Annotated in this window: 90 protein-coding genes, 2 tRNA genes, 10 pseudogenes and 1 riboswitch (2 of these 103 only partly in view); of the genes and pseudogenes, 65 read left to right on the top strand and 37 right to left on the bottom strand. The window is 35.3% G+C overall.

Features of this window, described 5'->3' with window-relative positions:
* From gldB to ACJ5H0_RS07950, 10 genes are all read left to right on the top strand, one after another.
* Positions 1–89, top strand: partial view of a gliding motility lipoprotein GldB gene (gene gldB / locus ACJ5H0_RS07995; protein ID WP_411248701.1) — the end only. The gene continues 898 nt to the left of window position 1, outside the view; the window shows 89 of its 987 coding nt (coding positions 899–987); its start codon lies beyond the left edge, outside the window; the stop codon is at positions 87–89.
* 85 nt (positions 90–174) lie between these two features.
* Positions 175–1,077, top strand: coding sequence for an ABC transporter ATP-binding protein (locus ACJ5H0_RS07990; RefSeq protein WP_411248698.1), 903 nt, complete (start codon positions 175–177; stop codon positions 1,075–1,077).
* 11 nt (positions 1,078–1,088) lie between these two features.
* Positions 1,089–3,287 carry a thioredoxin-like domain-containing protein gene (locus tag ACJ5H0_RS07985; RefSeq protein WP_411248695.1) on the top strand — a complete coding sequence of 733 codons (2,199 nt, stop codon included), beginning with the start codon at positions 1,089–1,091 and terminating at the stop codon, positions 3,285–3,287.
* Between the two features lie 24 nt (positions 3,288–3,311).
* Positions 3,312–3,638 (top strand): gliding motility protein GldC, encoded by a 327-nt coding sequence (gene gldC / locus ACJ5H0_RS07980; RefSeq protein ID WP_345992458.1) that lies wholly within the window; start codon positions 3,312–3,314, stop codon positions 3,636–3,638.
* Positions 3,639–3,731: 93 nt separating this feature from the next.
* Positions 3,732–4,871: a cystathionine gamma-synthase gene (locus ACJ5H0_RS07975; RefSeq protein ID WP_411248691.1), complete on the top strand. Its 1,140-nt coding sequence runs from the start codon at positions 3,732–3,734 to the stop codon at positions 4,869–4,871.
* Between the two features lie 16 nt (positions 4,872–4,887).
* A complete protein-coding gene (locus tag ACJ5H0_RS07970) occupies positions 4,888–5,367 on the top strand; it encodes a nuclear transport factor 2 family protein (RefSeq protein ID WP_411248688.1) in 480 nt (159 codons plus the stop codon).
* A 12-nt stretch (positions 5,368–5,379) separates the two neighbouring features.
* Positions 5,380–5,832 carry a GNAT family N-acetyltransferase gene (locus ACJ5H0_RS07965; protein WP_172279812.1) on the top strand — a complete coding sequence of 151 codons (453 nt, stop codon included), beginning with the start codon at positions 5,380–5,382 and terminating at the stop codon, positions 5,830–5,832.
* 176 nt (positions 5,833–6,008) lie between these two features.
* A complete protein-coding gene (locus tag ACJ5H0_RS07960; protein ID WP_172279810.1) occupies positions 6,009–6,518 on the top strand; it encodes a DinB family protein in 510 nt (169 codons plus the stop codon).
* A gap of 218 nt (positions 6,519–6,736) precedes the next feature.
* Entirely contained in the window at positions 6,737–7,285 is a 549-nt protein-coding gene (locus ACJ5H0_RS07955; RefSeq protein WP_273648775.1) for an L-threonylcarbamoyladenylate synthase, read from the top strand.
* 137 nt (positions 7,286–7,422) lie between these two features.
* A complete protein-coding gene (locus ACJ5H0_RS07950) occupies positions 7,423–8,841 on the top strand; it encodes a CCA tRNA nucleotidyltransferase (RefSeq protein WP_411248683.1) in 1,419 nt (472 codons plus the stop codon).
* Positions 8,842–9,018: 177 nt separating this feature from the next.
* On the opposite strand, the gene ACJ5H0_RS07945 is transcribed toward ACJ5H0_RS07950, so the two are convergent.
* From ACJ5H0_RS07945 to ACJ5H0_RS07935, 3 genes and pseudogenes are all read right to left on the bottom strand, one after another.
* The gene (locus ACJ5H0_RS07945) at positions 9,019–10,059 is read right to left on the bottom strand and encodes a YncE family protein (RefSeq protein WP_273648771.1); all 1,041 of its coding nucleotides are present in this window, start codon (positions 10,057–10,059) and stop codon (positions 9,019–9,021) included.
* Positions 10,060–10,164: 105 nt separating this feature from the next.
* A complete protein-coding gene (locus ACJ5H0_RS07940) occupies positions 10,165–11,919 on the bottom strand; it encodes a TonB-dependent receptor plug domain-containing protein (RefSeq protein WP_411248677.1) in 1,755 nt (584 codons plus the stop codon).
* A 33-nt stretch (positions 11,920–11,952) separates the two neighbouring features.
* Positions 11,953–12,128, bottom strand: a riboswitch (cobalamin riboswitch).
* A gap of 105 nt (positions 12,129–12,233) precedes the next feature.
* Positions 12,234–12,717: pseudogene (locus ACJ5H0_RS07935) on the bottom strand (cytidine deaminase).
* 107 nt (positions 12,718–12,824) lie between these two features.
* Between ACJ5H0_RS07935 and namA the strand changes: the two are divergent.
* The 4 genes from namA to ACJ5H0_RS07915 all read left to right on the top strand — a co-directional run bounded on the left by namA (position 12,825) and on the right by ACJ5H0_RS07915 (position 15,757).
* Positions 12,825–13,877: an NADPH dehydrogenase NamA gene (gene namA, locus ACJ5H0_RS07930; protein WP_273648766.1), complete on the top strand. Its 1,053-nt coding sequence runs from the start codon at positions 12,825–12,827 to the stop codon at positions 13,875–13,877.
* 29 nt (positions 13,878–13,906) lie between these two features.
* Complete coding sequence (locus tag ACJ5H0_RS07925) at positions 13,907–14,197, top strand: DUF2752 domain-containing protein (RefSeq protein WP_411248672.1); 291 nt, start codon at positions 13,907–13,909, stop codon at positions 14,195–14,197.
* Positions 14,198–14,216: 19 nt separating this feature from the next.
* Positions 14,217–14,537, top strand: a complete 321-nt coding sequence (locus tag ACJ5H0_RS07920; RefSeq protein WP_172279794.1) for a CCC motif membrane protein — start codon at positions 14,217–14,219, stop codon at positions 14,535–14,537.
* A 194-nt stretch (positions 14,538–14,731) separates the two neighbouring features.
* Positions 14,732–15,757, top strand: coding sequence for an NAD(P)-dependent alcohol dehydrogenase (locus tag ACJ5H0_RS07915; protein WP_345992473.1), 1,026 nt, complete (start codon positions 14,732–14,734; stop codon positions 15,755–15,757).
* Between the two features lie 75 nt (positions 15,758–15,832).
* Here ACJ5H0_RS07915 and ACJ5H0_RS07910 read toward each other — a convergent pair whose 3' ends face one another.
* From ACJ5H0_RS07910 to ACJ5H0_RS07900, 3 genes are all read right to left on the bottom strand, one after another.
* On the bottom strand, positions 15,833–17,635 hold the full coding sequence (locus tag ACJ5H0_RS07910) for an endonuclease (protein ID WP_411248668.1): 1,803 nt from the start codon (positions 17,633–17,635) through the stop codon (positions 15,833–15,835).
* A 193-nt stretch (positions 17,636–17,828) separates the two neighbouring features.
* Positions 17,829–18,356 (bottom strand): DUF4136 domain-containing protein, encoded by a 528-nt coding sequence (locus ACJ5H0_RS07905; protein WP_172279788.1) that lies wholly within the window; start codon positions 18,354–18,356, stop codon positions 17,829–17,831.
* 5 nt (positions 18,357–18,361) lie between these two features.
* Positions 18,362–18,541: a DUF5522 domain-containing protein gene (locus tag ACJ5H0_RS07900; protein WP_411248664.1), complete on the bottom strand. Its 180-nt coding sequence runs from the start codon at positions 18,539–18,541 to the stop codon at positions 18,362–18,364.
* Positions 18,542–18,579: 38 nt separating this feature from the next.
* On the opposite strand from ACJ5H0_RS07900, the gene ACJ5H0_RS07895 reads away from it, so the two are divergent.
* From ACJ5H0_RS07895 to ACJ5H0_RS07860, 8 genes are all read left to right on the top strand, one after another.
* Positions 18,580–18,906, top strand: coding sequence for a hypothetical protein (locus ACJ5H0_RS07895; RefSeq protein WP_273648758.1), 327 nt, complete (start codon positions 18,580–18,582; stop codon positions 18,904–18,906).
* Positions 18,907–18,960: 54 nt separating this feature from the next.
* Complete coding sequence (locus tag ACJ5H0_RS07890; RefSeq protein WP_411248659.1) at positions 18,961–19,869, top strand: 1-aminocyclopropane-1-carboxylate deaminase/D-cysteine desulfhydrase; 909 nt, start codon at positions 18,961–18,963, stop codon at positions 19,867–19,869.
* Positions 19,870–19,886: 17 nt separating this feature from the next.
* The gene (locus ACJ5H0_RS07885) at positions 19,887–20,939 is read left to right on the top strand and encodes a glucosaminidase domain-containing protein (protein WP_172279782.1); all 1,053 of its coding nucleotides are present in this window, start codon (positions 19,887–19,889) and stop codon (positions 20,937–20,939) included.
* A gap of 48 nt (positions 20,940–20,987) precedes the next feature.
* Positions 20,988–22,271 (top strand): glutamate-1-semialdehyde 2,1-aminomutase, encoded by a 1,284-nt coding sequence (hemL, locus tag ACJ5H0_RS07880; RefSeq protein ID WP_172279780.1) that lies wholly within the window; start codon positions 20,988–20,990, stop codon positions 22,269–22,271.
* 189 nt (positions 22,272–22,460) lie between these two features.
* Positions 22,461–23,795 (top strand): amidohydrolase, encoded by a 1,335-nt coding sequence (locus ACJ5H0_RS07875; RefSeq protein ID WP_411248654.1) that lies wholly within the window; start codon positions 22,461–22,463, stop codon positions 23,793–23,795.
* Positions 23,796–23,855: 60 nt separating this feature from the next.
* Positions 23,856–24,701: an AraC family transcriptional regulator gene (locus tag ACJ5H0_RS07870; protein ID WP_345992483.1), complete on the top strand. Its 846-nt coding sequence runs from the start codon at positions 23,856–23,858 to the stop codon at positions 24,699–24,701.
* An 81-nt stretch (positions 24,702–24,782) separates the two neighbouring features.
* Positions 24,783–26,024, top strand: coding sequence for an amidohydrolase (locus ACJ5H0_RS07865; protein WP_411248651.1), 1,242 nt, complete (start codon positions 24,783–24,785; stop codon positions 26,022–26,024).
* 285 nt (positions 26,025–26,309) lie between these two features.
* Positions 26,310–26,834 (top strand): hypothetical protein, encoded by a 525-nt coding sequence (locus tag ACJ5H0_RS07860; protein ID WP_273648746.1) that lies wholly within the window; start codon positions 26,310–26,312, stop codon positions 26,832–26,834.
* A 197-nt stretch (positions 26,835–27,031) separates the two neighbouring features.
* On the opposite strand, the gene ACJ5H0_RS07855 is transcribed toward ACJ5H0_RS07860, so the two are convergent.
* Genes ACJ5H0_RS07855 through ACJ5H0_RS07845 form a run of 3 tightly spaced genes read right to left on the bottom strand, consistent with a single transcriptional unit; the run spans position 27,032 to position 30,836 of the window.
* Positions 27,032–28,255 (bottom strand): hypothetical protein, encoded by a 1,224-nt coding sequence (locus ACJ5H0_RS07855; protein ID WP_172279770.1) that lies wholly within the window; start codon positions 28,253–28,255, stop codon positions 27,032–27,034.
* 42 nt (positions 28,256–28,297) lie between these two features.
* Positions 28,298–28,552 carry a hypothetical protein gene (locus ACJ5H0_RS07850; protein WP_411248646.1) on the bottom strand — a complete coding sequence of 85 codons (255 nt, stop codon included), beginning with the start codon at positions 28,550–28,552 and terminating at the stop codon, positions 28,298–28,300.
* Positions 28,524–30,836, bottom strand: a complete 2,313-nt coding sequence (locus ACJ5H0_RS07845) for a TonB-dependent receptor plug domain-containing protein (RefSeq protein ID WP_411248643.1) — start codon at positions 30,834–30,836, stop codon at positions 28,524–28,526. Before ACJ5H0_RS07845 ends, ACJ5H0_RS07850 begins: the two co-directional genes overlap by 29 nt.
* Before the next feature lie 302 nt (positions 30,837–31,138).
* Here ACJ5H0_RS07845 and ACJ5H0_RS07840 point away from each other — a divergent pair, with 302 nt between their 5' ends.
* The 11 genes and pseudogenes from ACJ5H0_RS07840 (at position 31,139) to ACJ5H0_RS07790 (ending at position 42,353) form a co-directional block, all read left to right on the top strand.
* Entirely contained in the window at positions 31,139–31,816 is a 678-nt protein-coding gene (locus ACJ5H0_RS07840; protein ID WP_172279766.1) for a response regulator, read from the top strand.
* A 45-nt stretch (positions 31,817–31,861) separates the two neighbouring features.
* Complete coding sequence (locus tag ACJ5H0_RS07835) at positions 31,862–32,893, top strand: sensor histidine kinase (protein WP_411248638.1); 1,032 nt, start codon at positions 31,862–31,864, stop codon at positions 32,891–32,893.
* Between the two features lie 132 nt (positions 32,894–33,025).
* Complete coding sequence (locus tag ACJ5H0_RS07830; protein ID WP_172279762.1) at positions 33,026–33,622, top strand: IS1096 element passenger TnpR family protein; 597 nt, start codon at positions 33,026–33,028, stop codon at positions 33,620–33,622.
* A 174-nt stretch (positions 33,623–33,796) separates the two neighbouring features.
* The gene (locus tag ACJ5H0_RS07825; RefSeq protein ID WP_411248634.1) at positions 33,797–35,143 is read left to right on the top strand and encodes an alpha-amylase family glycosyl hydrolase; all 1,347 of its coding nucleotides are present in this window, start codon (positions 33,797–33,799) and stop codon (positions 35,141–35,143) included.
* A gap of 123 nt (positions 35,144–35,266) precedes the next feature.
* Positions 35,267–35,707 (top strand): hypothetical protein, encoded by a 441-nt coding sequence (locus tag ACJ5H0_RS07820; protein WP_411248632.1) that lies wholly within the window; start codon positions 35,267–35,269, stop codon positions 35,705–35,707.
* 3 nt (positions 35,708–35,710) lie between these two features.
* On the top strand, positions 35,711–35,974 hold the full coding sequence (locus ACJ5H0_RS07815) for a hypothetical protein (protein ID WP_411248630.1): 264 nt from the start codon (positions 35,711–35,713) through the stop codon (positions 35,972–35,974).
* 542 nt (positions 35,975–36,516) lie between these two features.
* Positions 36,517–37,312: pseudogene (locus ACJ5H0_RS07810) on the top strand (thymidylate synthase).
* Positions 37,312–38,229 (top strand): hypothetical protein, encoded by a 918-nt coding sequence (locus tag ACJ5H0_RS07805; protein WP_411248628.1) that lies wholly within the window; start codon positions 37,312–37,314, stop codon positions 38,227–38,229. Before ACJ5H0_RS07810 ends, ACJ5H0_RS07805 begins: the two are co-directional and overlap by 1 nt.
* Positions 38,230–38,287: 58 nt before the next feature.
* Positions 38,288–39,607, top strand: coding sequence for a serine hydrolase domain-containing protein (locus ACJ5H0_RS07800; protein ID WP_411248627.1), 1,320 nt, complete (start codon positions 38,288–38,290; stop codon positions 39,605–39,607).
* 4 nt (positions 39,608–39,611) lie between these two features.
* Entirely contained in the window at positions 39,612–39,839 is a 228-nt protein-coding gene (locus tag ACJ5H0_RS07795; protein WP_172279749.1) for a hypothetical protein, read from the top strand.
* A gap of 2 nt (positions 39,840–39,841) precedes the next feature.
* Positions 39,842–42,353 (top strand): annotated as a pseudogene (locus tag ACJ5H0_RS07790) (M1 family metallopeptidase).
* An 85-nt stretch (positions 42,354–42,438) separates the two neighbouring features.
* On the opposite strand, the gene ACJ5H0_RS07785 reads toward ACJ5H0_RS07790, so the two are convergent.
* Positions 42,439–43,170, bottom strand: coding sequence for a class I SAM-dependent methyltransferase (locus tag ACJ5H0_RS07785; protein ID WP_411248625.1), 732 nt, complete (start codon positions 43,168–43,170; stop codon positions 42,439–42,441).
* An 85-nt stretch (positions 43,171–43,255) separates the two neighbouring features.
* On the opposite strand from ACJ5H0_RS07785, the pseudogene ACJ5H0_RS07780 reads away from it, so the two are divergent.
* The 4 genes and pseudogenes from ACJ5H0_RS07780 (at position 43,256) to ACJ5H0_RS07765 (ending at position 49,460) form a co-directional block, all read left to right on the top strand.
* Positions 43,256–44,585, top strand: a pseudogene (locus tag ACJ5H0_RS07780) (hydroxymethylglutaryl-CoA synthase family protein).
* 427 nt (positions 44,586–45,012) lie between these two features.
* Complete coding sequence (locus tag ACJ5H0_RS07775; RefSeq protein ID WP_411248623.1) at positions 45,013–47,625, top strand: SusC/RagA family TonB-linked outer membrane protein; 2,613 nt, start codon at positions 45,013–45,015, stop codon at positions 47,623–47,625.
* Complete coding sequence (locus ACJ5H0_RS07770) at positions 47,625–47,912, top strand: hypothetical protein (protein WP_411248621.1); 288 nt, start codon at positions 47,625–47,627, stop codon at positions 47,910–47,912. Before ACJ5H0_RS07775 ends, ACJ5H0_RS07770 begins: the two co-directional genes overlap by 1 nt.
* Positions 47,913–47,978: 66 nt before the next feature.
* A complete protein-coding gene (locus tag ACJ5H0_RS07765) occupies positions 47,979–49,460 on the top strand; it encodes a RagB/SusD family nutrient uptake outer membrane protein (RefSeq protein WP_411248619.1) in 1,482 nt (493 codons plus the stop codon).
* A gap of 131 nt (positions 49,461–49,591) precedes the next feature.
* On the opposite strand, the gene ACJ5H0_RS07760 is transcribed toward ACJ5H0_RS07765, so the two are convergent.
* The 3 genes from ACJ5H0_RS07760 to ACJ5H0_RS07750 are packed head-to-tail and all read right to left on the bottom strand — an operon-like array spanning position 49,592 to position 51,482.
* Complete coding sequence (locus ACJ5H0_RS07760; protein WP_411248618.1) at positions 49,592–50,530, bottom strand: alpha/beta hydrolase; 939 nt, start codon at positions 50,528–50,530, stop codon at positions 49,592–49,594.
* Positions 50,531–50,557: 27 nt separating this feature from the next.
* The gene (locus ACJ5H0_RS07755) at positions 50,558–50,770 is read right to left on the bottom strand and encodes a helix-turn-helix transcriptional regulator (protein WP_411248616.1); all 213 of its coding nucleotides are present in this window, start codon (positions 50,768–50,770) and stop codon (positions 50,558–50,560) included.
* A 46-nt stretch (positions 50,771–50,816) separates the two neighbouring features.
* Complete coding sequence (locus ACJ5H0_RS07750; protein ID WP_411248614.1) at positions 50,817–51,482, bottom strand: AraC family transcriptional regulator; 666 nt, start codon at positions 51,480–51,482, stop codon at positions 50,817–50,819.
* Between the two features lie 177 nt (positions 51,483–51,659).
* On the opposite strand from ACJ5H0_RS07750, the gene ACJ5H0_RS07745 reads away from it, so the two are divergent.
* Positions 51,660–53,189, top strand: coding sequence for an aldehyde dehydrogenase family protein (locus ACJ5H0_RS07745; RefSeq protein WP_411248612.1), 1,530 nt, complete (start codon positions 51,660–51,662; stop codon positions 53,187–53,189).
* Between the two features lie 292 nt (positions 53,190–53,481).
* A complete protein-coding gene (locus ACJ5H0_RS07740; RefSeq protein ID WP_411248610.1) occupies positions 53,482–53,865 on the top strand; it encodes a DUF779 domain-containing protein in 384 nt (127 codons plus the stop codon).
* A 76-nt stretch (positions 53,866–53,941) separates the two neighbouring features.
* Here ACJ5H0_RS07740 and ACJ5H0_RS07735 read toward each other — a convergent pair.
* Positions 53,942–55,148, bottom strand: a pseudogene (locus ACJ5H0_RS07735) (dicarboxylate/amino acid:cation symporter).
* Positions 55,149–55,242: 94 nt separating this feature from the next.
* On the opposite strand from ACJ5H0_RS07735, the gene ACJ5H0_RS07730 reads away from it, so the two are divergent.
* From ACJ5H0_RS07730 to ACJ5H0_RS07720, 3 genes are read left to right on the top strand one after another with little or no spacing between them, the layout of a single operon-like run.
* Positions 55,243–56,157, top strand: a complete 915-nt coding sequence (locus tag ACJ5H0_RS07730) for a DnaJ C-terminal domain-containing protein (protein WP_411248608.1) — start codon at positions 55,243–55,245, stop codon at positions 56,155–56,157.
* Between the two features lie 3 nt (positions 56,158–56,160).
* A complete protein-coding gene (locus ACJ5H0_RS07725; protein WP_172279638.1) occupies positions 56,161–56,463 on the top strand; it encodes a chaperone modulator CbpM in 303 nt (100 codons plus the stop codon).
* A 41-nt stretch (positions 56,464–56,504) separates the two neighbouring features.
* A complete protein-coding gene (locus ACJ5H0_RS07720; protein WP_411248605.1) occupies positions 56,505–57,029 on the top strand; it encodes a hypothetical protein in 525 nt (174 codons plus the stop codon).
* A 40-nt stretch (positions 57,030–57,069) separates the two neighbouring features.
* On the opposite strand, the gene ACJ5H0_RS07715 is transcribed toward ACJ5H0_RS07720, so the two are convergent.
* Both ACJ5H0_RS07715 and ACJ5H0_RS07710 read right to left on the bottom strand, forming a co-directional pair.
* Positions 57,070–58,053 (bottom strand): PLP-dependent cysteine synthase family protein, encoded by a 984-nt coding sequence (locus ACJ5H0_RS07715; RefSeq protein ID WP_172279634.1) that lies wholly within the window; start codon positions 58,051–58,053, stop codon positions 57,070–57,072.
* A gap of 124 nt (positions 58,054–58,177) precedes the next feature.
* Positions 58,178–59,407, bottom strand: a complete 1,230-nt coding sequence (locus ACJ5H0_RS07710) for an ABC transporter permease (protein WP_172279632.1) — start codon at positions 59,405–59,407, stop codon at positions 58,178–58,180.
* Between the two features lie 4 nt (positions 59,408–59,411).
* On the opposite strand from ACJ5H0_RS07710, the gene ACJ5H0_RS07705 reads away from it, so the two are divergent.
* Entirely contained in the window at positions 59,412–60,608 is a 1,197-nt protein-coding gene (locus tag ACJ5H0_RS07705) for an exo-beta-N-acetylmuramidase NamZ family protein (protein ID WP_411248599.1), read from the top strand.
* On the opposite strand, the gene ACJ5H0_RS07700 is transcribed toward ACJ5H0_RS07705, so the two are convergent.
* From ACJ5H0_RS07700 to ACJ5H0_RS07690, 3 genes are read right to left on the bottom strand one after another with little or no spacing between them, the layout of a single operon-like run.
* On the bottom strand, positions 60,605–60,811 hold the full coding sequence (locus ACJ5H0_RS07700) for a hypothetical protein (protein ID WP_411248596.1): 207 nt from the start codon (positions 60,809–60,811) through the stop codon (positions 60,605–60,607). The genes ACJ5H0_RS07705 and ACJ5H0_RS07700 overlap by 4 nt on opposite strands.
* Before the next feature lie 4 nt (positions 60,812–60,815).
* Positions 60,816–61,448, bottom strand: a complete 633-nt coding sequence (locus ACJ5H0_RS07695) for a DUF3575 domain-containing protein (RefSeq protein ID WP_411248593.1) — start codon at positions 61,446–61,448, stop codon at positions 60,816–60,818.
* 8 nt (positions 61,449–61,456) lie between these two features.
* A complete protein-coding gene (locus tag ACJ5H0_RS07690; RefSeq protein ID WP_411248590.1) occupies positions 61,457–62,632 on the bottom strand; it encodes a thioredoxin family protein in 1,176 nt (391 codons plus the stop codon).
* 227 nt (positions 62,633–62,859) lie between these two features.
* Here ACJ5H0_RS07690 and ACJ5H0_RS07685 point away from each other — a divergent pair, with 227 nt between their 5' ends.
* From ACJ5H0_RS07685 to ACJ5H0_RS07670, 4 genes are all read left to right on the top strand, one after another.
* Entirely contained in the window at positions 62,860–63,966 is a 1,107-nt protein-coding gene (locus ACJ5H0_RS07685; RefSeq protein ID WP_411248587.1) for a helix-turn-helix domain-containing protein, read from the top strand.
* Positions 63,967–64,131: 165 nt separating this feature from the next.
* The gene (locus ACJ5H0_RS07680; protein WP_411248584.1) at positions 64,132–65,151 is read left to right on the top strand and encodes an alpha/beta hydrolase; all 1,020 of its coding nucleotides are present in this window, start codon (positions 64,132–64,134) and stop codon (positions 65,149–65,151) included.
* A 3-nt stretch (positions 65,152–65,154) separates the two neighbouring features.
* A complete protein-coding gene (locus tag ACJ5H0_RS07675; RefSeq protein ID WP_411248581.1) occupies positions 65,155–65,835 on the top strand; it encodes a hypothetical protein in 681 nt (226 codons plus the stop codon).
* A 272-nt stretch (positions 65,836–66,107) separates the two neighbouring features.
* On the top strand, positions 66,108–66,785 hold the full coding sequence (locus ACJ5H0_RS07670) for a 4'-phosphopantetheinyl transferase family protein (protein ID WP_411248579.1): 678 nt from the start codon (positions 66,108–66,110) through the stop codon (positions 66,783–66,785).
* A 171-nt stretch (positions 66,786–66,956) separates the two neighbouring features.
* Here the strand turns inward: ACJ5H0_RS07670 and ACJ5H0_RS07665 are convergent.
* The 3 genes from ACJ5H0_RS07665 to ACJ5H0_RS07655 form a co-directional block, all read right to left on the bottom strand.
* A tRNA-Phe gene (locus tag ACJ5H0_RS07665) sits at positions 66,957–67,029 on the bottom strand.
* Between the two features lie 237 nt (positions 67,030–67,266).
* Positions 67,267–68,532: a DUF3472 domain-containing protein gene (locus ACJ5H0_RS07660; RefSeq protein ID WP_411248576.1), complete on the bottom strand. Its 1,266-nt coding sequence runs from the start codon at positions 68,530–68,532 to the stop codon at positions 67,267–67,269.
* Positions 68,533–69,204: 672 nt separating this feature from the next.
* Positions 69,205–72,324, bottom strand: coding sequence for a M60 family metallopeptidase (locus tag ACJ5H0_RS07655; protein WP_411248573.1), 3,120 nt, complete (start codon positions 72,322–72,324; stop codon positions 69,205–69,207).
* Positions 72,325–73,204: 880 nt separating this feature from the next.
* On the opposite strand from ACJ5H0_RS07655, the gene ACJ5H0_RS07650 reads away from it, so the two are divergent.
* From ACJ5H0_RS07650 to ACJ5H0_RS07635, 4 genes are all read left to right on the top strand, one after another.
* Positions 73,205–76,057 carry a SusC/RagA family TonB-linked outer membrane protein gene (locus ACJ5H0_RS07650; protein ID WP_411248569.1) on the top strand — a complete coding sequence of 951 codons (2,853 nt, stop codon included), beginning with the start codon at positions 73,205–73,207 and terminating at the stop codon, positions 76,055–76,057.
* A 21-nt stretch (positions 76,058–76,078) separates the two neighbouring features.
* Positions 76,079–77,731, top strand: coding sequence for a RagB/SusD family nutrient uptake outer membrane protein (locus ACJ5H0_RS07645; protein WP_411248566.1), 1,653 nt, complete (start codon positions 76,079–76,081; stop codon positions 77,729–77,731).
* A gap of 147 nt (positions 77,732–77,878) precedes the next feature.
* Positions 77,879–78,820: a hypothetical protein gene (locus ACJ5H0_RS07640; RefSeq protein WP_411248562.1), complete on the top strand. Its 942-nt coding sequence runs from the start codon at positions 77,879–77,881 to the stop codon at positions 78,818–78,820.
* Complete coding sequence (locus tag ACJ5H0_RS07635; RefSeq protein ID WP_411248558.1) at positions 78,804–81,692, top strand: TIM-barrel domain-containing protein; 2,889 nt, start codon at positions 78,804–78,806, stop codon at positions 81,690–81,692. The genes ACJ5H0_RS07640 and ACJ5H0_RS07635 overlap by 17 nt, the downstream gene beginning before the upstream one ends.
* A 208-nt stretch (positions 81,693–81,900) precedes the next feature.
* On the opposite strand, the gene ACJ5H0_RS07630 is transcribed toward ACJ5H0_RS07635, so the two are convergent.
* Positions 81,901–82,767, bottom strand: coding sequence for a substrate-binding domain-containing protein (locus ACJ5H0_RS07630; protein ID WP_411248555.1), 867 nt, complete (start codon positions 82,765–82,767; stop codon positions 81,901–81,903).
* Between the two features lie 378 nt (positions 82,768–83,145).
* Here ACJ5H0_RS07630 and ACJ5H0_RS07625 point away from each other — a divergent pair.
* The 5 genes and pseudogenes from ACJ5H0_RS07625 to ACJ5H0_RS07605 all read left to right on the top strand — a co-directional run bounded on the left by ACJ5H0_RS07625 (position 83,146) and on the right by ACJ5H0_RS07605 (position 90,522).
* Positions 83,146–84,874: pseudogene (locus tag ACJ5H0_RS07625) on the top strand (sodium:solute symporter family transporter).
* Between the two features lie 297 nt (positions 84,875–85,171).
* The gene (locus ACJ5H0_RS07620; protein ID WP_411248553.1) at positions 85,172–87,055 is read left to right on the top strand and encodes a beta-galactosidase; all 1,884 of its coding nucleotides are present in this window, start codon (positions 85,172–85,174) and stop codon (positions 87,053–87,055) included.
* A gap of 16 nt (positions 87,056–87,071) precedes the next feature.
* Positions 87,072–88,112, top strand: a complete 1,041-nt coding sequence (locus tag ACJ5H0_RS07615) for a UDP-glucose--hexose-1-phosphate uridylyltransferase (protein ID WP_411248549.1) — start codon at positions 87,072–87,074, stop codon at positions 88,110–88,112.
* 45 nt (positions 88,113–88,157) lie between these two features.
* A complete protein-coding gene (locus tag ACJ5H0_RS07610) occupies positions 88,158–89,456 on the top strand; it encodes a galactokinase (protein WP_411248545.1) in 1,299 nt (432 codons plus the stop codon).
* Between the two features lie 4 nt (positions 89,457–89,460).
* Positions 89,461–90,522 (top strand): aldose epimerase family protein, encoded by a 1,062-nt coding sequence (locus ACJ5H0_RS07605; RefSeq protein WP_411248541.1) that lies wholly within the window; start codon positions 89,461–89,463, stop codon positions 90,520–90,522.
* Between the two features lie 249 nt (positions 90,523–90,771).
* Here the strand turns inward: ACJ5H0_RS07605 and ACJ5H0_RS07600 are convergent.
* The 3 genes and pseudogenes from ACJ5H0_RS07600 to ACJ5H0_RS07590 all read right to left on the bottom strand — a co-directional run bounded on the left by ACJ5H0_RS07600 (position 90,772) and on the right by ACJ5H0_RS07590 (position 94,058).
* Positions 90,772–90,844 (bottom strand) — tRNA-Phe (locus ACJ5H0_RS07600).
* 110 nt (positions 90,845–90,954) lie between these two features.
* Positions 90,955–92,797, bottom strand: a pseudogene (locus ACJ5H0_RS07595) (lysophospholipid acyltransferase family protein).
* 22 nt (positions 92,798–92,819) lie between these two features.
* Entirely contained in the window at positions 92,820–94,058 is a 1,239-nt protein-coding gene (locus tag ACJ5H0_RS07590) for an aspartate kinase (protein ID WP_273648684.1), read from the bottom strand.
* A gap of 395 nt (positions 94,059–94,453) precedes the next feature.
* Here ACJ5H0_RS07590 and fbp point away from each other — a divergent pair, with 395 nt between their 5' ends.
* Positions 94,454–95,470 carry a class 1 fructose-bisphosphatase gene (fbp, locus tag ACJ5H0_RS07585; protein WP_273648683.1) on the top strand — a complete coding sequence of 339 codons (1,017 nt, stop codon included), beginning with the start codon at positions 94,454–94,456 and terminating at the stop codon, positions 95,468–95,470.
* Positions 95,471–96,475, top strand: coding sequence for an o-succinylbenzoate synthase (locus ACJ5H0_RS07580; protein ID WP_411248533.1), 1,005 nt, complete (start codon positions 95,471–95,473; stop codon positions 96,473–96,475). It abuts the gene before it with no gap.
* A gap of 232 nt (positions 96,476–96,707) precedes the next feature.
* Here ACJ5H0_RS07580 and ACJ5H0_RS07575 read toward each other — a convergent pair whose 3' ends face one another.
* Both ACJ5H0_RS07575 and ACJ5H0_RS07570 read right to left on the bottom strand, forming a co-directional pair.
* The gene (locus tag ACJ5H0_RS07575; RefSeq protein ID WP_411248530.1) at positions 96,708–97,511 is read right to left on the bottom strand and encodes an alpha/beta hydrolase; all 804 of its coding nucleotides are present in this window, start codon (positions 97,509–97,511) and stop codon (positions 96,708–96,710) included.
* A 122-nt stretch (positions 97,512–97,633) separates the two neighbouring features.
* On the bottom strand, positions 97,634–97,843 hold the full coding sequence (locus tag ACJ5H0_RS07570) for a hypothetical protein (protein WP_411248528.1): 210 nt from the start codon (positions 97,841–97,843) through the stop codon (positions 97,634–97,636).
* Positions 97,844–98,012: 169 nt separating this feature from the next.
* Between ACJ5H0_RS07570 and ACJ5H0_RS07565 the strand changes: the two are divergent.
* A pseudogene (locus ACJ5H0_RS07565) lies at positions 98,013–99,680 on the top strand (glutamine--tRNA ligase/YqeY domain fusion protein); the annotation flags it as partial.
* A gap of 51 nt (positions 99,681–99,731) precedes the next feature.
* Here ACJ5H0_RS07565 and ACJ5H0_RS07560 read toward each other — a convergent pair.
* Positions 99,732–100,661 carry a 3-hydroxyacyl-CoA dehydrogenase gene (locus ACJ5H0_RS07560; RefSeq protein WP_411248526.1) on the bottom strand — a complete coding sequence of 310 codons (930 nt, stop codon included), beginning with the start codon at positions 100,659–100,661 and terminating at the stop codon, positions 99,732–99,734.
* Between the two features lie 329 nt (positions 100,662–100,990).
* On the opposite strand from ACJ5H0_RS07560, the gene ACJ5H0_RS07555 reads away from it, so the two are divergent.
* The 4 genes from ACJ5H0_RS07555 (at position 100,991) to ACJ5H0_RS07540 (ending at position 103,711) form a co-directional block, all read left to right on the top strand.
* Positions 100,991–102,169, top strand: a complete 1,179-nt coding sequence (locus tag ACJ5H0_RS07555) for an MFS transporter (RefSeq protein ID WP_411249497.1) — start codon at positions 100,991–100,993, stop codon at positions 102,167–102,169.
* A 121-nt stretch (positions 102,170–102,290) separates the two neighbouring features.
* Positions 102,291–102,851 (top strand): TonB-dependent receptor plug domain-containing protein, encoded by a 561-nt coding sequence (locus ACJ5H0_RS07550; RefSeq protein WP_411248523.1) that lies wholly within the window; start codon positions 102,291–102,293, stop codon positions 102,849–102,851.
* Positions 102,852–102,864: 13 nt separating this feature from the next.
* Complete coding sequence (locus ACJ5H0_RS07545) at positions 102,865–103,296, top strand: hypothetical protein (protein ID WP_411248520.1); 432 nt, start codon at positions 102,865–102,867, stop codon at positions 103,294–103,296.
* Between the two features lie 31 nt (positions 103,297–103,327).
* Positions 103,328–103,711, top strand: a complete 384-nt coding sequence (locus ACJ5H0_RS07540) for a TonB-dependent receptor domain-containing protein (RefSeq protein ID WP_411249495.1) — start codon at positions 103,328–103,330, stop codon at positions 103,709–103,711.
* A gap of 540 nt (positions 103,712–104,251) precedes the next feature.
* Here ACJ5H0_RS07540 and ACJ5H0_RS07535 read toward each other — a convergent pair.
* Positions 104,252–105,224, bottom strand: a pseudogene (locus ACJ5H0_RS07535) (YpdA family putative bacillithiol disulfide reductase).
* Positions 105,225–105,289: 65 nt separating this feature from the next.
* Between ACJ5H0_RS07535 and ACJ5H0_RS07530 the strand changes: the two are divergent.
* Positions 105,290–105,934, top strand: coding sequence for a hypothetical protein (locus ACJ5H0_RS07530; protein ID WP_172279571.1), 645 nt, complete (start codon positions 105,290–105,292; stop codon positions 105,932–105,934).
* Here ACJ5H0_RS07530 and ACJ5H0_RS07525 read toward each other — a convergent pair.
* From ACJ5H0_RS07525 to ACJ5H0_RS07495, 7 genes and pseudogenes are all read right to left on the bottom strand, one after another.
* Positions 105,919–107,256: a glycosyltransferase family protein gene (locus tag ACJ5H0_RS07525; protein WP_411248517.1), complete on the bottom strand. Its 1,338-nt coding sequence runs from the start codon at positions 107,254–107,256 to the stop codon at positions 105,919–105,921. The genes ACJ5H0_RS07530 and ACJ5H0_RS07525 overlap by 16 nt on opposite strands.
* 83 nt (positions 107,257–107,339) lie before the next feature.
* Positions 107,340–109,884, bottom strand: a pseudogene (locus ACJ5H0_RS07520) (YfhO family protein).
* Between the two features lie 279 nt (positions 109,885–110,163).
* Positions 110,164–111,210: a DUF6263 family protein gene (locus ACJ5H0_RS07515; RefSeq protein WP_345992581.1), complete on the bottom strand. Its 1,047-nt coding sequence runs from the start codon at positions 111,208–111,210 to the stop codon at positions 110,164–110,166.
* A gap of 34 nt (positions 111,211–111,244) precedes the next feature.
* On the bottom strand, positions 111,245–111,454 hold the full coding sequence (locus ACJ5H0_RS07510) for a hypothetical protein (protein WP_411248515.1): 210 nt from the start codon (positions 111,452–111,454) through the stop codon (positions 111,245–111,247).
* A 40-nt stretch (positions 111,455–111,494) separates the two neighbouring features.
* Positions 111,495–112,253, bottom strand: a complete 759-nt coding sequence (gene rlmB / locus ACJ5H0_RS07505) for a 23S rRNA (guanosine(2251)-2'-O)-methyltransferase RlmB (RefSeq protein ID WP_172279559.1) — start codon at positions 112,251–112,253, stop codon at positions 111,495–111,497.
* Between the two features lies 1 nt (position 112,254).
* Complete coding sequence (locus tag ACJ5H0_RS07500) at positions 112,255–112,725, bottom strand: DinB family protein (protein ID WP_172279557.1); 471 nt, start codon at positions 112,723–112,725, stop codon at positions 112,255–112,257.
* Positions 112,726–112,905: 180 nt separating this feature from the next.
* Positions 112,906–114,168, bottom strand: coding sequence for a peptide-N-glycosidase F-related protein (locus tag ACJ5H0_RS07495; protein ID WP_411248510.1), 1,263 nt, complete (start codon positions 114,166–114,168; stop codon positions 112,906–112,908).
* A gap of 319 nt (positions 114,169–114,487) precedes the next feature.
* On the opposite strand from ACJ5H0_RS07495, the gene ACJ5H0_RS07490 reads away from it, so the two are divergent.
* Positions 114,488–115,343, top strand: the 5' portion of a protein-coding gene (locus ACJ5H0_RS07490; RefSeq protein WP_411248508.1) for a hypothetical protein. Its footprint extends 314 nt past the window's final position; 856 of the gene's 1,170 nt are visible here — the first part of the coding sequence; it begins with the start codon at positions 114,488–114,490; its stop codon lies beyond the right edge, outside the window.

Raw genomic sequence — 115,343 nt, 5'->3', positions numbered from 1 at the left:
AGCCTGAGGTAAAGCTTACAGATTTTCTTAAAATGGATGCAACTGAAATTTTTAACCAATCTGGTTATAAGCCTGCTGTAACAAAATAGATTATTTTTAAGACCTATATAAGACCTTTTGTGAAGAACAAAAGGTCTTTTCTATTTTTTAGACACTAATCAAAAATACCTATGTATGGAAAATCTGATTACAATCCGGGACCTCAGTTACGGATTTTCAAAAAATAAACTTATTCTTAAAAATGTGAGCCTTTCGGTTCCGAAAGGAAGTGTTTTTGGGTTCCTGGGAGCTAACGGAGCGGGTAAATCAACGACCATGAAGCTTATGCTGGGCAGTATTCCCGATGAAAACAATACCATTGAAATTTTTAGTCAGAAATTGCCTGAACTTTATCCTGATGGGTTTCAAAGGATCGGAAGCCTTATAGACAGCCCTGCCTTTTATGATCATTTGTCAGGCTGGGATAATCTTACTATTCTTTCCAAATTAAGAAACCTCCCTGATTCTGAGTGTGAAAGAGTTTTGAATCTGGTAGATCTCTGGGACAGCAGGAAAATGAAAATGAAGAAATATTCATTAGGGATGAAGCAAAGGCTTGCAATCGCTATGACACTTCTTGGAAATCCCGAACTTCTGATCCTTGACGAGCCGGTGAATGGTCTTGATCCTAACGGGATGTTAGAGATCAGAGAACTATTGCTTAAACTCAACAAAGAACAGGGTATTACGATATTCATTTCAAGTCATTTGTTGCAGGAAGTGGAAAAAATGGTCACCCACCTTGCTATTATATCGCATGGAGCCATCAAATTTTCCGGAAGTGTTGAAGAGCTTAACACCCATTACCGCCATAACCATATGAGGGTAGGACTTAATAATGCACCTCAATTTTTACAACATATTCCTGAATATTATGCCCCTCAGATAATTGATGATCATACTTTAGAAATTACCGTGCAATCCAGGGAAGACATCATCAGACTTACCAAGAAACTGGTTGTAAATGAAGCAGAGATTTTTGAAATCAAAAATAGTGCGGGATTGGAAGATTGGTTCATGGAAATAACAAAAAATTAAAAACAGCACAAATGAAAAAGTTAACAACACTCATCAATACGGAATGGCTTAAAATAAAAGGTTTGGGATTGGTTTATTTAGCAATAGTACTTGGTATGCTGATTCCTCTTCTTGCTTTTTTGACCAATACCTTTAATCCCCGATTTATTACAGAGGAAGAGCTTCCTCTTTCTGTTTTTGAAAGCTCTATAACGGATAGTTTTAAAGCCTTTTCCATCTTTTTTCTTTTGCTTTATATCGTTATTGCGGCCAACAGGATCGCTCAGGTAGATCATAAAAATAATGGATGGCAGCTTATGGAAACTCAGCCCATCAGCAAACTGCAATTGTATCTCGCAAAATATGTGGTATTGTTATTACTAAGTTTTTTATGTATTGCTTCTTATTTTACATTCAGTAATATCTTTTCATTTCTGGATTATTATATTCACCCAAGTACAACAAAATTGTTAAGCTTCGATACAATCTGGATGCTTAAGATGTTCATAAGATTATGCATCGGAGTATTGGGTGTGGCAGCTGTTCAGCTCTGCATATCAGTAGCTTTTCCAGGTTTTATATGGGCTTTTTTGGTGGGTATTTTAGGGCTTATAGTCAATACCTATTCTTTGGTACAAAGAGCAGCATTTCCTTTTTGCCCCTACAACTCTATGTATATTCTGTCCAAAACACCTAATGTAAGAAACCTGAATTATTTTATCACTTACAGTGAATATCTAAGTATATTCTGGGCCATTGTATTTTTTATTATAGGTTATTTCTGGTACAGAGGAAAAGGATTTAAATCTGCATTTCTACGTCATAAAAAGCAAATAGTACTTTCATCTGTTTTTATTATAGTTTCAGCAGGAATATTTTTCATTATACAGCAACCTAAAGATTACAAAAGTAAAGGTGCAGGGGTTGTTATCAAAGGTACATTATATACTGATCTGAAGATTGATTCTGTAAAAATATTCTCTAAGGATTTTCATAAGCAGGTAGGAAGTGCCATTGTAAAAAACGGATCATTCCTGTGGGAAACCCGTCAACAGATTCCATTTGATCAATATAGTCTTGAATTTGGAACCAAAAGAATCGATTTCATGATGGGAAGCGGAGACCGTTTTGATTTTGACATCCGTTGTAATCCTTTAAAAATTCAATATTTTCTAATCTCCAACAGGTCTGCCGAACAGCAGTATAATACAGAAGAAGATGGATTCGGATATGAATTCTCATATGCTGTGGAGCAACAGAAATACAATGATAATCCTTCAGAGTTTTATCAGCTAGCGCAATCCGATTGGAATAAAAATATTAAGAGATTGGAACATTATACAGATGCTGAAAATAATGCCTTATCTGATGAATATAAATCTTACAGGAAGCAGCTTCTTGCCATTCAGTATTTGAACGAGATTAATAACTATCGGAAAATGACTTCCTGGGATGACCCTAAATTTGCTGCTCCGAAAGAATTTTTAAACGAACTGAATTCTAAAATTAAAAATCCGACGGTTCTGTTAAGTAAAAATGATGATTACTTACAATACAGATTGGATAAAATGCTCACCGACAGGGACCGGTTGTCCAATCCTGACAGTATTCTTTTTGTGAAATTAAACGCGTTACCCGATAATATCGACAAAGACCGTTTGGTTAGTAAACATCTTATAAAGACCATGGAGCTGGAATCGGATAGTACTTTAAGGAAGCAGCTTTTTGAAAGAGAATTCCGGATGTTAGGAGATAATGATTATAAAAAGCTGGCAACATCGAAATATGAACAGCTGACCATCTCTCAAAAAGGAGCCGCATTTGTAGATTTAAAATTTCTGGATAACAAAGGGAAGTCGCACCAGCTTTCGCAATATCGTGGAAAATATGTGATCATTGATTTATGGGCAACATGGTGTGGCCCTTGTAAACAGATCCGGCCGATATTTGACATGAGAAGTATTAAATATCAATACTATAGTAATATTCAGTTTATTTCAATAAGTCTTGACCAGGATAAATCAAAATGGCTGAATTATCTAAAAACAAAACCATCCAAAGTACCTCAATACTGGCTGGCGGATGCTCAGGAGTTTATGAACAGATATAAAATTCAAACTATTCCCAGATTTATTATTATAGATCCTGATGGAAAAGTTTTTAACATGAACAGCCCTTTTCCTGATGAAGATAATTTCGTAGAAATTTTAGATAAGCTCAAGAAGTATTAACTTTGTGAAAAATTTAAAATTGATATGAGAAAGACTCAGATAACGATAGACGTTGAATTAGATGAAAATCACATTCCGGAAACCATAACATGGAATGCTCAGGATGGAGGAATTGAAAAAGAAGAAACTAAGGCAACGATGATTTCTGTTTGGGATGAAAAAGCAATGGAAGCATTAAGAATTGATCTTTGGACAAAAGAAATGCCTGTGGATCAGATGAAAATGTTCATTCACCAGATTTTAGTTTCATTAGGGAATACCTATCAGAGAGCGACAGGAGAAGAAGATGTGGCGCTGTGGATCGAACAAATGGCAGAGGAATTTGCGGTAAAATCTGCGATAAAAATGTAAACCAATTACTAATATATCAATCTTATAGTGTAATGCATCAATAGCATTTTTAAATAATTACACTATTGGATTGTTGGATTAAAAAAAAATATTATGAATTTTAATACAAAAGTTATTCACGGTGGCCAGCACCATGAATCTGCAACAGGTTCCGTAAATGTTCCTGTATTTTTAACTTCTACTTTTGCACAAAAAAGTCCGGGTGTTCACTCCGGTTACGAATATTCGAGAGCTGCCAATCCTACAAGACAGGCTTTAGAAGATTCTTTGGCAAGTATTGAAAATGGAGCAAGAGGTCTTGCTTTCGGTTCAGGTCTTGCAGCGATCGATTGTGTTTTGAAGTTACTGAACCCGGGAGATGAGGTAATAGCTGTTGATGATTTGTATGGCGGAACATACAGAATGTTTACAAGACTTTTTGAGAAATACCAATTGAAATTTACTTTCGTGAATTTTGATGATGTTTCTAAAATTTCAGAATTTATTACAGATAAAACAAAGCTGATCTGGGTAGAAACACCTACGAATCCTCTGATGAAATTAGTGGACATCAAAGCTGTTGTTGATATCGCTAAAGGAAAAGATATTTTGGTAGCCGTAGATAATACTTTTGCAACGCCTTATTTACAAAGACCTATCGATCTGGGAGCTGACATTGTTATGCACTCCGCAACAAAATATTTAGGAGGACATTCTGATGTTATTGCAGGAGCTCTTATTGCTAAAGATGCTGAATTGGGAGAGAAACTACATTTCATCCAATTTGCAAGTGGAGGTATCTTAGGACCACATGATTCTTATCTGGTTCTTAGAGGGATTAAAACCCTGGCATTAAGAATGCAGAGACATTCGGATAACGGACTGGAAGTCGCAAAATATCTTGAAAGCCACCCTGCAGTTGATAAGGTAATCTATCCGGGATTGGAATCTCATCCACAGTATGAATTAGCAAAATCCCAAATGAAGGAAGCTGGAGGAATGGTTTCATTTACTTTTAAATCCGGAAAGAAAGAAGATGCCGTCAAATTCCTTGAAAGAGTAAAAGTCTTTACCCTTGCTGAATCTTTAGGTGGAGTAGAATCTCTTGCTAATCACCCGGCATTGATGACTCACGCTTCCATTCCTGCTGAAAAAAGAGCTGAATTAGGCATCACAGATGATTTGGTTCGTCTAAGCGTTGGAATTGAAGATGCTGAAGATCTTATCGCTGACCTGGAAAGAGCTTTTTCTTAATTGAGATAATATAGTAGTGAGAAGGATTACAATTATTTTTATCCTGAGTATTTTTAACCAGCTATTATATGCACAGGTTAAATCTACTGGTGAACTCTTTCAAACCGCCATGAAATTGGATAGTTTGGTTTTCAAAGAAGGATTTAATAAATGTAACCCTTCCCACTATAATGATATCATAAGTAATGACCTTGAGTTCTATCATGATATTGGTGGTATTACTCTGGGTAAAGAAGCGTTTATAGCTTCTGTAAAAAATAACATCTGCAGCGTTCCCAGTAAAATAAAAAGAGAACTTGTTCCCGGAAGTATGAAAGTGTATCCTCTGTATAATAATAAAACCTTATATGGATTTATACAGGAAGTTGAACATGAGTTTTTCGAAAACAACAATGGGAAATGGAATAAGACCGGAAAAGCAAAATTTACCCACTTGTGGATCTTCGACAATAACCAGTGGAAACTCAAGCGGGTGCTGAGCTATGATCACCGATAAGCATTATATCATATGAAAAATACAAGAAAAGCAAATATTTCGGATATAGAAGAGTTATCCGGATTGTTTGATCAATACAGGATTTTCTACCATAAGGTATCTGATATCCCGGCTGCTGAAAACTTTTTAAAAGAAAGGATCCTGAATCAGGATTCTGAAATTTTTGTTGCTCAGGAAGAAGATAAATTAATTGGTTTTGTTCAGTTATATCCTATTTTTTCCTCAACCAGAATGAAACGCTATTGGTTGCTCAATGATCTTTATGTTAATGACCAATATCGAGGAAAGGGCTATTCAAAACAGTTGATAGAAGAAGCAAAGGAGCTTTGCAAATCCTCTGATGCCTGCGGAGTGTTATTGGAAACAGGAAAAAGCAATGACATAGGAAATCAATTATATCCGGCTTGTGGTTTTAAGCTCTACGATTCTGTTAATTTCTATGAATGGAGTAATCCGGAAGAATAGAAGGAGGAGGGAAAGATTTGGGAACCAAAAATCAAGAGCCAAGAGCCAGGAATCAAGAACCAAGAGCCAGGAATCAAGATTTGATGTAATAAACATCATATAAACATTGGTCTAAATTTCATCATTTATCACTCATCACACATCAATTATCATCAATCACCCATAATCACTCACACATGACTGAATTTCAAAAATACATTCAAAGATACCTCGATCTTATTCCTTCCGGAAAATGGCAGGAAGAAATACAAAGATCAGAAGAAAAGACAACCAATATTTACTCCGCCCTTTCTGAAGAGCAATCTCATTTTGCGTACGCAGAAGGAAAATGGACCTTAAAGGAATTATTATTACACCTTTCCGACACAGAAAGAGTTTTTCAATACAGGATTTTGGCGATCGCCAGAGGCGAGCAGAAAGATTTACCAGGTTTTGATGAAAATGAATACGCAAATAATTCTCATGCTAATGACAGAAGCCTGAAATCTTTACTGGATGAGTATCAGCTGGTAAGGAAATCTTCTAAGATCCTCCTTGAAAGTTTACAGCCTGATGCTTTGGCTACGGTAGGAAACGCTAACGGAAATTCTATTTCAGCAGAGACAGTAGGTAAGTTAATTGTAGGGCATAATTATCACCATCTGAATGTTATTGAAGAGAGGTATTTACCAAATTTGAAAAAATAGAATGATATTTTTTTATCATTTTTTGGGTGGGCTTTAGCCCACCTTTATTGATTGTATGCTCTTGTTATAAAATTGTATTGATGTATTTTTTTTATTCCGATGGCTTCAGCCAAAACCTAACGGAAAATCCGTATTTTTGACATGTAAATTCAATTTGAAAAATTGTATAATAAGAGATTCTTTCTCTTTCATTTTTCTAATAATTCTAAATATTAAAAATGGAAAACATTATCAATATATTAAAATCCGGTGGAACTATTCTTTATCCTACAGATACAATTTGGGGAATTGGTTGCGACGCTACTAATATAGAGGCTGTTAATAAGATCTTTGAGATTAAGAAGCGCGAAAAAAACAAGTCGATGATCATTTTGGTGGAATCTGAAAAAAGACTTCAGGACTTGGTTGATGTTCCGGAAATGGCCTGGGAAATTATTGATTTAAGTGAAAAACCGGTAACTATTGTTTATGAAAATCCTAGAGGCTTACCTGAAGAACTGTTGGCAGAAGATGGAAGTATTGGAATTCGGTTAGTGAAAAATGATTTTTGTAAAAAACTCATAACAAAACTGAATAAACCGTTGGTTTCTACTTCAGCAAATTTTAGCGGAGACAAGAGTCCGTTAAAATTTTCGGATATCTCTCCGGAGATCATTAACATGGTTGATTATGCAGTGGAAGAAGACAGGGAAAAGGTTTCCAGGTATTCCGGATCTTCAGTTATCAAAATATGGAGTGATAATAGAATCAAGGTACTTCGGGAGTAGAAAACAAGATTTTAATTATCTTTGCAAAATCATTATAACCATTAAGAGAGTGGGAAGTGGAGTCTGTTTAAAATGCATGGAATTTTAAATAAGTCCAATAACCTGGTTTCTTAATGGTTTTACATTAAATAATAAATATGTTCATTAATCTCAATCAAAATAAAAATCTAAAGCTTTTTAAAATCATTTCGGAGGTTGCAGCCCGGAATAATCAATCAGTATATATTGTTGGCGGATACGTGCGGGATTTACTGATGAAAAGAAAAGCGTCTACAGATATTGATTTTGTTACTGAACAAAGCGGAATAGAGCTTGCACAAAGCGTGGCTGCGGAAATTGATCCGAAAATGAAGGTTTCCGTGTTCAAAACCTATGGAACCGCAATGATCAAATATAAAGATCTTGAGCTGGAATTTGTAGGAGCAAGAAAGGAAAGCTATAATGAAAACAGCCGAAAGCCGGAAGTGGAAGGGGGAACATTGGAAGATGACCAGAAGAGAAGGGATTTCACGATCAATGCAATGGCAATTTCTTTAAATAAAGATAATTTCGGGGAACTTATAGACCCGTTTAATGGAGTAGAAGATTTAGAAAAAGGAATATTAAGAACCCCTTTAGAACCTGCACAGACGTATTCTGATGATCCCTTGAGAATGATGAGAGCGGTTCGTTTTGCTTCTACCTTACAGTTTACGATAGAGGAAAACTCGTTATCCGCAATCAGCCGGGAGGTAGAAAGGATTAAAATTGTTTCGAAGGAGAGGGTTATGGTAGAATTCAATAAGATTATGCTTTCTGAAAAGCCGTCTATTGGATTAAGCCTGCTGGAACAAACCGGTCTTTTAAAATACATCATTCCTGAATTGATTGAACTGAAAGGGGTAGAAGAGGTGGAAGGACAGACCCATAAAGATAACTTTTACCATACTTTGGAGGTTGTAGATAATATTTCCGTTAATACAGACAAACTTTGGTTGCGTTGGGCAGCGTTACTTCATGATATTGGAAAAGCACCCACAAAAAAATTTGTTGAAGGAACCGGGTGGACTTTCCATGGTCATGAATTTTTGGGATCGAAAATGGTGAAAACCCTTTTCCAAAAGCTTAAACTTCCCTTAGGGCCAGATATGAAGTATGTACAGAAAATGGTCAAACTTTCATCCCGCCCGATCGCTTTGATTACGGATGATGCTTCTGATTCTGCTCTAAGAAGACTTTTATTCGACGCCGGTGAAGATCTTGAAGATCTGTTTACGCTTTGTAAGGCTGATATCACCACGAAAAATTCAAAAAAACAGGAAAAGTTCAAGAGGAACTTCGAATATGTAGCGGTAAAGATAAAAGAAGTAGAAGAGAAGGACCAGGTAAGGAACTTTCAGCCACCTATATCCGGAGAAGAAATCATGGAGATGTTTCAGCTAAAGCCGGGACGTGAAATTGGAATTCTGAAAGAGAAGGTTAAAGAAGCTATTCTTGAAGGTGAAATCCAGAATGATCATGAAGAAGCAAAAAAGTATGTTATTGCAGAAGCTGAAAAGTTAGGATTGATCATCTGAGTCCAAAACTATCAATTGAAAAAGAAAAAGATCCGGAGATTTCATTTCCGGATCTTTTTTATTTGGATTTTGTCTGGTTTCTGTAAAAGAAATCCGGGCTGCCTTAGGCAGCCCGGAAAAAACACAAATGATGAAAAAAAAATAAAATTTATTAGTCTATTAAAAAGTAGAAACTTCTTAATTTAAATACACGCCATTAGTCCCCTTACCTGTTGTAAAGGATTTGATTTTTGATCCTGAAGTAGTATATACTGTAACTTCACTGTCTTCAGTAAAGTTCTTCACATCAGACGTAAAGATCTTTCCATCTACAACACTGAAACCGTAAAGTGTATAGTACTGTCCTCCGTCTACAGCAGTAATAATAGGAGTTGTAGGAGGAGTAGTTGCCGCCATAACCATTGAGTATACTTTATTTGCTGAAGAGAAGAAATATCTTCCACCATCAATCTGAAGATTGGTTGCATTAGGAATACCTGTCAACGTTGTTGTTTTCGTAATGCTTCCGGTACTTGAAATCTGGTAAATATAAGAGTCAGTAGTTCCTGTAGCAATAACATATACATTACCATTATAGGAAATTGTTTTGTTGATATTTACATTGGGCAATGTAATTACAGATTGTACATCATTGTTCGAAGTATTGATGTAAGTTATTTTGTTTCCGAATCCAAAGCTTGCATTTTGAACAAAAATATTTCCTCCTGCTTCAACAATTCTTTCAACGTTATCCGTGAATGTAATTTTCTTAACAAAAGATAGATCTGAATTTTTATAAATACTTACATATTTAGCTCCCTGATATTTATCATTGGTTACATAGATATTATTATTGGCAACGGCAACATAACGGGGATTATCTATTTGATTGGTAATTTCACCTGCACTTTTAAAAGTATATCGATTTACTACCTGGATTTTATTTGAGTTGTTTAACAAGAGATACGCTTTATCCCCGTTGAATGCCATAGCTTGTAAAACATCACCCAATTGGTTTCCATTATTATTTTTGGAAAAGATGCTGTTTTGACTAAAAGTTAAGTCTCTTGAAACGAAAGTTACTTCTGCATTTGGCTTTCCGAAATTTCCTTCGTTCGAAATTAAATATCCGTTTTCATAAGTTACTACAGGCAAAGTATTATCACTATCAGTACTACAGGAAATATTGAAAAGTAGTACTACAGCAAATAATAGTTGTAAAAGTCTAGTTATTTTCATGTTATTTTTTATTAAAAATTTATCGTTGCGGAAATACTGTAATTACGTTTTGGCATCGGATAATAAGACACCGTTTCATAAACAGTATTGGTTAAATTATTGATTTTAAAACCTAAGACATATTTTTTTTAAGATCGTTGCTGATACACCCGTGTTCATGACGAAATAAGAATCTATCGCATCTTCTCTTTTTTCATCTGTTGTAGTGTATGTAAGACCATTAAAAACTCCCTGAACATAAAGTTTTAGGAAAGAATACTGATAATCAAAATTTCCAAAAACCTTATGGAGAGGGACATACATCATTTGCTTTTTAGTTTCCTGATTGATGGATTTTGCAAGTGTATATCCTATATTAAATCTAAAATGGTGTTCTTTAAGCTGTTTATCAAAAGTAATCTGTGATTCTAAACCATAAGACTTCACTTTATTGATATTAACTGGGGACCAATATCCGTGAGCTGTCGGCAACCACACTATATTATCCGATATATAAAGATAATACGGACTTAATGCAAGTTTAATATTACCCCATTTAAACTCATGGTCCATATCCATCTGGTAAGACCTTTCCGGTTTTAGGTTTGGATTTCCTCCGGGATTCCAATACAGATCATTGAATGTTGGAAATCTGAAATTTCTGGATACATTTACTCCAAGATTATACCATTGTACCGGACTCCATTTTCCCGAGAATGAGTAAAGCAATGGCGAACTTATATTCTCTACAAAATCCTTTTTAACACCAGCTTCAAAACGCAGATCTTTCGTCGGAAAATATCGTATTAACCCCGCTAAAGAGCCTACATTTCTACTTACATTACCAATTCCTTCAGTTTTTACACCTTGGAGATCAGGCTGATACCCCTCACCTTTGTTTACCTGGAATTCGGTGATGATGTTGACATTAAGTTCAGGTACGATGAAATAATTAAAATCATTTTTAAAGATATAATTTTTCCCTGTTGAACCACTGGTCTTCGGAGCATTGTAATTGCCAAAATATTGGAAATTTTCTTCTGTGTAAGCAGCTTTTAAGCTATTTGAAAATTTACTTTTAGTAATATCCCAGGAAAGTAAGCTTCTGGTGCTTTGTGTCTCGTATTTTGTACGGTTGCCATTCTCTACAAAAATCGGATAATTCTGTGTCGAGTCAAAAAACTGACTTTGCCATGAGATCGTCTGATGTCTCGCAATTTTATAGGAGATTCCAACATTAAACGTACTGTTAAAGTATTTGCCGTTTCTATTAATATAGTTTTTTTCTTCCACTTTATAATCATTCTGACTGATCGAATGATTTCCTGAGACTTTAAAACTCAGCTTTTCATTGCTGTAGGAGGCCGTTCCGAAATTATTAAAAGTACCAAATGATCCACCCTCAGAATACAGGGAGGCTTTAAAACCTTTATTGAAATCCAGATTATTATTGAGATGTATACTTCCGCCGATTGCACCACTTCCGTATATTACACTTCCGCCACCGGCTTTCACTCCGATCTCATCATATCCGAAAAGAGGAATATTATTAATGTCTCCCTGACCAAGAAATATCGAATTGATATTGATTCCATTCCAAACAAAGGCTGTCTGTGGAGCAGAGGTTCCTCTGAACGAAGGCGAAGAAACTGCACCTCGTCCGTTTTCCTTGATATAAATACTGGATTGGAAACGTAAAAGTTCTGAAAGATTCGTGGAATTCTTTTCAGCATCCTGAGGAGTAATGGGAGTAACCTTATGAAAAAGTTTTACCTTGTTCATCTGGTTGTCAAAAATATAAACGGTATCGATTGCTTTCTCTTGTCCCAGACAAAGAAAATAAGCAGATGACGATAAAAGCAGTACTAAGGTTTTTTTCATACTATTTTACTTTTCCACCGAAAGCAATATATTTTTGATATTATCATTTTGGCAGGTCTCCTGACTTTCGCATTTCTATACCTTCCCGTTTTCACAGTGGTTTCTTATAGAAATTTTAATTGCGATCTACAGTTGCGGGGACAGTCTGGGATTTTCACCCAATTCCCTATTATTTCAATAGCTTGAAAACCAAAATTTTTGCAAAGATAAGTTTTTAAAAAGAAATCTCAGTCGTATCTGTTAATTTGTAATCAAAACAATGGTCTGCAGAAAAAATAACGATTCCCAGAACCTCAGAATTGAGAGTTTCACGATTACAAGAACGTCGAGTCAAAGTAAAATGGCAATAGATCTTTAATCGAATTTACCTTAACGATTTCATCATTCATACTGGAAAAATAAAGATCAATATTTTCTTTTTGTTTTGTTTCGTATTCAATAAGACTTTGTCTGCAGGCGCCACACGGGGGAATCGGTGGTGTTTTTTCAGAAGATTCTTTAGGGCCTCCTACGATAAAAATCTTTTTGATCTTTTCCTCAGGAAAATTTGCACCTATCCAGAATAGAGCTGTTCTTTCAGCACAAAGTCCGGATGGAAAAGCTGCATTTTCCTGATTGTTACCGGAAAATATTTCTCCGTTTTCAAGTAATACGGAGCACCCGACCAAAAATTGGGAATAAGGGGCATAAGCATTTTCGCGGGCTTGTTTTGCTCTTTCGAAAAGTTTTTTTTTCTATATCGTTCAGTTCAGAGCTATTTTTAAAATATTCGTAGCCGATCTGTATATCTTTTTTCATATATTTATTGGAGCCTAAAAAGGGGAGGTAAAATTAGTTCTTTTTAATCACGTGGGCAACCCGGGATTATTTCCTCTCCATTAGTAAAATTCAAAAATTAATAGACAATGTTATATACTCCGATACAATTCAGAAATATTAAACTCTCTAACCGATGGGTTATGTCACCTATGTGTATGTATTCAAGTGAAAACGGAATGGCTAATGACTTTCATTTCGTACATTACGGAAGCAGATCACAAGGTGGTACCGGACTGATAATGATTGAAGCAACGGGTGTTGAACCCCGGGGAAGGATCACTAATAAATGTATGGGAATATGGAATGACGAACAAGCTGAAAAACTTCAGCAGATTGTCAACTTTGTCCACTCCAATTCTGAGAGTAAAATCGGAATCCAGCTGGCACATGCCGGAAGAAAAGGCTCTACCTGGAATAATATTCAAATTCCAGTGGAAGAGGGGTGGGAAACTCTGGCACCTAGCCCGATTCCTTATCATCCTACAGAAAGAATTCCACACGCTCTGACGCTGGAAGAAATCAAAACTCAGGTTCAGAATTTTAAAGAAGCAGCAAGAAGAGCTGTGAAAGCAGGATTTGACATTATAGAGATCCACGGAGCGCATGGATATTTAGTTCATCAGTTTTTATCTCCGCTTTCGAATATACGAACAGATGAATATGGAGGCAGCTTCGAAAACAGAATACGATTTTTAATAGAAATAGTAGATGCGGTAAACGAGGAACTGAATGATAATACTGCATTGTTTGTGAGAATCTCAGGAACAGAATATGCTGAAAATGGATGGGATATCGAAAGCAGTGTAGAGCTTGCAAAAATACTGAAGCAGCATAAGGTGGATTTAGTGGACGTTTCAAGTGGTGGGAATATTCATGGAGCAAAGATTGCTGTCTTTGACGGTTATCAGGTCCCCTTATCATCACAGGTAAAAAATAAAGCTGAAGTGAAGACGGGAGCAGTAGGTTTGATCACAAAAATAGAGCAGGCTGAGGATATTTTACAGAAGGGTGATGCCGATCTTATTTTTGTAGCCAGGGAAATTCTTAGAAATCCATATATTGCAGTTCAGGGATCCTTTGAAATGAATGAAAACTGTTTTTTCCCACATCAATATCTAAGAGCTAAAATTTCTTCTTAATTTTAGAAACCAAAATAAAAGTTCAGGAAATGAAGATTGAAGATTTTATGCTACCTTGTCCAAGCAAAAAATTCTTAGGAATTGAATGTTTTGGTTGTGGTACCCAAAGGGCAATTGTTTTAGTCTTTGAGGGAAAATTTTCAGAGGCTTTTCATATGTTTCCTGCGGTCTACACCTTACTTCTTTTTTTGCTTATGGTAGGAGTGAACTTTATTGATAAAAAAAGAAGCTATGGTAATGTACTGGTTTTTTTAGCCATTATTAATTCAATTATCATGGTGGTTTCTTATTTTTATAAACATCCTTTAACATTACATTAAATTATTAAAATAACTAACTATGAATCAAAAATTACCAAACGCGACAACCGTACTAGTACTAGGAATCGTCGCTATCCTCGGAAGCTGTTGCTGTAACGGGATTGTAGGTGTAATCTGTGGATTAATCGGAATGAATCTGTACAATAAGGATAATACGCTATATCTTCAGAATCCGGGAGTATATTCAGACTATGATAACCTTAAAACAGGAAGAATATTATGCATCATTGGTCTGATTATAGGAGTTCTGAGTCTTGCCTATATGATCTTTGTCCTTTCTACTGTCGGCTGGGACGGATATATGGAGCAGATTAATCAGCTTAAAAATATGGGAAAATAACTTTAATGATATGATCGAACTGAATGACCGCAATTTTGCGGTCATTTTTTGTTGGTGGGTTGTTTGTAATTTTCTTCAATGTAATACGTAAATAGGAAATTTTATCGGAAACATGATTTATTTAATGGTATTTATTCATGTAAACCAGTATGTTATTAGTAAATTGAAGTATATAAATTTCAAATATTAATTGTATGAAAGCAGTACGTTTTTTCGGACATAAAGATGTCCGTGTTGTAGATGATATGGAAATCCCAAAACCATCAGGAGAAGAAGTGTTATTAAAGATTGGAGGTGCAGGTGTTTGTCATTCGGATTTGCATATTATAGATGAAGGTACAGTTTCGGGTTCTGTTTTTACTTTGGGACATGAGAATGCGGGATGGATTGAAGAAATCGGTTCAGATGTCAAAGGATATAAAAAAGGGGATGCTGTCTTAGTCTATGGACCTTGGGGATGCGGGCATTGTAAACCCTGTCAGCAATCAAAAGAGAACTATTGTGACCATCAGTCAGAAATGGCGTATGGTGGAGGATTAGGACTGAATGGCGGGATGGCAGAATATATGCTTGTTCCATCGTCCCGTTTATTGGTTCCTATTTATGATCTTGATCCCGTTATAGCTGCACCACTTACCGATGCTGCTTTAACCCCGTATTCAGCGATCAAAAGGTCACTGGATAAATTGATGGCAGATGAGTATGTGGTGGTGATCGGTGTTGGGGGATTAGGGCATGTTGCACTTCAGATTTTACGGGAGATCAGCGGAGCTGAAATTATTGCATGTGATGTCACAGAAGATAAGCTGGCCTTTGCCAGAGAGCTTGGAGCTTCTTACACCATTAATTCCAAAGATGCTGATGCTGCAGAACAGATCAAAAAGATTACCGGAATAAAAAAGGCTAAAGTAGTATTGGATTTTGTTGGAGCAACTTCGACCATTGAGTTGGGAACTAAGGTTGTAAGCCTTGACGGAGACCTTACCATTGTAGGATTGGGAGGAGGACATTATCAATACAATATGTCCGGATTGCCATTTGGGGTAAGTATGACTAATCCTTACTGGGGCTCCCGGGTGGAACTGATGGAGGTTGTAGGACTTGCCAGACAAAAGAAAATCCATATTGAAATTGAAAAATATAAGCTCGATCAGGCTAATGAGGTTTATGACCGGCTAAGAGAAGGAAAAATCAAAGGCAGAGCGGTCTTGATTCCCTGATATTTAAACTACCAATAAAAAGCCTTCTCTTTATTAAGAGAAGGCTTTTTTTATTTTAAATAAAATCCTGAAAGCTTATTTAACGATAAACTTAAGACTGGAATTATCCAGTTTTAAGATATAGACACCTTGCTCAAGATTTTTAATTTTAATTGAATTCCTGCTGTTTTTGAAGGGGCTGTTAATTGTTTGCATTATTTTCCCTTGCAAATTATAGATCTCAGCTTTTTTAATATTCTGAGTTTCTCCTTTTATGAAAATCTCCTGATTTGAAATGGGATTAGGATAAACCTGTAAATCTTTTGACTCAGGCTGAACATCAGAAGAGATACTCTTGCTTTGCTTTCCTGTCCCTGAGTAGCAAGTCCAGCTCAGGTTGTCAAGAGCTACACGATTGCTTGATGAATTATTATCCAATGTCACTACTACATTCCCGGAAACATTAATATTATTGATTGTTGTGGTTGCAGTTGTTGCACTGTAAGGAATTGTTCCCACCTGTACTCCGTTTACCAAAACATTAAACGTTCCTGCGCTTCCGCTGAATTTTAATTGAGTAGTTACCGTTAATGATCCGATACCATTAGCTGAGCTGCTTGATTTTAAAGAACCATCACGAACAGTAATCGCCTTATTGGAAATCGTCTGATCGGTTCTTGCATCTGTTGCGGTCCAGGTAATTCCACCATTGGTCCATGTTCTTGTAGAATAGCTTGATGAACTTCCCGTAGGAATGGTTTCAAAATTTTCATTGACACAATCTGTACCTGGATTCGTTGTTCCTCCGGATTCTGTAGTTGCAGAAACTGTTGAGCTGTCGGAAGAAGTATTTCCAGCCGCATCCTTAGCTACTACATAAAAAGTATAAGTTGTGGATGAACTCAATCCTGAAATTGTTGCAGAAGTTGAAGCTACATTGGTTTTTAAGCTTCCGTTCATATAAACGTCGTAAGAGGAAACGCCAACATTATCCGTTGAGGCAGTCCATGAAAGAGATACACTACTTGATGTTTTACCTGAAACACTAAGGCCCGTAACTGTTGTAGGTGCCTGAGTATCGTTTGATGGTTGTTGGGATCCCCAGATCTGATCTACATAAGCAGGATTGTCAATAAAAGGATTTCTATTGCCCTGATAAGTATAAGAAGCATTATTTCTTAAGATTTCTGCCTGAGAAACAGGATCCTGATTATGCCATGCTAAAAGAACATTAAGCTCCCAGGTTTGTAACCCCGGAAAAGCTGTGTTTCCTAGCATATTACCTGAAGAGAAAGAAGAAAGCTTACTTTGATAACGTGTTACAAAATAAAAGATCATTCTGGCCACATCTCCTTTGAATTCATCAATTGGCTCGAAAACTGTTCCCGAGTACCCTGAAGATACGGAGTTTCCTAATTTTGATCCATTTTTGGATGTAAATGTTGCTGTTCCTACTTTTCCGAAAGGATAATTGGATCTCATTCCGTTTACTTTACCATCGGTAGCTCTGATGAAGTTGATATCCGAAACCATCGGTGATGCTTCATTAAATAAGCTTTGTGGTACAATATGTTCACGGTTATAGCAATTTCCTTCTACTGAATAAGTTCCGCATTGATTCGTCACCGGAGTATAGTTGTACGGATCCGCGCCATTGGGCTTCTCGGAATAAATATCCATGATAGATCCGTCGTTTTCATAAGTTTTATCAATATCGGTAGTTTTATATCCGGTCCAAAGTCCTCCATAACCTTTGTCCTGGTGACCATTGGTAATAATGGAGCTGAGTTCTGTTTTCAAAGCAGCTCCTGTTAATCCAGTGGCAGAAGAGTAGTATCCTGCAGGAGCCTGGGCTTTAGCAATACCTGCTAAAGCAAGAAATAAGATAATTTTTTTCATATTTAATAAAAATTTAGGGTGTAAGATTACTACATTTTTATGAAATGAAAAATTACATTTCTGTTAATTTTGGGCGTTTATATTATGTATGGTATATATTTGATAAGATAACTACCGTGATGAACTACAAATTAATAAAAAAAGCCAATGCAAAATCATGCATTGGCTCAGTATAATTGATTTAAAATAATCTTTATTTTCTTTGTGGAGGATAGTTCTTCATAATTTCCGCCATAATTTCAGGGATCTGTCTTTGTTTAGCTCTTGGTGAGTCTACAGATATTCCGCTTCCTATACCTTGCCAAACCAGCTTATTGCTTTTCGTATCTACTAGGTCTACAATTAATGCTCCTTCATTATAGTTACTGGTCCATGTTCTGTTCATTCCAATACCCCATCCAAAAGGTCCTCCCCATCCCCACATTCCGTATGGTGAATAACTGTTGATATCCGTTACTTTTTTATGATTAGCTTTTACATTAACAATAAGATCCGGATTTTCTCCCGATGAAAGACCTTTGCTCTGCAGCTGTTTTGATAATTCATTCAAAACCCTGTCTTTATCAATATCGTTAAGTTTCAAATCATCAATTCTTATTTTATATGTTTTATAAGAAGTGAAATTAGCAGTTTCGGCATAGTCAGAACGAACCTGAAAAGGGCTGCAGGAGGTTAAACCTAAAGTAGCCGCGGCTAACAAAATAAAAATATATTTTTTCATTTTATTTATTTTTTTTTATCGTTTTTAATGAATGTATCAGTCTTTTTATCGTATCCGTAAGGACAATGTCTACAGCCACTCTTACAACAATATCCTCGCTTCAGATGAAACTTTTCTGTAAAGACTTTATATCCCTGTTCGTTATAGTAGAAGTCTTCATGTTCTTTGATGTCAAAATGAGCCATAAGTTAAATCTTGATCAAAAACTTTTATATTTGTTATTATGATAATTGTGTGCCAAAAACCATTAAAAAAATTAAAAATTAATGGTATTGCTCTTTTTCCTTTTATCTTCGTAAGAAAACCCGAAGATAAGGAAAATAATGTATTGATCAATCACGAAAAAATTCATTTAAGACAACAACTGGAACTGTTGATTATTTTCTTTTATATCTTTTATGTTATAGAATATTACTATCACTTTTTCAGGTTAAAAGATGCTTATCTGGCTTACCGGAGTATTTCATTTGAAAAAGAAGCCTATGCTATGGAAGATGATGGAGGTTATCTTAAGAGCAGAAAACTTTGGAGTTTTTGGAAGTACAGATAGATAAGATTTAAAAATGGTAATTTTGCCCTTAGTTCAGTCTTACTTTAAAACAAAATGATTTTACAGATTCCTGCAGAGCCTATTCCGATTGATGAAATAAAGATGGATAAGAATATCAGTCTTTTTCTTAAGAGAGAAGATCTTGTCCACCCACTGATTTCCGGGAATAAGTATTGGAAACTTTTTCATAATGTTAATACCTATCTTCAAAAACCAATTGAAAATCCACTCATCATCACTTTTGGCGGTGCTTATTCTAATCATATTTCAGCAGTTTCAGCGGTAGGGAAGTTATCAGGAGTCCGTACAATTGGAATTATAAGAGGCGAAGAACTCTCTAAAAAATGGCGTGATAATCCAACACTTCTCTTTGCATTCAGGAATGGAATGAATCTGAAATTTGTTTCGCGTGAGGAATATCGTAATAAAGAAAAATTATCTGAGTTTTTGCAGCATGAATTTCCGGATGCCCTAATCATTCCCGAAGGAGGTACCAATGAAGATGCCGTTCGTGGCGTGAAAATGATGCTGAATCATGAAACAAAAGATTTTGATTATCTTTGCACCGCAGTTGGAACCGGAGGAACAATTGCCGGGATCTCTAATTTTTGTGAAGATAATCAGCAGGTTATAGGATTTAAGGTGGTTGGTGATTCTTCATTGGAGGATACCATAGCCCAATTAACCTTGAAGAAAAATTATCATCTAATAGATTCTGATTTTGGAGGTTATGGGAAAATAACGGATGAGAATATCCGTTTTATAAATGATTTTAAAGAGAAATACCAGATTCCGCTGGAGCCGATTTATACAGGGAAAATGATGCAGAAGGTTTTTGAACTGATAGATGATGGATATTTTCCTGAGAATAGTAGAATTTTATGCTTCCATACCGGCGGTTTGCAGGGAATTGAAGGCGCAAATTTGCTTTTAGAAAAACAAAATAGAAAATTAATTATATAAAGTAAAAATTGAAAAACATGAAAAGACTTTTCTTACTCGTAAGCCTTTTAGTTTTATCAAAATTCTCAGCTCAGACCTGGGCTACTGAAGACCAATACATCCAGAAATTTGCACAATATGCAGTAGAAGAAATGGAAAAATATAAAATTCCTGCTTCTATTACGCTTGCTCAGGGGCTTCTGGAAACAGGGGGAGGGCAAAGCAGATTGGCTCTGGAAGGGAAAAATCATTTTGGGATAAAATGCAAAGAAGACTGGACAGGGAAAACAATGAAGCATACGGATGATGCTCCGAACGAATGTTTCCGTGTGTATGAAGATCCAAGGCAGTCTTATGAAGATCATTCCATATTCCTTTCAACAAGAAAGTACTACACCAATCTTTTCAAGCTGGATATGAAAGATTACAGAGCATGGGCGTACGGATTAAAAAAAGCAGGATATGCAACCAATCCGCGTTATGCTTCCATTCTGATCGGTAAAATTGAAAGATATAAACTGTATGAGTTTGACAATACCAATTCCAAAGAGGTTCTTTATGCCGTACTAAGCTTATATCCGAACCTTAAGGATGACAGAACTTTCATGGCACAATTAGAACCTTCTAAAGTGGCAAAAAAAGATCCTGTTACGGTGAATGTGCCTTATAAGCAGACTTCTTATGCACAACAGCAGAAAAGGGTGGAAAGAATTAAAACAAAAGCTGAAATCCTTAATTCTATACTGATAAAAAGCCATCCTAATGACGGACTGAAATATATCGTTATTCCTGAGGATACAGATGTAAAATACATTGCCAACAAATTTAAAGTTAGCGAAGGCAGATTGATCAAATGGAACGAATTGGAAGGAACTGCTTTAAAGAAAAATGATATCGTATTTCTTGAATCTAAAAATTCCACAGGAAATACGGCCGTGTATAAAGCCGAGTCTGGTGAAGATATGCACGACATCGCGCAGAAATTCGGGATCAAACTACACAAGCTATACGCAAAAAACAGAATGGATGAAGGACAACAACCTTCGCCTGGACAGTTGATTTATCTGATAGATAAAAAGCCGAGAAATTAAATAATAAAAAAATATATATGCGCCGAGAGGCGCATTTCTTTACGTAACATGAGATATCAAAGAAGTTCAGCTTTATTCAATGAAGCATATCAATACATTCCGGGCGGAGTAAATTCTCCGGTACGGGCATTCAAATCAGTGGGAGGTGTTCCCGTTTTTATGAAGTCTGCAAAAGGTGCATATCTAACAGATGAGGATAACAACACCTATGTGGATTACATTAATTCATGGGGACCCGCTATTCTTGGACACACCCATCCTGAGGTATTGGAAGAACTGAAATTACAGGCAGAAAAAGGTTTTTCCTTTGGTGCTCCTACAGAGCTGGAAACGGAAATTGCAAAATTCATCGTAGAAAATGTTCCGAACATTGATCAGATCAGGATGGTTTCTTCCGGAACTGAAGCTTGTATGAGTGCAATCAGGCTGGCAAGAGGATACACAGGAAGAGATAAGATTGTAAAATTTGAAGGATGCTATCACGGACATTCAGATTCATTTTTAATCAAAGCCGGAAGTGGAGCGGCTACTTTTGGTAACCCAAATTCACCCGGAGTAACTCAGGGAACTGCTAAAGATACTCTTTTGGCCCGCTACAATGATTTTGAGCAGGTAGAAGATCTGTTCCGTCATAACCAGGGAGAAATAGCTGCCGTAATCATAGAACCGGTTGCCGGAAATATGGGATGTGTTTTACCTGAAAATAATTTCCTACAGAATTTAAGAAAAATCTGTGATGAAAATGGAGCTTTATTAATTTTTGATGAGGTAATGACCGGCTTCAGATTAGCTTTTGGCGGTGCTCAGGAGTTGTTCAATGTAAAAGCAGATCTGGTTACCTACGGAAAAGTAATCGGAGGAGGACTTCCTGTAGGAGCCTTTGCGGGAAGAAATGAGATCATGGATCACCTGGCTCCGAAAGGAGGAGTGTATCAGGCTGGAACACTAAGCGGAAATCCTTTAGCTATGAGAGCCGGATTAAAAACACTTCAGCTGATTAAAAATGATCCGAACTTTTTTGAAAGAATTAATAGAACTACGGAAACTTTAGATTTTGAAATTGGAAAAATTTTAAATGAAAAAGGGATTGCTCATAAGATCAACAGAAAAGGTTCTATGATGTCTGTTTTCTTTCATATCAACAGGGTGTCAAACTTTGATGAAGCGCAGGAAGCGAATCATTCTTTGTTCAATAACTTTTTCCATCAAATGCTAACCAATGGAATTTACCTTCCGCCAAGCGGTTATGAAACGTATTTTATCAGTGATGCGATCAAAGAGAAGGAAATCGATATGACGCTGGAAGCTGTAAGGAAATTTGAGTATTCTTAACTCAATAGAAATAAAATAAAAAGGACAGGATTCATCAATCTTGTCCTTTTTGTTTTTAAATACACCAGATACCGGTATACATAAAATTTTCTGCAAAATGAGTTTCACAATAAATTGTACAGACATTGTTATAAACTATACCTGTCCTTCATCTCTGTTCTATTTATTTTTGTAATAAATAGATTGGATATGAACACCTCAGGTAATATAACCCGTAAAGACTTCATTAAAAGCTCTGCCTTGGCAATGGCAGGTTTAACAACATTAACATCAGGAACAATGAATGCTGCAAGCCTGCTTTTTGAAAATGAAACTTTAAGTAATGGAAAACTCAGCTTTAAAAATGTTCGGTTGGAAACCGGCTTTCAATATGAAGAAGGGGAGGTGATTTCTACGCAGACCCATCTGTTTTGTGTTGATATAGAAAATGGAAAAATAAAAAGCATTACTCCAAACCAGCCTAATGCTAAAGCGATTGATGCAAAGGGATTTTTAATGCTGCCTGCATTTAAAGATATGCATATTCATTTAGACAAAACATATTATGGAGATCATTGGCAGGCTGTAAGGAAAAGAACAGGCGGAGTAAAGGGAATGATTGCCCTGGAGCAGAAGATACTTCCGGAAATGTTGAAGAATTCAGCTTTTAAAGCAGAAAAAATGATTGAGCTCTTACAATCTAAAGGAACTTCTTTTGCGCGAAGCCATGTCAATATTGAGCCTACATCCAAACTGGATTCCCTGAAAAACCTTCAAAGAGCATTGGAGAATAAAAAGAAAACATTTGGAGCGGAGTTGGTTGCTTTTCCTCAGCATGGTGTTTTTTATACGGATTCGGTGCCTTATCTTAAAGAAGTAGCTGCTATGGATATTGATTTTATAGGAGGGGTAGATCCTTATACGATTGACGGAGCTATTGAAAAAACAATTGATTTTACAGTTCAGCTTGCCTTGGATCACGACAAAGGAATTGATATTCATTTGCACGAGTCCGGAGAATCCGGCTTAAAAACAGTAGAGTATCTTATTAATAAAGTGAATGAAAACCCATCTCTCAAAGGAAGAACCTATTTGAGCCACTGCTTTGTTTTGGGGAAGCTTGAAAAACCAAAACAGGAAGCAATTGCAGAAAAGCTGGCTGCCGCTAAAATAGGAATTGTTTCTACCATTCCTTTCGGAGGCCTTGTTATGCCGATTCCATTATTGTATCAATATGGTGTAACAGTTCTGACTGGTAATGACAGTATTGTTGATCACTGGAATACTTTCGGCTCAGGAAGCGTATTGCAGAAAGCAAATCTGATGGCGCAATTGTATGGATATTCAACAGAATTTTTACTATCAAGGAGTTTAAAACTGGCAACAGGAAATGTACTTCCGCTGGATGATAATGGAAATCAGCAATGGCCTAAAAAGGGGGATGATGCCAATATGGTGTTTGTAAATGCGAGCTGTTCTGCTGAGGCGGTTTCAAGAATTTCCCTTATCGAATCTCTCGTTCATCAGGGCACGATTGTTTTTTGATAAAGGTTATGATCTATTCTGGCAGAATTTACTTATTTTAGAGAGTAAATTAAAAGCGGAATGAGCCATCAGTCAGATTATTTTCCCGTCTTAGGTATTCATGAATTCAGTGAGGACCAGTCAAAAGGTTGTCATCTGCTGTTTAATGAGTTGCATGGTGAAAGATCAATCGATGAGCCTCATAAGCATGATTTTTTCATTATTAACCTTTTTGAAATAGGTAAAGGTTTTCATACGATTGATTTTGTGGAGTACAAAGTTGAAAATAGTCAGATTCACCTGGTTTTTCCCGGACAGGTCCATCAATGGGTAATAGAGAAAGAGACAATAGGATATCAGCTGATGATCAGCCGTGAGTGGTTTGAGAATTTTCTTCCGGTATTACGGTTTTCAGCATCTTATTATCAGAATCATCCCGTGATTGATGTCTCTGAGGAAATCTTTCAGCAGCTCTTGTACGAATTTAAGGCTATTAAAGATTCTTTAAATAATAAGCCTGTATTTTGGGAACTGATTCAAAAAAGAGGAGAAGTGATTGGTTTGCTGATCAGTAAATCAGTAGAAGGAGCTTTTAATGATTTTGAAATTTTTAATTCCAATCCCGTAATTTCTAAATTTTTGTCATTTATTGACCAATATTTTAAAGAAGAACGTTCAGTTTCTTTTTATGCGGAAAAATTAAATATCTCTGCCAACTATTTAAATATAATATGTAGAAAGAACCTGAACAGATCGGCTTCCTCGTTGATCCAGGATCGCATTTTGCTTGAGGCCAAGCGTCTGTTGAAAGTGTCTGCAATGTCTGTAAAAGATATTGTATATGATCTTGGGTTTTATGATCACGCCAGTTTTTCAAAATTTTTCAAGGCTCAAACCGGAATGACACCTTCACAATTTAAAGAGTAATAATCCGTACAAAGCATCATATAATTGGTACACCTGTTTTAGAGATGGTAGGCATAACTTTGTTATCATAAAATGAGAAGTATGCAGCCAGACTATAAGGTTATTGCCTCCGGAAACTATCTGTTGAAAAACGTCCGCCTGGAAACCGGATTCGATTACGATGAGAAAGACGTTATCAGAACAAAAACGGATTTGTTTTGTGTTGAAATTGAAAAAGGAACAATAAAAAATATCCTACCTGGTGATGCACATTCCGGTGGGATTGATGTAAATGGCAAACTGATGCTCCCTGCATTTAGTGACATGCATATCCATCTGGACAAAACTTTATATGGGCTTCCATGGCAGGCAATATCGCCGAAAAGAAAAACAGTGAAAGACATGATTGCTTATGAACAGGAAATCATTCCTGAGCTTTTAAAGACATCGGTTGAAAGAGGAGGAGAGCTGATCTCTTTATTGCAGTCTTACGGAACCACTTTTGCGAGGACTCATTTTAATATCGATCCTACTTCAGGATTACAATCCCTGGAAAACTTAGAAAAAGCATTAGAATATAAAAAAGATCTTTTCAGCGCTGAACTGGTGGCTTTCCCTCAACATGGATTGTATTATACCGATTCGGCTCACCTGATGAAAGAAGCGGCTGCCTTAAAAAGTGTGAGCTTTATAGGTGGTTTAGACCCTTATTCAATTGATGGGAATATTGAAAAGGTAATTGATTTCACTGTTCAGCTGGCGCTGGATTATGAGAAAGGAATTGATATTCATTTGCATGAAATAGGTGAATCGGGGATGAAAACCATCAGTTATCTGATCGATAAGGTTATTGAAAATCCGATTCTTAAGGAAAAAACTTTCATCAGCCATGCTTTTACCCTGGGGCATTTATCTTCGAAGGAAACAAATGAAATCGCTGAAAGACTTGCGAATGCTAAGGTGGGAATAGCTTCTTCTATTCCTTTTAGAGGAACAATTATGCCTGTTCCAGCGCTCAAAAAATATGGAGTGAATATTCTGGTAGGAAATGATAATGTCCAGGATCACTGGAGCACTTTCGGATCCGGAAATATGCTTCAGAAGGCTAATTTGATTGCTGAGTTATATGGATATGAGACAGAATTTGAACTTTCAAGGACTTTAGGATTTGCGACGAGAAATGTTTTTCCTCTAAATGAAAAAGGAGAAATGCAGTGGCCAAAAGCAGGAGACCAGGCAAATGCTGTCTTTTTAAATGCGAGCTGTTCTGCAGAAGCTGTAGCAAGAGTCCCTAAAATAGAGGGATTACTGATCCAGGATCATTTACTCTGGAAAGAGTTTTAATATAATTTTTTAATACTTGTTTTTGTAACCGGGCACCATTGTAATTTACTTTGGTGTTTTTATTTTATGTTGAAAAAAATACAGTTAAGGTAATTTTAATATTAATTTTACATAAGAATATATGTTTATTATTTAATAATGAAATAAATTCGCATTGTCATTACCGTGTACTTTTGCAGTATACAATACACACCTTACACACAAATATTTTTACGAAAAACTATTTTTTTACTTTCCCAACATTATTACTAATAGGGGGAAAGCCCTTATAAATTACTGTATATTATGAATGAATTAGAAGTAGATTACAAACAAATTCTTTTCTTCTATGCTTTTCTGCGACAAGTGGATTTATCACTTGATAGAAGCAGGTGGACTTCCCTTAAAGAACTCCACGATTACTATCAGGAAAGAATATCCCCTGAACAAATGATTAGCTATCTGAAGATTAAGTTGAATGTTCCCGATGGGGATTTTAACGACTTTCCTGCCCAGGAAGAGACCAGGAACAATAAAGGTAAATTTAAGCTTTTCAACAAAAAAACGACTCTTTCAAAAGAAGAATTGATTCATTTTCATCAGCTGCTAAAATTATTTGATCAATGTCTTAAGTCGGGTGAAGAAAAATACAGCATAGAGACTGAAAGTTTAAGGGTAGACATTGCAAAATTTTACTCCTTACTTCTGGAACCTAAAATTACTAAAAGTGATTTGAAGAAGGTGATTTCCATAGAGCATTATGGACAAAACCGACTGCTCAAGACAAAGGAAATGAAAGAAGTAATTCCAAAAGATTTTTTTACGATCTGATCAACAACGAAACTAATTAACTATGACCAAACTTTACTAATTTAAACATGTTAGGATATATCTTTATGATTTCCTATAAAACGGTATAATATAAAAGGGTATTGAAGATTTCAATGCCTTTTTTGTGTAATAAATTAAAAAAGCCATCAGAAAACTCTCTGATGGCTTTTAATGTGATATGAGAAACTATTACTTGCTTATTGTAATCCAGCTAAAAGGTTAACACCATCTACGGTAGCCCAAGCTCCTGGTACCAATGTAACTTTTGTAACTGTTGTTGCGTTTGTGAAAGTTTTTCCACCGTTTGGATTATATGCATATCCCCAAACTCCTGCATTGTCAGAGTTTAAATAGGTAAGAGGTTCTACTTTTACTTTATTATTGTTTACCTGACTGTTTTCCGTAGCAGCATCCTGAATAAGAACAGCATACGCTTTTTGGTTACCAATGTTCTTATATCCGCTGATATATACATTTGAGAATATTCCTGTTCCGTGTTTTTTAAACTGGATTGCAGAAATTTCCGGAGAATTAGCTGCTTCAGGATTAGTATTTGCATCTCTAATTAATGTAATATTTGAAATTTTTGGAGCAACATTATCTATGTTACTGGAAGCTTCTATTTCCATTCCAAAGTTTCCTGTTCCTGTCTGAAAAGCATACCAATTGGTATTGTTTTGACCACTCCATGCATCTTGCCAGTCAAATGAATCATCGAAGTTGCCATAAGAAACAATATTTTTAGCACTTACAGTCCCTCCGAAGAATTCATACCCGTCATCTGTTCCTTTGTAAGTTACAAGATTTTCTAAGGTAGTACCTGCTCCTACAGCGTAGAAAGTCATTGAATTGGTTTCTGAAGTACCATCACCGATTTTCTTTCCAGCGTACTCAACACGAACAAATTTCATAGTTCCGGAATTTGAATTCGCATCACTTCCTCCATAATAAACATTATTTCCGTCTTCAGAAAGTGCCTGAGTATTTCCGTTTACTGCTTTAATAGGTGCATTTCCATATAATGTAATTCCACCCCAATCACCCGGAGTCTTTGTTGAAGTAGTGAATACAATTGGTTCAGAAGCTGTTCCAACTGCATTTATTTTACCATCCTGAAGAACAACTAAACCACTTGTTTTTGTAGTTACAACATTGAATGTAGCTCCTGCTTCAATTGTGATGGTAGCATTGTTAGTTATTTTTACAATTCCATCTAATGTATAATTTCCTTTTTTAATTAAAAGGTCTTTTGTTATAGTTCCTGATAAAGTTCCGCTTCCGCTTAGAACACTTTCAGTAGTTCCTGGAGTTGTAACCGTATTTCCTTCTCCTAAGCCATCATTTACATCAATAGTACATGAATTTAAGGCTAATGTTAACACCACTGTTAACGATAATAATGATAAAACTCTTCTTTTCATTTTTATACTTATTTTTATTCTTTCTTTATAAATTAAATTGGTTTAGAATGTGTAACCAACCGTAAGGTTGAATGTAACACCTCTGTAATAATCTGTAAGGACATTGCTTCCGTCCTCTACTCTTAGAGGTAAATAGCTTTTGTCTTCTCCCAACAGGATTCTATATTTACTGTCAAGAATATTTTGAACAGCAAACTTCACATTCCAGTTTTTAGTGAGTTGTCCTTGATAAACGAAATCTACCTGATGGAAAGGTTTTTCATAATAATTATCTGTACCTGTTCCCCCCCGTTGCATAGATTTTACTTCCTGAAACATTATATACAAGGGAGAATGTTTGAGCCAGATTATTACGGTTCTTTATTTCGTATTTTAAATCTGCGTTGATTGTATAAGGAGCTGCACCTTGTAAACCTCTTTTATGAAGTGTTTCCCCGGTATTTTTAAACCAGGTTGGTTGTTCCATGTTTAATTGTTCTTGGCTTCTCTCAACATTTGAATGCATAATAGTAGCATTAGCACCTAGTGTGAAGTTTTTAAGGGCTTCAGAGATTCTGTTTAAGCTTAAAATTCCTTCCAGTTCTACACCGTATAATTCAGCTTTTTTTGCATTAAAGAATGTAATTGTAGAACCCGTTGCGTCTGCCGATGCTGTTAGAGAACGTTCAATTGCGTTATCAATTCTTTTTGCAAATAAGTTCACCGCAAACATCTCTTTTGTACTTGGGTAATATTCCCATTTTACATCAAAATTGTAGTTCTCACTATTTTTGATATTTTGATTTCCTACAATATTTACATTATCAGGACTAATATACTTAATAGGCATTGTCTCAATAAGGATAGGACGTGTAACGGTCTTACTAAAAGCAAATCTTAAATTATGTTTATTGTTAAGTGCTTTTTTTATTGCTAACGATGGTAAAAAGAAATCCTTATTTTTCTCAAGGTTATTCTTTTTAGCCGCACCTTGATCAGAATAACGGATAAGCGTCATATCATTTTCATATCTTGCCCCCAATAAAACATCCCAAGAGTCGGTGGGTTTAAAATTAACGTTGGCATAACCTCCGTTGATAATCTGATAAAAACTCGAAAAGAACTGGGAAACATCAGAACCTTCCTGATAGAATAAATCTCCATTTCTTATCGATGTATCAAATGTATCTTGTGGGGTATCAATGTTAACAACGAACGGAGCCAAAGATGGATTAGAGGTACGTCCAAACAAGAATCTATAAGAAGTTTTTCTGAAATCCGAGAATCCATTATAACCTACTGCTATCTGTATAGGATAATCTTTTCGATCCCCTTTTTCTCCTAAAGACAACTGGTATTCTGCAAATGCTGAACCGTAGAATCTAGAGTCTACATCTAAATATTGACGGATAAGGTTATTTCCACCATAACGCATTTGAATCATGTTTTCAGGAAGAATAGCTCCTGTCTTCGGGTCCGTACGGTTACCATCAATAATTTTTCTATCCGGTTGACTATAGTTATTAATGACATAACTTGCCCCGGCTTTTACCTGATGTCTATCGGTGATTTTTTGTGAAGCTGTTAATTGTAGATCCAAAAATCTTGAAACATCCAATTGATTGGTTCTAAAGAAACCAGATTTTTTATTTTGAACTAAATTGTCTTTATATCCGAAATTATCTTCAATTATATTATTGGTGTTTTGTAGATAAATTGCATTAAGATTAACAACAGTTCCTTTATTTTTATATCCAAGACCTAGCAATGCCGAAGATTCTGTTTCGTAATTGTATTGTTTACGATTAAGAAAGTTCATATTATCAATGAAAGAATCTTTACCTTGTGATCTGAATTGGTTATTAGCTCCTTCTTTATATTCAAATTTAGTTCCCTGGTTTAACGAGAATAAAATTCCTAAATTTCCAGATCCCATTTTTACCTTTTGAGCAGTTGTAAAACCAATACTGGTATTTGGTAATGCTTTTACGTTGTCTACATTCCAGGAATCTTTAAAAGAGTTTAGAGATTCATTAGCAGAAAACCTGTAGTTGTTTGGCCTTGAATTTCTGATTTCGCCAGGTAATCGTCTATCTCTTGAATTTAAACCTAAGTATCCATTCATTCCATCTGCACCCTCAGCTACCTTAAAATTGTCCCTGAAAGTACTTAGTGTATTTACCCCAACACTAAATTCAATTTTCGAAAAGGGCTTATCAATCGTTAAAGTTTCGATATCAAAAGTAGCTCCGGCAAAATCTCCGTAAAGGTTAGAATTGAATGTTTTGTAGATATTGAGTTTACCCACAACGTCGGTAGGGAATTGCTTTAATGCAATGATTTTTTGGAACGGGTTATTGGAAGGAGAGCCAAGACCGTTAATTAAAAGATAATTATATCTTTCCTCCAGACCTCTTACGAAAAGCCCTCGTCCTTCCACTGTAGTAATTCCGGTTACCTTTGTAAGGCCTTGTTCTACGTTAGAAATTCCCTTTCTGGAAATTTCCTCAGCACTTACAGCCTGCTTCTGGATAATTGCTTTTTTCTGTTCTCCTAATACAGCAGTTTCAGTTTTTTTTATTGCTACTTCCCTGGATGACAACACCTTCGATTTTCTTCTCTTTCTTGATGGTGTCCTGCCTGGTATCTTGAGCGTAAAACGCAGTCGATGAGGCGGTTAAAAAGATAACCGCTATACTAGCTTTTCTAAAATTCATTTTATTTTTACTATATTCTTTCGGTGCAAAGGAATAAAAGTTTATCGGTCTTAATGGTTTATTAAAATTTAATTTTTCCTTAACTAAACATTAACAAAACAATATAATTGTTAACTTTATATGAACGATGGATGATTTGTTATTCTATGGTACAAAAATTATTAACTTTGACACGTAAAAATTGAAAATGAACCAAAAGAAAATACTCTTAATAGACGATGAACTCGATATTTTAGAGATTCTGTCTTACAATTTAGAAAAGGAAGGCTACGACATTTATACCGCTACCAATGGTAACGAAGGGATAGAAAAAGCCAAAGAAATTGTTCCGGATCTAATTTTACTAGACGTAATGATGCCTGAAAAAGATGGTATCGAAACTTGTCAGGAACTTCGAAAGGTAAAGGAACTTCAAAAATCATTGATTGTATTCCTTTCTGCAAGAAGTGAAGAGTTTTCTCAGTTAGCAGGTTTCCAGGCCGGAGCCAATGATTATATTGTAAAGCTGATCAAACCGAAAATCCTTATTTCTAAAGTAAATGCCTTATTACAGCTAACATCTCAGGTGTCAGACAATGCTAAGCTAATTGAAATTGGAGACTTGATTATTGATAAAGATAACTTCAGGGTTTCTAAAAGCGGGCAGCAGTTTTTACTTCCTAAGAAAGAATTTGATCTGCTGTATCTTTTAGCCTCCAATACGGAAAAAGTTTTCAAGAGAGAAGAAATTCTTGAGAAAGTCTGGGGAAATGATGTGATTGTAGGAGAAAGAACCATTGATGTTCATATCAGAAGATTAAGAGAGAAATTAGGAATTAATACCATTCAGACTTTAAAAGGAATAGGGTATAAACTGATCGTTTAATCGAAATAGCCTACCTTTACCTTATAACCATAAAAATTTGTAAAATTGAAATTTTACAGGCTTACTCTTGTAGCATCATGTCTTATCACATTGGTGATGTTTCTATTGGTGATCATCTTTGATTCGCTGAAGGATATTTATTATAAAACACCATTTTTTAAAATAGGGCTGATCGTATGTCTCGTTGTTATATTTATTGTGAACTACCTCGTTCTTGAGCTGCTGTTCAATTACTATGGTAAAAAACAGGTTCGTGGGCTTTCCCAGCTCCTGCCACAGGAAATTGTAAATACCAATGACGAGAATATTACCATTAAAGAATTAGGAGAGCGATTTTCAGATCTCAATCAGCAAAAAGTTTCTGAGATTGATATGATGAAGGAAATGGAAAGCTATCGTAAAGAATACATAGGAAATGTTTCTCATGAGCTTAAGACTCCATTGTTTTCAATTCAGGGATATGTAGAAACGTTGAGGGATGGGGGAGTAGATAACCTGACCATTCGCGATAAATATCTTGAAAGAATAGATATATCCGTAGAAAGACTGATTGCTATTGTTACCGATCTGGATATGATCAACAGGCTTGAGGCCGGAGAGATCAATCTTACGGTTTCGAGATTTGATGTTAATCTCTTAATCAAAGAAGTTTTTGACCTGCTTGATCTTGAAGCAGAAAAGCACAATACTACATTACAAATTCAGACACTGCATCCCCAGATCTTTGTGGAAGCTGATAAGCAAAAAATCTCACAGGTTTTTATCAATTTGATCTCTAATGCTATTCACTATGCTAACAGGCAGGAAGCAAAGGTTGTAGTGAAAACCAGCGTCCTTAAGAATAAAGTTTTAATTGAAGTTATCGATAACGGTATGGGAATCAAGTCAGAAATTCTTCCGAGGATATTTGAGCGGTTTTACCGTGTAGAAACCAGCCGGAATCGTAGAGAAGGAGGCTCCGGATTAGGTTTGGCTATTGTAAAGCATATTCTGGAAGCTCATAAAGAAAATATTACAGTTGAAAGCGTGTACCTTGAAGGTACAAAATTCAGTTTTATGCTTGAAAAAAGTAAATAATCTGGCAAAATGTAAGGAAAAAAAATATTTTAAAAAATCTTGAAATATTTTTTTGTGACATGTCATTTATTATATATTTGCAACAGAAATTTATCATAATAAATAAAGGCAAAAAGTAATTTAAAGACTGATATGGTTTACAAGATCCGCGTAATATTAGATGCGAAAGAAGATATTTTCCGTGATATCGAAGTGAAGGGAAAACAGACACTATGGAATTTACATCTGGGAATTAAGAGTGCGTTCAGCTTGCAGGGAGATGAACTTTCCACTTTTAATTTATTGGAAGAAGATGGTACGATAGTAAAAAGTGTTCCATTAGAAGATATGAGTGATGACGGTGATGGGGAAATTATGTCAGATGTTTATATTGATGAAGCTTTTGCAAGTGTAGGAAATAAAGCTCAGTTTCAATATGGACTTCTGGATCTTTGGGAATTCTTCTGTGAATTAATTGAAGTAATCGAGGAAACCAAAGGAGTTAATTATCCTATAACAGTATACAGATTTGGAAACGTTCCGTTAAAAGCTCCAAGCAAGAGCGGAAACGGGGGTGGATCTAAAAAGAAATCTGCAATGCCTCTTATCGATGATGAATTTAATTTTGATGACGATTTCGAAAGCGGAGGGAATTTTTCCGATGAAGACGACAGTTTTGATGATGAGGAAGAAGAAGACTACAATGACGATGTATTCGATGAAGATGATGACAACGATGACGAAAGATAATTGGTAACACAATAAAAAATATAGAGCCCTGGATTGATGTCCGGGGCTTTTTTGTAAATTATGCCAGGCGGAAATGCCGAAAAGCTAGAAGTAAATTTGCTTTTAGCCCTTTTCCGTTCTATCTTTCCTCTTTTAATCATAAAACAATCCTTACTTTTGTTAAAACCGGAATTAATGAAAAAATTAATTTTTTTGGCAATTATTGGCTTGGGAATTGTTTCCTGTGCTGTACAAAATACAAATAAGACTATGGATTTATCTAAAGATTGGAAACACTCTGCAAATATTTATGAAGTCAATGTAAGGCAATATACACAAGAAGGGACTTTTAGAGCTTTTGAAAAAGAGATGCCCCGTTTAAAGTCTATGGGAATAAAAGTTCTTTGGTTTATGCCGGTTACGCCGATTGCTCAGCAAAATAAAAAAGGAAGCCTGGGAAGTCCATATGCTGCTGCAGATTATACTTCTGTTAATCCTGAATTTGGGACACTTGATGATTTTAAGCACATGGTAAATGAAGCCCACAGATTAGGAGTTAAGGTAATCATCGACTGGGTGGCGAACCATACCGGTTGGGACCATGTCTGGACAAAAACACATCCTGAATTTTATTTAAAAGATCCGGATGGAAAATTCCATATTGCATCGGGAATGGATGATATTATCGAACTTGATTATAAGAATCAGGAGATGCGTAAGGAAATGATTGATGCAATGAAGTTCTGGGTTAAAGAAACTAATATTGATGGTTTCAGGTGCGATCTTGCTTCATGGGTTGAGGTTGATTTCTGGCAGCAGGCCCGTCCTGAGGTAGAGACCCTAAAGCCTCTTTTCTGGTTAGGCGAATTTGACGAATTGGAGAATCCAGAATACGGGAAAATTTTTGACGCAAGTTACTCGTGGACCTGGATGCATAAATCTGAAGATTATTATAAAAAGAACCTGTCATTACAAGATCTGAAAGATTTATTATTGAAATATTCCAACATTGGAGATGCTTCAATGAGAGCATGGTTCACGACCAATCATGATGAAAACTCATGGAACGGGACAGAATATGAAAAGTATGGTGTCATCACAAAGCCTATGGCTGTTTTTTCAGCGACCTGGAATGGAGTTCCGTTGTTATATTCCGGACAGGAATTACCTAATATGAAACGATTGGAATTCTTTGAAAAAGATCCTATTGAGTGGACTGCCAATTATCAGGTGGCAGATTTTTATAAGACCTTACTGGCTTTGAAATCTTCAAATCCGGCATTAAGAGGGGGAGACACTCATGTAACAACTTATCTTTTAAATACAACGGCCAATGACAAAATTTTAGCGTATGTCAGGAAAAATGGTAAAGATGAAGTTCTTGTTGTATTGAATATGTCTAAAGAAGATGTAAGTTTCAGCATCCAAGATGAAAATCTGTCCGGAGCTTTCCGAAATGTTTTTGATGGTACAAAAAGGGATTTTACCACAGGGAAAGATTTTAATTTTAAAGTTTCTGATTATGTGGTTTTTGAAAAATGAAGACCAGAGCCTCTTAGATTCTGGCTTAAAATCTAAGAACATTTTTATTATATTTAAAAAAATTATACTTACAGAGGCGGGCCAAGGCCCGCTTTTTAATTCGGATAACGGCATTTAAATGATATGAATAAAGAAGGACTACTATATATTATTAAGGAAAAACTTTCAGAAAGAGTACAAAAATTTGAATTACTGATTGCGGAAACCCGCGCTTCAAATAATGATACTAAAAGCTCCATGGGAGATAAATATGAAACTGGCCGTGAGATGTTGCAACAGGAAATTAATCATCTTCAAAGGCAGCTCAATGAAGTGTTTAATCAACAGGCTCTGATTCAAAAAATAGTCCCGGAACCATCTTTTAAAGTACAAAATGGAGCATTAATAAAAACGAATAAGGGATTGTTTTATGTTTCGGTTTCAATTGGAGAAATTACCTTTGAAAATCAGAAGATCATGACCGTTTCTGCTGAATCTCCATTAGTAAAAGCAATGTTTGGCAAGAAAATAGCAGAGAAGTTTGAGATCAATAATGTTCATCAAACGATTGAAAATATCTGGTAAGCTATGAAACTAAAATACATTCTGTTCGTCTTTTTATTCCTGATATCAAATTCTTTATTGCTGGCTCAGGTAAGAGCTAATATTTCTGGGAAATCCTACGATCTCATATCTGTGGATATTACAATGGGGGATATAATTATTACCATTAATAATGACGGATCAATTGCAGGATTTAACTCCATTTCAAATGGGAATATCGACTATTATGATGATCAATATTTCGACCGGGAGAAAATGGGAAAAATAAAAAAAAATAGGAAATTCTAAAGTTGACTATTATGATCAGTTTGATATAGATAAAGATGGCAAAGTAAAAAATATTGGAGATATTGCTATAGATTACTGGGATCGTTTTGATCAGGAAAAGAACGGAAAGGTAAAAAAGATAGGAAATCTGTCTATAGATTATTGGGATCATGATATTATAGATGATAGTAAGTTTGGAAAATTAAAGTCGATTGGAGATATATCAATAGACTTTGGTGGAAAAGAAACTATAGATCAGAGTAAGTATAAAAAACTTATAAAATTTGGAAATGTCACTCTGGATTATTGGAATGATACCATAATGGAAAAGAAAAAATTTGGAAAAATCAAATCAGTAGAGGGAAACACAAAGGATGTTGCGGTAGTTATACGTTAATTACTTATTGAATGGCTGAAAATTGAGTTCCTGTCATGAGATCTGGGAATCGTAAGCCGGATAAAAATAAAAGTTAAACAGTGTGAAAAATAAATTCACAACTGTTTTTTTATTAACTTTGACATCTGTTAGAATTTACTAAAAGCACAATAATTAAACTTTCACAATGCAAAACTACTTAGACCTTTTACAGCATATTCTGGATAACGGAACAGATAAAACTGATAGAACAGGAACCGGAACAAGAAGCGTTTTCGGATATCAGCTGAGATATGATTTGTCAAAAGGTTTTCCCTTGGTAACCACCAAGAAAGTGCATTTGAAATCTATAATTTATGAATTGCTTTGGTTCTTAAAAGGAGACACCAATATCCAGTATTTAAAGGATAACGGAGTGAGCATCTGGGATGAATGGGCGGATGAAAACGGAGACTTAGGTCCTGTTTACGGAGCGCAGTGGAGAAGCTGGAGAGGTGCCGATAATAAAGTGGTTGATCAGATCTCAGAAGTGATCGATCAGATCAAAAAAAAATCCTGATTCCAGAAGATTGATCGTTTCTGCGTGGAACGTAGCGGAAATTCCTAATATGGCATTAGCACCTTGCCATGCATTATTTCAATTTTACGTTGCTGACGGGAAATTGTCTTTACAACTATATCAGAGAAGTGCTGATGTATTCCTTGGGGTTCCTTTTAATATTGCAAGCTATGCCCTGTTGTTAATGATGGTGGCTCAGGTATGCGATCTTGAAGTGGGAGATTACGTCCACAGTTTTGGAGATGTCCACATTTATAATAATCATTTCGAACAGGTTCAAAGACAACTTTCGAGAGACCCAAGACCCCTTCCGACAATGAAATTAAATCCTGAAATCAAGGATATTTTCGATTTCAATTTTGAAGATTTTACATTGGAGAATTATGATCCACATCCTGGAATTAAGGCACCTGTGGCGATTTAATGTCCGTTTCTAAGATTTTTATTATCATTATTTCTACGGTTTTTCTTTTTAGTTGTAAGAAAGAGAAAGAGCCTGTTTATTCCGATCTTTTGATAGATACTTGGTATAGTTCTAAAGATGCTATTGTTGATACGTTGCGAGTTCCTCAACATTTAAGAAACATTGTGAAACGCATTTCCAGTATAAATACTTATCAAACTGATGTGCTAGGAAATGGAATGGAGAAACCAGGTAATGCAGAGAATTTCAAAAAGTTAGTTCAGCTGGCTTCAGAAGATGAGCTTCTATCACTCATAAATAATAGAAACAAAACAGTAGCTGTTTATGCATCCGTAGGACTTTTGGAAAGAAGACCAGAGAAGATTGATAAGATATTTTCAAATTTCTTAAATTTAAAAACCACAATTCATACAGAGAATGGTTGTCTGGTAGGAGATCTAAACCCTGCTGAACCTTTGTATCAAAAATATCTTTACTCACTACCTGGTAAGAATAGACAATCTGATCAGTTATTAAAAAAGCTTGATAGCATTATTGTTTTTAATGTAAACTCACCAGAAAGCCTTTTACAGGAAGTGTTTAGATATAAAATTTACCCCAAAAGCTATCGGAAACGTATTGAAACTTTAGCTTTCAAGGATCATAAAATTTCTGCGGCTACCTATCTTAGCCGTTGGCATAAAGGAGATTACAGTGAATTGTTGCAAAAAGAGTTTATTTCGATGATTAAAAATGATACTTTGATAGGTGTCCAAAAGAAAATATATTTAAAAGAATTACTATCATTTAGAAATGCTAGAAACAAAGAATTTATTCTCAATTATCTTAAAAAAGATACTCTTTTCAGAAATGATTTTGAAACCATAAACCAACTGGAATTGAACGATATTTTTTATGATGAATATCCGGTTCGATAAAGGAAGTAATATGTAACAAATTCTTTTGTTTCATGACCTATTATGAAATGTCATTAGTATGTTAAAAAAGATATTTCTTTGCGTTTCCATCGGAGTTTTCAGTTTCAGTTTTGCCCAGAATATTGATAAGGAAAAACTGGACAATTATTTTAAAGCCCTGGATAGCGAGCACAAGGTGATGGGAAGTTTTGCCATTGCAGATCACGGAAAAATAATTTATTCCAATGCGATTGGATTTTCTGATGTTGAAGCTAAGAAAAAAGCAGATCTTAATACGGTTTACAGGATAGGTTCCATAACAAAGACTTTTACAGCCGTTTTGATCATGAAGGCGGTAGAAGATAAAAAGCTAACACTGGACACTTCATTAAGTCAATTCTTTCCTCAAATAAAGAACGCTGAGAAGATCAAAGTAGAAAATCTTTTAAATCATAGAAGCGGGATTCATAATTTCACTGATGATGCCTTGTATGCATCCTACTATTTACAACCTGTTTCCAAGGAAAAGCTTATCGATATTATTCAAGAGGCAGGCTCAGATTTTGAACCTGGTGTTCAATTCAGTTACAGCAACTCGAATTATTCTTTGCTGGGTTTTATTCTGGAAAAAGTTTATAAAAAGTCTTACGCAAAGCTTATTGAAGAGTTTATAGCAAAACCTTTACAACTAAAATATACAAAAGCAGGAGGAAAGATAGAATCTTTAGAAAATATGGCCCATTCGTACACTTATGAAAATGGGAATTATGTAAGAAGTGCCGAAACAGATATGTCTGTTCCCTTGGGCGCAGGAAATTTGGTTTCTACCCCTTCAGAATTGATTATTTTTATAAATGCACTGGCTTCAGGAAAATTGATTTCCAGAGAAAGTTTAGATAAAATGCGTAATTTTAAAGACCATTATGGTTTTGGCCTGGCTGAAGTTCCTTTTATGGGAAAAACAGGTTTTGGGCATAACGGAGGAATAGATCATTTTACCTCTATATTGTATTACTTCCCTGATGGCGAGAAAACTTTTGCTATGATCAGTAATCAAAGTAATTTTGACAATAATAATATTTCGATCACCGCTTTAAGTGCAGCTTATGGAAAAAGCTTTGAAATTCCGAATTTTAATGTAGTGAATCTTCCGGAAAGTGAGCTTCAAAAATTTACCGGAACATACGCGACGGCACAAATGCCGATGAAAATTACCATTTTCATTAAAGAAAAAGTATTAATGGCCCAGGCAACGGGACAGGGTGCTTTTCCTTTAGAAGCAACTTCTCAAACAAGTTTTAAGTTTGATGCTGCGGGAATTGTTATTGATTTTGATGTTACAAAAAGGCAGCTTCTAATTTTGCAGGGAGGTAATAAAGTGAAATTTATTAAAGAATAATATAATGAAATATATAAAAATAAATACGGATCAAAAAGCAGATCTCGAAATGCTACGGAATGCCATTCTCCAATTAAAAGGAGTGAATTCTGCTGAAATTATTGATGAAGAAAATCCTGAAAGCGAGTTGAAGAAAGCTTTTGCAAAAACAAAGGAACAACTTAAAAAAGGTGATTATGAAACATTAGTCAATGACATTTTTGAGATTTTAACTAAAAATAATTCTAAGTAATAATGAAAAAAGCCATTTTATCGATTGCGGTACTAGCGATTTTCTTTTCTGCAAACGTATCAGCACAAACTGAAACTTCAGGGAGAGAAAAAGTCTACAGGGCCACACACACTAAAGTAACAGAACTAAAGCATACCAAACTTAAAGTCAATTTTGACTACCAGAAAGAACAGATGAACGGAGAGGAGTTGCTTACCGCTTCACCGTATTTTTATCCTACCAATCAGCTGGTTCTTGATGCGAAAAGTATGCTGATCCATGAAGTTGCTTTAGATAACAATGGTAAGAAATCTCCTTTAAAGTATGAATATAAAGACGATGTGTTAACCATTACTTTGGATAAAACATATCAGAAAGATCAGGATTACACAGTGTACATCAAATACACTTCCCGCCCAAATGAAGTGAAACAAGAAGGAAGTGCTGCCATCAATGATGCAAAAGGTTTATATTTCATTAATGCTCAGGGCAAAGATCCGGATAAACCAACCCAAATCTGGACACAGGGTGAAACCGAATCTTCTTCTGCCTGGTTTCCAACCATTGATAAACCGAATCAAAAGACAACGCAGGAAATTTATATGACGGTTCCTGAAAAATATGTGACTCTTTCTAATGGATTATTAAAAGATTCCCAGAAAGAAGCGAATGGACTGAGGACAGATCATTGGGTCATGGATAAAAGACATTCAACTTATCTGTTTTTTATGGGAGTGGGGGATTATGCGATCGTGAAAGATAAATGGAAGAATATTCCGGTGGATTATTATATTGAAAAAGAATATGAACCTTATGCAAAGCAGATCTATGGAAACACTCCTGAAATGATCGAATTTTTCTCAAAGAAAATGGGTTACGATTATCCTTGGGCAAAATATGCACAGATATCCGGAAGGGATTATGTAAGTGGGGCTATGGAAAATACGACAGCAACACTGCATGGAAGTGATATTTTACAGAAACCGGGACAATTAATTGACGAAAATAAATGGGAAGATACAATTGCTCACGAATTATTCCACCACTGGTTTGGGGATCTTGTAACTGCGGAAAGCTGGAGTAATCTTACCGTAAATGAATCATTTGCCAATTATTCGGAATACTTATGGAACGAATATAAATATGGTAAAGATCAGGCGGACTATCATCAGATGAGCGATGTGAATATGTACATTCATAATCCGGCTGATTTTAATAAAAACCTGGTTCGTTTTAATTATGATTCCCGTGAAGATGTTTTTGATTTGGTAACTTATCAGAAAGGGGGTGGCATCCTTCATATGTTGAGGAACTATCTTGGGGACGACGCATTCTTTGCCGGAATGAATGATTATCTGAAAACGAATGAATACAAAAACGGAGAGGCTCATCAGCTACGACTTTCTTTTGAAAAGGTTTCCGGAAAGGATCTGAATTGGTTCTTCAATCAATGGTATTTTGGCAGCGGGCATCCCAAATTGAGTTATTCTTATACTTTTGAACCTGTTAAAAAACAGATCAGCCTGGTGATCAGTCAAAGCCAGGAACAGCCTTTTCAGTTTCCATTGGCAATAGATGTTTATGAAAACGGAAAACCGAAAAGATATAATGTGTGGGTAAATGCTGAAGCAAAGAATACATTTAATTTTGATGTTTCAAAAACTCCGGATCTGCTTAATATCAATGCTGACGGAATATTAGTTTCAGAAATTACGGAAACAAAAACTCCTGAACAGAATCTGATACAATTCAATGGGTCCAAAGAGTTTAAGAGCAGATATACAGCGCTAAAAGCCATTAAAGATCAGGTTGGTAAAAACCCTGCAGCTACAAAATTATTGTCTGCTGCTTTGAAAGACCCTTATTTCAGAGTAAGAATGAAAGCCTTGGAACTGATGGATCTTTCGAACCCTGAGCAAGCAAAAGCTTTGGCTGCTGACGTTGAAAAACTAGCAACAAATGACCCTAAAACATTAGTTCAGGGTGCTGCGGTTGCTGCTTTAGCAAAAACAAAAGATAAAAAGTATCTTCCGGTCTTTGAAAAAGGAGTGGGGGCTGTTTCTAATTCTGTACGCGGTAATTCCCTGTCAGCTATACTTACTGTTGATCCTTCCAAGGCCAGTACATTAGCGGATAAAATCGATTTAAAAGGAGCTTCTGATGAGCTTCTGGCACAATTATTACCCATTGTCGTAAAGAATAAGGTTTCCTCCCAAATGGCCAATATAGCTCCTATTGCGGCATTTTATCCATTCATTAAATTCCAGAATCCTGAATTAGGAAAATCTGCAGAAGAAGGTTTCAATTGGATCATGACCTCCGACAATATTGCGGCAACACAAAGCATTACCAAGTTGCTGGCGCAGGCAAAAGGCCAGGTCGCTCAGAATCCTCAGGCTAAAATGATGATCTCTCAAATGTTGAAAGATGGTCTTAGTAAAAAAAATGGAACTTTTAAAACAAAACCCACAAAATGCTGCAAGCATTAATAAACAAATCGATGCCTTGAATAAAAGTATAGAGGATTACAAATAATCAAATAAGGGCTGCTCAGTATGAGCAGCCCTTTTATATTTTCTATCCGGACCAGAAAAAATATCCTGGTTTTCACGAATTTTATCTATTTAGTACAGAAGATAATGGTTTCCTGATCAGAAAAGCCCCAATAGCTATCCTTTTCATAAGTTTTTATCTCTGCCTGAAATCCGGAATCTTTTAATCGCTGAACCAATCCATTAACGGAATAGATTCGTACATGGTCTTTCTGGCCGAAGTGTTGAAGTCTTTCTTCTGATGTTTTAACTTCAGGGTTTTCGTAGATGTCACCTTCTTTAAACGGAGTCTGAATTAAAAGTGTTTTACCTGTTTTTAAAACCCTGTATAATTCTTTCATTGCAGCACCATCATTTTCAATATGCTCAAGAATGTGATAGCATATAATAAGGTCAAATTTTTCGGATTCAATATCGATTTTGGTTATATCAAAATGATAATCTGCTAAAAATTCATTTTCATAATCTGTTGGAAAATAATCAATGCCCTTTTTATGTTTTAATGCACGGAAGATCGCTCTTGAAGGCGAAAAATCTAGAATGGCAAATCCTTCTTTCAGATAATTTTCAGTCAGGATTTTATACAGCCTTCGTGATCTTGGTAAGCTTCCGCAAACAGGACATAATAGATTTCCGTTTTCTAATCTTACAAACTCTTTAAGTTTGGAACGGCAGATATTGCATTCATGATCCTTTCCCTTGTAAAGGGGATACAAAGCTTTTCTGAAAAATATTTCGTTTTCAAAAAGAAATTTTTGAGGCAGTATTTTTTTTACAATATTTTTTGCAATAGCGTACATCGGAATGCAAAGTAATAATATTAATCTGAAAATTAGGGGTGTTGTTATCAATAATTTCTAAATTTGCCTTTTATAATTTTACTGTATGACTTTTGGAATAGAGGCAGCTAGCTATCATGTGCCTTCTTTGTATTTGGAAATTAAAGATTTAGCTGAGGTAAGGGGAATTGATCCTGCGAAATTAGAAAAGGGCTTAGGTTTACATAAAATGGGCTTTCCTGATGTCCATGAAGATGCAGCTACTTTTGCTGCTGAAGCGTTACTTAAACTGATAAAAGACTATAACATCAATCCTAAGGATATTGCAAGAATTTATCTTGGAACTGAAAGTGCTTTGGATGCCGCAAAACCAACAGCATCTTATGCTATGCAGATGGTGGAAAAAGTGCTAGAGGAAAAATATGGAGAACGATGTTTTAGAAATTGTGATGTTGTGGACATGACCTTTGCTTGTGTAGGAGCTGTCGATGCATTACATAATTCACTGGATTTTGTGAGGGTAAACCCTGAAAAAAAAAGCAATTGTCATAGCGAGTGATTATGCAAAATACGAGCTGGCTTCATCGGGTGAATATACACAAGGAGGAGGAGCTGTTGCCCTATTGGTCTCTTCCCAACCCAACCTTTTGGAGATTGAGAATCAATGGGGTGTAGCAACCGAAAGTGTTTTTGATTTTTTCAAACCCCGACGTCACTACAAAAAAGAAGATCTGAAAGATGCTCCGGACTCTTTTTCTGATAAGATAGAGGTTTTTACGGATGAGCCGGTTTTTGACGGACAATATTCTAACCAATGTTATCAGGATCGAATCAGAGAAGCTTATGATCATTATAAAGAAATCAGTGGTAAGGATAAGCCTTATGAAGACTGGAGATATCTGATTTTCCATCTGCCTTATGCCTTCCATGGAAAGAGGGTGTTCACAGAGATTTATAGCCTGGAAAATGGATTGAGCTACGAAACCCCCGAAGAACAAAAAACAGTGGCTAAATCTGAAGGATATCTGCAATTTATTAATAATAAAATAGAAAGAACCCAAAGGGCATCTTCTGAAATAGGAAATATGTATACTGCTTCCATATTTATGGCTTTGCTTTCCGCATTACAGATATCATACAATGAAAATGAAGAATTAGAGGGCAAGGAAATAGGATTTTTAGGCTATGGAAGTGGGTCGAAATCCAAGGTATTTGCCGCTAAGATTTCCGGAAACTGGAAGAATGTTGTTTCTCAATGGAATTTATTTGACAACCTAAAGAAAAGGATACCTGTTAATTTTGAAACGTATGAAAAATTACACAGAAAGCAACTGGACCAATCTGTTAATGAAAATTATGCAGGATTCGGATTGCAATCGATAGAGCTTGAAAATCCATTGCTAAAAGGAGCAAGATACTATTCATATCAGAAATAAAATAGGAGTAAATTAAAAAGCGGATTCATGAAAAACATCTCTTTATGGGATGTTTTTTTTGTTACCTGCATAAATTGGTGAAAAAGAAGGGGTGTTATAGGTGTTAAATTACTTTAATATACCTAAAGTAGTCTTTATTTTATTTAATATTTTAAAATTTTAAGTTTATTTATTTAATATTATTTGATTCCTTTCTTAATAGTTGTGAAGTTTTTATTTGTCTTATTGGTGTTTATTTTTTTTACTTAAATATTAATTTGTTAAAAAAAATATAAAGCTTATAAAGAGTTTAAAGATTATAATATTAGTTTTTTTTGGCGACAAAAGTGATTTTTTTTATTTGTAATTCACTGTTTATCAGTGTTTTAATTTTGTTAATGTTAATTTTTATTAACATATTTACAGCCATAATACTAAATAAAAGAACATGAATGTAAAATTATGCATGATAACAACTGCTGTTTTATTTTTTACGGGACAAGTTGTACATGCTCAAAAGGTGTTAAAAGATACAGCCACAAAAGAGCAAAAAATAGAAGAGGTAGTGATGGTTGGATATGGAACACAAAAGAAGAGTGAGGTAACGGCAGCAGTATCTCAGGTGAAAGCTGATGATATGGCGGGCTTAGTTACTGCCAGTTTTGAGTCTCAATTGGCCGGAAGGGCAGCAGGGGTCAGTGTAACCACTAACTCGGGGATGGTAGGACAAGCACCTGCTATCAATATTCGGGGAATCAATTCTCTCAACTCAGGAACTTATCCTTTGGTTGTAGTTGATGGAATGCCCATTTTTACAGGAGATACGGGAGGTTATGCTCCAAGTAATGCATTGGGTGATATTAACCCTGCAGATATAGAAAGTATTGAGATTTTAAAAGATGGGGCTGCAGCAGCTATTTATGGTTCTAGAGCTGCTAACGGGGTAATGATTATTACTACAAAAAAAGGAAAAAAGGGAAGGTTTCAGCTAGACTACAATACATATACTGGAATTGCTCAAGTCGTAAAACAATTTGATTTACTTCAAACACCGGAATTTTTAACAATCTCCAATGAGAAAAGGACAAATGCGGGGAGATCACCTTGGGCTTTTGGTTCACAATACAATACAGACTGGCAAAGAGCTGTGTTGAGATCAGCAACGCAAACGGATCATAATATTTCTCTTCAGGGAGGCTTAGGCAAAGGTTCGTATTTTGGATCTGTAGGCTATACAAAGCAAGACGGAATCATTTTAAGCAATGGAATGGAGCGATTTACCGCTCGTTTTAACATCAATCAGGAGGTAAATGATTGGTTGAAAGTAGGAGCAAATATTGGAGTAACGCGAACAGAATATGATGCTCTTAATTCTGGAGTGAATTCCCTTTCTGGTGCAATGGCTAATTCGTTAAGACAATTGCCTAATACTCCTATATACAGAGAAGGAGGACCATTCGGGTACAATATTGATGTGGTAGGGACTAATACTATTACAGGTAAAGGAGAAAATACAGAATATGTTGCCAATAACCTTCCGAATATTGTGTATATAATGAATACCAATAGATTACAGTCCAGAGTGCTAAGAGTACTGGGAGATGTTTTTGGTGAAGTGAAAATTTTACCATTTCTAACCTATAAGCTTCAGATGAGCATAGATCGTTCTCAAAATGAAGGCTTATTGTATTGGAATGCATTTCATGGTGATGGAAGAGGGAGTAACGGAAGAATCCAAAACAACAATACGACCTTGGAAAGGTATAATATCCAAAATATATTAAACTTTAACAAGAGCTTTGGAGATCATAAGGTAGGGGTTACATTGGTGAACGAATACCAAAAGGAAAATCAAAATACGTTTTTTGGAGGAGGAACTGATTTAGGAGATTCTTATTTTAGTACCAATGTAGTGACGGGAACTTATGGAACTCCTCTTTCTGGAGGGGGAAGGACAGAGTTTGCTTTAATATCCTATTTAGCAAGATTTAATTATGACTTTGGGAAAAGGTATTTCTTTCAGGGAGTTATAAGAAGAGACGAGCTGTCATCTCTTCCTAGAGGAGGAAGGGTTGGGTACTTTCCCGGAGCTTCATTAGGATGGAATGTTAGTAATGAAAGCTTTTTCGAAAAAGCGAGAATGTACGTTAACGAATTAAAGCTAAGGGCATCTTATGGTAGAGTTGGAAATAGTAATATTGGAAACTATCCTTATATGTCATTGTATGGACCAGCTAGGTATGGGGACGCTAATGGATTAGGATATTCTCAAATGGGAATTAATACTTTAAGGTGGGAACGAAGTGAGAAGATGGATTATGGGATGGATTTGAGTTTTTTTAAAAATAAGCTGAAAGTAACGGTAGATTATTTTGTGAATAATATTGATGAAATGATCCAACAGGTTCCTGTAGATCCATCTTTAGGGGTTCCAGATAATCAATACAGTTCAAACATTGGAGTTGCAAAAAATAAAGGATGGGAGTTTTCAGTGAATTATACCCCTATCAAGAGGGAAAATTTTGAAGTCAATATAGGAGCTAATCTTTCATTGATTAATAATACCATTTCAACATTATACAAAGGAGCAGATATCTTCCCGGGAAATGCTGACTGGAGCAATGTGGATCGCTTCTACAGAGTTCATAGAGAAGGATATTCTATGAATCAATTATATGGTATAAAATACTGGGGTACCAATTCTGCCAATGGAAACCCTGTTTATTACAAACTAGACGGGTCTTTGGTACAATACAATTTAAATACGAGAAGGTATAATACATTTAACCCGAATAACCCAGGTGATGTTTCTCAGGCGGGAAGTGCTCCGGAAAATCAATTATTAGGAAATACCATTCCAAAATATTTCGGTGCTTTCAATATATCTGTAAAATATCACAATTTTGATTTGGGAACATTGGTAAGGTTTAGCGGAGGTAATTACATTATGAATATTACCCGAAGAGAACTCTTGAGCCAGAACTTTGTGAACACTCTACAGAAATACTTGGAAGATGGCAAAGTCCGGAAAATCCAGGAGATGGATGGACTCCAAGATTGATGGCGGGTAATGATCCTGGGGTTAATGGCCCGGCAGTTTCAAATAGCCGATTTATAGAGAAAGGAGATTTTATTAAGTTTGATAATCTCACTTTGGGATACAGTTTAGAGCGAGAGTTTTTAAACAAGATTAACATTCAGAAAATGAGACTTTATATTCAGGCACAAAATGCATTTATTATTACAAAATATTCAGGACCAGATCCTGAAATGCAGGTGAATGGGCTGGATTTTAATGGAATTCCAAGACAAAGAGTTTTTTCAATAGGACTAAATGTTACACTTTAATTTTAAATAGAATAATAATGAATGCATTAAAAAAAATATATAGTATTAGCTTCAGCAGGACTGGTTATGGCTTCTTGTCAGCAAGATATTTTAGATACTACTTCCTTTAATAACCCTAATCCTGAATTGGCATTTACTTCTCCTGAATTGGTTCAACTAGCGGTAAATGGAGTGTACAATGCCGCACAAATTGGAAATTTTAACGGTACACCAAGGGGGTATGTTTTTGGAGCGGCTTACTTTCAACAAAATGAGGCAAGAGGGGAAGATGTAGTCAATACGCAGGCATTTTATCAATTAACGTATGAATCTAATTATGATGCGACTACTGCCAATAATGTATATTATTGGGTTGATGCTTACCGATTGATTAATAGAGCTAATCTTGTTAATGAGGGGATTGACAGAGCGGTCAGCAATAATGTTATATCTCAAGCTCAGGGAAATGAATACAAAGGAGAAGTATTGTTTTTCAGAGCATTAGCTCATTTTGAGCTTTTAAAACATTTTTCAAGACCTTATCATTTGGATAATGGCGCTTCTATGGGGGTGCCATACAGGACATTAGGAGTTGATACTGAAGCTACCATTGAACAAGCAATGCAGGTGGGCCGAGAGACTGTCGCTGAGGACTATCAACGATTGTTGACAGATCTGAATTTTGCAGAAAGTAGTCTTCCTACCAATGTTCAAAGACAAGGAATTAATAGAATAGGCAAAATCACGAAAGGGGCGGCTATTGCAATTAAAATAAGAGCCTATTTGAATATGAGAAACTGGAATGGAGTGATCGCAGAATATAATAAGCTTACTTCTATGTATACTTTAGAAGCTAATCCTGCAGCAGTATTCAATAATAACCTGGCAAATACAGAGTCTATTTTTTCAATTATTAATACCGCAAATAATAATCCAGGGGTGAATGGAGCATTGGCAGCCCAGTTTAATAACAGAGCATTGATCGCGATCAGTCCTATTTTATGGAATGATCCTCTTTGGCTGGGAAATGATAAACGGAGGGATATTACGGCTGTCGTTTCTGGTGCCAGATTTACCCGAAAATATACGGATATTGTTAATTATACAGATGCGGCACCGATTGTCCGGTTTTCTGAAATGAAATTGGCGGCTGCAGAAGCTTATGCCAGAACGAACAATTTATCCAATGCATTAACGCTCCTTAATGAGGTTCGAAATAGATCATTGGCAAATCCTGATACACAAGCCTATACGCTTGCTTCGTTTCCTGATAAAGAGAAGATGGTAAAAGGGATTTTAATGGAAAGAAGAATCGAGTTGAGTTGTGAAGGAGTTCGTTGGGGAGATATCCATCGGTTAATTAATGATGATATTGCTCCTACTCAAGGGATTCCGGCAAAAGTGCCTAATGGATTCCCGGCAGCGACAAGCTATACTGTAGGAATTCCTTATTCCGGAAATCTGATTAATGGTATTGCTTATACTGATTATAGGTTTTTATGGCCCATACCGCTTATGACAACTAGTGTTAACCCGCTTCTTGCCAGCCAACAAAATCCAGGGTGGTAAGTAAGGTACTTAAAAGTAAAAAAAGAGACTATCCAGAAGATAGTCTCTTTTTTTTATAAATATTTGGATTTATTAATTCTTCCGAAATAAAAAATCGAATCTCTTTTTTAATATTTGTTATATATCATAATCTATTTATTTGCTTTCAAAAGCCACTCCCTAAAAATCCCCGGCCACGCCTCAACCTCACTTCCTTTCTTTCCCAATCCCCAACCATGTCCTCCATTCTTAAACAAATGCATTTCAACAGGAACATTCACCTTCTTTAATGCATCATCCATTAATATACTATTCTCCACAGGAGAAATAGGATCATCAATTGCTTGTGCTAAAAAAGTTGGTGGTGTTTGACTATTCACCTGCCTTTCCACAGAGAATTCTATTTCCTCGGAAGTTGATGGATTTTTCCCAAGAATACTCTTAAAAGCATGGGTTTTATTATTCGGGGGAAGCATTGAAATAACCGGATAAATCAATCCTACAAAATCGGGTCTTGCAGATAGAGAATCTATATCGTCGACGGGTTTATAAAACATCTTATTAGGTTGCGTGGCAATCATTCCGGCTAAATGTCCACCGGCTGAGAACCCTAAGATGCCAATTTTATGAGGATCTATACCATAATTTTTGGCTGAACTTCTGATTATTCGCATAGCTCTTTGTGCATCTTCAAAAGGAACATTGGTCGTCTTCCAACCTTCTTGTGGCAATCTATAAATAAGTTCAAAGGCAGTTACTCCTTCTGATGCTAACCAATTCGCAGTTGGTGTACTTTCTTTTCCTAATTCTATGTGAGCATATCCGCCACCACTAATGACTAAAATGGCTATACCATTTGGTTTTTTAGGTCGATGAATAATTAACCTTGGATCAGAAACATGAGTGACAGACCCTTTATTAGTTATCATTTCTGCGTTTATACTACCTAGTTGATCAGGCATATTGCTTTTTGCCCATAAGGAAATTTGCTCCAGATCGGATGAAATCTCAAACTTGTTTGTAGAAGTTTGGGAATTGTATTTACTACTTGAGAAAAGTAATATGGTCGCGAAGGCGAATAGTCGTTTCATGTCATATTTCTAAAAGAAATAAGATTTTTATTCAAAGAATATAACCTTATTCTGATAAGTCTTTGGTGTTACTCCCACAAGTTGTTTGAATACTCTTGTAAAATAATTTGTATCTGAAAAACCTGTTTGATAAGCGGTTTCTTTAATGCTATTCTGAGTAGCCAATAATTCTTTAGCCCGGTTGATTCGCTCTTGTAAAATGAAATCATTGGGTGAAGTACCTAGTTCATCTTTAAACATTTTAAAGAAATTTGATTTGCTGACATAAGCAAGTTTAGCAATGCTGTCAATGGAAAGTTTCTGATGAAGATTTTTTTTTGATATAATCGACGGCAAAACCTATTCTCGATTTATTTTTTGCAATATTCTTCTCTACCATACCTCTGGCCTGGGTCTGCATCAATCTTATCAAAAGTTCCTTCAGGGCAAAATCAGCCATGATGTCTTTTTGAGAATTATCATCCATAGCGATCCTCATGATATTGTTGGTAGCGGAAGCCAGAGATTTATTATTGAATAGAAAATACTCATCCAGCTGAATATTCCATTGAGAAGTTTCATCCACCTTTGGTAATGTGTAATTTAAATGGTTAAGCGAATCTTCTATAAAATCAGGATTAAGACTTAATGAAATACATTGTGATGGAGTTTCATCAGCCTCAGGAAAATCAATAATCATTGTTTCTCCTGGTGCTACCAGTATGCTCTCTCCTGGAAAATAATCAAAATACCCTGTTTTATTTTCCAGTTTCATATGCTTTTTTCCTCTTAGCATAGCGGTAAATGCAATGGTATCAAAATGAAGTTTTACACCAAAAGCAGTTTCATGGGTTTCATAGATACTGAACTCACAATTGTTGAGATTGAATTTCGTTTGGTTTTCAACAAGGCTCATCAGCTGATTTTCTTTTTTCAGATCAGGAGTATTTAATAAAAACTTATTATCATTCATTTCTATACATTTTTAAAACCCATTCTATCAAATATAAGAAAATATAAAATCGAGGTATTGTTAAAAAAGTATAAAATTCCTGGCGAATACGATTTTGAAGTTTTTTTGTAGGATTATGCTATCTGTTCTTAGTGGGGAAATGTAATTTGGCTTAACAGAAATTAAAAACAATACGATATGAGCACAATAACAGAACAAAAATCAGAAACTGTTCTACAGTGGCCTGATTTCAAAAGTAAATACGATAATTATATTAACGGTCAGTTTACAGCTCCGGTGAACGGACAATATTTTGATGTAATTTCTCCAGTTAACGGAAAAAACTTTACCCAAGCGGCTCATTCCTCCAAGGAAGATTTAGAATTAGCGGTAGACGCGGCTCACAAGGCATTTCAAACCTGGAAGGATACCTCTTCAACGGAACGAAGTATTATTTTAAATAAGATTGCAGACAGAATAGAGCAGAACCTTGAATATCTGGCAACAGTAGAAACTATCGACAACGGTAAAGCTGTAAGGGAAACCCTTGCTGCAGATTTACCTTTAGCTGTAGATCATTTCAGATATTTCGCTTCTGTAATCCGTGCAGAAGAAGGCTCTCACAATGAATTGGATAAAGATACCGTTTCTCTTATCGTACATGAACCCCTGGGAGTTATCGCACAAATCATTCCATGGAACTTTCCTTTATTAATGGCTATCTGGAAATTGGCCCCTGCTTTGGCAGCTGGAAATTGCGTGGTATTAAAACCGGCAGAAAGTACTCCTGTTTCTATCATGGTTTTAATGGAAATAATCGGTGATTTGCTACCTGCCGGGGTAGTGAATATCGTAAACGGTTTCGGGGCAGAGCTTGGCCGGGCTTTGGTAACCAATCCTAAAGTTTCAAAAGCAGCTTTCACAGGCTCTACAGCTACAGGACGTCTGGTGATGCAGTATGCAACTGAAAATATCATTCCAGTTACCCTGGAACTTGGAGGAAAATCTCCGAATGTTTTCTTCAGCTCTGTAATGGATGCAGATGATGAGTTTTTGGATAAAGCTATTGAAGGTGCTGTTCTTTTTGCTCTTAATCAGGGAGAGATTTGTACTTGCCCTTCAAGGTTACTGGTCCAGGAAGATATTGCTGATGCTTTTATTGCAAAAGTAATTGAACGGGTAAAAGCGATTAAAGTGGGAAATCCTTTAGATAAAACCGTAATGATGGGTGCCCAGGCTTCTCAGATTCAGAAAGATAAAATTTTGTCCTATATCAAATTAGGGAAAGAAGAAGGTGCTGAAGTTCTTGTGGGTGGTGATGTAAATAATGTCGGGGAAGGTTTAGAAGATGGATACTACATTCAACCCACAATTTTTAAAGGTAATAATAGAATGAGGATTTTCCAGGAAGAAATTTTCGGGCCTGTTTTAGCTTTTACCACTTTTAAAGATGAGGAAGAAGCAATAAAGATTGCTAATGATACGATTTATGGTCTTGGTGCAGGAGTATGGACAAGAGATGCACATCAATTGTATAATGTGCCCCGTAAGATCCAGGCAGGAAGAGTATGGGTCAATCAGTATCATTCTTATCCTGCAGGAGCACCTTTTGGAGGATACAAACAATCCGGAATTGGAAGGGAGAATCATAAAATGATGCTGGACCATTATCGTCAGACTAAAAATATGTTGATCTCTTACAACAAAAACAAATTAGGGTTCTTTTAATTTTTTTTTAACATCAGGGCATGTCCGTTTGTTCCGTTATTTAAGCGGAGCAAAACGGCCGGCCTAATCTGATACTATCATGTTTCGATCCATTCCATAAGGCTCACTATTAATAAACTTATGAGGGAGAATTTTTTCGCCATCCTATGATTAATACTTAAGTTTAGGTAACCTGACATTTTTGTCAGGTTTTTTGAATAATCTAAGAGTAAATGATGATCTTTACTAACAATCTTACATGAAAAATTGGTAGTTTATTGCAGTATAAAAATCAACTTAAAAACCTACAGAAATGGAACCCCAAATATCCAGGTTATCTGCTACGGAAAAAGCGCTTGAAGTTATCTGGCAGCTAGAAGAAAAATATGGAGACCTGATGTTTTATCAGGCAGGCGGTTGTTGTGAAGGTACTCAGCCTCAATGTTTTGAAAAAGGAGGATTTTTTCCAAGAATGAATGATGCTATGATAGGTACGATTAACAGACATGAATTTTGGATCGATCGCGATTTGTTTGAGTATTGGAAATATTCTCACTTCACATTAGATGTTGTAGATGGTTTCGGACCAGGTGGTTTTTCTCTGGAAACACCTTTAGGAAAAACATTTAAAGTACATTACAAGCTTTTTACTCCTGAAGAATACAAAAATCTGGAACCGGTAAAACGCAGCGAATAACTCTAGCTGATCTGTAAAATCAGAGAGAGTGATAGAACTAATTTTGAGTATTCCTCTTAAAAATTATAGTAACTTCTCAACCATCTACCTTTATGAACCTGTTTACAAACATGGCGGCCACAACATTTCCTACGGCATTTAGAACGGTAGCTAATGGATCTACCAATGTTCCGATAATCATTACGGCAGGAATCGCTTCATGAGGTAATTTATATACAGAAATCATCAGGAGCTCACCGATATAACCACCGTTAGGTATTCCGCCCTCAACAATACTTACAAATACAGTAATTCCCAAAGCTAAAATCAGGTTGGAAGGCTCAAAAAAAATCTTTTCCGATAATTAGAAATGCGACATAAATCTTGATGATTGAAGATATGGATGATCCGTTTTTATGTAAAGTAGTTCCAATCGGAATAACGAGATTCGCAATAGAACTTGGTATTCCGATCTTCGAAGCTGCTTGCAAATTTGCAGGCATTGTTGCAAAGCTACTGCAGGTACTTAGAGCAGTTAGCGTAGGATAGGGCGCATTCGTCCAGAAATCCTTGACCCCTTTTCGCCCGTTGGCCATGAAGGTATATAGTGTGAAAAATAAAAAGAAATAGATGGTTCCCACGATGTAGTAGATACCTAGTGGCTTTCCGTAAAAACCAAAAAGCTGTGGACCCACAGTAGCAACCTGATAGGCAAAATAAGCCCCGAGTCCGATCGGAGCAAGCTTCATAACCAGTAAAAGCAGCTCTTTCATGACCTCGTATCCTGAAGCAAGGAAAAGTCTGAATGGCTGGCCGGTTTCTCCGGTTTTTCTTGCCGCAAAACCTGTTAAAAAAGCAAATATTAGCAGGGCGAGCATATTCTTTCTGGAAAACAGCTCTATGAATTCACCAACTGTAAAGAAACTTACAATCCTGTTTCCCCAGGTTTCATTGTCATTACCTTCAGAAATGATCTGTGAACTTCCTGAAATAGGAGACATAGGAAAAAGATAAACAGCAATAATGGTAAAAACAGCTGCTGTTAATATAAAAAATAGAAAGGTAAACGACATCATCGCAATGATCTTTCCAAATTTTGATTGTTGCTCTAAAGATGCTATAGAATTAGACACAGCAAAAAATACCAATGGAACAACGCTGACAAAAAGTAAATTAAGGAAAATGTCTCCAAGCGGTTTTATATAGCCTACAAAATCGGGAGCAGTGATCCCGATAATACTTCCAACTATGATTCCCAAGAGTAAAAATAAAATTCCAGAGTAGTTTTTAAATACTTCTTTCATGTATTGCTTTTTACCAAAGATAGGCTTATTTTTAACATATTATTGTATAATTTTCAGGGTTAAATTTTTTAAATTTGAGTAAATAAACGTTTCTATGGCTTATATAGATTACTATAAAATTCTGGGGGTAGATAAAAAAGCATCGCAGGAAGATATCAAAAAAGCATACCGAAAGCTGGCTCGAAAATTACATCCCGATCTTAATCCCGATGACAAAGAGGCTGAGAGAAAATTCAAGGAACTGAATGAAGCGAATGAGGTTCTCAGTAATCCGGAAAACCGAAGCAAATATGATAAGTACGGAGAAAACTGGAAACATGGTGAGGAATATGAAAAGGCTCAACAGCAACAAAGACAATATCAAAGTCAAGGGCAAGGTTACAGTGGTGGATTCTCCGGTGCAGATTTTGGAGAAGGAGAGGACTTTTCAGATTTTTTCCAGAGTATGTTTGGACAAGGCGGAGGTTTCGGAAGAAGCTCCCGAGGTAGTGCTTCCGGGAAATTTAAAGGACAGGATGTACAGGCTGAGCTTAATTTACATCTTAAAGATGCTGCCAAAACACATCCCCAAACCTTTGAGATTAATGGCAAAAAAGTACGGATTACAATTCCCGCCGGAGTTTATGATGGTCAACAGATCAAATTAAAGGGTCACGGAAACCCCGGTATCAATGGAGGTCCTTCGGGAGATTTGTACATTACATTTAATATCTCACCTGATCCGGATTTTGAGAGGGTAGGAGATGATCTTAAAACGAAAGTTACTATTGATCTTTATACAGCTGTTTTGGGTGGTGATGTAAAAGTAAATACCCTGGACGGAAGCGTTAATTTAAAGGTTAAACCTGAGACTCAAAGTGGATTAACGGTGAGGTTGAAAGGAAAAGGGTTTCCCGTATATAAAAAAGAAGGTCAATTTGGGGACCTGTTCGTAACATATGAAGTGAAGCTGCCAACAAACCTTACTGAGAAACAAAAAGAACTTTTTGAACAACTTAAAAATTCTTAGATCATGGAAGAGAGAATATCACGGGAAGAACTCGTAAAAATATATAATATAGAAATTACTTTCTTTGATGAGCTGGTAGACTGCGGCTTACTTGAGGTACAGACTGAAAATGATGTGCGCTATTTGATGTATGAAGATTTACCTGCTTTTGAAAGATTCACGAATTGGCATTATGATCTGGAAATAAACCTTCCCGGTTTAGAAGTTATTAATGATATGCTTCAGAAAATGACTGATCTTAAACAAAAAAATAGAGACTTACTGGCCAAACTTTCTGCAATAAGTGATCGATATGAGGATATTTAATTTAGTTTTGCAATCTGTAAACAAATTAAATTTTTTATACAATGGGTGACGAGAAAGTGATCAGACTACATGTAAACAGAAAAGATTTTGAAGAGATTTACTTTAAAGGAAACCAGGGAAGTTTGTTTTTCTCGTCGGAGACCAGAAGTAAAACCATTATCACTATTGTTATCGCTCTGATTTTTCTGATTACATTTTCCTTAAAAGAAAATTTAAGTAAAGAAAGCTTTGGAATTCTGTATTTTATAAGTTTTGTTTTTCTTCTTTGTGCTGTATATCTTTCGGTAAGCATCAATAAGGAGTCCAGATGGAAAAAACAGGTCAAAAGATATCTGAAATCACTTGAGAATGCCGGTATTTATGAGATAAGATTCAATAATGAAACTTTCAATGTTAATCTTAATGAGCAGCATGAACTCAGCATGTGGAGTGAATTTGTAACTGCAGAAACCCATGAAGACTATATTTCGATGGAAGGTAAATACAACTATATGTTTCCTGCAAAGTCAATGAGTAAAAAGGATTACACCGTATTGAAACAGGCAATAAAGAAAAATATTAAATAAAAAAATCAGAGCAGATCGCTCTGATTTTTTTATTTGCTTTTTAGTCTAGCCAGCCCATTTCCTTCATCCATTCATCATTGTAGATTTTACCTACATATCTTGAACCATGGTCATGGAGTAAAACAACAATCACGTCATCTTTGGTAAACTGATCTTTCATTTGTACCAATGCTGATATAGCACTTCCTGCTGAATATCCACAGAAAATTCCTTCTTCTTTTGCAAGCTTTCTTGCATAAATGGCACCATCTTTATCCGTTACTTTTTCAAAATGATCGATAACCGACATATCATAGTTTTCAGGAATAATATCTTCTCCGATTCCTTCAGTAATGTAGGTATATGCGTGATCATAGTGAAGTTCACCGGTCTCATGAAATTCTTTTAAAATAGAACCATAAGTATCAACACCAATTACTTTTATATTTTCATTTTTTTCTTTGAAGAACGTTCCACATCCTGTAATGGTACCTCCTGTTCCGGCTCCGACTACAAAATGAGTAAGTTTTCCTTCTGTTTGTTCCCAGATTTCAGGAGCAGTAGATTCATAATGTGCTGCTCGGTTGGATAAATTATCATATTGATTCACATACCATCCGTTTTCAGTTTCTTTAGCTAATCTTTTTGAAACCGAATAATAAGAACGAGGGTCCGTAGGCTTTACATCTGTAGGGCAAACAATAACTTCTGCTCCTACAGCACGTAAAATATCACATTTTTCTTTAGATTGTTTGGAATTGGTTACAAAAATACATTTGTACCCCTTGATGATAGCGGCAAGAGCCAATCCCATTCCTGTATTTCCGGAAGTTCCTTCAATGATTGTTCCGCCCGGTTTTAATCTGCCGTCTTTTTCGGCATCTTCGATCATTTTAACGGCCATTCTGTCTTTTACAGAATTTCCCGGGTTGAAAGTTTCTACTTTGGCTAAAACTAATGCAGGGAAATCCTCGCCCAAAACTTTGTTAAGTTTTACTAATGGAGTATTTCCGATAGTTTCAAGAATATTTTTTGCGTATTTCATACATAATTTATAAGCCTTGCAAAGATACAGCTTTAAAATTATTTATGAAGTTTGGCCACATGTAAAATGAACTATTAACAGATAAAGTATATTACCCCAATTGGGAAGAATAAACAATCTGAAATTAATTGTATTTGATCGCTTTAACCGGTGAAATCTTGCTGATCAGATAACTTGGAACGATCAATGCCAATGCAGAGATAATTAAAATTCCTACAGAAATTGAAATAATAGCAATAGGATTAAGGTCTACGGGAACTGTACTTACATAATAATTTTCAGGATTCAGCTTTATAATCCCAAAAAACTTCTGTAAAAGTAAGAGACCAAGGCCTATAATATTTCCGTATAAAAGCCCCGGAACCATTATTATTAAGGTATAATTAATAAATGTAGCCCTGATCTGGGAATTACTAGCTCCTAAAGTTTTTAAGAGACCGATTGAATTCGTCCTTTCAATAATAAGGATCAAAAGAACCATGATGATATTAATGATTACCACAATAAGCATGATAATAATGATCAATGCAATATTGGTGTCAAAAATACTGATCCAGTCTGTAATCTGTGGGAATTTTTCTGTTGCTTTTTCCGCGTAATTTTTATAGCCGATAAGCTTTTCAATTTCCGGGAAATCACTATCGATATCATTTACATTTTTAAAGAAGATATCCAGTCCACCAATGTCATCCGGTTTCATATCCTGAATTTTTCTCACATGGTTGATTCCACCGATCACAAATTGTTCATCAATCATTTTAATGTCCGTTCGGTAAATTCCCACAACTTCAAATTTTCGATAAATAGGTTTCTGATCCGCCTTTGAAAATATGGTAACAATACTGTCTTTCACTTTTAAATGGAGGTCATTCGCGATCTTTTGTGAAATCGTTACCCCATGGTTATAGCCGACCTCCGTTACTTTGGGTGTTGTGCCGGCAACGAGAAATTTTTTAAAACGGGCACTGTCAAAGTCCTTGCCTACACCTTTGAAAATAATGCCTGCAAAATTATGCTCATTCCGCATAATTCCTGTAACCATAGCATATTTCTGAACACTTTCAACATCCGGAAGTGCTTTTATTTTCTGAATATTTAAACCCTGCTTATCAAGCACAGAAGTATTGTATGAAGAATTGGATCGTGTGGACTTTACGGTAATATGTCCGCTGAAATCTGCCAGTCTTTCTTTAATAGCTTTTTTTGAGCCAAATCCTGTAGATACGGTAATCAATGATACAATGATTCCTAAAGCTACAGAAAGCCTGCCTATGAAGATGATAACCCTTGAAAGATTATTTTTGTTATCTTTGGAAAACGCTATTTTTCTAGAGAAATATAAAGGAAAGTTCAAGCTTATGAATTTAGATTTCAAAATTAAAAATTTACTTCTTATTTGCCTAATTTTTTTAGGAGTATTCAATCAATATTATTCTCAGAATCAAACAAAAGATGGTTTTAAGACCGGTGCCGACCAGCCGGAAGTTTATTTACCGCTGCTAAAGGGAAAAACAATTGGCATTGTTACCAACCAAACGGGTTTGATGAAAGATCGGACTCACCTGGTCGATTTTTTAGTAAAAAACGGGATTAAGATAAAAGCTATTTTTGCTCCCGAGCATGGCTTTAGAGGAAATGCTGATGCTGGTGAAACTGTTAAAAATGGAGTAGACTCAAAAACAGGAGTACCTATTGTTTCTTTATATGGAAGTAATAAGAAGCCGAAACCTGAACAGTTAAAAGGAATTGACATTGTAGTTTTTGATATTCAGGATGTAGGCGTCAGATTCTATACCTATATTTCAACGTTAAGCTACCTTATGGAGGCCGGAGCTGAAAATAATGTTGAGATAATGGTATTGGACAGGCCTAATCCTCACGATGGATATATTGATGGACCTGTTTTAAAAAAGAAATGGGCTAGTTTTGTAGGAATGCATGAAGTTCCGGTTGTCTATGGTTTAACCATTGGTGAGTATGGAAAAATGGTCAACGGTGAAAAATGGCTGAAGAATGGAATGCAGGCAACATATATTTTGGTTCCTATGAAGAATTATCATAAAAAGCTGCGATATGCTATTTCTGATAAGCCATCTCCCAACTTACCTAATGATAAAGCAATAAATTTATATCCGAGTTTATGTTTTTTTGAAGGAACACAGGTTTCTGTGGGAAGAGGTACAGATACTCCCTTTCAGGTATATGGTTCTCCCTGGACAAAAAGTCTTCCTTATCAGTTTACTCCAAAGCCTAATTTCGGGGCAAAAGATCCGTTCCTGAACGGGCAACTATGTTATGGAGAAAATTTATCTGAGTATCCGAATGATTTGAGGGAACTTAGTCTGGAATGGGTGATCAAAGCTTATAAAAATTACAAGAACCCTCAACAGGATTTCTTTCTTAAAAACTTATGGTTCGATACTTTATCCGGAAATGATGAATTAAGAAAACAAATCATTGCCGGTAAATCAATACAAGAAATAAAGGCTTCGTGGAAGTCAGATTTAGAAAAGTTTGAGAAAATCAGATCTAAATACGTGGTGTACGAAAACTAATCGAAATCTTGTGGTGGGTTTTTGTCATTTTTACCTTTATTAAGGATAAAAAGCCCCACTGTTAATCCCATCACTCCTGCTGAAGCGGTCATTATTGCCCTTTGTAATTTGTCTGGGGCATCATTTCCAATGTAATTCATTAAAAAAAGGATAACAAAGGTGATAACCAATATAATAATGTGATTTTTTCCAAATAGTTTCATCGTGTTATTTTATTTTGTAAGAAATCATTATGCCGCCTCTATATGGTAATATTTCACCACTTTTATTAAATCCGGTAGCTACATCATAGCGCTTTCCTGTGGTGCGGTCATAGCCCTTATAAAAATCCTGAGAGGTTCCAACAGTTGCATAAACATCCAGATTCCAGTTTTCTGAAAGCTGAAACTGGTAACCCGCAGTAACTCCAATGATCAGTGAAACTCCTTTTTGATACAGATTGGACTTTTTGTATTTTTCGCCTCTGTCATTGGTGTATGTGCCGGAACCCCAGTAATTCCATTTTTGCAATACAAAAGAAGATGCTGCAAGGTTGGCACCCACATACCAGTGTTTGAAAGCTTCATCAAAATAATATCTACCCTCTAAGGAAACAGAATAATACTGAAATTCATGTCCGGCGAAAGATTTCCATGGAGAAACAAATACATCACCCTGTAAAGTATATTTTTTACTAAGCTGATATTCTAATCCTCCGTTTAGAACTCCTATTGGAAGAAAAAGGGCATTGCCTTTTACGTATAAACTTTTCCCCTTTTCTGTAGCCTGTTCTTGTTCCTGGGCGTTCAAATTTCCTAGTGAAAACAGACTCATAAAACTTACCAACAATTTATATTTCATTCTGAAGTTTATTTGATTTGTTTAAGCAATCCTTCGGCCAAAGTTGCGTCTTTATTGGATTGAACAGCCATATTTTTCGACATTTCAGCATACGTTTTTGCCATATCTTTATTTCCTGTTAAGAAATAGAGCTTTGCCAGAATAAAGGTGTTTTCAGAAGTCTCTCCTCTCATAACAGATTTCTCTGCCCATTCAACCGCTTTCTTTAATGAAGATGTTGTTTTTACATGCTCGGAGAATATCCACGCGGCTTTAAGTAATTGATTAGGCTCAAAGGAATCAGAATTTTTGTAATATGCTAAAGCTGCTTTTTCATATTCAGGAAAATTATTATTTTGTTCATAATAACTAAGTTTAGTCTGATTCAGCTTAATTTCAGCCTCATATTTCCCAACCAGGGGTTCTGCTGTTTTCAGAAAATAGTCATCATTTACCCTCTTATTTTTGTCGTCAATCGATTCGGCTACTACTTTTGATAAAATAAGCTGATGATCAAATTCTTTATAGGTTTCCTCAGGAAGATATTTGATAATTTCTGATTTTCTGGAAGCGAAAATTTTATAATTAGGATCCTCAACGGATTTTAAAAAGAATAAAAGAAATCCAATGTCATCTTTAGACAGTTCTTCAGTTTTCTTTTTATTTTCAAAATATCTTTCAGAGGCTTTTTTTGCAAAATCAAAATCTGAAGTAGAATTTAATTTCATTACGTTGATCAAAAATTCAGGGTCTTTTTCACCCGATGCAAAACGATCTTTTAGGGATCCTTTTTTGTTATTGGGCGAATTGATGTCCTGTGCCATTGTTAAGAAAACACTTTCTTCCATATAACCGAGATTTTGAGAGATCAGCTCCCCATCACCGTTCAGAAACAAGTAAGTCGGATAGGAACGAACTCCGTATTTGGCGGCAATTTCTCTTCCTTCTCCTTTCTCCATATCAAATCTTGCATTTACAAAATTGGCGTTATAGTAATCTCCCACCGATTTCTTTGTAAATACATTTTTCTCCATCAGTTTACAAGGGCCACACCATGAAGCGTAAGCATCAATGAAAACTATTTTGTTTTCTTTCTTAGCTTTGGCAATTAGATCTTTAAAAGGGATATCCTGAAACTGGATGGATTCCTGCGCAAAAAGAATTACAGTGAAAAAAACAAATAATCCGGAGATAATCTTCTTCATTCGATTAAAATTTGTAGGCGAAGATAGTTAATTTTCAAGAGATAGATTGAAAATGGGAAGGCCAGATAGAGGACATTAACTAATTTTAAGAACTAAATTAATCGATTGTAAAACTTGTTTTCTGTATCCTTTCTTATTTAATATCATTCAATAGAAGTTATTCTTTATTTTTGTGAATTAGATGATTATAATTTATTGCACCATTAACTAAAAAACTGAAGCTGTTTATGCTTTATCTTTCCGGGGTTTTTATTGCTTTCTTTTTAACATTTCTTTTGCTTACAAAACGGAATAAAAGCTCTGCTGATTTTATTTTATGTGGATGGTTATTTACAATTGGTGTCAATTTATTAACACATTATCTCTTTCTTACTCATCAGTATAAAGAATATCCTTCTTTTATACTTTTAGGTTTTACACTACCGTTACTTTATGGACCGTTTTTATACCTCTATGTAAGAAAACAAACTTCTCCTAAACCTTTTTCAGCAGTACAGCTGTTACATTTTTTACCTTTTGTGATATGTAATTTATCTTTTCTTTCATTTTATATGGCACCCTTTGATGAAAGGGTTAGTATTTTTAAACATGAGGGAAGGGAATTCAAGATTGAATTGCTTTTCAGGCTATATGGTATATACATTTCAGGAATCATTTATGTGATCATTTCTTTATTTATTTTATATAGATTCCGTAAAAATATGGTCCAGCAGTTTTCAAATACAGAAAAAATAAACTTTAAGTGGTTGTTGTATCTTATTATTTGGATTGGGCTGATCTGGGGATTGGTTCTTTGGAATGACAACGCAAATATTATTTATGGTGCAGTTGCTGTTTTTATCATGTGGTTGGGATATTTTGGGATCAAGCAGGTACAGGTTTTCAATTATTCTAATTCATTTTTTACTGCCGAAGAAAGCCTGACAAAAGTAATTACATCTCCAATAGCAATTGGTGAAGATAAAAAGTATCAAAAATCAGGATTAACACAGGAAAATATTGATGATATCCATTGCAGATTACTTGAGGTTTTAAACGAAGAAAAACCGTTCGTAAATCCCAATCTCACCTTAAATGAATTGTCTCAGTTGCTTAAAGTCCATCCGAACTATCTTTCCCAGGTAATTAATTCTAAGGAAAATAAAAACTTCTACGAATTAATTAATGAAAAGAGGATAGAAGAGTTTTTGCACAAAATTTCGGAACCGGAAAGCAGGCAATATACTTTTCTGGCTATTGCCTTTGAATGTGGTTTTAATTCCAAAACATCTTTCAACCGGAATTTTAAAAAATATATGGGTATTACTCCCACTGAATACCAAAAAAAGCTGTAATTCTTATCTTTTTATAGTTTCATCTTTCAGGGAATGGTTTCATGTTTCATATAATATTGGTAGTCAGATTCTTATATTGGTTGTTTTTCTTGGGTCAGCTTTCCTGTTGGGGCGTATAGCTTTTGGGTTTGATGAATCTTTGCATCAATATTTTAAACCCAAACTATGACAACATTGAGAAAAAAAAGAGGGTTACTGACCTCTTTTACAATTTTTGCATTACTGTTCTCCTGTACTGATGGAAGAACAATTGATGAACCCGGAAATTTGGTTCCTAAGACAGTCGATCAGGATTCTTCACTACCATCAATACGTGTGAATGGTTCTCTGCTCCATTCCGAAGCATTCGGTCCAGAAAATGGGACCCTAATTATTGCAATCCATGGAGGACCCGGAGGTGATTACAGATACTTATTAAATTGTAAAGATCTCGCTAATAAAGGATACAGAGTCGTTTTCTATGATCAGAGAGGTTCTGGTCTTTCCCAGCGTTTTCCTAAGAATTCATATAAATCATTAGGAGCGGGAGCTATTAATCTTATGTATGACGAATTATCTTCAGTAATAGCTTATTACCGTAAAAGCTCTAATCAAAAAGTAATCTTATTAGGGCATTCCTGGGGAGCGATACTGGCTTCAGGATATGTGGGAAAGTATCCAAACGCTGTTCAGGGGATTGTTTTATGCGAACCGGGCGGATTGAAATGGGATGATATTACTGACTATGTAAAAGAGTCCAGATCATTTAAACTCTGGAGTGAGATTTTGAATGATGCAGCCTATATCGATCAGTTTATATCCGGAAAGGAGGATCAGCACGAAATACTGGATTATAAAATGTCTATGCTGACATCGAAAAATGATATTACTGGTGAAGGAGACTTTGATCCCGGCATGAGCTGGAGAAGTGGGGCTGTAATTATGGATGCATTATTTGATGTAGGAGAGGAATACAATTCCGATTTTTCTAAGGGGATGCAGAATTACAATGCTCCTGTGTTATTCTTTTACAGTGAACGAAATAAAGCTTATCCTGATTCCTGGGCACAGAAAATAACTTCAGACTATAATCATGTGGAAAAGGTTAAGGTTTCCGGTGTTGGACATGATGGTATCATTACCAATCAGAATGCATGGAATTCCCAGACCAAGCCTAAAATTATCAATTTTATCAACAACCTTTAACAAATGAAAAATAATAAACTATATATAAAAATAGCTTTTTTTATACTGATCGGTAATGTTGTGAAATCACAAACGGTTAACTGGGCTGGGCTGGAAAATGGAGAAAGACATATTCTTAATGCAAACATTGGTGCCGAATATGGTGCTGTTCTGGGGCTAGGATACGGATATAAATTTCATGGTAAGTTGTTTCCCACAATTGTAAATATTGAGGTCTCCACACCGGCTGGTGAAGATTTATTTGATGACTTTAAAACAAAAGCAGGAGCTCATGTGAGATGGGTGAAAGTTAGGGATTTCCAGTTTTCAACAAAAGTTCAGGGAGTTTTCCGGAAGTTTGAAAACGAGAATGTTCAGCTTCTGAATTTTGGGGTGGATATGTCCGGAACAATTGGATATTACAGACGGAGATGGTTTGGAGCGATGGAAATTGGCTTTGATAAAGCCATTGTTACTCATTTCAAACATTCCGATCACTATAGAGAAATTTATCCGGCAGTAAAAGATGGCTGGTATGAACCGGCGACGGGAGGAAACTTTTATGCTGCCATACAAGGAGGATATACATTCAGCAACCAGGAAATATATCTGAAAATAGGGGGTATTGTTTCTCAGGATTTGAAAACGAAACCACAACTGCCATATCTTTTACAAGTTGGATATAATTACAAGTTGCCTTTTTAAGTTTTAATGCCGAATTTTAATCCGGCATTTTACTATTGTCAGTAGCTAATTATGCTCCCAGATAGTACTTCTTAAATTCTGTTTCAGTTTAGCTTAATAATCCCATAAGCTACATCGGCAATAGTACAAATTTTTCGAAATTTTAGTGATGACAATAAAATGGTTTTTGATAATTTTACATGAAGGTTTTGAAGTAAAACAAGAGTTAAACTCGATAATTTTATGTGCATGTGTTTCTTATCGCTATTAATTAATTTAGACATAGAAAATAATTGAAAAATTCTGCCGATATTAGCTTTAATTTAATGCGGGTTTTATATACATTTATCGAAGAAGCGAAACATCAGTATCTGATGGATAAATATCTGATAATGAATTCTGATGAGTTTGTTACAAGACTATTAAAATTCAGAAGATGGCAGGATGCACAATTGTCTTTGTTGGGAAGAGTTCTTCTAAAATATGGATTAGATCATTATTTTGATAGCAAGGATTTTGAAATTGGACGCACTCCGGATTACAAACCCTATATAAAAAACCACAACCTGCATTTTAATATATCTCATGCTGGTAATCTAGTTATTTGCTGTATTCATGAATCACCCGTAGGAATTGATGTTGAATATATCAATCAGGAAGCCGATTATGAAGAATTCAAATTTCAAATGACTTCTGGTGAGTTGGAAAAAATACATTTTTCAGAGGATAAAGTACAGTCTTTTTTTACGTACTGGACGGAAAAAGAGGCTGTTATTAAAGCACATGGGAAAGGAATGTTTATTCCTTTAGATTCTTTTGAAGTTAACCACAGCAAGGCTATTATTGAAAATGAAATTTTTTATTTGAAAGAGATTTATCTTGACAAAAAATATCAATGCTGTATTGCGGCTAATGAAGATATCAGGGAAAAGACGATCTTTGTCAAACGATTAAATGTAAACTTTTTATAGTAAAAATCTTCCGGGGAAAGTTAGGAGTTGTTTTCCTATATGAAAGATTAAAGAAAAGGAAAGTGCCTTTTGTTGTTTTAGGTTTTGAAATCCTAAATGATAATGGTATTATTTCAGAGTAATCTTGAAATACAAAGCATAAAAAAAAACCACCTTAAAAAGGTGGTTTTGTGGTTTCTCCAGGAATCGAACCAGGGACACATGGATTTTCAATCCATTGCTCTACCAACTGAGCTAAGAAACCAATATGATAGTTTTGTGTTACTTCGTTGTTTAAAGTGGGTGCAAAAATAGTAATTTTTAGCTTACCATGCAATAAAAACTGAAAATAAATAAAATAAAAAAGCCAGTTTTCGTTTTGTTTAAAACTAACTGGCTGATTATTTTTATATTGTAATTTTACGGAAGTGTCGAAAAATTGATATTCGGAGCCTGGGTAGGCGCAGTAACAGAAAATTGAGAGCCAGGCGCAACAACAGTATTAAAGAATCCTCCATTTTGTAAAAAGAAAGCATTGCCACTCGTTCCCCCCCATTGCATCTATTCTTTGTTGTGCATTGTAGGTATTGTCTACACTGAATTTTGCTCCTGAAATAGCGATCCAGTTGCCATCCGAAGTTCTTGCCCATTGATTTTTGAATTCTGCTTTTCGTCCCTGATATCCATTCTCCGGATTAAAATTTTCAACAAAACTGTAGAAGCTCTTAAGATAAGTGCTGGTTTGAGGTCTCTTCCAGCTGGCAATAAGTTTCCATGTTGTGGTATCAGGCGATAAGAACCAGGCTGTAAAATCCGTTTTTCCACTACCATCCGGTTCTCCTTTTAACAGGAATTTATAGGTTTGTCCTGCTGTCCAGTTGTATTTATAATAGCTTTGGCCTCCAGAACCTTCATTGCCGAATTCTCCAACTGTTACTCCGGTTCCGGCTCTGTTTAAAATGATTTTATGGTCAGGAGGAACATTATTCGGATCATCTGTCTCAAATGGACTCCATACAGAGAAGAGAATTCTCCTTTCTGTAGCAGAGTTCACCTGCATCCCAAAATAGCCGGCACTAAAGCCATTTGCCATAAAGTAAGAGCCTATCTTATCTTCTCCTACGGGAACTGTTACTTCATTATAGTAGTAACTTACATTATTGGTAGTCGGAACTGTATAGTTAAGATGGCAGGATGGCCCTCTGCGTGCCCAATAATAGTAGGAAGGATCATTACTGTAAATATTGGTTCCGGTAGAAGCTGCTCCACTGAAAGTAAGATCCGTAACATCTGCAAAGTATCCGCCTGTTTTGGTGACGCCCTGAAGGTCAACTTTTACATAACCCGGAGAGGAAATAGTAAAATCTCCAACAGAATAATCCGTATAAGCTGATCCAGTTAAAGTAACATTTTTGGATGTGTTACCGATTGTTACTTTTACTGTGCTGGTACCGGAAGGTACAGAAGCTTTTAATCCGATATGTAAGGCTCCAGTATTGCCCACCTTGAAATAAGTACTGATCACAGTGTTGGAATTAGTCCAGTTACCCAATTTTGTAGAAGTAATAACTTCGGATGCACCCGAAGGCTTTACTGTTATAAAAGAATTTCCTGCGACCGGAACATTGAAGGAAGACGTGGTTTTTAAAGCTGAAGCGCTTTTTTGTGTAGTAACAGTGTCCTCCGCTACTACAGTGGTTTCTGCACACGACTGAAAAATAAGTAAGGCAACACCTAAAAAGGTATTTGTTAATTTTTTTGTCCTCATAATATGTTTGTAATTTGATTTACGTCTACTAATTTAATTTTTTTATGGATATAATAAAAGTTTATTTCACATATTGTAGATTAAATAAAAATGTAAATTTATAATATTAAAAAGTTGTTAGTGCAGTTGTATAATTTTAAAGATTTTATACTTTGTCTTTTCAGGAATCAGACATGTATTAAAGAAGTTTAGAGGAGACATTAAGACTCATTAGATATCCTCATAAACCACCGATTTTGTAAATTTTTCTTTAAATAGAGGCTTATCATAGGTTGTTTTCCAGAAGAAATAATTATAGTAGTAATTTATGTATTTTTAACCATGGTTAAATCCCTTTGTTTGTACAAAACAAAGGGATTTACAACATAATCAGATATTTATTTCAACCATTTTAATGTGTTAATTTATCCAGTTTACTTACTGATGGCTATCATTTTGATTAAATTAATACAAAATGCTATAAGTTTATTTACACCAATTTTGTAATACTAACTATAAAGTGATATTAAATAAAAATTGGTATTTACTTATTTGCTGACAATAATATGCTCGGCAGTATAAAAAATAACTTTTTACTATTCAACAATCTTCGGCAATCGTTTCAAGCATTCATTTATTTTTAAATATTATAAACTGTAACAATTTGCTGGATTGTAAAGCTTATAAAGAATATTATTCTTTAATAATCTTAGATTGATAGGTATTGGTTCCATCATTTATTGAAACAACATAAATTCCTGTTTTCAAATCTTGAATTTTATCGTTAATTTCCTTATTTATCTCTCTTAAAGAGCCTTTTGCTAAAATAAGTGGCTTCCCAGTCACATCATACAATCCTGCTTTCAGATTTTCTTTTGAATTTTTAAAATCAATAACTAATTTCTGGCCATTTTTTAAAGGATTCGGATAAACAGTAAATTCATTATTATTTCTCTTAATATCATCAACAACTAATGTAATTGCCGGATAAACCAGAATTTTTTGTCCATTGTATCCCACGGCATACACCTTCATTGCGTTCGAAGGATAATCTACATAAGTATTTGTCAATGTAGTATCTCCTGTTCCTACAATAGAAACACTGATTAGCTGGCTACTTGAATTATAGGTTTCAAAGGCAACAGCATTATTCCATTTAGAATTATCTACCAATAAGAACTGTCCTTGTGTATTGGTTGTGATCTGTGCACCAACACCCGTAATCCCTGAAACAGGCTGCATATTCTTGAATGCATTTACACTATTCGCTGAAAGATAATTGATGACCGGAGATACAGGTTTGGCATATCCCTTTGCCAGGACATAGCTTTTCACATCATCAATCATGCTTTGGGTAATTGTCATTTGAGCATTGGTGTAATCTGATATTGTACCGTTTATTGGCTTTAAAAAACCGGTGCTAGTGAAGAAATCCGTAAGGTCCTCTTGTACGGCGTCACAGACATTTTTTACAAAATTCATTACCAATTGCCCTTGGGTAAACTGGCTTTCGTTTGTATTTCTTACTTTCTCAGCTACTGTAGCAAACCAATGTGCATAATCTACTCCCGGACCTGTAGGGGTAACTGTAGGGGTATCTTCATCAGACATATCTGAATCAAATGCAAGGGTTGCAGCACCTTTTGAAGCGCCTGCCAATTGATAATACAATTCTAATTGCCAAAATGGAATAAGGCTTCTGAAATTCGCATCAGCGGGATTCACATAATCTGTTCTGAATTGATCCATAATACTCTTCCTGTTAATTTGTGTCTGAATAATAATTTCTCCAAATCTGTTTCCAGCTACTTTAGGAAAGGCTGTTTTATCGGCAATTTCACCTTCCAGCCTTGTAAATCTGTTACTCCCTGTAGGTAAGTACATATTATAATAGGCCCACAATGAGTATAAATTGTTAGTGATTTCTGTTGTACCGACCCATTTTAATCCTGGCCTTACCTGGTTGATATGACCTAATTCATGTCCCACACCCCAAATATCAAGTCCTGATGCTGAAGTTGAATTGGATAATCCCCAAGTAAGATCTAAATGAACTCCTAAACCTCCTGCAAACCATCCTCCTGTAGATTCCATATAAACAAGCTGCCTGTTTTTAAAGTTTTTATTGAATTTATAGAAGCCCATCATTTCTCTTTCAGACTTGGCAATTGCATCATACTTATCTATCAAAGGCTGGGCGGTTGTGAAATGGAAATTGCTTACCGCAGACTTATTGGTAACCAGTTTTGTATAATAACCTTCTATATCAATTTTTGGATAGACATCATTAGTCAGCATTTCTGCCCATTCTGTAGGGGTTGTACCTTTTTTATAAATACCATTTACAATACCTGCTGTGATATTTACAGTTACCGGGGCGGCATTTACATTATCAGTGTAATATGAAATATATCCCAAACCTGTATTAGCAATAGCGAGAATATTTATTCCATTTTTTAGTTCGTATGTTTTTTCAGGGGACGCCCCTTCAGTAGCAAAATCTCTTATTTTTAAGTAAACTTTGTTTTCAGAGGTAATATCTTTCGCAAAAACAATAGCAGTGGTATTAGGCTGGAATGCTATCCCTGTAGGGTTTTCATATCCGTTATAATTTCCAATTTTATATTGGGTATTTATTGATTCAATTGTCTTATATGCCGTAAAAGTCTGTACCCTATATTTTTTATTGTAGGTATTATTAAATAAACACTGAGTTAATCCTTTTATGAAAGGTGAGGAAATGGCATCAATATCCTGCTGGGTTACATTTGTTTTTAAAGCACTGAAAATAGAATCATTAAAAATATTTGAATAAGCTGAAGGATCAAAACTATTAGAACTCGCCTGAAAAAATTCCATTTCGGCACAGCTTGCAAAGTTATTTTTACCATCAAGAACTTCAATTTTTATAGTTAAAGGAGTAATGGCGGAAGGAAAATTTACCGTTTTTATTGCAGATGTCTGCCCAAAATTTTGAGTAGAAATAGTAATGTATGCTGGATTAGAAATTGTATTATAACTTATTTTTACATTTCCAAAAAGTCCGTTTGGTCCGCCATCCTGTCTGGGTGTGTACCTTAAATAATTTATAGCTGTTTGTCCATTAAACTTGTAAATCAGAGAAATAGGAAAAGTAGCTGCTGTTGCATTCCAACTACAATGATAAAGTGTACTTACATCACCATCAAAGGATTTCTCTATATTTTCTCCCGATTGGAAACTTGAGGCCGAGGATCCTGCCACCTGAGGCAATACTGGGATATCTGCATAAGCTGAAAACTCATTGGTTGCCAGTGTACATTCTGTTTGTACAGGATCCATCTGTTCTGTAGAATAAAATTCCATCTCAGCACAACTTGAAAAATTATTTTGGGCACTGAGGACATCAATCCTAATAACAGCAGGATGAACTATTGCTGTCGGCAAATCTATAGTTTTTGCCGTATTATCAGCTGCCCAGGAAATAACCCCGGTTGCTGTTATAAAAACTGTAGGATCGGATTGGGTAGAATAAGAAACTTTCACACTTGTCCAGATTCCGTTTGGGCCCGTTGTTCTAGGTTTGTAGACTAACCTTTTTATACTTTTTACCCGGTTGGAAAATTTGAAATTTAACTGGTCCGGAAGTGCTGTGCTCAAATTATATTGAGAATGATAAAGAGTATTCACATTATTATCAATACTCTGTCCAGCCTCCTGTCCAGATTGTGCGGGCTGTAACGAATTTACATATGCTACAGGCATCTTATACTGCTGTGCGAAAGCTGTCTGTAAAACGAGTAGAAATGAGAGAATAAAATAATTGTTTTTCATTTGGTGTAGATTTTTGATTAAAAAAATAACAAAGTAATAATCTATAGCTGTTAGACAAATCCAGCTTTGATTTGTTTTTGAATAGTAATTGTATTAAGCAATCTTCCCAGATATTAATTATCCACTATTTGTGAGTTGATAGCTCAAAACTTTATCCTAAAAAGACTTTTTACAGATAAATACTTCTATTACGCTCCTGTTAAGTTTGCGATATATCTGAACTAAAAACCTCCTTTCCAAAATTAACAATTAAAGTAATTGCACAAACTAGTACCTACCTGTTTTTGAATGTTCACTACCAGTTGACTTATTTAAGACGCTTTGAAAATTAATTCTAAACTTGCTTATAAAGATTTTTAACCTTTAAAAAATTCGTTTTAATATTTGATAGTGATCCATGAATGACAAAGTGAAAACACTTTTGTAATGGGAAAAATCAATATGTAAATGGGTTTTTCTCATGAAAAATAGAGAAGCAATAGGCATGGCTGCCAATTTATAACCAATTTCTAAGAGCTTCTTAATAAGGCCGTATTCAAATGATTTTCAAACTGGTGGTAAAGGGATAAAAACTGGTGGCTACCAGTATGGAGGTATGGTGTAAAACTATACATTTGGGTTACACAGGGTTAATATTATAGTAATAGTTAGTTCACATTCAGAAAAGGAAATAAGAAGAGGGTATATAGTGTATTTGGATATGGGAGGTTTCACTTTACATATTTTCCATTTGTGCCGGATACTGTAAAATATGGAAGATCACCATTTTTTTGTTTTTGCCTAGAAAAAATGGTAAGTGATACGGTTTTAGAATTCAACATCATCTGGATAATATTGTTATAAAAGTCAATAAAATATGAAGAAAACTACAATTTGTATTTTGAGTGCAATTTTAATGTCATCTATCACATTAGTGGATGCACAAAAAACTAAAAACAAACCTTCGGACTCTACCTCTAAAAAAGTAAAAGATCTGGAAGAAATTGTTTTAGTAGGATTCGGAAAACAGAAAAAAGGAACTGTTTCCGGATCTATAGCTTCTGTTGATAAAAAGATACTACAGGATCGACCAACAACAAGCTTAACAGCAAGTCTGCAAGGTGCTTTACCAGGAGTTACAATTAAGTCTTCTTTGGGAGATGTAGGTTCTGTTCCTACCTTGAATGTAAGGGGAAGGAGTGTTGCGGGTAATTCTCCACTCTATATTATAGATGGTATTCCCTCTAGTGCTGCAGATTTTTCCAGATTAAGCCCAGCTGATATTGAAAATATAAGCATTTTAAAAGATGCTTCAGCATCTATCTATGGTGCAAGAGCTGGCTATGGGGTTGTTCTTGTTGAGACTAAAAAAGGCGGTGGAGGTAAGATGAGTATAGGTTATAATATGTATACTGGTTATCAGACGCCCACCTATTTGCCTAAGTATGTAGATGCTGTTGAATATATGAAACTGAAAAATGAAGCATATTATAACGCTAATAATAATGTTGGTCATTTTTCTCAATATACGCAAGATCAAATAAATCTTACAGCTGCCGGTACAGACACCGACAGATACCCAAACACAGACTGGTATAAAGCAACTTATCGAAGAATGGCAAATGTGCTTAATAATGAGATAAATATATCAGGTGGAGATAAAACTCGTTATTTCGCAAGTTTAGGGTATTTGAAACAGGAGTCTCTATCACCTACAAAGGGTATGGATAGATATTCTTTTAGGACAAATACATCCTCTAAATTGAGTGATAAACTTACAGTAAATTCTAATATATCATTTATCAAACAAATGATCAATGATCAGGGCGGTGTTATTAATACTGGAGAATTAGCAAGAATAACTCCTACTATGGTATTAAGACAATCCAATGGATGGTGGGGATCTGTTAATGCGGGTAAAGTAGATAATACATTTGCAAATACCAATCCTGTAAGAAACAATGTAGAGGGAGGAGATTCTAAGTCAAATGATCAAAAATTTATGGGGGCATTATCTGCCAATTACACTCCTGTAAAAGGATTAAATGTAAATGCTCAAATTAACTATTCAAATTGGAACTATCGTTTAGGGACTTTTGTAAATACACTAAACCCCGTATATAATTTTTTAACTAATGTTCCTATTAGTTCAACTGCGAGAGCAATTAATAACTATTCTGAGTCCTGGAATTCTGATGAATTACTTAATACTCAGGTCCTGATAAGTTATGAAAAAAACATATCATCACATTATTTTAAATTGTTGGGAGGTACTTCGTATGAAGATTATACAACCAGATCCATATCTGGTAAAAAATCCAATATACCAAAAGATGGATTACATTCTTTAAGTGCTCTTAGTACCCTTGACGGAACCTTAGATGAATTAAATTCTAATACTCAGCAATATGCTTTCCAGTCTGTTTTCGCTCGTATCAATTATAATTATCAGGAAAAATATTTTTTAGAAGGTATTATAAGGGCAGATGCATCTTCACGTTTTGCAAAAGAAAATAGATGGGGATATTTTCCTGCAGTTATGGCTTCCTGGAGATTAGATAAGGAGAATTTCATAAAAAACCTCAGTTTTATCAATACACTAAAATTAAGAGGTTCTTATGGCAGCACCGGATCTATCAATACCATTGGTTATTATGACAATCAGACCTATATGGATAATACTTCTACAGTTCTGGGGAATACTATAGTAGGGGGAGTGGTACCGGGTAAGCTTGGATTTTTGGGCATAGGCTGGGAAACAATTGTTACCAAAAATATAGGTCTGGACGGATCTTTATTCAATAACGCTTTCACTTTCTCGGTAGATTTATATAACCGTCTTACAAAAGGAGCATTAATGAGCAACCAATTAGAATATGAAACTGGTGTAGCAGAAAACCAAGCACCGCCCATTAATGCGGGTAATGTGGAAAATAAAGGGATAGAAATTACTTTGGGATATAATAAAAATTTTGAAAATGGGGACTTTTACATCAATGCAAATTTTGCTAAAAACCAAAATAATATTCTTTCACTTATCAATAGTAAGACCTTATATAATGATTATTGGATAACACAAGTAGGAGGCTCAATTGGTGATTTCTACGGATATAAGACTGCAGGTCTCCTAACCCAAGAAGATATCAACAATAATTATCCTAAATTATACAGTAGTTCTCAAGTTGGTGATATAAAATATGTAGATATTAATGGAGATGGAGTTGTTGATGAAAAAGATAGAACAGTAATAGGAAATGATGTTCCAAGTCTTACCTATGGTCTAAGTATAGGGGGGAGATATAAAAATTTTGATCTTAGCGTAGTGGGTCAGGGGGTAGCTAATGTTAAGGTATATCTGGATAAAGAATCTTCTCAGGCATTTTTCAATGGTGCAGGTGCAAAACAATATGTTTCAGATAACAGATGGACTCCGGAAAACCCGAATCCTAATGCCCTGTATCCTAGAATACTGCCATCAGGGGGAGGAACTCAAAATATAGGTGTTATTTCAGATTATTGGCTTTTTGATGCAAGTTACTTTAGAATTAAGTCTATTACTTTGGGATATTCTATTTCTAAGGAAACAATTAGCCGCATAGGACTGACAAAATTCAGAATATATGCCAACTTAGAGAATTACTTTACATTGAGGGGAGATAAACGAATGAAAGATTTTGATCCTGAAATGCCCAGTAGCCGTTCAACATATCCATATTTAAAAACCATATCCTTTGGTATCAATGCAACTTTTTAATTTAAAATTAAACATCTGAAAATGAAAAAGATAAAAATTATATTACTATCAGCTTCTCTGGCTATAGTGGCTAGTTCTTGTAATTTAGATAGGTTTCCGGAAGATAAAGTATCGGAAGAAACATTTTGGAAGACGGAAAAAGACGCAACCATGGCATTAAATGGTATTTACAAATATTTTTCTGATGCCGCTTACAGCAATTTATATAACGATAGTTTTACCGATAATTCATTTGCTCAATATCCCTGGGAAACAACTGCAGTAGATGCTTCTGCGGGAAACATACTTCCTTCTATAGATTTCGGATATGATTTTACTACAATTAGAAGAGCCAATACTTTTTTGGAAAAAATTGATGAGATCCCAATGGACAAAAATTTAGCTGGTAGATATAAAGCAGAAGCAAGGTTTATAAGAGCTTTTAATTATTTTGATTTATCACAACGTTTTGGAGCTCTTCCACTCGTACAAAAATCAGGTGAATTGGATGGATCCACCCTTACCCCTATTTCTGAAACTCAAATTGATAATTTTGTAATCAGTGAATTAAATGCTATAGAAAATGATTTACCAACTGCCTACCCCTCCGGCCAGGATAAAGGCAGAATAACAAAAGGAGCAGTATTAGCATTTAAGGCAAGGATATATTTATACACAGGAAAATATAAAGAAGCTTATGAAGCTGCTCAATCAGTAATTAACTCCGGTACTTATAATCTTTTCACTACAACTTTAGTAGACACAAGTACAAATTATGATAGCTTTGTTACCTTTACCTCTGCAACAGATAAAGATAATTTTTATAGAGGATTGAGCAATTATCAAGCATTGTTCTGGGCTAAAAATAATGGCAACAAAGAATCAATTTTAGAAGCTCAATTTGTACCCGACTCTAAAGGAGTATTTAGTAATAGCATGGCCCTTTTCTTATTGCCAAATGAAGAGAGTGGATGGAGTTCTGTAACACCAACAATTGATTTAGTAAATGCTTATTGGAACAAAGATGGAACGGCATTTACACCTCCTTCTAATGCTACAAGAGCTTCAAATTATAATCATGGTAACCCAAATAATGCCTATCTGGATGAATTTAAAAACAGAGATACCCGTTTATATGCAAGTATAATGCATCCAAATGGGCCCTGGTCTTACTTAAAAGGTTTTGGGACAAGTACACTGTTCAAATGGAATGAAGGTGCAAACAATACGTCCAAGATAGGTTATAATTATAAAAAAATGGCGGATTATGGATCATTGGACGAGAATTTAAATATGAGCAACAATTTTATGCTTATCCGTTATGCAGAAGTATTACTTATATATGCAGAAGCAAGAAATGAATTTTTTGGTCCAGATCCTTCTATCTATGATGCATTAAATCAGATTAGAGGCAGAGCAGGTATGGTAGGGGTTAGCAACACACAGACAAAAGAAACCTTAAGAGAAATTATCAGAAATGAAAGAAGGATAGAGCTGGCAAACGAAGGCCACAGATTCTATGATATCAGGAGATGGAAGATTGCCCCAAATGTAATGAAAACCGTTTACGATATTACCAATACGCAGGTTGCAACAAGAGTTTGGGATAATAGATTTTACAGATTTCCTTATCCTCAAAAAGCTGTGGATTTAAATCCGAAACTAAAAGAAGCTCAAGCAGCAAAAGGATATTAATTTTATATAAATGTCTATAGTTATTACTTGATAAAAAACTATTTTTGAAATTCTTAATATCACAGAAAGCTACAGTTAATTTTATCTTCAATATCGATCTTATTCTTAGAGTAGTGTAAAATGTAATTAATAAATAAATCAAGGTAAATGGATGCCGTTTTAAATTCAAAAATTCAAAAGATTTTACTACTGAGCTCTTTTCTTTTTTTCTTCATTGGAAAAATTCAGGCTCAAAAAATTGAAAATGTTTCTAAGAAAGGAGAAACTTCAGTAGAAGTTTTGCTCTCTGATAACAAAAAAATGACAATAGATTTTTATGGAGAAAATATTTTTCGATTATTTTTCGATCCCAAAGGAGGAGAAGTAAGAAATCCTGAAGCGATACCTCCTGCTCAGATTTTGGTAGATCAGCCCAGAAGAAAAGTAAAAGAAATTGCTGTCAACAATTTACCGCACACTGTTTCTATTTCCACCAGTAAAATTAAAATAGAAATTGAAAAAGCAACTTCTTTATTTAAAGTAGTCAACTTGAGCCTTAATAAAGAGATATTTTCTTTTGTTGCTCCCATTGAATTTAATTCTAAAGAAGCAGTGCTTACTTTATCTCAAGGAAAGGATGAATATTTCTATGGAGGCGGAGTACAAAACGGTCGATTTTCTCATAAAGGAAATACCATCTTTATTGTGAATCAAAATAACTGGACTGATGGTGGTGTTGCATCTCCAAATCCTTATTATTGGTCTACAAATGGGTATGGTTTTATGTGGCATACTTTCAAAAAAGGATATTATGATTTCGGTAAACAAAATAAAAATGAAGTGAAACTGGCTCATGAGATTAATTACCTGGATGTTTTCTTTATGGTAAATGATCAACCTAAATCTTTGTTGAATGATTTTTACCAGCTCACAGGAAACCCTGTACTTTTACCCAAATTTGGTTTTTATGAAGGACATCTTAATGCCTACAATAGAGATTATTGGAAAGAAGATGATAAAGGAATCCTATTTGAAGACGGAAAAAGATATAAAGAGAGCCAAAAAGACAATGGAGGGGTTAAAGAATCTTTAAATGGAGAAAAAAAATAACTATCAGTTTTCTGCCAGAGCAGTGATAGACCGTTATAAAAATACAGATATGCCTTTGGGGTGGATATTGCCAAATGATGGTTACAGTGCTGGATACGGGCAGACAGAAACCTTGGATGGCAATATAGCTAACTTAAAATCTCTCGGAAATTATGCCAGAAAAAACGGCGTAGAAATAGGGTTATGGACCCAATCAGATTTGCACCCTAAAGATGGTATAAATGCTCTTTTACAGAGAGATATTATAAAGGAAGTAGGTGAGGCAGGTGTAAGAGTACTAAAAACGGATGTTGCCTGGGTAGGTCCTGGTTATTCATTCGGACTGAATGGTATTTCAGATGTAGCCCAAATAATGCCGCGCTATGGAAACGGAAGTCGTCCTTTCATCATTTCGTTAGACGGCTGGGCTGGTTCACAACGATATGCAGGTATTTGGACAGGAGACCAAACCGGAGGGGAGTGGGAATACATCAGATTCCATATTCCTACCTATATAGGTTCTGGTTTGTCTGGCCAGCCTAACATTACTTCGGATATGGATGGTATTTTTGGAGGGAAAAACCCAATCGTTAATACAAGGGATTTCCAATGGAAGACCTTTACTCCTATGCAGTTAAACATGGACGGCTGGGGAACAAACGAAAAGTATCCCCATGCTTTGGGTGAGTCTGCTGCTTCTATTAACAGGAACTATTTAAAATTGAAATCCAGTCTGCTTCCTTATAGTTATAGTATAGCGAAGGAAGCCGTAGAAGGATTGCCAATGATCAGAGCAATGTTTTTAGATGAAGCTAATGAATATACCCTAGGAAAATCTACTCAATACCAGTATCAGTATGGACCTTATTTCTTAGTAGCTCCAGTATATCAGGCTACAAAAACGGATAAAGAAGGAAATGATATTAGAAATAATATTTACCTTCCTAAAGGAAATTGGATTGATTACTTTACAGGGCAAACTTATGAAGGAGGGATTGTTTTAAATCATTTCGATGCCCCAATTTGGAAACTCCCTCTATTTGTGAAACCAGGTGCTATTATTCCGATGGTAAATGCCAATAACAACATTCATCAAATCAATAAAAAATTTAGAATTTATGAGGTATATCCTTCAGGCAAATCCAGTTTTATAGAATATGATGACGATGGCGTAACCGAAAATTACATGAAAAAAGAATCTGTAAGCACTCTTATAGAAAGTAATGTTGTAAAAAATACTGCAACAATAAGCATCTCTTCTACTCAAGGTAACTTTAATGGCTTCGAAAAAGAAAAAATGACAGAATTTAGAATCAATGTTACTAAGAAACCATCCGGTGTAAAGCTTTCTATTGGAGGTAAAAATATAAAACTGAATATAGTAAATACTTTAGATGAATTCAATAATGCTACAAATGTATATTTTTACAATAGTAAACCTGAATTCAATAATTTTTCTACAAAAGATTCTGAATTTTCAAAAGTTTCGATTTCTCGAAATCCACAATTGTGGGTAAAATCAGGAATCACAGATGTTAGCAAAAACAAAGTAGAGCTTGTCATTAAAGACTACCAATTTATTAATTCTAATCAACTAAAAAAGAATTCCGGAGCATTTGCAGAAGCTTTGAAACCAATCACTTCAGAAAATACAAACACCGCATATTCTATATTACCATCGTGGAATACAATTCCTAATGCTGATTATTACGAAATACTATATAATAATATGGTATACAGTAATATAAAAGATACCTCTTTCTTATTTGAAGGATTAGATCCTGAAACGAAATATGATTTCAAATTAAGAGCCGTAAATAAAACAAATACTTCTGATTGGGTTCCTTTTTCATCCCGAACCAATAAAAACCCTTATGAATTTGTAATTAAAGGCATAAAGGCCACAGCCACAATTCCAAGTCAGGAAGGAGAAGGACTAGAGAATCTTTTTGATCAGGATATGAGCACAGGCTGGCACTCGGATTATGAAAAAAGCAAAGTCCCTTTTGAGATAATTTTAGATTTAGGTTCTATTAATACCATAAGCAAATTAGAATATATTCCTAGAAACAGTGGTTACAACGGAATATGGATGAATGGTAAAATTTCGTATAGTGATAATAAAAAAGATTGGATAGAACTTGGCTCTTTTACATGGGATAGAAATAACAAAAGTAAATCTTTAGATTTCGCCACACATCCAACTACACGATTTATGAAGATTGTAGTAAGCAATGCTTTCAAAAACTTTGGAAGTGGAAACGAATTATATGTATTCAAAGTTCCAGGGTCTTCAAGCTTGCTTCCCGGCGATATCAACAATGATCAGAAAATTGATATGAATGATTTTACTTCATATATTAATTATACAGGTTTGAGAAAAGGAGATTCTGATTTTGAAGGATATATTAGCAACGGAGATATAAATAAGAACGGTTTCATTGATGCCTTTGATATTTCTAACGTCGCTACGAAAATAGATGGAGGAGTAAATGATGAAGAATTCAAACCACTGCAAGGTAGCATTACAATCTCTGCCTCAAAGCAACAATATGCTAAGAATGATATCATTGAAGTAGTAGTAAAAGGTAGTAATCTGCAATCTGTAAATGCATTAAGTTTCGCTATTCCGTATAAACAGGAAGAATTGGAATATATAGGAATTACCCCATTAAATATCGGACAAATGGAAAATCTGACTTATGACAGACTGCATACCAACAAAGAAAAGGTATTATATCCTACGCTGGTCAATGTAGGACAAAAACTTCCTTTAGAAGGCACAACGGATTTATTCATTATTAAATTTAAAGCAAAAAGAAACGGATCATTTAATATAAAAGCAAGTAAAGGATTACTTGTTGATAAAACACTGAACTCTATTAACTTTTAATTACGAAATTATTTAAAAGCAAAAGAAAGAATTTACATTTTTTGACAACATCTCACGATATGAGTAAGTTAAAAAGTCAAGGCTTGGATTTTAGAATCTGAGCCTTTTTTCAAAAACAAGCATAAATTCGTTCAGAATGATGCCCTATTTAGCTTTTGTTTATATTTTTTTTAAATAATTTCAGGTAAAAAATATTAATTCAAATCATTTATAAGGAATTCCTGATAATTAGATCAGACGCATTTTCGATCCTTTCTTGTTTGGAATTAAGAATCATTTCTGCTAAGATCTTTCCCATTTGCCAAAAATCCGTGGAAATTGTAGTAATACCACTTTCTACAATACCTTTAAGAGGCGTTTCGTTGTAGGAGATAATTCCGAAATCCTTTTTAATCTTTAGCTTCTGCTTTTTAGATTGTTTAATAACATTTACCAAGTGTTTATCATCAGGAATTATGAATACATCTCCATCCAGTATTTCCTCGTCGGTAAAATTATTGATAATGATATGTTTCTTTTTATGCTGCTCACAAAAACTGGTAAATCCTTCTACCATACCTATAGGTTCTTTTTCTCCTGGAAAAATAAGAATCAGTCTTTGGTGTGCTTTAAGCAAAGCTTTCGCTTTTGATAGACCATTATACATGTCTTTTGCGAAATTCTGATAGACTGATGAATATTCTCTTAAATGTAAATTGGTTTGATCTAATATATAAACATCCTTCTTTGGAAGCATCTTAATAATGGGCGCCGTATTATTCATATTGCCAGGCATAATTATGTACTTTGTGTAGTTTCCATTATTTTCTTCGATTAACTTCTTGAAGACATCTATATTGAAGTAATGGAAAAAAACATGGATATTAGATCTTTGTTGTAACTCTTCCAAAAATGAATTATATAGTGTTTCCTTGAAAGCATTAAGCTCATCAAATAATAGAAAAATTCGCTCTTCAAAATCCCAATCAGTGCTTTTTATGTAGTACCCTTTACCTAAAATGGCATTTACTATTCCTCTCTTTTTCAATGTTTCGTAGGCATATAGAACGGTGTCTCTAGAAATGCCAAATTCCATGCATACTTTATTTATGGAAGGTAGCTTGTCATTTTTTTTTTAGCAGTTGCTGAGCAAGAGCCTGTTCAATGGAATTTATAATCTGTTGGTATTTAGGGATAACCGAATCGGGAGTTATTTTAATAAGTTTCATAATATTTCCAATTTTTTAAAACTAGTGGTGAATATACAAAAACTGGTAGGAACAAGTATGGATGCGTTTTCCAAATTTATATATTTGGTAAGATAATGTTTCCTTTTGTGTGATTTTGATGCAAAAGATTCAATTTTATTCTAAATGATCTATTAAGGGCGCTAAATTATTAAATACTTTAGAGTATATAAAAGTGCTAAAAAGTGTACAAATCTATGATAAACTTACTATAAAAATTTTTAAGCGTGGGAAAACTTTCGACTCTTGATTTTGTTATATTTCTAATATATTTTTCGGTTGTAACAGCATATGGCTTATGGATATACAAGCGAAAGAAATCAAAAACGACAGGAAGTAAAGATTATTTCCTTGCAGAAGGCTCACTTACGTGGTGGGCAATTGGAGCGAGCCTGATTGCATCTAATATTTCGGCAGAACAATTTATTGGGATGAGTGGAGAAGGCTTCTTCATAGGAGTAGCTGTTGCCGTCTACGAATGGCTGGCTGCAATTGCCCTAATCATTATTGCAGTATGGTTTATTCCGATTTATCTCAAAAATAAGATTTATACGATGCCCCAGTTTTTGGAAACACGATATAATAAGTCTGTTTCCCTTATTATGGCTGTTTTTTGGCTATTTTTGTATGTAATTGTTAATCTTACTTCTATTCTTTATTTAGGAGCTGTAGCTATTGATTCATTGCTTGGTGGAGGCCACCTGCATATCATCATGATTGCACTTTTACTAATGGCTTTGTTTATTGGATTGGGGGGGAATGAAAGTCATTGGCTATACGGATGTTATTCAAGTAACAGTTCTTGTTATTGGTGGTTTTGCTACAGTTTACATGGCATTACAGGTTGTGGATCAAAGAATTAACGGTGCTGCTATTGGAAATGCCTTAACGGGTTTAGATACCCTTTTGAAAGAAGCTCCGGGACATTTCAAACTCATTCTAAATAAACCACAAATAACAACAACTTCTTTATCAATGCCGGAAAATTTAGCGGTGCAGAAATATGTGGTTTTGCCAGGCTTAGCGATGTATTTTGCTGGACAATGGATTGTACAACTTAATTATTGGGGATGTAACCAATACATTACCCAAAGAGCATTAGGAGCAGATTTGAAAACAGCAAGAACAGGAATTTTATTTGCAGGGTTTTTAAAACTTTTTATGCCTGTAATTGTTGTACTTCCTGGGATTGCAGCTTATGTACTCTATACAAAAGGTCATTTGTCAATTTTTAATGGGGTAAAAGATAGTGCTTATTCTTCAATATTGGGGTTGCTTCCATCTGGGCTTAAAGGTCTTGCGGTTGCTGCTTTAACAGCTGCAATAGTCGCATCACTTGCTGGAAAAGTAAATAGTATATCTACAATTTTCACTTTAGACATCTATAAAAAATATTTAAACACCAACACCTCTGAAATGCAAATGGTAAGAACAGGACGTTGGGCAATTATAGTGGCTATGCTTATTGCTTTGGTATTTACATGGACAGATATTTTGGGAATCGGTGGAGAAGGCGGTTTCACATTTATACAAAAATATACTGGCTTTATTAGTCCGGGTGTATTTGCTATGTTTATTTTAGGAATGTTTTGGAAAAGAACTACCGGAACCGCTGCTATAGTTGGAGTTATTCTTGGTTTTTTATTATCTATTTTCTTTAACAGCTTTGCAGTTGGCCTGTTTGGGAAAGAAACATGGATTTATACAGCATTCACTTATGAAAAATTGGAAAACGGTGTGGTGAAAACCATTACAGAGATTCCTTTCCTTATCAATATGGGCTGGTCATTTTTCATTACTGCAGTTGTAATGATTCTCTTAAGTTTTTTTGAACCAAAAGTAAATCCAAAGGCTTTTGTCACAGACAAAAATATGTTCAGTGTGGACAATAGAACATTATTCCTGATTGTCATTATTTTATTACTTCTAACTGCTATATATGTTCGTTTTTGGTAATAGAAATTTTGATTTTTGTATTTGAGGAAAATGAGAAATGTTGGTTTTTTGCTATAATTTATCACATAGACACTTTTATAGAAAATAGTTTTTCATCCTTTAGCCTTGCTCAATGGAATTTATAATCTGTTGGTATTTGGGTAGAACTGAATAGCGAATTATTTTAATAAACCTCGATATATTTCCAAATTTTAAACTGGTAGTAAAGCTACAAAAACCGGTAGGAACTAGTATGGTAGTGTCTGGTAAATTTATAAATTTATTTTATTAACTAAACTAGATTTATAATACATTACGATGAAGCTTATTAAAAATATAATTTTAGCCTTGTGCTTAGTAGGGGCAAGTTCGATAAATGCACAACAGAAACCTATTAAATATGAATCTTTCAAAATCGAGAATGGAGAATTTAAATTTAACGGACAGGCAGTTAAATTGCATTCAGGCGAGATCCATTATGCCAGAATTCCTCATGATTATTGGAGACATCGCTTAAAAATGGTTAAAGCGATGGGACTAAATACAATAGCTACATATGTATTTTGGAATTATCATGAAATAGCTCCTGGAAAATGGGATTTTCAAACCGGGAACCGAAACTTACCTGAATTCTTAAAAATAGCAAAAGAAGAAGGCTTAATGGTAATTCTTCGCCCGGGACCTTATGTGTGTGCAGAATGGGAATTCGGAGGTTATCCTTGGTTTTTGCAAAATGACAAGGATATGAAAATTAGAGAATACAATACTCCTTTTTTACATTCAACAAAAGCATATTTCACAGAACTTTATAAGGTGGTAAAACCTTATCTGATTGTTAATGGTGGTCCTATTGTGATGGTGCAGGGAGAAAATGAATTTGGATCTTTCGTTAGTCAACGGGAAGATATTAAAATGGAGGATCATAAAAAATATAGTTCATCTGTATTTGATCAATTAAAAGAAGTTGGTTTCAAAGGGATGGAGTTTTTTACTTCAGATGGAGACTGGTTATTTGAAGGAGGTGCTTTGCCCGGCGCTTTGCCGACTGCAAATGGAGATGAAGATCCAGAAAATATTAAGAAAGAGGTAAAGAAATTTCATAACGGAGAAGGTCCTTTTATGGTAGCGGAATACTATCCCGGGTGGTTAGATCATTGGGCAGAACCTTTCCCTCGTAAAGCCGCGGAAAGAGTAAAAAGCCATATTGAAAAATTCATGAATAACGATATTTCTTTTAATATTTACATGGTTCATGGAGGAACTAACTTTGGGTTTACCTCTGGAGCTAATTACGATAAAGATCATGACATACAACCGAGTATGACCAGTTATGATTATGATGCTCCCATTACTGAGGCAGGTTGGGAGACTGAAAAGTACTTGAAATTAAGAGAATTATTAAAAAATTCTTCTACGCCTCCTATTCCTGCAAAAATTCCAGTCATTGAGATTCAGGGTATTAAATTGTCTCAGGCAATAGATTTAGAAAATTTAAAAAATCATGTAAGGCCAGTAATTAATGATAATCCTTTGACTTTTGAGCAATTAAATCAGGGGTATGGCTATGTCTGGTACAGCAAAAATTTTAATCAGCCAATTAAAGGAACTTTAAAAATTGATGGATTAAGAGATTATGCGATTGTTTATGTGAATGGAGAAAAAGTTGGAGAGCTTAATCGTTACTATAAAAAATATGAATGTGAAGTTAATATACCCTTCAATGGAAAATTAGACATTTTGGTAGAAAACATGGGAAGAATTAACTACGGAGCTGCTATTAATAAAAATACAAAAGGAATTATTTCTCCTGTATTTATTAATGACCGAAAAATCACCGGAGATTGGGAGATGTATGGACTTCCTTTTGAAAAGGCTCCGGTAATTGATGCAAAACAAAAATCAGATCTAAAAGAGAATAGACCAGCTATCTACAAAGGAAATTTTAATGTATCAAAAGTGGGAGATACTTTCTTGGATATGCGGCCTTTTGGAAAAGGAATTGTATTTGTTAATGGAATCAATTTAGGAAGGTATTGGTCAGTAGGGCCACAACAGACATTATATTTACCCGGGTGTTATCTAAAAAATGGTGATAATGAGATTATTATTTTTGAACAGAAAAATAATAAAATTAATACAGAATTAAATACATTAACCGAACCTATTTTGGACAAGTTAAATCCTGAAAAAGGGCTAAACTGATATAAAGAAACTCAATATGAGTAGTTCATTTAACAGCAAAGATCATCCACATAGAAGATATAATCCTTTATTGGATGAGTGGGTTTTAGTATCACCACAAAGAGCAAAGCGGCCATGGCAAGGACAACAGGAAGAACCATTGCCAAACGTTCAAAATCAATATGACCCTAAATGTTATTTATGCCCCGGAAATTCAAGAGTTAACGGAGTCCAAAACCCCCAGTATGAGGGTGTGTATGTATTCGATAATGATTTTGGAGCTTTATTGAGCGAAGGAGTAACCTTTGATAAAACCGAGGATGAATTATTTAAAACTGAACCTGAAAGAGGAATTAATCGTGTAATTTGCTTTTCACATGACCATTCATTGACTCTTCCTGAAATGTCTGTAGAAGCAATTACAAACGTTGTGTCTGTCTGGAAAGAAGAATATCAGAATCTGGGGAGGCTAGATTACATTAATCATGTTCAGATTTTTGAAAATAAAGGAGCAATTATGGGCTGTAGTAATCCTCATCCTCATGGGCAGATTTGGGCACAGTTATCTATTCCTTCCCAGGTAGCCAGAACACAACAAAATTTGAAGAACTATTATGATAAACATGGAACAACCCTTCTGTCTGATTATCTTCAAAGGGAAATAGGAATTAATGAGCGAATTATATTAGAAAATGAAGCTTTTGTGGCCTTGGTTCCATTTTGGGCAACGTGGCCATTTGAAACAATGATTATTAGTAAAATGCCCTTAAATAGCCTACTTGCTTTTTCACATGAAGATCAAGTTTTATTTGCTCAGATATTGAAAGATTTAACTGTGAAATACGATAATATTTTCTCTACTTCCTTCCCTTATTCTGCCGGAATACATCAGGCACCTACAGATCTGGAATCACATGAGGAATGGCATTTTCATATGCATTTTTATCCCCCTTTACTTCGCTCAGCTAGTGTGAAGAAATTTATGGTAGGATATGAAATGTTGGCAGAAGCACAAAGAGATATTACTCCGGAACAAAGCGCAGACATTCTTAAAAAAAAGTTCAACAATTCATTATAAAAGTAAATAAAATAGCTCTTAATAAAAAATAGACTGTTTTATAAATTGGATACAAATAAAATGTCAAATATTAAATATATTTATTCTATAATTAAAGAGGGTAATATCCCCCTTTTTAGAGAATTATATGGGCGGAATTCAGAATTATTACATCAGCAAGCAGTCCGATATACCAAAACATTATCCCGTTTCAAAGAAGTTTTTGGGGATAAAGAGATTTCTGTTTTCAGCGCACCGGGAAGAACCGAAATTGGAGGTAATCATACAGACCATAATCATGGTCGCGTATTAGCGGGTGCGGTAAACTTAGATAATATTGCCATTGCAGCTAAAAATAATTCAAATATAATCCGGATTGAATCTTCAGGCTATCAATCATTTGAAGTAGATTTAAATCATCTTGCTCCCAACGAAAATGAATTTTTAACTCCAGATGCTCTTGTTCGTGGAATTAATGCTCGATTAAAGGAATTGGGATATGGAATAGGAGGATTCGATGCCGTAATTGACGGATGTGTTCCTAAAGGTTCAGGATTAAGTTCGTCTGCATCATTTGAAGTATTAATCGGGGTAATTATTAGTCATTTATTTAACGAAGGTAAATTAGATCCCATCTTAAATGCTCGTGTAGGACAATATGCAGAAAATATTTTCTTTGGAAAACCTTGTGGATTAATGGATCAGGTAGCTTGTTCGGTAGGAGGATTGGTATCCATTGATTTTGCTGATATAGCAAATCCTATTGTTAAAAAAGTAGATTTTGATTTTGAATCTACCGGCTTTTCTTTAGTAATTACAGATTCCCGAGGGGATCACACCAATTTGAATAATGAATATGCTGTTTTACCTAAAGAGATGAAAGACGTTGCAACCCATTTAGGATGCGGTGTGCTGAGAGAAACTACCTTGGAAAAAGTAATGGATATTGCACCTTCGATCCGTCAGAAAGTGGGAGATCGGGCTATTTTAAGAGCAATTCATTTTGAATGCGAAAATGACCGGGTAGTAGATGAAGTAATGGCATTAGAGAAGAATGATTTTAAAAAATTTTTACAATTGGTAATAGATTCTGGGCATAGTTCATATATGTACAATCAAAATGTTTATGTATCAAGTAACATAAAAGAACAAGCAGTTTCATTGGGATTGGCATATAGCGAAGTAGTATTAAAAGGTACTGGAGCTTGGCGTGTGCATGGAGGAGGATTCGCAGGAACCATACAAGCTTTTGTTCCGGAAGATTTGCTTGAAAGATACATTACAACTTTAAATCATTTATTTGGTGCTGGTTCTTGCCATCCTTTATTTATTAGGCAAAAAGGAGCCGTCAAATTAGATTTTTGAAATAATGGGTATCATCAGTGAAGTGGCTTTTAATACAGTTCACAATAATCAGAAAGTACAATTATTCACTTTGAAAAATAAGAATGGGATGATTGTACAGATAACTAATTATGGTGCAATCATAGTTAGTATTAATGTTAAAGATAAAGAGGGGAAATTGACAGATGTGGTACAAGGATATGATACAGCACAAGAATATATTGATAATAATAAACTTTATCAAGGAGCTATTTGCGGTAGATATGCTAATCGTATCAAAAAAGGAAAATTTACATTAAATAGAAAAAAATACTCATTAACAGTTAACGATGGGAGTAATCATTTGCACGGTGGTTTGATTGGTTTTGATAAGAAAATATGGGATGTTAAAGAGACTTCCGCCTCAAAAGTGACCTTTCAATATACTTCTCCTGACGGGGATGAGGGTTATCCGGGTACAGTAATTGTAACAGTAACCTATTCTATTAATGAAAATAATGAATTACGATTAGATTATTCAGGAACAACAGATCAGGAAACTATACTCAGTCTTGTGAATCACTCTTATTTTAATTTGGCAGGAGAAGGTAGTGGAGCAATAAATAACCACCAATTGCAGATCGAGGCTGATTTTTACACTCCTCTTACAAAAAATCATGAACCAACGGGTGAGATCTTAACTGTAAAAAATACCCCGTTTGATTTTACCTCCCTGACATTTATTGGAGACAGAATTGATAGTGATCATGATCAACTTGCTATTGCTAATGGATATGATCATAATTTTGTTTTAAAACACGGTATATATAGTTTAGATTTAGTAGCTACCGCTATAGAGCCAGGGTCGGGTAGAAAAATGGAGGTATTTACCACTATGCCGGGCTTACAATTATATACTGCCAATTGGATAAAAAACGAAAAAGGAAAAGAGGATCACATATATCAGGAAAGAGAGTCGTTTTGTTTGGAAACGCAAAACTTTCCCGACGCAATTAATCAATCTCATTTTCCATCACCAGTACTAACTCCTAGAAGTGTATATAAACATTCAACTATTTACAAATTCTCAATTATTGACACCAAATAATTAGATTTATATTCAAAATGGGTTGATGGATTTTTTGGGAAGCTTACTGGTTTCAAGAGCAACACTTCAAAACCTTCTGTTCAAACTTTACAAGCTTAATCTTAATGCATATTTTGCTCAAGATATGAAATCAGTAAAATTTCCCCTTTGTTTCTGGAAGGATTTATTATAGGGGAAAACGATATACTTCAGAATACTAAAAACTGAGCATTAGATAAAAACAAAAACCACCTTATAAAAGGTGGTTTGTGGTTTCTCCAGGAATCGAACCAGGGACACATGGATTTTCAATCCATTGCTCTACCAACTGAGCTAAGAAACCATTATATTTTTGTTTGTCTTACTTCGTTGTTTTAAAGTGATGCAAAAGTAGTAAGTTTTAGTATATGACGCAAGTATTAAGACGTTTTTTTTTCTGTCAATAACAAAAACCTACTGATTCTCAGCCGGATTATTTTCCTGCTCTTTTCTGATTTGTTCACTCATTTCTTCCAGTACCGGCTTAATCGTGCTTTCCGGAAGATCACTGATTCGAATATACATTAGTCCATCAATAGCATCATTGAAGTTTGGATCCACATTGAATGCGATTACTTTTGCGTTTTGCTTTATGTATTTTTTGATCAGAACAGGTAATCTTAATTCCGGTTCAAGATCATCAATGATTTTGTCAAGCTTATTAAGATCGGATTCCATCTCCTCGAAAAAGATATTTTTGTCGCGGTCTCTAAGCTTTACCTTGTATTCGTTTCTCGGAGTAATGTATTGGGCAACGGCTCCGTCATAATAATTTGAGCGCATGAACTCAATCATTAAAGACTTTGAAAATTCGGAGAATTTATTGGAAATACTCACGCCACCCATCAGGAACTTATGATCAGAATTTCTCAGGCATACATGAACAATTCCCCGCCACAATAAAAAAAAGTGGAAGAGGTTTCTGTTGATATTCCTGGCAGATATAGGCTCTCCCCATTTCAATAACCTTTTTGAAGAACGGATGGATATCCTGTTCAAATTCAAAAAGTGAACTGGTATAGAATCCTTTGATGCCATATTTTTTCATGACATCTTTACCCAAAGCCATCCTGTAAGCTCCGACAAGTGTCTCTGCCGTATTGTCCCAAAGAAAAAGATGGTGATAATGTTTATCGTATTCATCAAGATCAAAAGGGAGATTGCTGCCTTCTCCTACAGCACGGAATGTAAGTTCCCTTTGTCTGCCTATTTCCCTCATTACAGAAGGAATTTCTTCATAGGTTGTAAAATAGATTTCGTAATTGCCATTACTGAAAAGCATTTTATCAGTACCTCTCAGCTTATTGATGTCAGAAAGAATATTTTCTTTGGGAGTTTCATCAATAATATTCTGTACAATATTTTCTTCTTTAAGTAAAGGGAATTTTAACGATAGATTTTGCAGGTTGATAACCTGCGCTAATGATTTTCGCTTTTCGTAGTAAGATTTCATCATATAAACCTTACGCTTTAAAAACTCACCCAGTTCTTCGATGGTCTCCATTTCATCCATAGCCTTTACCGCAATCGGTTTACCGATCCTGATACGGATAGGTTTTTCCCTGTCATTCATCATTTCTGATGGTAACATCAGGGTTTGTAAATTAGCATGGATCTTTGCAACCTGATAAAATAAAGTACTGTTTTTTGCATGAAAATACATGGGCACAACCGGTACTTTTGCCATTTTGATCAGTTTTAGAGCAGGCTTTTCCCACTCCTTATCCAAAATCTCACTATAAGGATTGTTTTTATTGGAAACCTCACCAGCTGGAAAAATACCTACACATCCTCCGTTTTCAAGATGTTTTAAAGTTTCACGCATTCCGGAAGAGCTGCTGTAAGCACCTTTTCTGTTTTCAAATGGATTTACAGAAATTACATACGGTTCCATTGGTTTTATTTTCTCCAGTAGAAAATTACCCATTACTTTGAAATCCGGACGCACTTCTGTTAATATTTTACACATTAGTATCCCATCAATTGCTCCAAGAGGATGATTGGATACCAAAATAAATGGACCTGTTTTGGGAATTTTAGCCAAATCTTCTTCAAAAGCAATATAGCTTAAGTTTCTTTCCCTCACAAATGAATCGAAAAAGTCTTTACCTTCCTTGTCTTTTAGTTTATCATATAGTTTGTTGACTTCATTTATTTTAGCAACGCTCATGATAGCAGATGCCACAGGATTCTTTAGGAACCCTATTTTACTTAAGCCGGAAGCCTGGATTAAATCGTTTTTCGAAATTAAGCTCATATGTGTTTAGTCGCAATTATATTTATTGTGTTACCATCTGAAGCGTATTCTTTGAAATCTGTTCCAATAATACACTTTTTTCCTGGTAAAATTTGTCAATGTTATCCATCTTCGCATTTCTTACGGTGAATAAGGATACATTTTTAACTACATCAGTTCTGAAATCTTTCTGTAGTTCTTCATTCAGCTCATCAATTGCATTGAATTTATCTTCCAAACATAAAGCTAGTGAAATTGCAGAATTCTGCATCAAGGAAACTTTAATTTTATGTCTTGACAAAAGACTGAAGATTTGACTCATGTGATCTTCTGCAATAAATGAAAAATCCCTTGTAGATATTTTTAAAAGATTCTGATTTTCTTTTAAAATATATGTTTCTTCGTGCTGGTTTTTTTCTGAAGCTCCTACTTTTGTTCCTTCTTTTGTAGGATCTACAAAAGATTTTACGTAGAAAGGAATGCTTTTTTGCTGTAGTGGTTGAAGGGTTTTCGGGTGAATTACACTCGCTCCGTAATAAGCCATTTCGATTGCTTCTTCATATGAAATATTGGAAAGAAGGGTAACATCCTTAAATTTTCTCGGGTCCCCTGTCATTACGCCTGGTACATCTTTCCATATGGTCATTGCCTCTGCATTCATACAATAAGCAAAAATAGCAGCAGAATAATCTGAACCCTCTCTTCCTAATGTTACCGTGAAGTTATTTTCATCGGATCCAATAAATCCTTGCGTTACATAACAAATTTCAGAATTCAGGGTAGAAATAAATTCCTCTGTTTTTTTCCAGTCTACATTACCATCCCTGTAAGAATTATCTGTTTTAATATAATCTCTGGCATCCAGCCACTGATTAATAAACTGTATTTCATTCAGATATTCACTTACTATCTTTGTAGAAATCATTTCTCCACAGCTTACCACCTGATCGTAAACGAAATTGTAATTAGGCGATTTATTTCTTCTTAAAAAAGAATCAAGGTCGTCAAAAAATAAATTGATTTCTGCAAATACTGGATGATTTTCCTGAAAAAGCCCTTCAGCAATTTCAATATGTTTCTGTTTAATAATCTTAATTTCAGTTTGATAGTTTTCCTTCTTGAAATAAAGCTCCACAACCTTTTCCAATTCATTCGTCGTTTTGCCCATTGCTGAAATTACCAGCAAACATTTGGCAAATCCCTGGCTTTTTAAAACCATTGACACATTCTTTACGCTTTCAGCATCTTTTACAGATGCTCCACCAAACTTGAAAATTTTCATTAAAATATTAAAAATAAAATTGTTAGATAAAAAATAGTTGAGTTTTTTACGGAGGTCAAAATTATAAATTTACAATGAGATATGAAATACCCGAAGGGTAGGATGAGATAAAGATTTTTATGATAAATGATAAGATGAATGGATTTTATGCAATATTATTCCAGATTTATTAATATTATCTCGACGTAATGATGCTATATTGTTAATAATAGTGTGAATTGATGAAATTTAGCTGGGAGCGAAAACGGGAATCAATTATACAAAGGTTAAAGACAATATGTTATGTTTGTTATGTTGTATGTGTTTGATATACAGTTTGTAATGGCTTTTGAAAGAATTTTTTTTTAGATTGTAATAAATTTTACGAAATTTGGACAAATCGTAAAAAGTAAAATATGTCAGATCAATCGTTGCAGACTTTAGGAGAATTTATTATAGATAAACAAGAAGATTTTCAGTATTCTACAGGGGAACTTTCCCGACTTCTAAGTGCTATAAGATTGGCTTCAAAAGTTGTAAACAGAGAAGTAAATAAAGCAGGAATTGCAGATATCATTGGAAAAGCAGGTAATGAGAATGTTCAGGGGGAAGAGCAGCAGAAGCTGGATGTCCTTGCTAATGAGATATTCATCACGGCATTATCGCAAAGAGAGGTAGTTTGTGGAATTGCTTCCGAAGAAAATGATGACTTTATTGATATTAAATGTGTAGGAAATGGGCATCTTAGCAAGTATGTAGTTTTGATTGACCCTCTTGATGGTTCTTCAAATATTGATGTGAATGTTTCTGTGGGAACTATTTTTTCTATTTACAGAAGAGTTTCTGAGCCGGGCACACCTGTTCAGTTAGAAGATTTTCTTCAGAAAGGAGTGAACCAGATTGCAGCAGGTTATGTAATTTATGGATCTTCTACAATGATTGTATATACCACCGGAAACGGAGTGAACGGATTTACTTTGGATCCTTCTCTGGGTACTTATTATCTTTCTCATCCCAATATGAAATTTCCGGCAACGGGGAAAATTTATTCTATCAACGAAGGAAACTATATCAAATTCCCTCAGGGAGTTAAAAACTATCTGAAATATTGTCAGATGGAAGAAGGTGACCGCCCTTACACATCAAGATATATTGGTTCTCTTGTTGCTGATTTCCATAGAAATATGCTGAAAGGAGGGATTTATATTTATCCTTCTTATTCACAAGCTCCTAATGGTAAACTAAGGCTGCTTTATGAATGTAATCCTATGGCATTCCTTGCTGAGCAGGCTGGTGGAAAAGCAACGGATGGATTCAGAAGAATTCTGGAAGTTGAGCCTACAGAACTTCATCAGAGAATTCCATTTTTCTGTGGAAGTGTTGCTATGGTAGAAAAAGCAGAGGAATTTATGCGAATAGATAATGTGAAATAAATGATCGCAAAATACTTCAGATATTTATTAAAATTCAAACGCCCGAGTGGAACATCTCGTGGCGTTTTGCATGAAAAAGAAACTTTTATTCTTGAAATTTCGGAAAATGATAGAAAGGGAGTGGGAGAGTGTGCCGTTTTCAGGGGGCTAAGCTTTGACGACAGACCAGATTATGAAGAAAAACTCAAATGGCTTTGTGAGAATATCGGACAGACTCCTGAATTCTTAAGAGAAGAGTTAATAGAATTTCCATCCATCTGGATTGGATACGAGCAGGCTATCCTTAATTTAAAGAATGGAGGACATCTTTATTTTCCCAGTCAATTTACACAGGGGCAGATTCCCATTACGATCAATGGGCTAATCTGGATGGGAGGTGTCGGGTTTATGGAAGAACAGATCCGGGAAAAACTTGAAAAAGGTTTCCATTGCATTAAATTGAAAATAGGGGTTGATTGGGAATCCGAACATGAAGTGCTGAAAAAATTGAGAAAGAAATTTCCGGAAAGCAGTTTGGAATTGCGGGTTGATGCGAACGGAGGATTCAATACACGAGAAGCAAAGACTGTTTTAAAACAGCTATCGGATTTACGTATTCATTCTATAGAACAGCCTATTAAGGCTGGAAATTGGAATGATATGGCCGTGTTGTGCAGCGATACACCAACACCAATTGCTCTGGACGAGGAATTGATCGGAATTGTTGATACCGGCGAAAAGAATAAACTACTGGAAGCAATTAAACCGCAATATATTATTCTTAAACCGTCTTTGATTGGAGGTTTTTCGGGATCTGACGAATGGATTTCTCTTGCAGAACAAAATAATATAGGATGGTGGATAACTTCGGCGCTGGAAAGTAATATAGGATTAAATGCAATAGCCCAGTATACCTATACTAAAAATAGTAAAATGCCTCAAGGTTTAGGAACCGGAGGCTTATTTACTAATAATTTTGACAATCATTTGGAACTAATTGGGGAACGCTTGCTTTTTAAAGCATGATTTCAACATGAAATTGTGTTATTTTTCTGTTGGTGTACATTGATTAAACTTCATCATTTATGAAAATCGTTTTTTTGATGTTTTCTATTAAAATAGAAACCTTTTCTTTAAACTTTTTCATGACCGGAAATTTTAATTAATTCTCTATCTTTAGATATAAGCAATCTTCGTGCCAAATTGAATTTTTCGCAATTATTGTTCTGTTATTTTATTGTTAATTTTGTATAAGTCACTATTTTGATACAATTGTGAAAATATTTTCATAATTGCTTATTCTATTGGTAATGAGGTTTCTATCAACTCCGTTCAGGGTCTGGAAAATGTCATTTTGTACCTGTGAACTAGAGAGATATCCCCAGTGGTTTCCAAGCTCAAATTTTAAACCATCTTTGAGGTCGTTCTCAATAAAGGTACAGTCTACAATAGACACAATATCTTTAAATTTTTCAATATCACTGGGGCCGTTTTTTCCCAGTCTCGGAGTGAGAATATTTTTGGTAAACTGGGAAATTCCTAGAACGGCATCTTTTCGGTTTAAATAAATTGAAACGCGATTGGCAAGTAAAGGAAGTTTGTTAAAGGAGTCTTCAGAGTCTTCAAATACTTTATAAGTTACATCAGCATTCAATAAAAGAACCTGATCAATTACTCTTAGAATATTTTCGCTTTTAAGACTGTACAGCATACTTTGAAGCACCCTGTTTCCCAAGGAATGAGCCATCAGATGAATTCTCTGGTTACACGGAGCTAAATCCCGGTTGGAAAAAATATCCTTTAGAAACTGAGTGTAAAAATAGAACAGCCTCATTAATGAGGTTCCGGAATTAATGCTGGATGCTTTATCGTCAAAGTAAGTAAGTGGTACAATACTGCTTGAAGCCGGCCAGCTCACAAACAGGATATGCTCAACTGGAGATTCCGGACTATCGATAAACAGTTTTTTCAGATCAATAATAGCTTCCAGTTCATCGTCGAAATCGTAGGCATAACCATGGATAAATATTAAAACGTCACTTCTGGATTTGGTAGAAGACATGTTTTTATACAATTCATAAAACATCCTTTGGGTTCCCCCCCAGGTTATCGGCTGTAACTTTTGATTTTTTGATATTTTTTTCGCTTAATAAAACATCAAGAACTTCCTGGTATCCTTGTTTTTCAGGTTCTGAAAAAAGCTGATAATTTAATATATTCCTGTTGGTGTAATTTTTTTTTTCTCTTTTCCTGAGCAGTTGGTTCCGTATAATTGGTAAAATCACATTTTGCGATTCTGAAATTAGGAATGGAATATTCATCATTGGAAAATGAATCAACGGTTTCGTTTTTATGACGGACGATCTTCCTGTTACTTAAGATATAAACAGCCATAATGATTTTGTGATAGGTTTTAGGGGTATAAATTTCGGAAAAAATATTGGATTTTTAGTCAATATGCTTTTAAATCAGCCCTTTCATAAACCCTAAATTTTCGCTAAATTTGCGAATGGGTTATATATATTTAAAATATAACTTTTAACTTTTAATTAAATAATGGAAGAAGAAAAAAAAATCGCTCAATTTTATTGAACAAATTATAGAAGATGATTTGGCAAATGGTTTGAACAGAGATCAAATCCGTTTCCGTTTTCCCCCAGAACCAAATGGTTATTTACATGTAGGGCACACCAAAGCCATCTGCATCAACTTTGGACTGGGAGAAAAATACAACGCTCCTGTAAACCTTCGTTTCGACGATACAAATCCTGAAAAAGAAGAACAGGAATTTGTAGATTCTATTAAAAAAGATGTAGAATGGCTAGGTTTCAAATGGGATAAAGAATTGTACGCATCTGACTACTTCCAGCAGCTCTATGACTGGGCCGTAAGATTAATCAAAGAAGGAAAAGCATATGTGGACGAGCAACCGTCTGAAGTGATTACAGAACAAAGAAAAAATCCAACTGAACCCGGAGTGGAAAGCCCTTTCAGAAACCGTCCTGTTGAAGAATCTCTGGATTTATTCGAGAGAATGAAAAACGGAGAGTTTGAAGAAGGTACGATGTCTCTTCGTGCAAAAATTGATATGGTTTCTCCTAATATGAATATGCGTGATCCTGTAATGTACAGAATTCTGAAAAGACCTCACCACAGAACAGGAACAGACTGGAAAATCTATCCGATGTATGACTGGGCTCATGGAGAGTCAGATTATTTAGAACAAGTATCACATTCTTTATGTTCTTTGGAGTTTGAAAATCACAGACCATTATATAACTGGTATCTGGATCAGGTATATGAAGAGCCTAAAGTAGCTCCGAAGCAGAGAGAATTTGCAAGGATGAATGTATCCTATATGATTACATCCAAAAGAAAGCTACAGAGATTAGTTGCTGAAAAAGTAGTAACAGGATGGGATGATCCAAGAATGCCTACAATTTCAGGAATGCGAAGAAAAGGATTTACCCCTACATCCATTAGGAATTTTATTGAAAAAGTAGGAGTAGCCAAAAGAGAAAATCTTATTGAGATTCAGCTATTGGATTTCTGCGTTCGTGAGGACCTGAATAAAGTAGCTAAACGTGTTATGGCCGTAGTTGATCCTGTAAAATTAGTGATTGAAAACTATCCGGAAGATAAAGAAGAGTGGTTGGAGACTGAAAACAATCCGGAGCAGGAAAATGCCGGAACGAGAGAAATTCCTTTCTCACGAGAACTATATATTGAACGTGAAGATTTTAAAGAAGAAGCAAATAATAAATTCTTCAGGTTAAAATTAGGAGGTGAAGTTCGTTTGAAATCTGCATATATCATCAAAGCTGAAAGAGTAGAGAAAGATGAAAACGGAGAGATTACGACAATCTATGCAACGTATGATGAAAAGAGCAAGTCAGGAAGCGGAACAGAAGAAAGCTTGAGAAAAGTAAAAGGAACCTTACATTGGGTATCAGCAAACCATGCAATTCCGGTGGAGGTAAGAATTTATGATCAGCTATTTACCGTTGAGCAACCAGATGCAGAAAAAGATGTGGACTTCCTTAACTTTGTGAACCCTGAATCTGTTTCTGTTATTCAAGGTTTTGCGGAGCCGGGCCTTAAAGATGTTGCAGTAGGAGAGCCGCTTCAATTCCAGAGAATCGGATATTTTACGAAAGATCAGGATTCGACTGAAGGGAACCTGGTATTTAACCGTACCGTGACACTGAAAGATTCTTATAAACCAGAATAAGTTTCTAATCATATAAAAAAACAGGATCTACAAAATAGATCCTGTTTTTTATTATTGTTTTATCCGTATAAGAATGAGAGAAACTACTTCAGGAAATTTTTTTTTCCCGTACGCCGGATTGGGATAGTTGTAAAAGCCTTTACCGCTTATAGCACCTAATTTTCCTTTATCAATATATTCCTTTTTTAATTTTTTTGATATTTTAAGCATTACAGGTGATCTGGAAGAATCTGCTGCAATTTTATTAATATTATAAACAGTAGTAATGCCTACAACATCCAGTATCCCAAAAGGACCCATTGGTGCTCCGGTGGCCACCATCCATGTTTTATCAATAGTTTTGATATCTGATACTTTATTTACCCATAATTCCAATGCAGAGCTTAGTAACGGCATCAACAATGAGTTGACAATATAGCCGGGTTGTTCTTTATAAATAGGTAATGCGACCATTCCAATGGCTTTTGCAAATTCCATGATATCATCAAACACTTTAGAAGAGGTCCCCGGATGTCCCATAACTTCTGCTGTGTTATGTTTCCAGATTTCATTGGCAAAATGTAGTGCAATAAACTTTTCCGGTCTTCCTGTTTTTTTAGCAAACTGACTGGGTAGTAATGATGACGAATTCGTTGCGAAGATGGTTTTTTCAGGAGCTAATTTTGCTACACTCCTGTAAAAATCGATTTTAATTTTCGGGTTTTCGGGTACGGCTTCTATCAAAAGGTCTGCATTTTGTACAGATGCTGCCAGGTCAGATGTATAAGTAAGATTTGTGAATGCTGCGTCCAGCTGGTTTTTTGTTGCTTTTAAGTCTTTTGTAAAAGCTTCACTGAGTATATTAAATTTTTCCTTTGCCTTTTCTAAAATTTCGTCACTGATATCATAAACGGTTACATTAAAACCATGGAAAGCTGCCTGGAAAGCGATTTGGTATCCCAATACACCACTGCCCGCAACAGTTACATTTTTAAAATTCATACAATTTTGTTTTGGTGGTCATTAATAATGGAATTAATTTGGATAGTGAAAAATTGTTGATTTACATTTGTATTTGTTCAACAAGGTTTATCTGCAATTTACAAAATTTGTAAAGGAACCCGTTGGATTATCAATTGAATTATTTTTATATTGAATGGTTCCTGCAATCGGGGATTCAATTATTTTTCAGAGAAAATAAATTTAAGGACCATGCTTTGACTTAATTTGCCTAATTTTGTGTCTTCGAAAACCGTTCCCAAGAATTTATTCCCGTGAAATTAATTAAGATCTATACAAGTTCTTTTAAAGGACTGTCTCAAGAAAGCTGGATGCTGGCGTTGGTAATGCTCATCAATCGTGCCGGATCAATGGTACTCCCATTTTTAGGAGTGTATATGACTGCGCATTTACATTTCAGCATAGAGAACTCAGGTGTTGTTTTGAGTTTTTTTGGAATTGGGTCGGTATTGGGTTCATGGCTGGGAGGAATGATCACGGATAAGATCGGAGAGTATAGAGTTCAAAGTCTAAGTTTGCTCCTGAGCGTACCTTTGTTTTGTATGATTCCTGTTTTTACGACCGAGGTGGGATTAGCGGGGATTATCCTTGCACAAAGTATTGTAAGTGAAACGTTTCGTCCTGCCAATTCGGTAGCAATCACCAAATATGCAAGACCTGAAAATATTACCCGGGCATTTTCCTTAAACAGAATGGCCGTAAATCTGGGGTTTTCTATAGGACCGGCTTTAGGAGGTATTTTATCGGCCATTTCTTATGAATTTCTTTTTTACAGTAATGCCTTGGCTGCATTAATAGCTGGTATCACTTATATTGTGTTCTTTAAAAAGAGAAATACATTAGCCCTGAGGAAAGCCCAAAACATGAAAAAAAGCACCGTTCATGTTAAAGAAGGATCTCCTTACCGGGACGGAAAGTTTCTGCTGTATTGTTTCTTCTGTATGTTGTTTGCGATATGTTTTTTCCAGCTTTTCAGCACACTTACGATATTTTATAAGGATACAGCTCACCTTAGCCAGGAACATATAGGATATCTTTTAGGATATAGCGGTTTCTTGATTGTATTGCTTGAAATGGCTTTTGTTCAGATTGCTGAGAAATATTTTACCTTGGGAATCACCATGCTGGTAGGAACTTTGCTCTGTGGATTTTCATACGCGATGCTTGCTTTTGATTACACAATGCTAACGTTGCTTATTTCCATGACAATGCTATGCGTCGGTGAAATTTGGACCTTACCTTTTATGTCTACGATTACAGCTTTAAGGTCAGGTTCTAATAATAAAGGTGCTTATATGGGATTGAACGGGATATCATTTTCTATAGCTTTTATTGTTACTCCCTATGTAGGAACTTTGATTGCAGAGAAACTGGGATTTAAGGTTTTATGGTTGGGAACAGGAACCCTCGCTGCTCTTATTGCAGTTGCTTTTTATTTTATTGTTCCATGGATGTTATCTGAAAAAAAATCGAAAGAAGAGGCTGATTAAGAAATCATTTATTAGATTTGTAGAATGGTGAGGATCAGTTTTTTATTCTTTATCATTTGCAGTTCATTTTTCTCTTCCCAAATAAGAGATTCTGCTGAATTGATTTCGGAAGTCAAAATTGATGCCTATAAAAAAAACATCTTCATACTTACGTTCGACAAAATCTGTTGCTGTCATTACTCAGGATCTCTTGAGCCAGAATACACCCGAACGGCTTCTGGAATCGGTTAATCAAATTGCCGGAGCAAGAATGGAAGAGCGTTCCCCGGGAAGTTACAGGATTTCTGTTCGTGGCAGTACGCTGAGGTCTCCATTTGGGGTACGTAATATTAAAGTATATCTTGATGATTTTATCCTTTCTGACGCATCGGGAAATACCTATTTTAATATTATTTCTCCTGAACTTATTAACAGGATGGAGATCTACAAAGGACCGGAGGGTGGAGATTATGGTGCAGCTACAGGAGGAACCCTTCTTCTTAAAACGAGATCTTCGGAAAATACATCAGCAAATATTTCAATAGGCAGTTACGGAACATTGAATCAAAGCTTTGATTTTTCAAAACAGCTTGGAAAACATTTTCTCGAAGTTTTTCAAAATTATTATCGGAGTGATTCTTACCGTGAGCAATCAGCTATCGAAAGAAAACAATTTTTTTTTAAAAGACCGTTTTCAATATAGTGAGAAAGCGACTATGAATGCGATGGTTCTGTTTTCAGATCTGGACTACCAAACTCCCGGAGGACTTACTTTAGAGCAGATGCAAAGAGATAGGAAACAGGCAAGGCCGGCAACATCCACACTTCCCGGTGCCGTGGAACAAGACGCGGGCATACGGAATAAAATGTTACTGGCAGGTGTTTCAAATCAATTCAGCTTGAGTCCTAAATTTTCCCATTTTATAATGGTGCAGGGCTCTTATGTAGATTTTTCAAATCCTTTTATTACCAATTATGAAAGGAGGTTTGAAAAAAACTTTGCCATAAGGACACACCTCAATTATGAAGAACACTGGAACAAGATTACAGCAGAATGGCGCTTAGGATTTGAAGGAGGTAGCAATTCGATAATGGTCAGAAACTATGACAATATTAAGGGAATAAAAAAAAGACTTTCAAAATTTTGATAACCTTAAGAATACTTCCGGATTTTATTTTCTGTCCCAGAAACTAAATTTTAATGAGAGATTATATACGGATATATCTGTTAGCCTGAACGCCAATTCTTATGAATGGGAAAGGCTTTATCCAGGAACAAGCAGTGGAAAAGTACATTTCAGAAAACAATGGCTTCCCAATATCGGGCTTACTTATGTTTTTGGAAAAGGACTTTCAGTAAGAGCTAAGATCGGGAAAGGAAATTCAGCACCTACTAATGAAGAAATCCGTTCTTCTAATCAGGAATTTAATCTGGACCTTGTTCCTGAATATGGATGGAATAAGGAAATTGGGATCCGTAAGCAGTTCGGTAATTTTTTTATTTCTGGAAGGAAACTATTTCGATTTTCGGATGATGGATGCTATTGTAAGGAGACAGAATGAGAAAGGCGAGGAGTTTTTTATTAATCAGGGAAATATCAAGCAAAGAGGGGTAGAAGTCTTGATAGAATCAAAAGGCTTTAATGTAAATAATACTACTTTTAACAGGTTTAAGTTCAGATTTTCAGGTAGTTTTTACCGGTTCAGGTTTGAAAATTATGCGCAGGGAAATCAGAATTTTTCCGGAAATGATGTAACGGGTGTTCCGTCAACTACGATAAGCAGTTTATTTAATTTTATTGTGTTAAGGAAAGTTTCTGTAGATTACTCTCATTTCTATACTTCGAAGATTCCTTTAAATGACCCCAATTCTGTCTGGTCTGAATCTAGTATCGTTGGAAATATACAACTGGGAATTCCCGTCTATTTTGAAAAGACTAAGCTGAACGTATACCTTCAGATTCAAAATCTTTACAATACAGATTATGTTTTAGGATTTGATACCAATGCTTTTGGAAATCGTTTTTATAATCCTGCTGCCCGACGGAATTTTATTTTGGGTGTAAAGGCTGACTTTTGAAATATTGCCGAAAATTTAAGCTATTAATTTTCCCTTGTTTTTAGGATATTCTTTATAATCATATCAGCGTGGATCCTTGAGTTTTCAATAAACCATAAATGCGTGTCTTTTCCACCACAAACCACGCCTGCAAGATAGAGGTTTTGAATATTTGTTTCCATGGTTTCAGGGTCGTATACAGGATTGAGACATTCTCCCTGTAGCTCAATTCCTGCATTGATCAGGAAACCAAAGTCCGGCAGATATCCGGTCATAGCGAGAACAAAATCATTTTGAATTTCATTGATCTCTCCGTTTTTATCTTTAAATACAACGCTATGTTCTTTGATTTCTATCAATTCAGAATTAAAATGAGCGGTAATACTTCCTTCTGCAATCCTGTTTTCAATATCGGGTTTTACCCAATATTTTACACTTTTCGATATTTCGGATTGGCGTACGATCATGGTAACCTCCGCGCCCTTGCGGTATGTTTCCAGCGCGGCATCTACAGCTGAATTGCTTGAACCTACAACAACAATCTTTTGCTTGGCATACGGATAAGGTTCGGAATAGTAATGTCTGACTTTCTGTAAGTCTTCCCCGGGAATATTCATCAGGTTAGGGATGTCGTAAAATCCGGTTGAAATGATCACATTCTTTGCATAGTATATGGATTTGGAAGATTCAATCTCAAAAATCTCATTTTTTTTAGAAACTCTGATTACTTTTTCATAAAGACGAATGTTGAGGTTCTTCTGTCTCGTGATTCCCTGGTAATATTCCAGAGCTTCCTGCCTGCCTGGTTTAGGGGCCGCTGATATAAACGGAATTTCGGCAATTTCCAGTTTTTCAGCTGTAGAAAAAAAAACGCATATACAAAGGATAATTGTACAGGGAGTTGACAATTGTCCCTTTTTCGATAATGATGTAAGAGAGATTATTTTTTTGCGCCTCTAAGGCACAATTCAATCCTATAGGTCCTCCTCCGATAATGAGGATATCTAAAACTTCCATATAACAAATTTACTTATTTTTCTGGCATTAGTTTTGGTGATTTTCTGTAATTAACATTAAAAAAGATGAAGAAGTTATTCATTCCACTATTATTGATCATAAGCCTTGTAGCTTGTAAAAAGAATACAGCAAATCCTACCATAAATACAACAGACTCTGCTGGCCACGTGAAAACCGACACTGTTGCTGTTCCGAAAATGAGTGAGGCAGAAAAGAAAGATATCATAAAGAAAACAAATGATGAAATTCTGCAAGCCTTAAAAAACAAGGATTATCAGAAATTTTCAGAGTTCATCCATCCCCAGAAAGGGATTCGTTTTTCTATGTATGCTTTTGTAGATATCAAAGATGATAAACATTTTTCCAAAGCCGACTTTGAAAAGTATGTTCAAACGAAAACGCAGTTTACATGGGGATCTCATGATGGATCAGGAGAACTGTATAAAGAGACTATAAAGGATTACCTTGAAAAATGGGTTTTCTCAAAAGATTTTACACATTCCACTTATTCTTTTAATGAATTTCAGGGTGGAGGAAATTCTCTTAATAATTTAAAAGAAATTTACCCCGGCCATGATTTCACAGAGAATTATATTAAAGGAACAGAAAAATACGGGGAAATGGACTGGAAGACTCTTCGTTTTGTATATGAAGAGTTTGAAGGCAAATATTATATAATAGCTGTAATTAATGATCAGTGGACTGTCTGATCCAATATTTCAGATAAATTTTTAGCAAGATTTCTTCTTGAGAACTGTTCAATATTTTGAGTGTTTTCGAGAAGATTTCCTTTTTCCCACAACTTGTATTTTTCAAGTATAAAGTCTTTTATGTTATCCGAATCCTGATAACTGAAGTGCTTTCCTGCATTTGTGTCATCCAATATTTTTGATACATCAGCATCGGCTGGACCAAACGAAATGATCTGTTTGCCGGTAGCCAGGTATTCAAATATTTTTCCGGGAATAATTCCTTTAGAAGATTCGTTAGGAAAATTCGTGATTAAAAGCATGTCTGAAGATTTCATTTCTTCAATGGCTTTTTCATGAGAAAGGTATCCCAAATCATGAATGTGTTTTTTTAAACTGGAATTGTTTAAGGTTTCAAGAATCCTGTCATCGATTCTTCCTGCGAATTTTAATATAAAATGTTGGGCAAATGATGAATCTGTTTCTATAAGATGATCCAGGACCGTCCATAAATTTTCAGGATTACGAAGCTGTTCCAGCACACCAATGTAGCTCAAGGTGAAATGTGTTTGAGTGTCCTCGGTCTTAGTATTCTGTGATTGTGGAATTTCGAGATTTTGTTCAACAGATACAGCATCACTTTCATCGAATCCATTTGTAATGCAAACTGCATTAGCACCCTTTTTTCGGAAATTTTCAGCATCTGTATAACTGGTTGCAAGGGTAATGTCTGCATTTCTGAAAACTTCACTTTCCAGTTTTCTGTGTTTCTGATCAGATCTTTTGGTAAGTTTGAGATGCTTATAATAGGAGATTTCTGTCCATGGATCCCTGAAATCTGCAATCCATTTTAGTGTGGAAAACTTCTTTTTAAGTTGTAAGCCTATAAGATGTAAAGAATGGGGAGGACCTGAAGTTACAATGAAATCAATTTTGTTTTCTTTTATATAATGTTCCAGGAATTTAACCGATGGTTTTACCCAAAAAACTCTTGCATCAGGAATGAAAAAGTTTCCCCTTACCCAAATGGAAAGCTTAGATTTCCAGCTTTGGTTCTTGCCTACATCAAATTGGCCGGCCTTAAACTTCTTATTACTTTTATTTAGTTTTTCAGCAAGCTGGTAAGGTTCCCAGATTGTTGTTTTTACAATTTTCAGGTCTCTTGGAACTTCTTTCAGCAAGCTTTCATCCAATAAAGGGTAACTCGGATTTTCCGGAGTGTAAATAATAGGTTTCCACCCAAAATCAGGTAAATATTTTGCGAACTTCAACCACCTCTGAACACCAGGACCTCCTGCGGGAGGCCAGTAATAAGTAATAATAAGGACTTTCTTCTCTTCCATGGATGGAAATATTGCAGAGATCAATGCCGGTCATCTTAATATGTTTTTAACCAGCAATTAAGATGACCGGGTATAAAAATAATTTAAACTTTTTCCTCGGTTAAGGCTTCCTTCTTCTTTTTATTCATCCAGAAAATCCCAAAGGCACTTAATGCGATAAATAATCCGAAGCAAAATAAAGAAATCCATTTTCCTTTTTCGATCACTTCAGGTTCAAAGACCATTCGGATATGATGTTCCCCTGCAGGAACCTGAACCGCACGAAGAAGATAATCTGCCTTGATATAAGGGACTTCTTTTTCGTCGATAAACATTTTCCATCCGTGAGGATAGTAAATTTCTGAGAATACCGCCAATTGTGGTGTTTTAGATTTAGATTTAAACTCTAATTCGTTAGGCTGATATTTGGTTAGATTAATAAATGCTGTAGAATCGGGTAGGATAAATTTATCTCTTTCTAAAAAAGGTTTACCATCTTCTTTTCCTACAATTGCAATTTTTTTGGTGTCAACCTCTCCGATCAGCTTTAGTTCTTCGTTCGGAGTATTGGCCACTTTAACTTCTGATACGAACCATGCATTTCCATTAGCTTTTGTATTAGGAATGACCTGAGGTTTTTCCGGTCCCCCTACAACCCAGTATTTTGCATTTAAAAGGTTGAGCATATTAGGAACTTTTACAGAATCCATAATCTGGAAATATTCATTGATCACATCATCATATCTTCTTAGTTTTACCGCATGATAACCACCAATTGAAGATTTGAAATAAGAAGTATTCGTTTCACTGAAAGTTCCAAGAATATTATTGAAAATCCTGTAGTGTGTTTTGTCTTTTTCAGCAATGGTTTCCAATGTTTTGTTGACATTCACATTGGCCAGAATAGAACCAAGATTTGGATTTGCCTGTACTTTTTCAGCAAGAAGATCCGAGCTTTCCGTCTGAAAAGGATTTTCTGCAAATACTTTATCTACATAATTGTCGTCATTCAGATAGCGTTTGTTTACAGTCCATAGGTCAAATAAGCTTACAACACCTATAATGACCAATGCGATATTCTGATTTAGCTTTTTCTTCATCGTTAGGAATAAAGCCAAAGCAGCTATTGCTACATAGATAAATGCTTTTAATGCATCAACTTTAAATAATTTGAATCTTTCATCTACCAGATAATCTAATAGGAAAGGAGGGAAATATAATTTTTCATTGTCCGTAGCAAAGCCAAGAATGCTCTTTCCAAAAATTAAAAGAATTAATAGCAAACCTAATGTCCCGCCACTCACATAAAAAAGAATTTTCTTTTTATATTCTTCTGTCAATTTTTCGTCTGTAAAGAATTTATACAAACCAATAATTGCAATTAACGGGAATAAGAGCTCAACAATAACAAGAATGGAAGATGGTGCTCTGAATTTATTGTAAAACGGAACGTAGTCTATAAAGAAGTCCGACAATGGCATAAAGTTGCTTCCCCATGCAAGCAGAATAGTCAGTATAGAAGCCCCTAAAATCCAGTAGCGGTATTTTTTTCCGGCAAAAAAGAATCCTAAAATAGCTAAAAAACAAACAATAGCTCCCTGATAGGCAGGTCCCGAAGTTCCGGGTTGGTCACCCCAGTACGTAACACTTGCAAATCCTTTGGAAATTCTGTCCATTTCTGCCTGAGAGGAAACATTTTCCTGAATCATCTCCTGAATGTGGTTCATTATCTCTTTAGCTTCAGGTTCCTGGCTTCCACCACCCATTAATCTTGGAATAAAAAGGTTCAGTGTTTCCAGTCTTCCGTAGCTCCACATTAGCATACTTTCTTTATCCATTCCGGATTTTCCGGCAGTATGATTTTCTGTATTTAAGATTTGTTTACCGCGTACAGTTTCTTTAATATACTCGGAATTGGCCATGATCCTTTGCGAATTCATTCCCACACCGATGATACATGATACTGCTATAATAGCCGAAGAAACAATAAAGTGCTTCATCGGGGTTTTCTTTTTGATAACCCGTACCAATTCAGATATAAAGAGGAATCCTAATGCAAGGAACAGATAGTAGGTCATCTGTGGATGGTTGGCAGCAATCTGAAGTCCCATAAACAGGGTGGTTACGATAAATCCGGTAATATACTTTTTTCTGATGTACACCAGTAATATACCTGCTAAAAGAGGCGCAAAATACTCAATCGTATTTACTTTACCATTATGTCCTGCTGCAATGATAATATAAAAATAAGTTGAGAGACCAAAAAAAAGTAGCCCCCAGCAGAGCGTACTTCCAGTTTCTCACCACCACCATTCCCAAAAGGAAAAATCCTGCAAAAAGTAAAAAAAGATAATTAACAGGTCTTGGCAGAAAATTCAGATTACTGTCTATTTTTTTTATGATATCCCCCTTAAACTGGCTACCCATCTGGTAGGTAGGCATTCCCCCAAACATGGAATCACTCCAGTAAGTTTCTTTATCATTATTATCTCTGTAATCAAGAAGTTCTTTTGCTCCTCCCCGGTACTGAACAATGTCATGCTGGAAAAGTTGCTTTCCCGTAAAAACAGGAGTGGAATATAAAAATGCTAAAACTATAAATACAACTAATGAAATTGCAATATAAATTAAGTTTTTATTTTTCGCCATGCTGGTTATTATCTTTTATTTTCTTGGAATTTTTACCTTTTATCCTTCGTTTCTTTTACTTCCTCGTAGTCCACAGTTTCTGCGTCCCAATTGATCTTTGCATTCTTTTTTGAGTTTTGTATATCCTGCTGCTGTTTATTATTGTTATTGTTGAAACGGTAACTGTAAAAAGTCTTAAAAAAAAAGCCTTCTAAGGATATTCCAGACAAAGAAAAGAATAATAGCTGTAAGTACTAGCTCAAGAATCCACTTCATATTTTTTTATTTTATAAGCCTCAATTATTTAGCAGATGGATTTACCATTACAGAAGAATTGGAAACGCTTTTCATGGATTGAGATTGTTTTCCATCCGAAATGGTTTCTATCTGCGTTGTTTTTACTGTAATATTCTGGTTGTTGATCCATCCTGTATTTTCATCAAACTTTATAGTACCGTTCTGTACCAGCTCACTGCTGATGCTGTGAGTCATTGCTCCCTGGGCCTGTTTATCGGTCTTTTTAGGAATTCCACCTGTTACTCCAATCTCAGCAACCCCATTTCCAACACTTTTTAATACATAATTTGAAGTCACTTTAATCTTACCGTTAGGATCAGCATTTTCAGTATTGGTCCATTTTTCACCTATTTTAACACCCTTTTTAGGTATAATTGTAAGGTTTTTGCTGAACTGGTCTTTCAATACTTTTTCGTTAAAACTTTCCTTCAGACTTGCTACAACACTAGCTTTCTGATTGGCATCCTTTACGATAGTACCTACTGCATTGGAAACTTTTGTATAAACTGGTTCAAAACCGGTAATGGAAATTACATTTCCTTTTGTATCCATTTTCATGTTCAGTTTATTGCTTGTCAATGCCCTGTTGATGTTCCAGATCATTTTAAGGTCATCTTCTTTAGGAATAGGCTGTTTAGTATCTACTACAATAGTTTTTCCTTCTGCAGTCTGAGAATTTCTTTTGGAAATAAGATTAAGTGTAATGTCGTAAATATTGTTTTTAACGTCATTTACAGTAAAACTCATCTCATCTGTGGATTCACTTGTTCCGTTCAATGTTTTCCCCTGAGGATCTGTCATTGTTTTTACATCCCTCTGATATGTTGTTAAAGGATAGGTTTTTCCTTTTTCAAGTTTAAAAGTCTGGGTATAAATTCCTGCAGAATCTTTAATTGCAGCATTTTCTGCAACTTTTGCAAGTGAATCAGCCGGAACTTCCACTGTAACGGTCTTTCCTGTTTTGGGATCTACTTTTGTAATTTTTGTTGTTTCCTTTTTACACGAAACCAATGCTATGGATATTAGCGCTATTGCTGCTATGTTTTTCATTTAATTTATTTTAATTTTTTACTACTGTTTTTATTTATTTTGTCTGCAATATCCTTACAGTTACTCCTGGTATAGATATTATCATCCATTTTTCGTTATAGCCGGTTAATAAGTCAGCAGAGTTCGTGCCAACTATCATTTGCTTTATATTTAACGGACCGGTAATATATTCTGAAAAAAGATTTTCATAGTTTTTACGGTAAATCTTTTCAGGAATATTGCCGACAAATTGTTTCCCTCGCATTAGATTATCTGTACGTTGTTCCCGGAATTGTTTTCATGGATTAAAGATTTGGAGAGACAGCCATTTTCTGTCTTACCGCTTCATATAAAATCGCACCACAGGCAACAGAAACATTTAAAGATTGGGTTTTTCCTTCTATAGGTAATTTTATTTTTTCATCGGAATGGTGTAATACTTCTTTAGAAATTCCAGTTTCCTCGTTACCCATTACAATAGCACAAGGCTCTGTAAAGCTTACATCATAGATTAGCTTTTGTGCCTTTTCTGTTGCTGAATATACAGCAATTCCGCTTTGCTGAAGAAAGTCTACAGTATGAGCAAGATTGGCCTCTTTACAAATTTTCACATTATAAATAGCACCTGCTGAAGTTTTAATGGCATCAGAATTAATAGGGGATGCACCTTTTTCCGGAATGATCACAGCGTCAATTCCTACGCATTCTGCTGTTCTGCATATAGCACCAAAATTTCTTACATCAGTTAATCGATCCAGGATTAACAGAAAAGGAGTTTTTCCCTCTTCAAATAATTGGGGTACTATGTCTTCTACTTTATGGAACGGAACATCTGAAATAAAAGCGACAACACCCTGGTGGTTTTTTCTTGTAAAGCGGTTAAGCTTTTCAATTGGAACGTAATTGGGACGTATTTTATTTTGAGCTAAAATTGTTTTCAGTTCAGCATAAATAGGACCTTGCAATGCATTCTGCAAAAAGATTTTGTCAATAGTTTTTCCCGCTTCAATAGCTTCAATTACCGGACGCAGTCCGAAAATAAAATCGTCTTTCTTATCTGTCATTTTAATATTTTTCTCCTAAAATTGCTCTTTTTTGTGCCAAAAGGTAACCATAATGCAGGCTTTCATGCATATTATTAAAAATAATTGCATCTTGAATGCTCTTCAGATCCATTCCAAAACTTGTGGTATAAGGAGTATAATCCGAAAAGAAATCACTGTCATAATCCTTCATTAAAATCTTTGAAGTTTCAGTTAATAGAAACTCTAAATCTTCAACTTCCGACTTTTGAACGTTCAGGTTGGGCAGCGTTCCTTTTTTATATGTTTCAATCCAGTATTTATCAATCCTGAAAGGGTTGCCACTCAGATAATAATGCAAAAGCTGCTGGGTAGCAACGGTATGTGCAATATTCCAATACATATTATTGTTGAAACCGTCCGGAATCAGCAAAAGATCTTCATGAGAGGTGTTTTGCAGTATATCCAAAAGATTTCTTCTTACCTGTCTGTGAGCCTGAAAATGATAATTCATTTTACAAAAATTTTAATCTCCAAAAATAGTTTAATAAACTGGAAATGACAATTTTTTGGTCGGAGGATTAAAGCAAAAGTTTTTAAAACCTATTGAATATGGAGTTTATTATTTTCTACTTTAGAAAAAATCCTCCTTTAAAATGAATAAAGGAGGATTTTATTTTTTGTTTTTATCTTTTTATCTTTTGACAATCTTATGGGTAAAGGCTGTTCCATCTTTCAAAGTGATATGTAAGAAATAAGCCCCGGATATAAGCCCGGAGAGATTGATCTTATTTTCTTCGTAAGCTTCTGATACCTTTTTACCATCAATACTGAAAACTTTTACTGAACTCACTCCAGATACTGATTTTATAATAACGAAATCAGCTGTAGGGTTTGGGTAAATGGTTACGTCTGTTGTTTTTACATCATTAATGTTTAAAGTGGTGTTGCTTTTTCCCTGAACGTACACGGAAAGATACACATCTCCTTGCTGCTGATTGAAAACGGCTGTGGGAATGCTATGTTTAAGCGTATGATTTCCTGCAGTTATATTTGGAACTGTAAACCCTCTTACAGGAACTGAATTGCCCGGACACCAGTTGTTCCAAGAAGTCCAGTCGGCAAAAGTTTTAGGAGTAGAGCCATAGATTCCGTTGCCTTGTGTATTATATACTCTGTAAGGTTCACATGAAATTCCCCCCGGAGTGTAAGTGAGCATTTGTACATTATCCAGATAGGTATAATTTTGCCTCCTTACATATTCCTCGCCACCGCTATTGGCTCCATGAGGTGTAGAAATTATAAAGAACCGTGCATCACTAATTGGAGCTGGCAGATTAAAATTGACCAACCTAACCGTTTCACCAACCACATCGGTGCTGTTGTAGTTATTAAGTCTGCTATATGTCAATAGTGGTACCAGACTATTGTAATCAGAAGGAGTAGCTCCTGTATTTGTTGAGAAAAAAGTCAATGTGCCTGAGAAAACATCAATTCTACCTGCGCACCCTGCAACCTGGGTTTGAGCTGCATAAGGAACTCCAAATACATCCAGTTCCATATACATATCGTACATGTTGCGCAGAGAATCGTCATGAAATACACTGTACATATTACTTAAATCGTAAGTGTAAGGAACTTCCAGAGGAGAACGGTTTTTATTCATGAACGGAGTAATATATCTTCCCACTTCAATTCTTTTTACGTTGGTGTCATTTACCGTATAGGTCGGCTGATTTTTAGGAACCATGGCTAAATAAACACTTCCCAAACGATCATAGTTGTCGCATAAAGCACCTATGGTTACGCGCATTGCAATTTTGGCCTTAAAAGAATTAAGCTCGGTATCCGTAAGCTTTCTAGCGTATCGGGTATTGGATAGTCTTATAAGTCCGGTAGGTACAGGATTGGATACAGGTGTAGCATAACCATCATAATAAACGGCCTGTGAAATCACATTGGTTACCGTTGTTGTTTGTGATTTAAGAAGACCCGCAAAAAGTAGGCTTAAAAAAAAATAGTTTTTTGTGCATATGATTGGTGTTTACTACAAATATATTAAGATGTAAGGTTAAATAATCACATTTATTGGAAAAATTAAAACTTTAATGTTAAATTAGCAATAAATACCAGATTAACTTTATTAAATATGAAGAAAATTTTACTTTTCCCTTTGTTATTGGCAGTGTTGCTGTTTAATGCTCAGATAAATTTAAATATAGGAAGTACCAATGTGGGAACTGCACCAATAAGTAGTTTTTTTTTCTTATTCGTATGTGCAGCAGCTTTACCCTAAACAGGAAATAAATGCCAATTCTGCAGGTAACATCACAGGGCTTGCTTTTTATTTAGACTCGTCAGCAACTATTGGAGATTCTTCGAACTGGACCGTCTATCTGGGGCATACGACAAAAACTGCATTCATATCTGGTACGGATTGGATTCCTGCTTCACAGCTAACTCAGGTTTTCGCAGGTACTGTAACTAATAATAATGGTAAGGTTGAAATCTCTTTTACTACACCATTTGCTTATAATAATGTTGATAATTTAGTTATTGCTGCAAAAGAGAATTCTCAGAGTATTGACATTAATAATTTTGATGAAGTTTTTCATGTTTATGACCATATTCCAAACTCAACCCTTTATTATAAAGGGGACCAGATGGTTATAGACCCTGTATCTCCACCAGGAGGAATAAGAGCAAATTACAAATCGGCAATAACAATTTTAGGATTAACATCCAGTACTACGCCTGCTTGCCCTTTTGTTGTATATCCGATAAATAATGCCCAATCCATTCCTTTGTCTCCGGCTATTAAATGGTTTCCTGTTTCCGGAGCAGATTCTTATAGAGTGTCAATAGGGACTACTCCTGGAGGTGTGGATGTTATTAATCAACAAGTGGTAACGACTACTGATTTTTCTCCATCAATACCGCTTAATCCAGGTGTAAATTATTATTTAAGAGTGACCTCTGTTTCGGCCGGTGTAAACTCATCTGCTTGTACTGATATAGCTTTTAAAACAGTTCCTCCGATACCAGTAAACGATGCCTGTTCTGGTGCTTTATTGGCTTCTTCTTTTCCTTATACCTATACACAGAATGACGCTGTATCTGCAACTAACAATG

This window comes from Chryseobacterium proteolyticum, assembly GCF_046591535.1.
Taxonomy (GTDB): Bacteria; Bacteroidota; Bacteroidia; order Flavobacteriales; family Weeksellaceae; genus Chryseobacterium; species Chryseobacterium proteolyticum.
This window is presented reverse-complemented; position numbering and strand designations above follow the sequence as displayed.

Coding starts and splice junctions, on each gene's coding strand:
- hemL (WP_172279780.1), top strand. CDS start 20,988: ATGAGATATCAAAGAAGTTCAGCTTTATTCAATGAAGCATATCAATAC.
- ACJ5H0_RS07615 (WP_411248549.1), top strand. CDS start 87,072: ATGAGTAGTTCATTTAACAGCAAAGATCATCCACATAGAAGATATAAT.
- ACJ5H0_RS07730 (WP_411248608.1), top strand. CDS start 55,243: ATGGCTTATATAGATTACTATAAAATTCTGGGGGTAGATAAAAAAGCA.
- ACJ5H0_RS07750 (WP_411248614.1), bottom strand. CDS start 51,482: ATGAATGATAATAAGTTTTTATTAAATACTCCTGATCTGAAAAAAGAA.
- ACJ5H0_RS07895 (WP_273648758.1), top strand. CDS start 18,580: ATGATAATTGTGTGCCAAAAACCATTAAAAAAATTAAAAATTAATGGT.
- ACJ5H0_RS07910 (WP_411248668.1), bottom strand. CDS start 17,635: ATGAAAAAAATTATCTTATTTCTTGCTTTAGCAGGTATTGCTAAAGCC.
- ACJ5H0_RS07960 (WP_172279810.1), top strand. CDS start 6,009: ATGACTGAATTTCAAAAATACATTCAAAGATACCTCGATCTTATTCCT.
- ACJ5H0_RS07840 (WP_172279766.1), top strand. CDS start 31,139: ATGAACCAAAAGAAAATACTCTTAATAGACGATGAACTCGATATTTTA.
- ACJ5H0_RS07705 (WP_411248599.1), top strand. CDS start 59,412: ATGAATTTAGATTTCAAAATTAAAAATTTACTTCTTATTTGCCTAATT.
- ACJ5H0_RS07875 (WP_411248654.1), top strand. CDS start 22,461: ATGAACACCTCAGGTAATATAACCCGTAAAGACTTCATTAAAAGCTCT.
- ACJ5H0_RS07605 (WP_411248541.1), top strand. CDS start 89,461: ATGGGTATCATCAGTGAAGTGGCTTTTAATACAGTTCACAATAATCAG.
- rlmB (WP_172279559.1), bottom strand. CDS start 112,253: ATGACAGATAAGAAAGACGATTTTATTTTCGGACTGCGTCCGGTAATT.
- ACJ5H0_RS07740 (WP_411248610.1), top strand. CDS start 53,482: ATGGAACCCCAAATATCCAGGTTATCTGCTACGGAAAAAGCGCTTGAA.
- ACJ5H0_RS07745 (WP_411248612.1), top strand. CDS start 51,660: ATGAGCACAATAACAGAACAAAAATCAGAAACTGTTCTACAGTGGCCT.
- ACJ5H0_RS07550 (WP_411248523.1), top strand. CDS start 102,291: ATGCCTATAAAAAAAACATCTTCATACTTACGTTCGACAAAATCTGTT.
- ACJ5H0_RS07985 (WP_411248695.1), top strand. CDS start 1,089: ATGAAAAAGTTAACAACACTCATCAATACGGAATGGCTTAAAATAAAA.
- ACJ5H0_RS07805 (WP_411248628.1), top strand. CDS start 37,312: ATGTCCGTTTCTAAGATTTTTATTATCATTATTTCTACGGTTTTTCTT.
- ACJ5H0_RS07955 (WP_273648775.1), top strand. CDS start 6,737: ATGGAAAACATTATCAATATATTAAAATCCGGTGGAACTATTCTTTAT.
- ACJ5H0_RS07530 (WP_172279571.1), top strand. CDS start 105,290: ATGAAGAAGTTATTCATTCCACTATTATTGATCATAAGCCTTGTAGCT.
- ACJ5H0_RS07660 (WP_411248576.1), bottom strand. CDS start 68,532: ATGAGGACAAAAAAATTAACAAATACCTTTTTAGGTGTTGCCTTACTT.
- ACJ5H0_RS07855 (WP_172279770.1), bottom strand. CDS start 28,255: ATGAAAAGAAGAGTTTTATCATTATTATCGTTAACAGTGGTGTTAACA.
- ACJ5H0_RS07870 (WP_345992483.1), top strand. CDS start 23,856: ATGAGCCATCAGTCAGATTATTTTCCCGTCTTAGGTATTCATGAATTC.
- ACJ5H0_RS07785 (WP_411248625.1), bottom strand. CDS start 43,170: ATGTACGCTATTGCAAAAAATATTGTAAAAAAAATACTGCCTCAAAAA.
- ACJ5H0_RS07900 (WP_411248664.1), bottom strand. CDS start 18,541: ATGGCTCATTTTGACATCAAAGAACATGAAGACTTCTACTATAACGAA.
- ACJ5H0_RS07755 (WP_411248616.1), bottom strand. CDS start 50,770: ATGTTTAAAGATGAACTAGGTACTTCACCCAATGATTTCATTTTACAA.
- ACJ5H0_RS07715 (WP_172279634.1), bottom strand. CDS start 58,053: ATGAAATACGCAAAAAATATTCTTGAAACTATCGGAAATACTCCATTA.
- ACJ5H0_RS07690 (WP_411248590.1), bottom strand. CDS start 62,632: ATGAAGAAGATTATCTCCGGATTATTTGTTTTTTTCACTGTAATTCTT.
- ACJ5H0_RS07950 (WP_411248683.1), top strand. CDS start 7,423: ATGTTCATTAATCTCAATCAAAATAAAAATCTAAAGCTTTTTAAAATC.
- ACJ5H0_RS07830 (WP_172279762.1), top strand. CDS start 33,026: ATGGTTTACAAGATCCGCGTAATATTAGATGCGAAAGAAGATATTTTC.
- ACJ5H0_RS07590 (WP_273648684.1), bottom strand. CDS start 94,058: ATGAAAATTTTCAAGTTTGGTGGAGCATCTGTAAAAGATGCTGAAAGC.
- ACJ5H0_RS07905 (WP_172279788.1), bottom strand. CDS start 18,356: ATGAAAAAATATATTTTTATTTTGTTAGCCGCGGCTACTTTAGGTTTA.
- ACJ5H0_RS07885 (WP_172279782.1), top strand. CDS start 19,887: ATGAAAAGACTTTTCTTACTCGTAAGCCTTTTAGTTTTATCAAAATTC.
- ACJ5H0_RS07675 (WP_411248581.1), top strand. CDS start 65,155: ATGAAAAATAATAAACTATATATAAAAATAGCTTTTTTTATACTGATC.
- ACJ5H0_RS07685 (WP_411248587.1), top strand. CDS start 62,860: ATGCTTTATCTTTCCGGGGTTTTTATTGCTTTCTTTTTAACATTTCTT.
- ACJ5H0_RS07720 (WP_411248605.1), top strand. CDS start 56,505: ATGGGTGACGAGAAAGTGATCAGACTACATGTAAACAGAAAAGATTTT.
- ACJ5H0_RS07865 (WP_411248651.1), top strand. CDS start 24,783: ATGCAGCCAGACTATAAGGTTATTGCCTCCGGAAACTATCTGTTGAAA.
- ACJ5H0_RS07525 (WP_411248517.1), bottom strand. CDS start 107,256: ATGGAAGAGAAGAAAGTCCTTATTATTACTTATTACTGGCCTCCCGCA.
- ACJ5H0_RS07920 (WP_172279794.1), top strand. CDS start 14,217: ATGAATCAAAAATTACCAAACGCGACAACCGTACTAGTACTAGGAATC.
- ACJ5H0_RS07925 (WP_411248672.1), top strand. CDS start 13,907: ATGAAGATTGAAGATTTTATGCTACCTTGTCCAAGCAAAAAATTCTTA.
- ACJ5H0_RS07765 (WP_411248619.1), top strand. CDS start 47,979: ATGGCTTCTTGTCAGCAAGATATTTTAGATACTACTTCCTTTAATAAC.
- ACJ5H0_RS07815 (WP_411248630.1), top strand. CDS start 35,711: ATGAAACTAAAATACATTCTGTTCGTCTTTTTATTCCTGATATCAAAT.
- ACJ5H0_RS07850 (WP_411248646.1), bottom strand. CDS start 28,552: ATGCAACGGGGGGGAACAGGTACAGATAATTATTATGAAAAACCTTTC.
- ACJ5H0_RS07580 (WP_411248533.1), top strand. CDS start 95,471: ATGATCGCAAAATACTTCAGATATTTATTAAAATTCAAACGCCCGAGT.
- ACJ5H0_RS07800 (WP_411248627.1), top strand. CDS start 38,288: ATGTTAAAAAAGATATTTCTTTGCGTTTCCATCGGAGTTTTCAGTTTC.
- namA (WP_273648766.1), top strand. CDS start 12,825: ATGTTATATACTCCGATACAATTCAGAAATATTAAACTCTCTAACCGA.
- ACJ5H0_RS07990 (WP_411248698.1), top strand. CDS start 175: ATGGAAAATCTGATTACAATCCGGGACCTCAGTTACGGATTTTCAAAA.
- ACJ5H0_RS07770 (WP_411248621.1), top strand. CDS start 47,625: ATGGCGGGTAATGATCCTGGGGTTAATGGCCCGGCAGTTTCAAATAGC.
- ACJ5H0_RS07820 (WP_411248632.1), top strand. CDS start 35,267: ATGAATAAAGAAGGACTACTATATATTATTAAGGAAAAACTTTCAGAA.
- ACJ5H0_RS07890 (WP_411248659.1), top strand. CDS start 18,961: ATGATTTTACAGATTCCTGCAGAGCCTATTCCGATTGATGAAATAAAG.
- fbp (WP_273648683.1), top strand. CDS start 94,454: ATGTCAGATCAATCGTTGCAGACTTTAGGAGAATTTATTATAGATAAA.
- ACJ5H0_RS07645 (WP_411248566.1), top strand. CDS start 76,079: ATGAAAAAGATAAAAATTATATTACTATCAGCTTCTCTGGCTATAGTG.
- ACJ5H0_RS07515 (WP_345992581.1), bottom strand. CDS start 111,210: ATGAAAAACATAGCAGCAATAGCGCTAATATCCATAGCATTGGTTTCG.
- ACJ5H0_RS07655 (WP_411248573.1), bottom strand. CDS start 72,324: ATGAAAAACAATTATTTTATTCTCTCATTTCTACTCGTTTTACAGACA.
- ACJ5H0_RS07545 (WP_411248520.1), top strand. CDS start 102,865: ATGAATGCGATGGTTCTGTTTTCAGATCTGGACTACCAAACTCCCGGA.
- gldC (WP_345992458.1), top strand. CDS start 3,312: ATGAGAAAGACTCAGATAACGATAGACGTTGAATTAGATGAAAATCAC.
- ACJ5H0_RS07635 (WP_411248558.1), top strand. CDS start 78,804: ATGGAGAAAAAAAATAACTATCAGTTTTCTGCCAGAGCAGTGATAGAC.
- ACJ5H0_RS07975 (WP_411248691.1), top strand. CDS start 3,732: ATGAATTTTAATACAAAAGTTATTCACGGTGGCCAGCACCATGAATCT.
- ACJ5H0_RS07760 (WP_411248618.1), bottom strand. CDS start 50,530: ATGAAACGACTATTCGCCTTCGCGACCATATTACTTTTCTCAAGTAGT.
- ACJ5H0_RS07500 (WP_172279557.1), bottom strand. CDS start 112,725: ATGAATTATCATTTTCAGGCTCACAGACAGGTAAGAAGAAATCTTTTG.
- ACJ5H0_RS07510 (WP_411248515.1), bottom strand. CDS start 111,454: ATGCGAGGGAAACAATTTGTCGGCAATATTCCTGAAAAGATTTACCGT.
- ACJ5H0_RS07695 (WP_411248593.1), bottom strand. CDS start 61,448: ATGAAATATAAATTGTTGGTAAGTTTTATGAGTCTGTTTTCACTAGGA.
- ACJ5H0_RS07940 (WP_411248677.1), bottom strand. CDS start 11,919: ATGAAAAAAACCTTAGTACTGCTTTTATCGTCATCTGCTTATTTTCTT.
- ACJ5H0_RS07915 (WP_345992473.1), top strand. CDS start 14,732: ATGAAAGCAGTACGTTTTTTCGGACATAAAGATGTCCGTGTTGTAGAT.
- ACJ5H0_RS07680 (WP_411248584.1), top strand. CDS start 64,132: ATGACAACATTGAGAAAAAAAAGAGGGTTACTGACCTCTTTTACAATT.
- ACJ5H0_RS07570 (WP_411248528.1), bottom strand. CDS start 97,843: ATGGCTGTTTATATCTTAAGTAACAGGAAGATCGTCCGTCATAAAAAC.
- ACJ5H0_RS07795 (WP_172279749.1), top strand. CDS start 39,612: ATGAAATATATAAAAATAAATACGGATCAAAAAGCAGATCTCGAAATG.
- ACJ5H0_RS07560 (WP_411248526.1), bottom strand. CDS start 100,661: ATGAATTTTAAAAATGTAACTGTTGCGGGCAGTGGTGTATTGGGATAC.
- ACJ5H0_RS07555 (WP_411249497.1), top strand. CDS start 100,991: ATGCTGGCGTTGGTAATGCTCATCAATCGTGCCGGATCAATGGTACTC.
- ACJ5H0_RS07630 (WP_411248555.1), bottom strand. CDS start 82,767: ATGGAATTTGGCATTTCTAGAGACACCGTTCTATATGCCTACGAAACA.
- ACJ5H0_RS07825 (WP_411248634.1), top strand. CDS start 33,797: ATGAAAAAATTAATTTTTTTGGCAATTATTGGCTTGGGAATTGTTTCC.
- ACJ5H0_RS07700 (WP_411248596.1), bottom strand. CDS start 60,811: ATGAAACTATTTGGAAAAAATCACATTATTATATTGGTTATCACCTTT.
- ACJ5H0_RS07620 (WP_411248553.1), top strand. CDS start 85,172: ATGAAGCTTATTAAAAATATAATTTTAGCCTTGTGCTTAGTAGGGGCA.
- ACJ5H0_RS07725 (WP_172279638.1), top strand. CDS start 56,161: ATGGAAGAGAGAATATCACGGGAAGAACTCGTAAAAATATATAATATA.
- ACJ5H0_RS07945 (WP_273648771.1), bottom strand. CDS start 10,059: ATGAAAATAACTAGACTTTTACAACTATTATTTGCTGTAGTACTACTT.
- ACJ5H0_RS07775 (WP_411248623.1), top strand. CDS start 45,013: ATGAATGTAAAATTATGCATGATAACAACTGCTGTTTTATTTTTTACG.
- ACJ5H0_RS07965 (WP_172279812.1), top strand. CDS start 5,380: ATGAAAAATACAAGAAAAGCAAATATTTCGGATATAGAAGAGTTATCC.
- ACJ5H0_RS07640 (WP_411248562.1), top strand. CDS start 77,879: ATGGATGCCGTTTTAAATTCAAAAATTCAAAAGATTTTACTACTGAGC.
- ACJ5H0_RS07575 (WP_411248530.1), bottom strand. CDS start 97,511: ATGTCTTCTACCAAATCCAGAAGTGACGTTTTAATATTTATCCATGGT.
- ACJ5H0_RS07860 (WP_273648746.1), top strand. CDS start 26,310: ATGAATGAATTAGAAGTAGATTACAAACAAATTCTTTTCTTCTATGCT.